Genomic DNA, 96,286 nt, shown 5'->3' with positions numbered 1-96,286 from the left:
CCGAGAAGAAAACGTCGCTATCAAATGATGCTAAAACTATCTTAGCGCCTATGGGGTCAAGCCCGGGACGACGGCGGAGTGCGGAGCTGTCAGCCGTGCAGCATCCGCCAGAGGATCGCGATCAGCGCGCCGGCCAGCAGGACTGAGGCAGCCAGGGCCTGCACGCCGAAACCGGGCCCGCGCTTCTCGGCGGCCTTGGCGTAGGACACCAGGTACATCGCGCGGCCGGCGATCCAGACCAGGCCGATCAGTGCTGCGATCACGTCGCTGACATAGATCGCGAACAGCCACAGCGCCGGCAGGAAGATCGGCAGCCATTCCAGCGTGTTCGCCTGCACGCGGAAGACGCGCTCGAAATCCGCATTGCCGGTGACCGCAGGAGCCTTGACGCCGAAGCTGGCGCGCGCCTGGGCGACACGGAAGCCCATGTAGAAATACAGCATGAGCGCGAGAACGGTGACGAGTGCGGTGAAGTGATACATGGCGGTGTCCCCCGGTGATGCGCTTCAATACCCGGTCAGCTCGAGATATCCTACCCCGGTGTGGCTGCCCTTGAAGCTGATCGGTCCTTCCCAATACGGCACGCGGGTGCCCATCCAGGCCTTCGGGTTGAGCGGCGCCGAGTCGATGGCGATGCCGAGCGCCGATATCTCGACGCGCCAGCCGACCGGCAGCTTGCGCTCGCCGATCGCAACGGTCTCCGTCGGATTCATCACGATGCCGTCGGGACCGAGCGGGCGCGAGGCGCCGTCTGCCGTGACCCAGGTGCCCGATGTGTAGTTGCCGTTGCCCTGCCGCATCCGGTACAGCATCAGCTTCTCGCCGCCTGAGAAATGCAGCGCAAACCAGTCCCAGCCGCTCTGGTCGGGGCTCAGCGGCTGGCTGCTCCATTCGCGGTCGAGCCACGCCTGGCCTGTGACTTCGACCGGCTGGTCGTCGAAGGTCAGGCGGCCGCGAGCGCGGTAGAACGGCTGGCTGTAATAGTAGGACGCCTGGCCGCGCTCGGATTTGCGGCTGTAGCCATTGATGCCCTGAAGTACGACGGGGCGATCCGCCTCCAGATGCAGCGCGTAGGAGAAGTCGGGTGCACTCGCGCTCATGTCGAGCGGCGCCAGCGCCTGATCGTCGGTCGTATCAGTGCCGCGCAGCTGCCAGTCGTCGATCCAGGCCTGGAACGGCTTGGCCTCGACGCCGGCCTGGCCGATGCCGCCGCGCGCGTATTTTTCAGTCGAGCGGTGACTGTCGGCGCGCGTCACCGCGGCATGCGCCATCCAGAGCTGCTGATTGTCGAACCCTTCGCCTTGCGGTCCGGGCCGCGCTGCCGAGCGGAACAACGTCCATTGCAGGCCAAAGGCCTTGCCGCTGGGACCGCTGAGATTCGCCGTGATGTACCACCACTCGATGCGGAAATCGTTGTGCGGGCCGTGGTCGGCCGGGAAGCTGAACGTCTTGCCCGGCGTCACCGGCGCAAAGCCGTCGGCGCTGTCGCTCAGGCCGGCAAAGCCCTGTGCGTGCGCAAGGCGCGGCAGCGCCAGCAGGCCAAGGCCGCCGATCAGCCTGCGTCGCGTGAGAGTGGCTCTAGCGCTCAATGGTGAAGGTCCTCACGAGATCGGCCGGCTGCATGCGCGCCAGCCGCAGCACCGGCAGCAGCGAGGCGATCAACGCCGCAAACAGCGTGACGATCAAGAGCCTGATCAGCTGCAGCGGAAACACGTCGAACGGCAGCCGCCAGCCGAATGCTTTCACGTTCACGATCGCGATCAGGCACCACGCGACCAGAAGCCCGAGCGGCAGCGCCAGCAGCGCGGTGAGGCCGGCGAGCGACAGCGTCTTCAACAGCTCGACCTCGGCGAGGCGCCGCCGCGTCAGCCCGATTGCCCAGAGCGGTGCGAGCTGCGGCAGGCGTGAATTGGCCAAGGTGAGCAGACTCGTCAGCAGCGCGATCGCTGCGACGCCGAGCGTGAAGGTATTGAGTGCGCCGGTCACCGCAAAGGTGCGGTTGAAGATCTGCCGCGACTCCTGCTTTACGGTCGCCTGGTCGACGACGTTGCGGCCATCGAGCCCGAACTTGTCGGTGAGCGCCGCGATCACTCCCGGCACGTCGGCAGGAGCCGCGCGCACCGCCATGCGCGTCATCGGCGTGGCCGGGAAGCGCCGCGTCAGCGCGGCGACGTTGACGGTGACCTGTCCCTTCGGATTGCCATAGTCGGCATAGATGCCGGCGATGCTGATGCGCCAGTCGCCGGCGGGCGCGGGAATGTCGAGGCTGTCGCCGAGCGAGAGGTTCAGCCGCCGCGCCAGCTGCTCGCTGACGAAGCCGGCATCGCCGCGCACCAGCTGCTTCCAGGGATTGTCGCCGGCCTGCAGCAGCGGCCAGTGCTCGCGATAGGTGTCGTGATCGGGCAGGCCGAGCACGTCGATCGGCGCGCCCGCCACCTGCACCTCGGCGCGGCCGCCCGGCAGCACCGCCTGCACCTCGGGCCGCGTGCGCAGCCAGGCCTGGAGGTCGCGCGCCTGCGCTTCATCCGCGGCGCTGATGTAGATATCGGCGGCGAGCCGGCCGTCGAGCCAGACCAGGAAGGTGCGGCTGAAGGTCTCCACCATGGTCGCGACGCCGACATTGACCGCCAGCGCCATGAGCAGCGCCATCAGCGCCAGCGACAGGCCCGAGATCTGCTGGCGGCTGTCGGCCCAGAACCATTGCGCCAGCGCTCCGCGCGCGCCGCGCTCGCCGAGCCGCAACACCAGCTGCAGCACGGCCGGCAGCAGCAGCGCCGCGCCCAGCATCAGCGCCGCGAGCACGCCGAAGCCGGCCAGCAGCGATTGTCCGAACCACAGCAGCAGGCCGGCCGCCGCGAAGAAGGCAAGCGCAACGCTGCTCTGCAGCCGCAGCCAGCGGCGCTGCGCCTCCTGCCAGGCGTAGGGCAGCGCGGTCGAGAGGATCGGCAGCCGCATCGACTTGATCAGGCTGGTCGTGGCGGCTGCGAGCGCGCCGGCGACCGAGATGATGAGGCCCGCGAGCCACCATTCCGGCCGCAGGTTCAGCTCGCCCGGCACCTGCGCGCCATAGAGACCGCGCAGCGACGCCGCGACGTTGGGCAGCAGCGCCGCAGCAATGACATAGCCGCAGACGAGGCCGACGAGGCCCGCCACCAGCGCGAACGCGATGAGCTCGCCGATCAGCACGCTGTTGAGCTGGCGCGCCGACACGCCGCATGCGCGCAGAGTGCGTAGCACCGGCAGCCGCTGCTCGAAGGCGAGCCCGATGGCGGAATTGACGATGAACAGGCCGACGACAAAGGACAGCAGGCCGAACGCGGTGAGGTTGAGATGGAAGCTGTCGGTCAGCCGCTCCAGGTCGGTCTCGGCCTCAGGCTGCACCAGCTGCAGCCGGCCGGCTGCAAACTCCCGCAACGGCGGCAGCTTGCCTGACATCTTGCCGACCAGCAGCCGCGAGATCTGGCCGGGCTTGTCGAGCAGTCTCTGCGCGTCGCTGATGTCGACCACGAGCACGCCGGGCGCAAGCTGCTGCTGCGCCATCAGCGGCGGCAGCAGGGCGTCGTTGCTGAGCCGCGGCGCCGCGCTCTCTTTCAGTCCGAGATCGGCCAGCGTCTCAGGTGAAATCAAGGTGCGATGCGGCGGCGTGAGAAATGACTCGAGCTCGCTGCGTCCGACCGTGGGCGCGTCGCCGACTTCCTTGGGGATGCTGAACGGCTCGATGCCGAGCAGCCGGATCGAGCGGCCGTCGATCTGCACGCGGCCTTCGACGACCGGCGATACCGGCCAGCCGGCGCGGCGCAACTCGGCGAACACGCTCGAGGGCAGCATCTTGCCGTCGGTCGCGACCAGCATCGGCGTGCGCGCGCCGCCGAAGATCGCGGCGGCGCGGTCATACGAGCTGCGCGCCTGCTGGTTCAGCGCCTGCACGCCGCTCCACAGCGCGGTCGCCGAGATCAGTCCGATCAGCAAGGTCGCGAGCTGCATCGGATGCCGGCGCCAGTGACTGAGTAGCACGGCGAGAATCCACAGCGCGCGTCTCATGCGACGCGTCCGGCATGCAGATGGACGTGGCGGTCGAGCATCGCGGCGAGCCGCGCGCTGTGCGTCACCATCAGGAAGCCGCAGCCGGTCCGGGTCACCAAATCGCGCGTCAGCGCCATCACCTCGTCGGCGGTGTCCTCGTCGAGATTGCCGGTCGGCTCGTCCGCGAGCAGCAGGCTCGGCTTGATCGCGAGCGCGCGGCCGATCGCGACGCGCTGCTGCTGGCCGCCGGACAATTGCTCGGGATAACGCTTCAGCAGCATCTTCAGCCCGAGCCGCTCCACCAGTTCGGTGTGCCACGCCGGATCGTGCCGTCCGGCCAGCCGGGCCTGGAAACTGAGATTGTCCTGCACCGACAGGCTCGGCACCAAATTGAACTGCTGGAACACGAGGCCGAGCCGCTCGCGCCGGATCGCCGCTCGCCCGGCATCGTCGAGCGCGCCGACGGACGCGCCATCGAGAATGATCTCGCCGCCATCCGCCGCATCGAGTCCCGCAATGAGATGCAGCAGCGTGCTCTTGCCCGAGCCTGACTCGCCGGTCAGCGCGACGCGTTCGCCGGAGGCGAGGTCGAGGTCGACGCCACGCAGGACTTTGATCGGCTCGCCGCCGGATCGATAGGACTTGGTGAGTTCACGGACACTGAGCACGCGCATGACCGGGGTTGTTGCATCACAACATGTCGATGGCAAACGCGAACATCATTTGCTCGTTCGTCGAGAAGTCCACGATGTGATGGCCGTTCGCTCGTGACCAGGTTGCGTGGGCTTCGCCGTGCAGCCCGAGAGGGTAAATTCTCGCGTTGCAACAACAACTTAGCGCGCGGGCCCGTTGCCTGCCGAGCCGCTTCGTGCGTAGCATCGTCGAAACGCCCGAACCACAGGGGCGGATCAAAACAATGACGGGGAGGGAACATGGCCGCGCCAACGACGCTCTCGCGCACATCCCGCGCAAGCTCGCAATCCACGCCGAAAGGCGCCTGGAAGATCACCTTCCTGCTGTTCCTGTTCATGCTGGTGAACTTCGCCGACAAGATCGTGGTCGGATTGGCCGGTGTGCCGATCATGACCGAGCTTAATCTGAACGCCGAGCAGTTCGGCCTGCTCGGCTCGTCATTCTTCTTCCTGTTCTCGATCTCGGCCATCGTGGTCGGCTTCGTCGTCAACAAGGTGCCGACGCGCTGGGTGCTGCTGGCGCTCGCGCTGATCTGGGCGCTGGCGCAATTCCCGATGGTTGGTACCGTCGGCTTCATCACATTGTTGATCTGCCGCGTCATTCTCGGGGCCGGTGAGGGGCCGGCGGCGTCTGTCGCGGTTCACGCGGTCTACAAATGGTTTCCCGACGAGAAGCGCGCGATGCCGACCGCGATCCTGTCACAGGGCTCTGCCTTCGGCGTCATCCTTGCAGTGCCGGCGCTGAACTTCATCATCGTGACCTACGGCTGGCACTACGCGTTCGGCGCGCTCGGTGTCGTCGGACTGATGTGGAGCGTGGCGTGGCTTTGGCTGGGCCGGGAAGGCCCCTTGGCCGAGATCGAGATGGCCGGCTCACGCGAGCAGCGCGTGCCCTATCTGCGGTTGCTGACGTCGCGGACCTTCGTCGGCTGCGCTGCGGCGACCTTCGGCGCCTATTGGGCGCTGTCGCTCGGGCTGACCTGGTTCACGCCGTTCCTCGTCAAGGGGCTCGGCTTTTCGCAGCAGCAGGCCGGCTTCATCTCGATCCTGCCCTGGATCTTCGGTGCGTGCGTCGTGCTGACGACGGGCTTCCTGTCACAGATGCTGATGGCGCGCGGCGTCTCCACGCGCATGGCCCGCGGCGTGCTCGGTGCGACTCCGCTCGTGATCGGCGGCGGACTGATGGCCTGCATGGCGCATGTCGACAGCGCATCGGCCCAGATCGCGCTGCTCGTGGTCGGATCGGGATTGTGCGGCTCGATCTACGTCGTATGTCCGCCGATGATCGGCGAGTTCACGCCGGTCGCGCAGCGCGGCGCCGTGATCGCGATCTACGGCGCGCTCTATACGCTCGCCGGCATCATCGCGCCGGTCGTGATGGGCAAGATGATCCAGGCCTCCGGCAGTCTGGTCGAGGGCTACATGTCGGGCTTCACCATCAACGCGGTCATCATGGTCATCGCCGGCCTGCTCGGGCTTGCGCTGCTCTGGCCCAACAGCGAACGCGGCCGCCTGCAGGCGCATGAGGCTGTCGCGCCGGAGTTTGCGTGAGGGGTGGTTCGGGCGGCATGATGGATGAGCTTAGCGCCGCCTTGCCACAACGCTAGCCTTACATTCGGTGTCGTCCCGGGCAAGTCCGGCAACGCGAAAGCGTTGGCGGACGCCGACCCGGGACCCATACGCCGTGGCGGACCTGGCTGGGCGAGATCGGTCGGACATCGTGCCTCACAGATCTCCCTGTGGTTATGGGTCCCGGATCGGCGCGCGCGTGCCGCGCGCTTGTCCGGGACGACAGCGAGGATATCGTTGGCTTCGTGCCTACACAGCTAAACGACGAACCCGGTCAATGCGCGCTACCACGCGCGCCCCTGACCAGCCGCCCCGGCCGAGCGCCCGTGGCCTCACCCTGCCGGCGCGTCACCACGCCGGAGACGATCGTCGCCTCGTAGCCGTCGACCTGCTGCATCAGCCTGCGGCCGCCGACCGGAAGATCGTAGTGGACCTTGGGCGGGTGTAGATGCAGCCGGCCATAGTCGATGACGTTCACATCCGCCTTGTAGCCGGGCGCGATCAGGCCGCGATCGTCGAGGCCGACGGAGAGGGCGGTCTTGCGCGATTGCGCGGCGACGACGAAGGGGATCGAGAGCCTGTCGCCGCGGCGGCGGTCGCGGGTCCAGTGCGTCAGCAGATAGGTCGGGAAGCTGGCATCGCAGATGATGCCGCAATGCGCGCCGCCGTCGCTGAGGCCGGGCACGCTTCTGGGGTCGCGCAGCATCTCATAGGTGGCGTCGAGATTGCCGTCGGCATAGTTCAGGAAGGGCACGTAGAGCATGCCGCGGCCCTCGTCCGACAGCATCGCGTCATAGGCCAGCTCCTCCGGCCGGCAGCCGCGGGCGCGGGCCTGGGCGCCGAGCGACCGCTCCGGCGGCTGCTCGTAGTCCGGCGGATCACCGAGCTGGTACATCTTGTCGTAGTTCGGCTTGAAGAACAGCGGGTCGTCGGTTGCGCTGGCCTGCTCGCTGAGGATGGCCGCGCGCACCTGCGGATCCTGCATCCGGACCACGCGCGCGGGTAACGGCAGATGCGCGATCGCCTGATAGCTCGGATGCGTCTGCAGCGGGTTGCGCGACAATTCGAGCCCGAGCAGCAGCCCGACCGGGCGCGCTGCGATCTGCGCCGTCACCGACAGGCCGCGCGCGGCGGCTGCATTGATCTCGGCCAGCGTCTGCCGCCAGCGCTGCGGCGCACGGTCGTTCTGCGTCACCGAGAACGAGATCGGGCACTTCGTCTGCTCGGCGATGCGCAGCATCATCGGCAGGTCTTCGTGGATGGTGGAGATGTCGAGCACGAATTGCAGCACGCTGCGGCCGGCGCTCTGCATCGCCGTCGCGATCGTCATCAGTTCGTCCTCGCCAGCCTTCAGTGTCGGCGTGTAGTCGCCGGTCGAGGTGCGGTGGTTGAGCGTGCGCGAGGTGGAGAAACCGAGCGCGCCGGACTTGACCGCATCGCGGGCCAGCGCCGCCATCGCGCGGTTGTCCTCTGCTGTGGCCGGATCGCGCCGGGCGCCGCGCTCGCCCATCACATAGACGCGCAGCGCCGCATGCGGCAGCTGGGCGCCGATGTCGAGATCGAACGCGCGCTGGCCGAGCCATTCCATGTAATCGGGAAAGCTCTCCCACTCCCAGGGAATGCCGGCTTCGAGCACCGGCTCGGGAATGTCCTCGACGCCTTCCATCAGCTGGATCAGCCGCTGATGATCCGCGGGGCGGCACGGCGCGAAGCCGACGCCGCAATTGCCCATGACCGCGGTCGTGACGCCGTTCTGCGATGACGGCGAGATGTCGTGGCTCCAGGTGACCTGGCCGTCATAGTGGGTGTGGACGTCGACGAAGCCGGGCGTGACGAGCTTGCCGCGCGCATCGATCTCCTCGCGGCCGGATGCCGCGACCTTGCCGACCTCGACGATGCGGCCGCCGGCGATGGCGACATCGGCCTCGAAGAGCTCGCCGCCAGATCCGTCAGCAACGGTTCCGCCGCGGATCACGAGATCTGGCTGGGTCATGGCGTGTCTTCCCCGGATGTTGTTGTTGCGTGCATCATCGGCGGTCGGGCGGTGATGTCAACACGCGGGACGTGAGGGCAGCGTTGCGACAGAAGCCGCCGCCGCGGTGCCTATGACTGTGCCCTCTCCCCTTGCGGGAGAGGGCGTCGCCGGCCTATCCATTCACTCGGTCGGGTGAGGGGTATCTCTCCACGAGTGTAGCGCGGAGAGATACCCCTCACCCAACCGAGCTTGCCGAACCGTCCTGCATGCCCTTTCCCGCAAGGGGAGAGGGCGCAGTCATGGGCACTGCGCTCATCTTCCTGTGTCCAGGCGCTTTGACGATAAGCTTGATAGTGACGACTAACAGCTAAGCCGTCGCCTTCTTCGGCTCGGTGAAAAACGCCAGCACGATGGTCAGCAGCATGAACACGACGGAGGTGCCGAACACCCAGCGCGGCGCGTGCATGTCCATGATCCAGCCGAACAGCAGCGGGCTGATCACGCCGGCGACATTGAAGCCGGTGGAGACGATGCCGAAGGCGCGGCCGGCGGCGCCGGGAGGGGCGGCTTGGCGCACCAGCATGTCGCGCGACGGCGCGATGACGCCGCTCATGAAGCCGGCGGTCAGCATGATCGCGACCAGCAGCACGGTCGGCAGGCTGACGAAGGTGATGATCAGCACCAGCACGGCGTTGATGGCATAGGCGACCGCCGCGACCAGGTTGTGATGGCGGATGCGGTCGGCGAGATAGCCGCCGGCGAGCACGCCGACGGCGCTGGCGCCGAGAAAGGCGGTCAGTGCGATGTTGGCGGTCGAGAACGAGATGCCGTAGCCGTTCATGAAGGCGACGACGCCGAAACTGGAAATGCCGATATTGGACAGGCTCAGCAGCATGAAGAACACAGTGAGCAGCATCAGCATCGGCGTCAGCAGGCTCGGTGGCTTGGCCTTGGTGCCATCGGCGCGGACGTGATGCTGATGCTTCGGCACCTCTGGCACGTTGCCGGCGAGCAGCAGCAGTGCGGCGAGCGGGCCGACGAGGCCGGTGGCGATCAGCGCGCCGGAGCCGCCCACGGTCGTCACCAGAGCGGCGACGACGGCGGGCGCGACGGCGCCGCCGAGATAGCCGGAGAAGGTGTGCACGCCGAAGGCGCGGCCGATCCGCTTCTCCTCGATATGGGCTGACAGCAGCGCGTAGTCGGACGGATGATAGACCGCATTGGCGAGGCCCATCAGCACCGCCGCCCCCATCAGGCTGGCGTAGGTCAGGTAGACGCCGAGCATGGCGAGCGACACGCCGCCGAGCGTCAGGCCGAGCAGCAGGATGCGGCGCGCGCCGACGCGGTCGACCAGATAGCCGACCGGCGCCTGGGTCAGCGCCGACACCACGGCAAACACGGTGAGCGGAAGGCCGAGCTCGACATAGCCGACGCCGAGCTTCTCCTTGAGATAGGGGAACAGCATCGGCAGCACGTACATGTGGAGATGGCTGACCCAATGGGCCAGCGAAATCAGCGCCAGCGTGCGCACGGAAGAGGCGGCCCGGACCGGAGCACCGGTATGTTGCGATGCGGCGAGAACGTCAGCCATGGTCGATCCGATCGGCTCCGGGGGTCTGAAATTGGCCTGGGTGTCACTGCGGGCCGCGAATGGCCGCCTCTTCCGCGGCATGGCGCGGCGAAGCGCCACACTATCGGCGATTGTGGTTCACTGTCCATGAACGCGGCTGCATGGCACGTGCGCGCATGCTGCGCCCGCCGACATCTGTGGCAGGCCGATCATCTTCGGCAGTCGCCTGCGCGCATCCCATGACGCGCGGCGCGTGGCGCGCAGACAACTCCGGCGAGCGGTGAAGCGGGTCTGCCATCGGCGTGCCATGCATTGCGCTCACCGTGCAACCTGCTCCCGACGCAACTTGTATGGTGAGGCGGCATGACCTATGATTTTTACCGTGCGTTGGTTTGAGCAGTGCGAGTGATGTGACATGCACGTGCGTGGTCTGAGAACCGTCGTGCTGCGCCTCGCGCCTTGGCTCTGCGTCGTGCTGTTGTGGTACGCGGTGCGACTGAGCGGCTTCGTCAACGACGCCCTGATTCCAGCGCCGCAGCAGGTCGCCGCGCGCTTCATCGATCTGCTGCTGCATCACGGTCTGCTGTACGACATCTTCGCCTCCGCGCGGCGTGTGTTCGCAGGCGTGACACTGGGGATCGCCGTCGCCGTTCCCATCGGCTTCCTGATCGGATGGTACCGGCCGGCCCGAATCTTCGCCGATCCGCTGATCAATTTCTTTCGCGCGCTGCCGCCGATCGCGCTGATCCCGCTGGTCATCGTCTATTTCGGCGTCGACGAGGTCGCCAAGCTGGTGATCCTGTTCTACGCGGCGTTCTTCTCCGGCGTGATCGTGATGTACGAGGGCGTGTCGCAGATCACGCCGCTCTACATCCGCGTGGCTCAGACGCTCGGGGCGAGCGAGCTCGAGACCTTCCTCAAGGTGATCATTCCGCTCACCGTGCCGCATATCCTCACCGCGCTGCGGGTGTCGCTGGGGGTGACCTGGGCGACGCTGGTCGCCTCGGAGCTGATTGCCGCGCAGCGCGGGCTCGGCGCCACGATCCAGAACGCCTCGACCTATTTCCTGCTCGACGTCATCTATGTCGGCATCATCTGCATCGGCTGTGTCGCGCTGATCATGGACACGCTCCTGCGCCGGCTCAGCGCCTGGCTGCTGGTGTGGCAGGACCGGGCCGTCGGATGACGGGCGGTCCGGGAGCGCGACGGGCGAGGTTCGATCAGGTGTCGCTCGGCTTCGACACGCCCGGCGGCCGGCTGACGGTGATCGACGATGTCAGCTACGACATCGACGAGGGCGAGTTCATCGCCGTGATCGGTCCGTCCGGCTGCGGCAAGACCACGATGATGAACATGCTGGCGGGATTCCAGAAGCCGACATCCGGACGCGTGCTGTTCGACGGCGTGCCCGTGGTCGGCCCCGGTCCGGAGCGCGGCGTGATCTTCCAGGAGTATGGCGTCTTTCCCTGGCTCACCGTTCGCGACAACATTGCGTTCGGCCTGCGCCTGAAGGCCAATCGCGTGCCGGCGGCCGAGCGCGACGAGATCTGCGCGCATTATCTCGCCTTGATGGGCCTGACCGAGTTCGCCAATGCCTATCCCAAGCATCTCTCGGGCGGCATGCGCCAGCGGCTTGCGATCGCCCGCGCCTACGCGGTCAGGCCGCGTTTCCTGCTGATGGACGAGCCGTTCGGCGCGCTCGACGCGCAGACCCGGATCCACATGCAGACCCTGCTGCTCCGGGTGCTGGCGGCCGAACGCAAGACGGTGATGCTGATCACGCACTCGGTCGAGGAGGCGGTCTTCATGGCGTCGCGGATCGTGGTCGTGACCGCGCGTCCGGCGCGCATCAAGGAGATCGTCGAGGTGCCGTTTGCCTATCCGCGGACCGAACAGCTGCGCGAGGGACGCGAGTTCGCGGAGTTGCGGGCCCGGGTCGGCCGGCTCGTGATGGACGAGTACACGGCGCCGCTGGCGCCGACGCCATCGTTCGTTCCTGCAGACTGAACAACGACAATAAAACGACAACAGAGGGAGGCGTATCATGGATCGGCGACACTTCTTGACGACGGCGGCCGGGGCCGTGCTCGGCGGCGCCACGCTGGCAGCGCCGGCGCTCGCGCAGGCGAAAGCGCGCATCCGCGTCGGCTACCTGCACACGCTCGCCGTCGACGGCCAGATCTGGACCGGCATGGACCGAGGCTCATTCGACAAGCAGGGCCTTGATCTGGAGCTGCGCCAGTTCAACACCGGCCTCGAACTGTTCCAGGCCCTGATCGGCGGCAGTCTCGACGTGCTCGCCACCGGCGCGGTCGTCTCCAACTTTCCGGCGCGCGGCCAGGGCAAGGTGTTCCTGATCAACGACATCGAGGTGGCCACCGCCCAGCTCTGGGTCCGCGCCGATCAGGGCATCGCATCCTTCGCCGATCTCAAGGGCAAGCGGATCGCGACCACGACCGGCACGACCGCGCATGTCTTTCTCGACAAGGCGCTGCGCGCCAACAAGGTCGACCCCAAGGACGTCGAGCTGGTCAACCAGGCCATGCCGGCGGCCGTCACCGCGTTCATCTCCGGTGCCGTGCCGGCCGTCGCGCTCTGGGTGCCGTTCAACATCACGGTGCGCGAGAAGGTCGCAGGCGCGGTGAAGCTCGCTGACGCCTCGGCCTATTATCCGCAGGCTGCGATCATGGGCGGCTGGGCGGCGCGCAACGATTACTACGATGCCAACCGGGCCACGCTCGCCAATCTGATCAAGGGCTGGGCGGAAGCCAACGACTATTTCATCGCGAACAGCAGCGAAGCGCTGGAGTCGCTGCAGAAGGCGCATTACCCGCAGGCGCCGCTGTCCGATCTGAAGGAGCAGTTCGCGGCCCAGAAGATGTTCACCTCGCAGCAATGGAAGCCGATGTATGCCGACGGGACCGTCGCGGCCTGGCTGCAGCAGTCGACCGACTTCTTCATGGCCAATGCGGGCATCAAGGAGTTCACCCCCGCCAGCAGCTATTTCGATTCGAGCCTGTATCTGAAGACGCTGGCGTGAGGCTCGCGATCGTCGGAAGCATGATCCGGAAAAGTGGAAACCGGTTCTCCGAACACATCATGCTCGAACGAGGGGATGAGATCGTGATGCGATGCCGTGGAACCGCATCACGATCCGAGAGAGATGCGGCGACGTCGCCGCTGCATCTCGGTCCATGACGTTCGGCGGCCTGGCCGCTACTGCCGCTTCCGCTCGTTGTCGGACCACTCGCGAAATTCGCGGAACAGCCGCTGCTTGTCCTCAGCCGTTTCCACGACCGGGCGCCCCTGTGCGCGCGCCGCACGGAACTGCTCGAACTGCGCCTGCTGCAGCAGGTCCTGCGCCAGCGGGAAGCGCTGCCATCCCGGCAGCTCCCGGTTGAGATCGACCTCCTGCCATTTCGGATGCCGCGGCGGCTTCTTCAACGCGGGCAGCCGTGCGAACAGCTCCTCGACGAACCGCGCGACCCGGCGATATCTCTCGCTGGCGGGCGGCCAGTTGTTGGTGATGAGAACGGAATCGACCGTCACGGTCGGCACCGCCTGGTTCGAATCCATCAGGCTGGGGTAGAGCGCCGGCTCGAGCTGGCCCGCCTGATAGACGTTCTGCAGGCTGCGGCTATAGGGAACCTCGAGCAGGTGCAGATTGTCCTTGGCGGAGAGCCGCGCCAGGAATCCGGCGGGCTTGCCGGAGAAGGCGACGGTGGCCGCGATCTCTCCGCGCTTGATCGCCTCGATCGCGTCGGCCTGGCTGAGATTGACCTCCTGGACCGAAATGCCGAGCAGCCCGAACACGTCGCGGGCGGTGACCTGCGTCGTCGAGCCCGCATCCGAGAAGTTCACCTTCTTGTTGGTGAGCTCCTCGATCGTCCTGATGTTGCGGCTGGCGACCACATGCATCTCTTCGGAGAACAGCCGGGCGATGTAGGTCAGCCGCGTCTCCAGGCTTGCGCCCAGCTCGCCCGTCGATGCGAAATAGCGCAGCATCTGCGTCGAGGTGATGCCGATGTCGACGCCGCGCAAATAGAGCACGTCGCGGATGTTCTGCGCGCCGCCGAGGCCGACGATCGGCAAAAGCCGCAGGTTGTCATCATTGAGAACGACCGCGAGATCATGCGTGATGTCGAGATAGGTCTCCTCCGGACTGCCGGCCACGATCGCCACCGTGTTGGCGTTGAGCTTGGCCTTCCATTGGTCCTCCACGCGCGGCGGCCGCGCGGGCTGTGCCGCCGGCGGCTGCTCGATGGCATCAGCAGCGCCCGGGAGCAGGCCTGCGATGAGAAGCGCGGTCAGGGCCGCGCCAATCGCCCTCAGCCGCCGCACACGGCGCTTGCTGCGATCGCCTGTCGTTCGCGCAGCCACACCGAGCCTATTCCAAAGCAGTTTGCAGCCTTGACTGTCCGTCATCAGACTCTCCAGGTCGTTCGTCAGCAAGCACGACAGCGTGAGCCTGGTTCGCGGTGCGCGAACCTGGCCATGGCACAACCAAAGAGCGATTAGTCGATCTTTTCACGGGCGAAGATTTAGCCGCATCAAGGCGGTTGTTTGATCGCAGCTACAATTTAAGCGGCATAATCGGCAAAAAATAAAGTTGTGATTGAGGCAGTTGTCATGATGCAGCCATACATACCTGAGTTGTTGAGTGAGATCCGGAGCCGCCGGCCGCGCGTTGTCTTGGCACGCGCATGATCGCGAAGCGGATGGTCCGGCGTGGCGTCCGATAGGATGGCGCCGAGCAAGATATAATGAGTGGCCGAAAGCAATCGGCCCGCGATCCAGATGATGAATCGACAAAATGGGAGTGGATCATGGATCGGCGCAGATTCGTTGCCGCCAGTGTCGGGTCGCTTGGACTGACTGCCATCGGCGTCTCGCCGTTTGGCCGCCCGGCGCTCGCGCAGGCTCGGACCAAGATCAGGGTCGGTCATCTTCATACGCTCGCGGTCGATGGCCAGATCTGGCTCGCCGATCATCTCGGCGCCTGGGCAAAGAACGGCCTCGACCCGCAGTTCAAGGAGTTCAAGACCGGCATCGAGCTGTTCACGGCGCTGTCGGGCGGCGAGATCGACATGCTGACCACCGGCGCGGTGATCTCGAATTTCCCCGCGCGCGGTCAGGGCAAGATGTTCCTGGCCAACTCGATCGAGTTCGCGACGGCCCAGCTCTGGGTGCGCGAGGATCAGGGTATCCGGCAGTTCTCGGACCTGCGCGGCAAGCGCGTGGCGACGACGGCCGGCACCACCGCGCACGTCTTCCTGGACAATGCGTTGCGGGAAAACCAGTTTGCGCCGACCGACATCGAACTGGTGAGCATGCCGATGCCCGAGGCGGTCAATGCCTTCATCACCGGGGGCGTCCCCGCGGTCGCGCTGTGGGTGCCGTTCAACATCGCGGTGCGAGAGAAGGTGACATGGGCGAAGAAGCTGCTCGATGCCGGCGCCTACTATCCCAGCGCGGCGGTCGTCGGCGGCTGGGCAACCACGGCGGCCTACCACGCCGCCAACCGGGCGGTGCTGTCGCGCGTGATCAAGGCGTGGACCGAGGGCAACGACATGCTGATCGCCCGGTCCAACGAGGCTCTCAACGTCCTGCACGAGAAATATTACGCGCAAGTCCCCGATCGCGACATGCGCGAGCAGTTCGGCGCCATGCGGGTGTTTCCAACCGCGGTATGGCGCCGGCTCTACAGCAATGGCGCCATCACCGACTGGCTGCAGCAGGTCTCGAACTTCTACGCGCGAATCGGCAAGATCGAGAAGCCCGTTCCCGCCGCGGACTACTTCGATCCGAACCTGTTTCTGTCGGTGATCAAGGCGTGAAGGACATCCGATCCGGCCGAAATGTCCGGGCGCAATCTAAAGGCGATGCCGAGCGCGGCCGAATTCAGGCGTTTTCTCACAGGGCCGTTTCACGGCGCTCTTTCTGCCGCATTTTGATTGTCGTATGCTATCTTAACGTGTCTCGTCGCCCGGAGTGAGACTTGGCGATGGTGTTGGGACGCGTGTGCCTGACCGCGGCTGCGTCCGAGCCGGCCATCTCCGGCGCGACGCTGGGCAGAGCACGTTTGTTGAGGGCGAGGACGACGTCGGGTGGGGACGATGTCCGAGCGGAATCACGAACCGCCTCGACTCGGCAGCGCAGCTTGTTCGTCGCTGCCGGATCAGGCCAATCAGGTCACGTCTTCAGGCGCAAATGCCGGCGTGGCGATCAAACTGAAAGAGTGGAATCGGAGTGCCGGCGACGCGCCCCAGCCGTCGCCGATCATGCGAGTCGCTGATTCGCAGCGGGCAAGGCGGCCTATCGCGCATCTGCGAGGGCACGACAATCGGGGACTTGGTAACGGGGAACATGGCGTGAGTGAGCAGGACGAAGAGAAATCTCCCAACAGCTTGCGCTACTACGCTCCGCGCCGCTCGCGGGAGTCTGGCGCGCTGGAGGCAGCCCGTCCGGAGCTGGCGCCGCCTGCGACTGACGTCGCGGCGCGCGCGGAGCCCGTTGTCGCCCCCGGCGGTGAAGGCCGTCGCGATGTGTTCAGCGAGGCCGTGGCGCGGGCGGAGCGGCAGCGGCTCGACCCGGAGTTCGTCGCTGCGCCGGCCTTTGCCGAAGGTCGCTCCGCCAGAGGCATTGGCGTTGGGTTGGCCGTCGTGACCACGGCGGGACTGCTGGCGGCGCTGGCCTACACCGTGGCATTTCCGATGCCGGGGGTGAAGAGCCAGGCCGTCGCGGCGTGGTCGAGCTTGACGGCCGGGCATCCGCGCCCGCCCCCGCCAACTCCCGTTTCAACCCTGATCGTGCGCGGCAACAGCGGCCCGCTCAATGCGCAGCTGGACCTCGGCGTCGCGGTCGAGCATGCGGCGCCGGGAATGGTCGTCTTGATCAGCAAGGTGCCGCCCGGCGCACGAATCACGGCGGGGCGCCGCATCGGCAACGGCGAGGAATGGCGCGTGCCGTCCATGGATGTTGCGGATGCCGCGATCGTTCCGCCGATCGATTTTGCCGGTGAGTTGAATCTGCCGCTCGAGCTGCACGATGCCACGGGGGCGACGCTGGTGAAGTCGTTCGTTCGGCTGTCCTGGGCCGCGCCACCGAGCCCGGTCGTCGTCACCGGCTCGACGCCCGCTGCCGAGGCCAAAGCCGTGCCGCAGGATGCCGCGCCGGTGCCGCCGGTCGCAGCGGCCACGGCGGCTGTTCCTCCGGCTGCCCCGGCCGATCCGGTGCTCGCATGGACGCCGAACGAAGTTGCGGGCTTCGTCAGGCGAGCCCAGGAGCTGCTGGCCAGCGGCGAGGTCCAGGCCGCGCGGCTGCAGCTGCTGCGCGCAGCAGAGGCGCGCGATCCGCGGGCCGCATTGCTGCTGGCGAAAACCTTCGACCCGGTCTCGCTCAAGCAGTTCGGCGTGGCCGACGCAGGAACGGATCTGGCGCAGGCCCGCATGTGGTATCAGCGCGCCCGCGAATGGGGATCACCGGAGGCGCAGCGCCAGCTCGATGCGCTGGCGAGCTATCCGCGGCGCTGAGCCAGACGACGACGGCGTGGAGCACGGCCGGCGCAAGCCGCGCGGCTTAGAGGCCCCTGCCGGCGGGGGCGCCACCATCGACGAGCGCCGCGCCGCGCTCTCCGATCATGAGGCTGGTCGCGTTGGTGTTGGCCGAGGTGATCTGAGGCATGACCGAGGCGTCGATGACGCGCAGCCGATCGACACCGCGCACCCGGAGGTTCGGATCGAGCACCGCGCGGTCGTCGGCGCCGATGCGGCAGGTGCCGACGGGATGGAACACCGTGCCGCCGGTGGTGCGTGCGAAATCCCACAGAGCGGCTTTGCTGGCGACCGCGTCGCCCGGCGCGACCTCGACGTCCCACAGCTTGCGGAAAGAGGGCTGGCGAAAGATGTCACGCAGCATTTCGAGGCCGGCGACGATGGTCGCGCGGTCGATCTCCTCGGCGAAATAATTAGGGATGATGGTGGGCTGGTCGAACGGGTCGGCGGAGCAGATCACGACGGAGCCGCGCGACTGCGGGTGACATTGCCAGACCGAGGCGGTGAATCCCGAATAGGCGTGCAACGGCGCGCCCGGTCTGTCGACCGATAGTGGCATCACGTTGAATTGCACGTCGGCGCGTCCCCCGGCGGCGAGGTGGGTGCAGGCCGCGCCGCCGACCTGGCCCGCGCCTGCCGTCAGCGGACCCCGGCCGGCGAACAGCCATTGCAGGCCCATCTTGGCGAGCTCGTAGGGATTGCGGACCTGGTCGTTGACGGAGATCTTCTGTTTGAGGCGGACGATCATGCGCGCCTGATAGTGATCCTGAAGATTGCCGCCGACATCCGGCGCATCGGCGACGACGGCAATGCCAAGCGAGCGCAGCAGGTCGGCCGGCCCGATGCCGGACAGTTGCAGCAATTGCGGCGACTGCAGCGCGCCGGCTGCGAGCAGAACCTCGCGATCCGCCGCCGCCGAGACCACCGCACCATCCTTGATCCATTCCACGCCGCTCGCCGACCGACCGTCGAACGTCACCCGGCTGGCCTGGGCGCCGGTGACGACGGTCAAATTGGGGCGATGCATGATCGGATGGAGAAACGCGGTCGCCGCGCTCGATCGCCAGTGGCGGCCGATGCCGAGCTGATAGCTGCCGACGCCGAGCGTCGTCGGGCCGTTGAAGTCGCCATTTCTCGGGAGTCCGAATTCCGCTGCGGCGTCGACCCAGGCCGCGGAGGCGGGATTGCCGGTCCGAAGCTCGGACACGGCGAATTCACCGAGGCCGCCATGATACTGGCTGTCGCCGCCCTGGTAGCGTTCGTATCGGCGGAAATAGGGCAGCAGCTCGCGGTAGCTCCAGCCGGCTGCGCCGAGCCGTTCCCAATCATCGAAGCCGGCCGGCTCGCCGCGGATGAAGATCAGGCCGTTGATCGAGGACGAGCCACCGAGCACGCGGCCGCGCGGCCACACGATCGCGCGGCGGTCCGTGAGCTCGCTCGGCTCGGTCTGGAACAGCCGCGAGAAGCGGTTGTCGTAGATGCTGCGATAATAGCCGATCGGAATCCGGAGCCAGAAGTGCCGGTCGGAGCCGCCGGCTTCGAGCAGCAGCACGCGGCAGGTGGCGTCGGCCGACAATCGGTTGGCGAGCACGCATCCCGCCGAGCCCGCGCCGACGATGATGTAGTCGTATCCGCGTGCAGCCATGGGGGATGTCCTCTCGGAAGACGATGGGCTGACGAGCCTCGACGTTCGCGCGCAAGGCCGCGCAGGCCGCATCGACACTATCGCATCGCAAGTGAGTGTCCACGAGGGAGGGGGCCGATGCAGGGCGAGACGCCGTCGAGCATGCTCCGCTCCGGCGCTGACAATATGGCGGAACGCCGTGTCGCGGGCGGCTGCCCGCTGCAGCTCACGATTGCGATGCGAATCCCGGATTGCCGTCGACGCCGGACAGCGTGACCGTGCTGGTCCCCGCTGACGTGAGGCCGACGCTGCGCAGATGCGCGGCGACGATGTCCCAGACCGGCTTGCCGTCCTGCGCGTTCATCGATGCCCAGCCGGCGACCTTGTAGGTCTTCCCCGCCTCGAGCGAGCGGCCGTTGTCGAGCGTGAGATCGGAGATGCGCCGGCCGATCGGCTCCGACGGCGCGCAGCGGTAGGACAGGCCTTCGAGCCGCACCATGTCGCCGCCCTGCTGCAGATAGGGATCCGCGTTGAAGAGATTGTCGCAGACGTCCTCCAGCACGGCCTTGATGTCAGCGCCGGTCATCCGCTGCACATAGGTCTCGGGATAGCTGATCGCGGTCTGCGCCAGCACATCCTCCAGCATGATGGATTGTCCGGCCAGCAAGGTCGGGCCCCAGCGAAATCCCGGCGACAGCGCGATCTGCGCATCGAGCTGGCTGAGCAGCGCCGCGCAGATCACGTCGTCGGTGGGGCCTTCGAAATTGCCGCGCCGGTAGAGCAGCCGGTCGGAGGTCGCGAGCTTCTCGCTCCAGGCCGCGACCTGGGGCTGCTGCGTCTGGTCGATCAGCGCCTGCATCGCGGCGTCGGGCTTCAGCAGCTCCGAATAGACCGGCAGCAGCCGGTAGCGCGCATCGGCGACGCGGCCCTTGCCGACGTCGAGATCGAGCACGGCAAGGAATTTGCCGTTCGAGCCGGCATTGGTGACAAGCGTCGCGCCCTTGGCATTGGTCACCGCGACCGGCTGCGGAATCGCATCATGGGTGTGGCCGCCGAGGATGACGTCGATGCCCGTGACACGGCTCGCCAGCTTGAGGTCGACGTCCATGCCGTTGTGCGACAACAGGATCACCGCATCCACCTTGTCGGCGCCGCGCAGGGCATCGACCAGCTTCTGCAGTTCCTCCTCGCGGATGCCGAACGTCCAGTCCGGCGTGAAGCGGCGGGGATGGGCGATCGGCACATAGGGGAAGGCCTGTCCGATCACGGCGATGCGTGCGCCGCCGATCTCCCGGATCATGGCCGGCTTGAACACGCGGCCGGAGCCGGGATCGAGCGCCTTGGCGTCGTTGAACGCGGCCTCCTCGGTCAGGAACACGTTCTGCGCCAGGAACTCGCCCTTGAAGCGGGCGAGATTGGCGCGCAGCGCCTCCTCGCCATAGGTGAACTCCCAATGTCCGGTCATGGCGTCGATGCCGAGCAGATTGGCCGCGCTCACCATGTCGGCGCCGCGCATCGCGTTGGCGAGGCCGGTGCCCTGCCAGAGATCGCCGCCGTCGAGCAGCAGCGAGCGATGATCGCCGGCATCGGTGCGCAGCTTGTCGATCAGCGTCTTCAGATGCGCAAAGCCGCCCATCCGGCCGAAGCGGCCGGCATATTTCTCGAACTCGAAGCAGGTGAACGCATAGGCCTCGGCGCTGTCGGGACGGATGCCATAGCGGTCGAGGAAGGCGCGCTCGACCAGATGCGGCGGCCGCCCCCACATCTCGCCGATGCCGAGATTGACGCTCGGCTCGCGGAAGAACACCGGCCGCAGCTGCGCATGCGTATCCGTGATGTGCAGGATGCGCGCATTGCCGAATTTCTCGACGTCGTAGAGGCTCACCGTGTCGACGGCGCGGGCGCTGCGCAGCAGCGCCGGTGCGGCGAGTACCGCGGCACCTGATGCTTTCAGAAAGTCCCGGCGCCGAATCATGGCTCGCGTCCACCGATCATGATGCGATTCCGTGGAATCGCATCATGATCGGTCCCCTTGTTTGCGCATGATCTCCGCGCAAACGCCTTCGGCGTTTGTCGCGAGGGAAAACCGGTGTCCGCCGTTCCGGATCATGCTCTAGCGGATCTCCATGTCCCTCCAGCGCTGCTTCTCGCTGGTGGCCTGGATGATCGAGGCCCTGGCGAGTGCCTCGGCCTCCTGGGCTGATTTGAGTGCAGAATCGAAGTTGCCGGACTCTGCCGCCTTCTTCGCAGCATTGAGTGCGGTCTGTGTCACGGTCCATTGGTTGCGCAGACGTCCGGCTTCCTTGTGGGCGCTCTCGGCCGCCGCGACAGCCGTGAGATAGTCGGCTTCCGACGCGGCCCGCGCGGAGCCTGCGCCAGCCGCTGCTACCATCATGGCGAACACGATCTTTTTCATGACGTGGGTGGTCGCGAAATTTCTCATGGCCGCGCTCCCGGTCCTGAAACCGGCAGGCCGTTCGACACGTAGGAGAGATAATATTCGAGGTTGCGGTATTCGTCCGACTGCGGCTCCAGCGGCACGGCGCGGGTCTGGCTGTTGCAGGTGACGATGCGGCGGCTGATCGTGCCCATGCCGCTCCATTCGGAGCGGTAGATCGGCATGGCGTTGAGGATGCCGATTGCGGGTGCCAGGATCTCGGCGCGGATGCGCTCGCCCGGGCTTTGCACGTGGCAGCTGGCGCAGGAAAAGTTCAGCTGGCCGCGGCGGGTGTAGAAATACTCCTTGCCCTGCTCATAGGCCTCCAGCGCGCGCGGATCATCCGGGATCTTGATGTCGAAGCGCTTGCCGCGCGAGGTGAACGCCATGTAGGCCGTGAGCGAGGCCATCTCGTCCTTGACGTAGGAATAGGGCGCCTCGCCATTGGCCTCGCGGCAGCGGTTCAGCGCCAGCTCCAAGGTGATGACCTTGCCTTCCTTGTCGTCGAAATACGGATAGGTCTGCCGGATGCCGATGCCGCCATTCGGGAAGCAGTCGGCATAGGTCTTGCCGTTCTTGAACGGCTTGGCGAACATCTCCTTGCCCGCGTCGAGCGCGAACTCATAAGGCGGGAACTGCTCCTTCTCCTCCCACTGCCGGCGCATGTCGGCGTTCATCGAATAGGGCCCGTTGACGAAATCGTCGAACGCGACCTTCGGGAACTTCTTGACGAAGTAGTCCTGAAACGCCTTGGCGTCGGCGGCCGGGTCGGGCTTGTCGGCGGCCGCCGCGCTCGACGCGCCGAAGGCGAGGGTGGCCGCGACGGCGAGCGCGAGGCGCATCGCGCTCATTGGATCGTCGCCGTGAGGCTGTCGGTTGCGCCGGTATTGTCGACCCAGCTCACCTTCAGCTCATCGCCCTTCGCCGCGCCCTTGAAGGCGAACTTGACGTAGGGGTCCTTGGAGACCGCGGTGCCCCAGTCCGCCAGGAACACGGTCTTGTCCTTGTGCGTGAAGGTCAGCTGCTGGATGTAGTGCGCCGGGATCAGCTCGCCCTTGGCGTCCTTGACGAGGCCGGTATCCATCGGGTGCTGGATCAGGGTCTGCACCTCGGCGATCTCGCCGTTCAGGATTGCGCGGACGCGGATGCTCGATGCCATGATGATCTCCTGCCCCTAGCCGCCGCAGCCGCCGACGGTGACCTTGACCTCCTTGGTCGCGCTGTAGAGCTTGCCGCCGGATTCGACGAGCGCGATCACGTTCGAGGTCTTGGCCATCTTCAGCCGGTTCGCCACCGCAGGCACGGTGCCCTCGGGGATCTTGTAGGACGCCGCCAGCGCGTTCGGATTCTCGGCGACGATGAAGGCGATCGAGGTGACGTTCGGCAAGGTCGTGGTCACCGCGATCGGCACCACGCCGCCATTCTCGGCGATCTCGGGCGCGTCCAGCTTGATCTTGTCGGAGGCCTCGTGGTCGCGGCCGTACAGCGCCTTGACCGCATCAGTGGCATTCTTCTGCCTGAAGGCGTCGTCCGGATATTTGTTGTCGTTGCTCGCAGCAAGGACGGGGGGCGCATGCAACACGGCATTGCCGAGGCCGATCAGCGCGACGAGGCCAGCGCCCTTGATGAAGAGGCGGCGGCTCGCCAACGGGCCGAACGAGGCAGTCATGGCAGGGTCTCCAAACATGGAACTCAGAGGGTCTGCAGGAAATCGACGATGGCGCTGATTTCCTGCTCGGTCAGGATGCGGTTGCGGCCGAACGGCGGCATCACCGTCAGTGGATTGCGCGCGGTCTCGTCATGGAGGATCGCGATCAGCCCGGCGCGGTCGTAGCGCGCCTTGAGATTCTCCAGCTTCGGACCGATCGAGCCCGGCAGGTCGCCACCCTTGATCTCGTGACAGGTGAGGCAATTGCCCTTGCCGCGGTCGAAGGCGAGCTTCTGGCCCTCGGCGGCGCCGGACTGGGCGTGGGCGGCCGTGGACGCGGCGAACGAAAGCCCGAGCGCCAGGGCGGTACGCATGACAATTGTGATCAAGGTGAAGTTCCGACGTCTCGGTGATCTCGGCAATATAGGGGCTGCAAAGCATAAAGACCATCGGCTGACAATGCAGCTATGGTGCCCGCCGCAACGCGGTTAATGGGGCCGTCCAGCAGGTGGCCGGGAGTTTGGGAATGGCGGACTATGTCGTGGAGTTCGGCCGGGATGGCCGCCCCGTGGAACCGGACGGACGGCTGGATGCCGCGGCGTTCCATCGCAACCATCAGCCGATCTGGGCGGTGCTGGCGCGGTTGCTCGATGGGGCAACGGGCGACGTGCTGGAGGCCGGCAGCGGCACCGGCCAGCATATGGTCCATTTCGCGTCCCAGCGCCCCGATCTCACCTGGTGGCCGAGCGATCTCAACGACAACCACCTGACCAGCATCGCGGCCTGGCGCAGGCATGCGGGGCTGTCCAACATCCGCGACGCCCGGCGCGTCGACCTCGCCGATCCCGGCTGGGCCGCCGCGTTCCGCGCCGCCGGCGGACCGGAGCACCTCACGGCGATCTTCTGCGCCAATGTGATTCACATCGCGCCCTGGTCGGTGGCGGAGGGCTTGTTCGCGGGTGCAGGGCAGGCGCTCTCGCCCGATGGCCTGCTCGTGCTCTACGGCCCGTTCAAGCGCGATGGCAAGCACAGCGCGGTCAGCAACGCGGTGTTCGATAGCTCGCTGCGCGAGGGCAATCCGGACTGGGGCGTCCGCGACATCACCGATCTCGAAGCGCTGGCGGCGCGCAACGGGCTTACGTTGCGTGAGACGGTGGAGATGCCCGCCAACAACATGATCCTGGTGTTCGCGCGCCGGTCCTAACGCACTCACCGTCATTGCGAGCGAAGCGAAGCAATCCAGGGCCGGGTCGGAACTCTGGATTGCTTCGTCGCTTCGCTTCTCGCAATGACGGCGGAGAGGTCAGCCTACTCCAACTCCAGCCCCACATGCCGCGCCAGGAATCGCGTGCCCAGCGTGATGAAGCTGGCGCGCTCGCGGTTGTCGGTGCCGTAGCCATGGCCGCCGGCGGCGGGCTCGTAGAACCAGGTATCGTAGCCCATGGCCTGCAGCTTGGCCGTCATCTTGCGCGCGTGTCCCGGATGCACGCGGTCGTCGCGCCGCGTGGTCGCGATCAGGATCGGCGGATAGGGCTGGCCGGGCTTGGCGGTGTGATAGGCCGAGTAGGTCTGCAGCCAGCCCCAGTCCTCGTCCTTGTCGGGATCGCCATATTCGGCGATCCAACTCGCGCCGGCGAGCAGCTTGGTGTAGCGGCGCATGTCGATCAGCGGGATGGTGCAGAACAGCGCGCCGAAGCGCTCGGGGTAGCGCACCAGCATGTTGGTGATCAGGATGCCGCCATTGGAGCCGCCTTGGGCGGCGATGCGCTTCGGCACCGTGACGCCACGGCGGACGAGATCGGCGGCGACGGCGGCGAAATCATCATGCGCGAGCCGCTTGCCGGCGTAGCGGCCGGCATCGTGCCAGGCGGTGCCGAACTCGCCGCCGCCGCGGATATTGGCCTCGACAATGGTGCCGCCGCGCTCCAGCCACAGCTTGCCGAGCGCCGCGTTGTAGGCCGGACGGATGCTATGGCCGAAGCCGCCATACGCGCTCATATACACCGGCGCATCGCCGGTAAGCTCGGCCGGCCCGGTCTGGGTATAGGGGATGCGCGCGCCGTCGACCGAGATCGCCTCGTGCCGCGTCACGACGTGCCCCTCGGCGATGAAGGTACGCGGCGCCTGCTTCAGCACGGTGGGCGCGCCGAAACCCTCGATCAGCTGCAGCGCCGGCGGCGTCAGCGGATCCTGGACGCTGGCGAGCAGGTCGCCATTGCCCGTGAGCTCGTCCGCATCGAGCGGCCAGAGGTTGACGGTGGCCAGCTCCGGTAGTCCCAGGAGCCGCTGCTGGCTCCAGCCCTGCGCCGACGGGGTCCACACCTCGAACCGCGGCCGGAGTTCGTCGAGGATCGACAGCACCAGGCATCCACCGGCCCAAGATAGTCCCTGCAGCGCGCGGCGCGGGCCCGGTTCGAACACAGGAACGAAATCGCGCGCGCCCGCAAGAAACGCTGACAGCCGGATGCCCATCACCACGTCTGCCGCGTGCGTGGTCGTGCCAATCGTCCAGGGCTGGCGCAGCTTGATCGCGAGCCAGTCGCCATCCGGGATGGCCCAGCTGTCGGTCGGCAAATCGAGCCTGGTGTGTGCGCCGGTCGCGTCGCCGAGCCAGAGATGATGGTTGAAGAAGTCGAGCCCCTCCGAGAACCACACCCGCGCCGGCGTCACGCTGCGGTCGACACCGGCCCGCACCCAGACCGATTCGCTGTTCTCGGCAGCGAAGATCACCTGCGCCGCTTCAATCGGCTCGCCGCGCCGCCACCGCCGCACCGTGCGCGCATAACCTGACGGCGTCGCCATGCCATCGCCGTAGGCGCTCGACAGCACCAGCGTATCCTGGTCGATCCAGTCGACGCTGCCCTTGGCTTCGGGCAGCGTGAAGCCGCCGTCGACGAAGCGCTTTGTCGTCAGGTCGAACTCGCGCAACACCACGGCATCGCTGCCGCCGCGCGACAGCGACAGGATCGTGCGCTCATGCGCCGGCGGCAGGCTCGACACCCAGTTCAGCGCCCAGTCCTCGCCTTCGTCGGCAGCCAGGCGGTCGATGTCGAGCAGCACGTCCCATTGCGGCTGCGCCTTGCGGAACTCGGCCAATGTCGTGCGCCGCCACAGGCCGCGCGGGTGCGCCGCATCCTTCCAATGATTGTACAACAGCCCGTTGCGCCGGCTGACGAACGGGATGTTGTCGGGCCGGTCGAAGATCGCGGCCAGGGTATCGCGGTCGCGTTCGAAGCCGGCATCGCCGAACGCAGCCAGCGTGCGCTGGTTCTGCGCTGCGACGAAGGCGAGCGCGCGCTCGCCTTCGATATCCTCGAGCCAGAGATACGGATCGTCGTCGGGCGCCGCGAGGTTCGGACGATCGTCGATGGACATGGCTCAGGCTCCGCTGGCGACATTGACGCGACAATACCGCTGGCCTGATTAACCGTGCGTCCCGAGGCTGTCGAATCAACAGCGCTGCATGGCGGTCGTCCGTTCGCGCCCGTTGCCTCCGGCATGCGCTTCCCGCAATAGTGCGGCCACAGCAGAGACGCTGGAGCGCGCTGGCGCGTCCCCACACCCCTATGATCGAGCTGATCGTGAGCGAAGACACCTCCGACGACGCCCGCGCGCGCCGCAACGTGGCACGTCTCGCCGCCGCGCAGGCGCTGACCGGCGCCAACTCCGCCGTGATCTTCGCCACCGGCGCAATCGTCGGCGTCACCATCGCGCCCAACATCGGGCTCGCGACCGTGCCGATCTCGATGTACGTGGTCGGCCTCGCCGCCGGCACCCTGCCGACCGGCGCGATCTCGCGCCGCTACGGTCGCCGCACGGCTTTCCTGATCGGCACCGGCTGCGGCGCCATCACCGGCGTGCTCGGCTGCCTCGCCATCATCAGCGGCTCGTTCGCGCTGTTCTGCCTCGCGACCTTCCTCGGCGGCCTCTACGGCGCGGTTGCACAATCCTACCGCTTTGCGGCGGCCGACGGCGCCAGCGCCGCGTTCCGGCCCAGGGCGGTGTCGTGGGTGATGGCGGGCGGCATCTTCGCCGGCCTGCTCGGTCCGCAGCTCGTGCAATGGACCATGGACGTCTGGGCGCCTTATCTGTTCGCCTTCAGCTATCTGATCCAGGCGGCGGTCGCGCTGGTCGCGATGGGCATCGTCGCCGGCGTCGACCTGCCGAAGCCCGCGCCGGCCGACCTGCATGGCGGACGGCCGCTCGGCGAGATCGTGCGCCAGCCGCGCTTCATCGCGGCCGCGTTGTGCGGCACCATCGCCTATCCGGTGATGAACCTGGTGATGACGTCGGCGCCGCTGGCGATGCAGATGTGCGGGCTCACGGTGTCGGATTCGAATTTCGGCCTGCAATGGCACATCGTCGCGATGTACGGCCCGAGCTTCTTCACCGGCTCGCTGATCGCCCGCTTCGGCGCGCCGGCCATCGTCGCGCTCGGCCTCGCGCTGGAGGCCGTCGCCGCCATCATCGGCCTGTCCGGTCTGACCGCGATGCACTTCTGGGCCACGCTGGTGATGCTCGGCGTGGGCTGGAATTTCGGCTTCGTCGGTGCCTCCGCGCTGGTGCTCGAGACCCACACGTCAGCGGAGCGCAACAAGGTGCAGGCCTTCAACGATTTCCTGATCTTCGGCCTGATGGCGCTGGGCTCGTTCTCGTCGGGACAGCTGCTCGCCCATTTTGGCTGGTCCGCGGTCAACCTCGTGGTTTTCCCACCGGTGCTGCTCGGCCTCTGCGTGCTCGCTTTGGCGTGGTCGTCGAAGCGCCGCGATGCGCGGCTCGCGGCGGTGGATCTGGCGGAGCGGTCATAGCGAGGCTGACGCGGCAACCTCAGGGCGCTCCCCTCCCCGCAAGGGAAGGGGAGCTCACCGGCTTCGTGGCCAGCCGATCGCGTCGTCAGACGCGTCCGCTCACCCCGCCTTCATCAGCCCTTCCTTCGTCAGCGCCTCCTGCACCTTCGGCCGCGCGGCGACGCGAGCCTTGTAGGCGAGCAGGTTGGGCATCGCCGAGAGGTCGAACTTCATCCGCTCCGCCCAGGTCAGGATGGTGAACAAATAGCCGTCGGCGACCGTGAACTGGCTGCCCATCAGGTAATCGCGGCCGGCGAGCTGGCTGTCGATATATTTGAACTTGCCCATCACCCGGTCCTTGAAGAAGGCCTTGGCGTCGTCGGCCAGCGCCGGCGAGAACATCGGGCCGAAATTCTTGTGCAGCTCCGAGGTGATGAAGTTCAGCCACTCCAGCAGCTTGTAGCGCTCGCCGCTGTCGCGGGCCGGCGCCAGATTCTTGCCGGTGGCCTGGTCGGCGATCATCTGGACGATGACCGGGCCTTCGGTCACGATTTCGCCGCTCGAAAGCCCCAGTGCCGGCACCTGGCCCTTCGGATTGATCTTGAGGTAATCGTCGCCATTTTCCAGGGTCTTGGCGCGCAGATCGACCTTGACCAGATCATAGGGCAGGCCGGCCTCGAGCAGGGCGATGTGGGGCGAGAGCGAGCAGGCGCCGGGTGAATAATAAAGTTTCATCGGGTATTCCCTCCGTGAGACCGTTGTTGTCGTTGGAACCGATCGGGGCGTCACACGCCGCCCTTAAATGCAATTGCATGGAATCGTCAAGATTGATGCAGCTGCATCGAATGCGCTACAACGAGGATCTGAGGATACGAGCTGGCCCATGAAACGCAAACCATCGACCGAGGCGACTGCCGCCTGGATCCGCCTGATGCGGGTCCAGAGCCGGGTGCTCGACTGTGTCGAGCAGGAGCTGAAGAAGGCCGGTTTCCCGCCATTGGCCTGGTATGATGCGCTTCTGGAGCTGTCCCGCGCCCCCGCTGGCGAGCTTCGCCCGGTCGAGCTGGAGCGGCAGATGCTGATCCCGCAATACTCGACCTCGCGGCTGATCGACCGGCTGGCTGACGAAGGTCTGGTGATCAGGCGGGAATGCCAGATGGACAAGCGCGGCCAGTTCGTCGAGATCACCGAGGCCGGGCGCGAGCTGCAGAAGCGGATGTGGTCGGCCTATTCGGCTGCGATCGAGAAGCATGTCGGCTCCAAGCTGTCGGATGCCGACGCGTCCAGGCTGTGCACGCTGCTCGACCGTCTCGGCTGTTCCTGCGGTCAGGCCGCGCAATTGTCTGCCGAAGAGGGCGCGTCGACCCGATGAAGCACCGGCACCCATTCACAGCCGCGGTCCCCAGGGGTCCGCGGCCCTTCCTGTCACCACGCGCAACCACCGAAGCGCTTCTGAACCGAGACTCCCATGGCGCGTGACCAGATCGATATGACCCCGCTGCAGTCGCGCGACGAGCTGGTGGCGTGGCTGGCGGAAGGCGTGAAGCCGCCGTCCGCCTTCCGCCTCGGCACCGAGCACGAGAAGACGCCGTTCACGCTCGAAGGCCACCGTCCCGTACCCTACGAGGGCGCGCGCGGCATCGGCGCGCTGCTCGAGGGCATGAAGCTGCTGCTCGGCTGGGAGCCGATCATGGAGCGCGGCAACATCATCGGGCTTTACGACGTCACCGGTGGCGGCGCCATCTCGCTGGAGCCGGGCGGCCAGTTCGAATTGTCCGGCGCCCCGGTCGAGACCGTGCACCAGACGCAGAGCGAGCTGATGGCGCATCTGGCGCAGGTTCGCGAGATCGCGACCCCGCTCGGCATCGGCTTTCTCGGGCTCGGCATGACGCCGTCCTGGTCGCGCGCCGACATTCCCGTGATGCCCAAGGGCCGCTACAAGATCATGAGAGGCTACATGCCGAAGGTCGGCAGCTACGGCCTCGACATGATGTTCCGGACCTGCACGGTGCAGACCAATCTCGACTTCTCCTCGGAAGCCGACATGGTCAAGAAGCTCAGGGTCTCGGTGGCGCTGCAGCCGATCGCCACCGCGCTGTTTGCCAACTCGCCGTTCACCGAAGGCAAGCCGAACGGCTATCTGTCATTCCGCTCGGAGATATGGCGCGACACCGACAATCAGCGCGCGGGCATGATCCCCTGGGCGTTCGAGGACGGCATGGGCTTCGAACGCTGGGTCGACTATGCGCTCGACGTGCCCATGTATTTCGTCAAGCGCGACGAGACCTATATCGACGTCTCCGGCACCTCGTTCCGCGATTTCTTCGACGGCAAGAATCCGGTCATGGCCGGCGAGCGTCCGACCCTGTCGGACTGGGCCAATCATCTGTCCACGATCTTCCCGGAGGTCCGCCTGAAGCGCTATCTCGAGATGCGCGGCGCCGACGGCGTGTCGTGGGGCCTGCTGCCGGCGCTGCCGGCGTTCTGGGTCGGCCTGCTCTATGACGATGTCAGCCTCGACGCCGCCTGGGACCTCGTCAAGGACTGGACCGCGTCGGAGCGCCAGAGCCTGCGCGACGATGTCCCCCGTCTGGGCTTCAAGACGCGGATCCGCAATCGCTACGCGTTCGAGGTCGCGAAGGAGTGCGTGGCGCTCGCCCATCACGGCCTGCGCCGGCGCAACCGCGTCGACCAGAGCGGCCGTGACGAGAGCCGCTATCTCGAGCCGCTCGATCACATCATCGATCGCGGCCGCTCGCCGGCGGAGGAGATGCTGGAGAAGTTCAACGGCCCCTGGCGTGGCTCGGTCGAGCCGGCCTATGACGAATATGCGTTCTGAGGCGAGCGCTCTGCGGTTCTGGCCCGTATGTCTCCTGCTTGTTCTGGGCGCTCCTGGGAGCGCTCGGTGACGCCCCCTGATGGCGACGGAGCAGGGCAAAGTGGACCAGAAGATCGAGGCGTTGTCCGACCGCGAGACGTTGCAGCTTCAGAAGCAGAGAAGCTGGGTTCGCGATCACTACGATCCCGGCGCGAAGGACCGCTACGAGACGTTGGAAGGAAAGCTCGCGCTCCTGGAGACCATCCTGCGCAACAACTGGGTTGAGCGGAACGAGACCTGGAAGCTCCAAAGCCTCGGCGTCAGCTTTGGTGATGCCCTGGTCCAGGAGCTGAATCTGCGGTGGATCGCGGTCGAGGATGAGTATGGTCGCGATCCGGCGCTCCATGATCAGGGAACGACGATTCTCCTGTTTCCTGTGACCTCGATCTCCAAACGGATCGAAAAGGGCGAAACCGTCGACGTCCGGAGCCTGTTCCGGAGCGCCTGCGAGGGTGTCGTCCGCGCGAGGGCACAATCGCCGTCCAACGGGCCTTGACGGTCTTCAGCGGCAAACAGGCCGGTTCTGGTCTGACGGAGGGCGGCTCGCGCGCCCCTTTTTGTTGCCGTTTGTGTCTCCCGTCCGGTTTGGCGCAGGTATGCCGCAGCTATGCCTTCAGCGCCTCCCAAGCGTCGGAGCCGTTCATCCGCCATACAGGTTCGTGGCGATCAAATGACCGCCCAAACACGCGAAGAAAACTCAAGCGTTAACAATGGGTCGGATGTTTCATCGGCGCACGGGGCGCCTCCTCGGGGCATGGCTGCGGGCACTCGCCTGCCTGCTCGCTTCCGCTTGCCTGACGCCGGCCGATGCCCAAACCTATTCCGACCGTCCGGGCGGCGACTATATGAGCGCGCCGGTCGCTTCCGGCGACCCGGCCGATTGCGCCCTGCTGTGCGAGCATGACCGGCGCTGCCGGGCCTGGAGCTTCAACTATCCGACGGTCATGGAAGCGGGCGCCGTGTGCTGGCTGAAGAACAGCGTGCCGGCGCGCGTCCCCGACAATTGCTGCGTCTCCGGCGTGCGCGGCGCCGGCGTGGTCGAGATCCGCAACGATGCCGTCGAGACCTCGATCGACCGCCCCGGCGGCGACTATCGCAGCTTCGACATCAAGACCACCGATCTCAAGGCCAACGACAAGGTCGACAAGACGGCCGACAAGGGCGCAGACAAGACCGGCGACAAGGCACCGGACAAGAAGGATGAAAAGGCGGCCGACTCCGAGGAGATCTGCAAGGCCGCTTGCACCGGCGACAACAAATGCCGCGCCTGGACCTTTGCGCGGCCCGGCTATGCCGGCAAGGAGGCGCACTGCTTCCTGAAAAAGGAAATCAAGCCGCCGCGGCGCCGGGCCGGGTTCACCTCGGGCGTGGTGCGCTAGCGCGCGACGAGAGAGCGCCAAACGTCGGCCGTTCACAAGGGCTTCCGTCATTGCGAGCGCAGCGAAGCAATCCAGATACCTTGCTCGGTCCTGGATTGCTTCGCTGCGCTCGCAATGACGCGGAGTAGACCCGCGTCCGGCGAGGTCGCGGCCTTGCCCTCGCTGGCGAGCAGGCTGTCCATCATAACCGTTGAAGCGACGTGCACCGTTGGCGCACCATACTCAGTGTCATTCCGGGGCGTGACGCGTAGCGGCACGAGCCCGGAATCCATACTCACGATGGTGGTTATGGATTCCGGGCTCGCGCTGCGCGCGCCCCGGAATGACGGGATGAGCGAGTTGTGCTTCTCATTCTCTCCAGTCGCGCTCACGCCTCAGCAGCGATCACCTTGATCTCCGGCCATAGCGCCTTCCAGCGCGTCGCCTTGGCCGCGTAGTTCGCCGCCGAAAAGTTGGCCGTATGGTTCGGTCGCACGATCATCTGCGCGATGTCGGCGAGACCCTTGGGCGCATAGAGCTCGTACCCATCGGCAACGGGCCGGAGGCCGACCTGCGTGTTCGCTGTGAGAAAGCGATCGATGCCGTCGGTCGATCGCCTCAACGGCGGGTAGGGGCGGCCGTGCTTGGCGGGATACCACAGATGGACGCGGGCTTGGTTGCGCACTTCGACCTTGGCATCGATACCCGCAAGCTGCGACGCGACGCGTTTGATGACGGCGTCCTCTGCCTCCCAGGATGTGTCGGGATCGGAGTAGAAGACATCGTAGTCGAGAATGCCGTGGTCGACGGGACGGCCGGTGCGGATGTTCCAGACGGTCTGAACCAGGCAGCCGGAGACGAGCCACGCATCAGGCAAGGCCGTTTCCCGCAGCACACGAATGATGGCCGTGTTGATGGGATTGCGCAGCGCGGCTGCGATAAACTCGTCTTCGGTCATGGCGGTCGATGGCATCAGGAAACATGGGTGCCGTCGACACGTTCAATACATGAGATGAGGGCGGCGCGCAGCCGGCTTCAGCCGCGATCCACCGTGGCGAGCGCCTTCTTCGACGCCAGCGCCTGCCATTGCCGGCGCAACAGCGGCTCGACGTCGGCGCGCTGCGCCTGCGACAGGCGCAGCAGCACGATCGGATAATCGAGATAATGATCAGTGAAATAGAACAGCTTCGGCCGGCTCTCGACCAGCATTGCGCGTTCGTCCGGCGGCACGCCGGGCAGCACGAGGCTGTCCCCGTCCTCCTTCAGCCGCGCCAGCATCTTCTTGCGCACCTTCAGCGCAAGCGTGCCGTAGGACGTGCCGTCCTCGACCTCCGGCCATGCCAGCGCGATTGCCCTGACATCGTCGAAGGTCACGAGGCCCGCCCGTTCAGCGCACCGCGGTGAAGAAGCGGTCGAGCCGGAAACCCGACAGCCAGGCCCAGACCGGCTGGTTCTTGAAGCCGAGATCCCAGGAGCCGACCACCGCATCGGCGCGACCGACCAGATTGTCGATCGGCAGCAGGCCGACACCGCCGTCGCGCAGGGACACGCGGCTGTCGGCGGAGTTGTCTCGGTTGTCGCCGAGCACGAACAGCTTGCCCGGTGGCACGGCCACTTCCGGCGTGTTGTCCAGGCGGCCGTTGTCGCGCATCTTGAAGATCAGATGCGACACGCCGTTCGGCAATGTCTCGACATAGCGATAGGCCGGCTCGTTGCGGCCGCTGTCGTCCTCGGCGTCGCCGATGCCATCCGGCTTGAGCGCGGCGGCCTCGCCGTTGATGTAGAGCTGGCCCTGGCGCATCTGGATGCGATCGCCCGGCAGGCCGACGACGCGCTTGACCCAGGCCTGCGAGGTGTCGCCCGGCCAGCGGAACACGACGACGTCGCCGCGCTTCGGCGTCTCGCCGAACAGCCGTCCCGTCTCCGGCAGCGTGATCTGCATCGGCAGCGACGATGTGCCGTAGCCATAGGGGAATTTCGACGCCAGCAGCGCGTCGCCGATCAGCAGGGTCGGCTCCATCGAGCCCGACGGCACGTAGAACGGCTCGGCGATCGCGCCCTTGGCGAGGAATACGACCCCGACGACGGCGAGGAGTTGCACGATCTGCCCGCCCCACGTCGTTTCCTTCAGCGGGGCTTTCGTCCGGATCTTGCTCGTAGACGTCTTCTCGAGGCTCATCGGCCCGTGCCTCCAACAGTGATGCGGTCCATGCGCAGCGTCGGCTGTCCGACGCCGACCGGCACGCCCTGGCCGTTCTTGCCGCAGGTGCCGATGCCGGTGTCGAGCGACAAATCGTTGCCGATCATGCTGATGCGGTTCAGATCCGTCGGGCCGTTGCCGATCAGCATCGCGCCCTTCACCGGCGCGCCGACCTTGCCGTCCTCGATCCTGTAGGCCTCAGTGCACTGAAACACGTATTTGCCCGAGGTGATGTCGACCTGGCCGCCGCCGAAATTGACGGCGTAGATGCCGTTCTTGACGGAGGCGATGATCTCGGCGGGATCGCGCTCGCCGGGCAGCATGTAGGTGTTGGTCATGCGCGGCATCGGGACATGCGCATAGCCCTGGCGGCGGCCATTGCCGGTCGGCGCCATGTTCATCAGCCGCGCGTTCTGGCGGTCCTGCATGTAGCCGACCAGGATGCCGTCCTCGATCAGCACGGTGCGGCTGGTCGGCGTGCCCTCGTCGTCGATCGACAGCGAGCCGCGGCGCGAGGCCATGGTGCCGTCATCGACCACGGTGACGCCCTTGGCGGCGACGGACTTGCCCATCAATCCGGCGAAGGCCGACGTCTTCTTGCGGTTGAAGTCGCCTTCCAGCCCATGGCCGACCGCCTCGTGCAGCATCACGCCGGGCCAGCCGGCGCCGAGCACGACGTCCATCTCGCCGGCGGGGGCGGGGACAGATTCGAGATTGACCAGCGCCTCGCGCAGTGCGCCGTCGGCGGCCTCGCGCCACGCCTTGGTCTCGATGAAGCGGGCATAGGGCTCGCGGCCGCCATAGCCCTTGCTGCCGCTCTCCTGGCGATCGCCCTGGCCTGCAACCACGGAGACGTTGACGCGCACCAGCGGACGGATGTCGCGATAGCTCTCGCCGTCGGGCCGCAGGATTTCCACGACCTGCCAGGTCGCGCCGAGGCTCACCGTCACCTGGCGCACGCGCGGATCCTTGTCGCGCAGATAGGCGTCGATCTCGCCGAGCAGCTTGACCTTGCTCTCGAAGCCCGGCGCATCGAGCGGATTGTCGTCGGCATAGAGCCGGACGTTGGTGTGCGGCGGCGCGCTGGCGAACGTGCCGGAATAGCCGCCCCTGACCGCGCTGACCGCATCGGCCGCGCGCATCAGCGCCGGCAGCGACACGTCGGAGGAATGCGCGTAGCCGACCGCATCATCCTTCACCGCGCGCAGGCCAAAACCCTGGCTGGTGTCATAGGTTGCCTGCTTGAGCCGGCCATTGTCGAAGGTCAGCGCCTCGGTCTGGCTGTATTCGAAGAACAATTCGCCGTCATCGGCGCCGGCCAGGCCGCGCGCGACCTCGCTCCGGACCGCATCGCGATCCAGGTTGGCGCGTTCGAGCAGGGAAGTGGTGGGAGCGGTCATGGGTCAATCCGTTGTCGGAGCGTTCATTCCAAGATAGTTGTTTTGACGCCGGGGCGCGAGGGGCAGGATGATTACCGAACGGACATGGTTGAGATCGTTCCCATTACGGCCGCTCACATCGAGAGCTTTCATCGCACGCTGGACTGCGTCGCGCGCGAACGGCGCTATCTGTCCTTCGTGCAGGCGCCGCCGCTCGAGTCGACGCGCGCCTTCATTCTGAACAACATCCACGAAGGATACCCGCAATTCGTCGCAATCTCCGCCGCCGAGGTGGTCGGCTGGTGCGATGTGACGCCCAAATCAGGGCCAATCGATGCCCGGATCGGGGTGCTCGGCATGGGCCTATTGCCGCAGTTTCGACACCAGGGGATCGGGCGGCGCCTCATGACCGCGGCCCTGGAGGCGGCGCAGGCGGCCGGCTTCTCGCGCGTCGAGCTCACGGTTTACCGCAGCAACACCAATGCGATCCGGCTCTACCAGAAGGCAGGATTCCTGCTCAAGGCGGTGCAGCCGCGGGAGGCCGGTGATGACGGCTTCGACAAGACGCTGCTCGTGATGGCCCTGGCCCTCGACGGGCGGCGCTGAGCGACGGTGTGGCTGCGACGGCACTTGGGCCGGATCGATCACGCCAGTCTGATCACATCAGCGGACGTCGGAAATTGATGTCAATCAGTCGAGACGTCAGGGTAGCTTGTCGAAACCGTCGGCAAGCCCGTTCAGGCTGAGCGGGAAGCCGATGCCTTCCTCCGGCGTCTCGAAGATAATGAAGGTCGCGGTCTTCGCCGTCTTCAGCTGGCCGAGCAGCTTGTCCTCGAGCACCACCTCGGCGACGCAGCCATTCGGCAGGCAGCGCACGAAGCCGGCGCGGCCGACGTCCTGGTTGTCGAGCTTGAGGCCGAGGCCGGAGGGCAGGAGCACGCCGAGCGGTGCGACCACGCGCATCAGCCGGCTCTTCTGGTCGGCGGTCTTCAGCATGATCACGGTGAGGCCGGCATTGGAGCGGTCCTCGGCGACCACGCTCTGAATCAGGGCGCACTGCTCGGCCTGCGCGCCCGGCGGCGTGTCGCAGCGGATCTGCCAGTCGCCATGCACCGAGCGCACCGCGCCCTGCGCCAGCGCCGGCTGCCTCATGCCGATGGCTGTCGCGAGCGTCAGCGCGAGCACCGTCGCGGCTGCGAGCCGGGTCATGACAGCGGCGCTGGTCGTGAGTCGTTCACGCACCGCGCTGAATCGGCACAAACCGCGCGAGTCACTCGCAGCTGGGGTCGACATGTCAGCTGCCCTGTCCGTTGAAACCCTGCTCCGGGTCGGTGCCATGACAATTTCCTGTGGGTGATCTGCGCATCCGACGCCATGATACGGCAATGATGGCGTCATGAGGACAGCGCCAGCAGCGTACGGCACGAAACGATACGAAATAAGGCCGCACCCCTGGTGCACGGCCGCTGCGCCCCGTCGAATCAGCCGCGCAAACGGCCGCAGTCCGTTGCCTACATCGCGCCGCACGGCTGTCAAGCGCCCGTTGCCCGCGAAACCACGGCATGCAGCAATTTCTCGGAAAAATCAACGTGCCGTCACGAACGGCGCCGCGCGCGATATCCGGCTTAAGACTGCATTGCGATAGGTCAAGAATTATGGTTTGAGAAGAAAGATTTCGTCATTCCAGTGAACTGGCCAAGGTGCTTTTCTCAAGCGTCCGCCCGAAGGCCAATTGTCAGGAGAGCGGATCGACGGCGCGCCACGTGAATCGGGCGGTGCGCCGAGGGGGAAAGTTCTGAAGGGAGCGCGACGACATGAAGATGTCGAAAGGCCAATTGAGCGCCTGCTTGCTGGGGTTGGCCGCAACGGGCATGACGCTCGTGTCGGGTGGTTCGGCGTTTGCCGAGACGGGGCAGCCGGCGCCATGGGAATACAAGCTGCAGGAAGCCGCGACGCCGGTGATGGAGAACATCACCTGGTTCCACGGATTGCTGCTGGCGATCATCACCATCATCACGCTGTTCGTGCTGGCGCTGCTCGTCGCAGTGGTCGTCAAGTTCAACGCGCGCGCCAACCCGGTGCCGTCGCAGACCACGCACAACACGCTGCTCGAGGTGGCGTGGACGCTGATCCCGGTGCTGATCCTGGTCACCATCGCGGTGCCGTCGTTCCGTCTCCTGTTCCTCGAACTCGACGTTCCGAACGCCGATCTGACGATCAAGGCGACCGGCAAGCAGTGGTACTGGAGCTACGCCTATCCTGATAACGGCAAGTTCGAGTTCGACTCGCTGATGGCGCAGGACAAGAAGCCGCGTCTGCTCGCGGTCGACAATGAGATGGTCGTGCCGGTCAACAAGGTGATTCGCGTCCAGACCACCGGTGCCGACGTCATCCATTCGTTCGCGGTGCCGTCGTTCGGCATCAAGGTCGACGCCATCCCCGGCCGCCTCAACGAGACCTGGTTCAAGGCGACCAAGGTCGGCATGTATTACGGCCAGTGCTCGGAGCTGTGCGGCAAGGACCACGCCTACATGCCGATCGCGGTGCGCGTCGTCAGCGACCAGGAGTTCACCGCCTGGATCGAGGACGCCAAGAAGAAGTACGCCAGCGCACCGACCTCGACCTACGCGTCCGCTGCGGGCGTGTCGCAGTAATCGGCGGGGACGTAACGCGAAATTGAGGCCGCCTCTGGCGGCCCACCGGGGACACTGAGGATTGGACAATGGCGACGAACGTAGCGACACACACCGGCCATGACGATCATGCGCACGACCATCCAACCGGGTGGCGGCGCTGGCTGTATTCGACCAACCACAAAGACATCGGCACGATGTATCTGATCTTCGCCGTGTTCGCCGGCCTGATCGGCGGCGCGATGTCGGTCGCGATCCGCATCGAGCTGATGTATCCGGGCGTGCAGCTCTTCCACGAGAGTCACACCTACAACGTGTTCGTCACCAGCCACGGCCTGATCATGATTTTCTTCATGGTGATGCCGGCGATGATCGGCGGCTTCGGCAACTGGATGGTGCCGTTGATGATCGGGGCGCCGGACATGGCGTTCCCGCGCATGAACAACATCTCGTTCTGGCTGCTGCCGGCCTCGTTCGCGCTGCTCCTGACGTCGACCTTCGTCGAGGGCGAGGCCGGTGCCAACGGCGTCGGCGCCGGCTGGACGATGTATGTGCCGCTGTCGACATCGGGCCATCCGGGCCCCGCGGTCGATTTCGCGATCCTGTCGCTGCATCTGGCTGGTGCGTCGTCGATCCTCGGCTCGATCAACTTCATCACCACGATCTTCAACATGCGCGCGCCGGGCATGACCCTGCACAAGATGCCGCTGTTCGTGTGGTCGGTGCTGGTGACGGTGTTCCTGCTGCTGCTGTCGCTGCCGGTGCTGGCCGGCGCGATCACGATGATGCTGACCGACCGCAATTTCGGCACCACCTTCTTCGATGCGGCCGGCGGCGGCGACCCGGTGCTGTTCCAGCATTTGTTCTGGTTCTTCGGTCACCCCGAAGTGTACATCCTGATCCTGCCCGGCTTCGGCATGATCAGCCAGATCGTCTCCACCTTCTCGCGCAAGCCGGTGTTCGGCTATCTCGGCATGGCCTACGCCATGGTCGCGATCGGCGGCATCGGCTTCGTAGTGTGGGCGCACCACATGTACACGGTCGGCATGTCCTCGGCGACGCAGGCCTATTTCGTCGCCGCCACGATGGTGATCGCGGTGCCGACCGGCGTGAAGATCTTCTCCTGGATCGCCACGATGTGGGGCGGCTCGATCGAGTTCCGCGCTCCGATGATCTGGGCCGTGGGCTTCATCTTCCTGTTCACGGTCGGCGGCGTCACCGGCGTCGTGCTGGCGAATGCCGGCGTCGACCGCGTGCTGCAGGACACGTACTACGTCGTCGCGCACTTCCACTACGTGCTGTCGCTCGGCGCCGTGTTCGCGATCTTCGCCGGCTGGTACTACTGGTTCCCGAAGATGTTCGGCTACATGTACAATGAGGGCGTCGCCAAGCTGCACTTCTGGGTCACCTTCGTCGGCGTGAATCTGGTGTTCTTCCCGCAGCACTTCCTCGGCCTGTCGGGCATGCCGCGCCGCTACATCGACTATCCCGATGCCTATGCCGGCTGGAACCTGGTGTCGTCGATCGGCTCCTACATCTCGGCCTTCGGCGTGCTGATCTTCATCTACGGCGTGGTCGAGGCCTTCGTGCGCAAGCAGCAGGCCGCGAATAATCCGTGGGGACCGGGCGCGACCACGCTGGAATGGACGCTGTCGTCGCCGCCCCCGTTCCACCAGTTCGAGGTCCTACCGAAGGTGCAGTAAGCCCCGACGGCCTCCGATGCGGCGCCGCTCCGGCGCCGCATCGACATCTGCCGGCCGGCGCGTCGTGCGGCGCACCGACCGGATATCCGAAGCCAAAGTGCTGTAGCGCATTGGTTCAGCTCCTTTGAATTGAAGTCTGGATTCGCCGTGTCGGTCATTGATCAGAACGCCATCGCCGTCGGCCCGCGGATTTCCGAGGCCGATGTCGGTGACTATCTCGCGCTGCTGAAGCCGCGGGTGATGTCGCTCGTGATCTTCACGGCGCTGATCGGTCTCTTGATCGCCCCCGGCCATTTCCATCCGGTGCTCGCGATCACCTCGCTGCTGGCAATCGCGGTCGGCGCCGGCGCCTCTGGCGCGCTCAACATGGCGCTGGAAGGCGACATCGATTCGCTGATGTCGCGCACCGCCAACCGCCCGATCCCGCGGGGGCGCGTGACCCGCCAGGAGGCGCTCGCCTTCGGCATCACGCTGTCGTTCTTCTCGGTGCTGACGCTCGGCATCCTCGTCAACTGGTTCGCCGGCGCGCTGCTCGCCTTCACGATCTTCTTCTACGTCGTGATCTACACGCTGTGGCTGAAGCGCTGGACCGCGCAGAACATCGTGATCGGCGGCGCCGCCGGCGCGCTGCCGCCGGTGGTGGCCTGGGCCGCGGCCACCGGATCGATCGCGCCGGAGCCGCTCTGGCTGTTCCTGATCATCTTCTTCTGGACCCCGCCGCATTTCTGGGCCCTGGCGCTGTTCCGCACCGACGATTACGCCCGCGCCGGCGTGCCGATGCTGCCCGTGGTCGCCGGTCCCGATGCGACCCGGCTGCAGATCCTGCTCTACACCATCGTGCTGGTGGCGGTCGCGCTGGCGCCCTGGCCGCTCGGCTATTTCGACGCCGTCTACGGCATCGTCTCGCTGGCGCTTGGCGCCGGCATGCTGTGGCTCGCGATCGAGGTGTTCCGCAAGCGTGAGCGCTCGGCCTCGCTGCGCGCCAACCGCAAGCTGTTCGCGTTCTCCATCCTGTATCTGTTCGCGCTGTTCGCGACGCTCGGGCTCGAGGCCATCGCGCGCATGATCGCGCCGCTGATCTGGTAACGAAGCGCGGGGCAGGAAAGCATGGCAACCGCAATGGCCGATCCGAATGAGCCCGAGGGCATCGTCCTCACCGAGGCGCAGCTGCGCAGCCGGCGCCGCCGCTCGATTGCGATCGCGCTGGCGCTCGGCGTGCTGGTGGTGCTGTTCTTCGCCGTCACCATGGTCAAGGGACCGGTGGTGCTGAAACGGCCGATGTAGATGCAGGATGGTGTGAGGCAGGCCGAGATCATGGACAAAGCCGACCAGACCGTTCCGACGCACGCGCAGGTCGCCCAGGGCGCCGCCGCGCCGCGCCGTGGCGTCGGCCGCGATGCGCTGGTCGGCGGCATCTGCGGCGCCGTCGTGGTGCTGATGGTCGGCGCTTCCTATGCGGCCGTGCCGTTCTACAACTGGTTCTGCCGCGCCACCGGCTTCAACGGCACCACGCAGGTGGCGACCCATGCGCCGTCGGGTGCGCCGCTGGCGCGCCGGATGGCGGTGCGGTTCGACGCCAACGTCGCCGGCGGCCTGCCCTGGAAGTTCGAGCCGGAAAAGACCGAGATCGAGGTTGCGATTGGCGAGGTGGTCACGGTCTACTACACCGTCACCAACCAGTCGGCGCGCACCACGATGGCGCAGGCCGCCTACAACGTGACGCCGCTGACCTCGGGCTCCTATTTCCAGAAGATCAACTGCTTCTGCTTCACCGAGCAGACCATGGCCCCGGGCGAGACCCGCGAGATGCCGGTCGTGTTCTATGTCGATCCGGCGATCACGGCCGATCCAGAGAACGATTCGCTGAAGACGATCACGCTGTCCTACACCTTCTATCCCATCCGCGATGCTGCCAAGCCGGTGGCCGCGGGCGAGCCGGACAAGCCGCGGGGCAATCTGTGATGGCGCGGACTTCCGGGATGCGGAGACCATCACTGTTGAATGACGACGTGCCGGGGCGACCGGCATCGATCTGGGGAGAGACTTGCCATGGCTGAGGCGCACGCCAAGCATCACGACTACCATCTCGTCGACCCGAGCCCGTGGCCGTTCGTCGGCTCGGTCTCGGCTTTCATCATGGCGTTCGGCGCGATCGGCTGGATGCACAAGATGTTCGGCGCGGCGCCGATCGTGTTCGGCATCGGCACCATCGGCGTGCTCTACACCATGGCGAGCTGGTGGGGCGACGTCATCAAGGAAGCCCAGTACAAGGGCGACCACACCCGCGTGGTGCAGCTGCATCACCGCTACGGCATGATCCTGTTCATAGCCTCCGAGGTGATGTTCTTCGTCGCCTGGTTCTGGGCCTATTTCAACGCCGCCTTGTTCCCGAACTTCGAGGTGCAGGCCACCCGCGACGCGCTGTTCGGCGGCGTCTGGCCGCCGAAGGGCATCGAGACCTTCGATCCCTGGCACCTGCCGCTGCTCAACACGCTGATCCTGCTGACCTCGGGCACCACGGTGACCTGGGCGCACCACGCGCTGCTCGAGGGCGACCGCAAGGGCCTGAAATACGGCCTGATCCTCACCGTCCTGCTCGGCGCGACCTTCACCTGCGTGCAGGCCTACGAGTACAGCCACGCGACGTTCTCGTTCGCCGGCCACGTCTACGGCGCGACCTTCTTCATGGCGACCGGCTTCCACGGCTTCCACGTGCTGGTCGGCACCATCTTCCTGCTAGTCTGCCTGATCCGCGCCTATGCCGGCCACTTCACGCCGAAGCAGCATCTCGGCTTCGAGTTCGCCGCCTGGTACTGGCACTTCGTCGACGTGGTGTGGCTGTTCCTGTTCATCTGCATCTACGTCTGGGGCCACGGCGCCGAGGCGATGGCGCACGGCGCGCACTAAAGCGGCACGCGCGAATTCCGTCGAACGTGTTACGATGAGGGCGGCCGCCGGGTCGCCCTTTTTCGTTGGGGCACCGCCGGCCGATCCAACGTGATCTGCTTTCGTGGCCTCCGGTTCCATCACCACGAGGCGTTGCGTCCGGCAGCCCTGGGGCAAACATCATGACCGCTCATCCGCCCGTCTCCCTGGCCCAGACCGTGCTGCGCGGGCTCGCCTGCCGCTGTCCGCGCTGCGGCCGGGGCAAGCTGTTCGAGGGCTTCCTCAATCTGCGCAAGCGCTGCGAGTCCTGCGACCTGGACTATGCCTTCATCGACACCGGCGACGGCCCGGCGATCTTCATCATGATGCTCGCCGGCGCCATCGTGGTCGGCGCCGCCCTGATCGTCGAGGTCAAGTACCAGCCGCCGTTCTGGGTCCACGCCGCGCTGTGGGGACCATTGATCCTGGTGACGACGCTGCTCCCGCTCCGCGCCATGAAGTCGCTGCTGATCGCCCTGCAATTCCACCACAAGGCTGCGCCGGGACGATTGGTGGACAAGACGCCGCAATGAGGCGGAGCATGCGCGTTCGAGCCGACCATCTACGCGGCGTTGAAGGTGCGCCCCCCTCCCCGCAAGGGGGAGGGGGGCACACCGTCCGCGCCGGCCGAGAGTCGATGAACTCGCGGGCAACTCCGCGATGACGAGTGCGCCCAGCCGCAAAACCTCCTCCCGCGCCTTCGCCGCGTTCACGGTCCTGATGGTCGCGCTGTTCATCGGCCTCGGCGTCTGGCAGCTGCAGCGCCGCGCCGCGAAGCACGCGCTGATCGCAGCCCTCACCGATCGCGTCGCGGCTGCGCCAGCGCCGCTGCCGCCTCCAAGCGAATGGCGCGCGCTGACGCCGGAGCGCGACGAATTCCGCCGCGTCAGCTTCACCGCTGCTTACGCCAAGCTGCCGGACGCCATGGTCTACAGCGCCGGCTCCGCCGTGCGCGAGGACGTCTCCGGCCCCGGCACCTGGGCCTTCCTGCCGGCGCGGCTCGGATCGGGTGAAACGGTGGTGATCGATGCCGGCTTCGTCGCCAACACCATGCAGGAGCGCAGCGTTCAGGATCGCGCCGCCGCCAAGCTGGTCACCGGCGAGCCGGTGACCATCACCGGCTATCTGCGCTTCCCCGAAGCTGCGGGCCTGCTCACCGCCGCCGAGAACCGCGACAAGCGCCTGTGGTTCACCAGGGATCATCACGCCATGGCCAGGACGCTCGGTTGGGGCGAGGTCGCGCCGTTCTACATCGATCTGGAAACGCCGGTGCCGGACAACGGCATCCCCAAGCCAGGCCCGCTGTCGCCGCATCTGCGCGACGAGCACATGCAATACGCGATCACGTGGTTTGCGCTGGCTGCCGCGCTGATCGTGGCCTTCGCGGTGTGGGCGCGGGCGCGCCGGAACGGCGCGTGATGATTGACGCTTGACTTAGAGCGCGCTCGAACCCGTAGCCTGCCTGGCGTCGTGAATGAGATGAGGCAAGCATGAAGATCGGCGAGCTGGCCAGACAGTCGGGGCTGACGGCCCACACGATCCGCTACTACGAGCGGATCGGGCTGCTGCCCAGGGCCGGTCGCGATCATGCCCGCCAGCGGGACTACGACGCATCGATCCTGTCCTGGATCGAATTCCTCGGCCGCCTCAAGGCCACGGGAATGCCGATCCGGGACATGCTGCGCTATGCTGAACTGCGGGCAGGCGGCGCCGCCAGCGAGCCGGAGCGGCGCCGGCTGTTGGAGCGCCATCGTGACGCGGTCCGGGCGCGGGTCGCCACGTTGCAGGATTGCCTTCTCGTTCTCGACGGCAAGATCGCCGGCTATACCGGCAGCAGCGAGAGGACGAGTGATCATGACGCAATCCATTCCGAGCCCATCCCCGACGGCGGGCACGACGAAGACCGGCGCGATCGACGAGCACGACCGGCTGGCGCGCGGCCGGCGCGCGCTCGATAGAATCGACGGCGACGCCGGACACAATGTGATCGCGTCGCTCGCCGACATCGCGCCTGACTTCGCGACCTACATCATCGAGTTTCCGTTCGGCGACATCTATTCCCGCCCCGGCCTCGACCTGCGCAGCCGCGAGATCGCGACCATCGCGGCACTGACGGCGCTCGGCAACGCCAGCCCGCAGCTCCAGGTGCACATCCATGCCGGGCTCAACGTCGGTCTCAGCCGCGAGGAGATCACCGAGGTGATGATGCAGATGGCGGTCTATGCCGGCTTTCCCGCCGCGCTCAACGGCCTGTTCGCAGCCAAGGCGGTGTTCGCCGAAGCCGATGCGAAGGCCGCCCCTCCTGCATGAGAGTCCTGGTGTCGGCGGAAAAATCGGTCGGGGCTCCTCGCCGGCGTGATGACGGCTAGGATGACGCGTTCGTGGTCTCATCACGCGCTGCTGCCGCGCGCGCCAGCGCGGTCATCGCGCCGGCGATGACAGTGCGAATCTCAGGCGGGGCAACGCGGCCATCGGTGGTCAAGGCCGCCGGCGGCAGCGGTACGGCGACGCAGGCCTCCTCGACGATCGTCGCGCCGGCACGCTCCAGCACGGTGCGCAGGTCGGCATGGGCGTCCTGCGCGCCGCCATGGGCCGAGGGATTGATCCACCCCACCGGGCGCTGATAGAGGCTGCCGGCGCTGACGGTCCAGTCGATCATGTTCTTGAAGCTGCCCGGCAGCGAGCCGGCATATTCGGGGGTCGAGAGCATGATCGCCCGGGCGCGCCCGAGCAGGTCGCGCAGTCGCACGACCTGCTCGGGCAGCGGATCACGATCGTGGTCGGGATTGAAATGCGGCAGCTCGCCGAACCCCGCATAGATCGCCGGCGCGACACCGGCTGGCGCGAGCTCGGCCGCGGTCGCGATCGCTGCGCTGCTGGCCGAGCGGGCGCGCAGGCTGCCGCTGATCAGAACGATCACCAGCGCGTCTTGCGGTGGCATGTTGTCCTCTTTCGTCACGACCCGGCCGTACCTCGACGGAAGGCGCGCCGCGCCCTCGTTGCAAACCCGGTGCACGGCGGCCCTGCGCCGGCATCCCGGATCAGATCACACGGGGATCTCGCGCACGCTGCCGGACACCCTGACTGGCGCGCCGGCCGGCCCGTCGAGATCGATCCTTAGGCCGCAGGGCACGCCCATATCCTCGCCCTGCCGGATCACGATCGGCTCCGCGGTCGGCCAACCGAGTTCGCGCAGATGGCCGGCGAGCGCCGCAGCGGCAGCGCCCGTCGCCGGGTCCTCGTAGACGCCGCCGAACGGAAACGGGTTGCGCGCGTGGAACAGTTGCGGCGTCTCGGCGTGCAGGAGGGCGAAGGTGCAGTAGCGCTCGCGCTGCGCGAGCGCCTCGCCTCTGGCGAAGTCGTACCTGATGGCAGCGAGGCGGCCGCGGTCGCGCAGCGCAATGATCGGGTGATCCATCCCGGCATGGGCGATGACGGGCGGGATACGCGGATCGAGGTCGTCTTGCGACAGTCCGAACAGGTCAAGAACTTCGTCGAGGTCAGCAGATGTCAGCGCGCGCGTCAGCGTCGGCGGCGAGCGGAACGCAGCGCTCCACTCCGTCGGGGAATGAAGGCCATCGACGGTGATGTCGGCATGATTGAGCGTGAGCGCAAACGTACCGGAGGCTTGATGCCTGGCGAGCGCGGCGCCCAGCGCAATGGTCGCATGGCCGCAGAAATCCACCTCGGCCTGCGGCGCGAAATAGCGCACCCGCCATGACTCCCCGGCCGGCGCCGCGAACGCCGTTTCCGAATAGCCGATGTCAGCCGCCATCGCCTGCATGGTGGCGGCCTCGGGCAGCGCCTCGCAAAGGACGACACCCGCCGGATTGCCGCCGCGTGATCCGTCGGTGAAGGCTGCGATGTGCTGGATGATCATGGGGCCTCTGGTGATACATTCTCGTGAAGCATTCTTGGCCGAGCAAGCCTTTACTTCAACTCCATGCAAGCGAAGAGTGCCACGAAATCAGGGCGTGCTATGTCACAAGCGACCATCGTTAACATCCCCACCGACCGCATTCGCGACTGGGACAGTTTCCACCGTGTGTTTCAGGAGGCTCTGGGCTTCCCCGATTTCTACGGATGCAACATGAACGCCTGGATCGATTGCATGACCTATGTCGATGATCCCGACAGCGGGTTGAGCGCGATAACGGTGGCCCAAGGCGACGTTCTCATCCTCCGCGTCGATCACGCCGACGACTTGCAGCAGCGCTGTCCGGAGCAGTATCGGGCGCTTCTCGAATGCGCCGCCATCGTCAATCATAGGCGCAACAAGCCTGGAGAGTTGCCGGTTCTGGCCCTGATGCTGGGCGGCTGGTTCTAACGCCTACCGCCCCGCCCTCACATACGCCCGCTCGCCGGTCCGCGGATGAAACCACACGTCCAGCGTCTCGCCGCTGGTGGGATCGACGAAGCGTTCCTCGGTCCTGACCCAGTCCGGGCCGGGCGGCGCCGAGAGCGCGTCGCGCTTGTAGCCGCCCTGGCGGAAGAACACCCACACCAGCACGACGGCAAGGAGGACGACGAGCCAGAGCACGAGCCCGATCATGGCGTGGGTTCGATCACCGCCGCCGTGCCGTAGGCGACGATCTCGCTCATGTTCTGGCCGATCTCGGAACTGTCGAAGCGCATCATCAGAATGGCGTTGGCGCCCATCGAGGTGGCGTTGGAGACGAGCCGGTCGAGCGCATGGCGCCGCGCCTCCTCCAGCATCTGCGTGTATTCGTGGATCTCGCCGCCGACGATCGAGCGCAGGCTCGCCACCAGATTGCCGCCGAGCCCGCGGCTGCGCACCACCACGCCAAAACACTGCCCCAGCATCCGTACCGTGCGGTGTCCGGTCACGTTCTCCGTCGTCACGACGATCATGGGGGGCTCCATCTGATACTGGCCCGCTCGGGCAGGGGCGCTTGGGTTTGACAACCCAGCCACGGTTCCGGTTCAAGGGAGCCACAAGTCTTGCCATGGCGCCACGGCCAGACGGTTTTTCAGCCCATAAACGGTTGAGCTTTGTTGACACTGAGTTTGGGCGTATTCGTTCCGTCGAACGCAAGGCATGCAGGCCGCTAAGCTCTCACTGCCTGATTGGAATCGATGACGGATCATAGCTCATGCCGATGAAGATGATCGCGCTCTCCGGAGCCCTGTGTCTCCTGCTCTCCAGTTCGATGGCATGCCGCGCGAACTCTGGTCCGTGGTGCAGGCCTGACGCTGCAATCCTGAGCTTCAAGAACCAACAGGGGCACGATCTCGCAAGGGTCGAGCTGCGCGCCCTCAAGCCTGCCTGCAACCGAAATCCGGAGAAGCTTGGCGCAAGCGTGGAAAGATCGATGCGCATCGAGCATGGCGGAGGGTGGACAGATATTCCGGCGGAGTGCGTAGCGGGCGTTTCCTTTGAAGCAGATGGGTTGGCGCTGTCGGGCGACGATTCGGGGCTTGGCATAGTGCTCGCAGGGAAATCGACTGACACGGCCGAGCGCGTAAGGCTCGCCATCTACAAGTCGCGTGAAAGGATCGATTGCTTTCGCATCGAGCCATGTCCGAGCGCCGAAGATCAACCGGACGAAGTCCGCGAGTGTTACAGAGCGTTGATGCGCTAAGCGCGCGCGGCCTGCCGATGACCGCAGACCGAGCGCGTCACGCGCGCATATGAAGGTGACCTCTATCCCCGTCATTGCGAGGCGTCGTTGCGCCGACGCAATTTGTGGATGGCGCGCAATGACGGCTGCCGACTGCGTCTTTTCGGCTGAGCGCGTAGCCCTGCATGTCGCTGCGCTCATGCGGGGTTTGACCGGCGCCCCCCAAAATTCCGCCGTCGTCCCGGGCAAGCGCGTCGGCGCGATAGCGCCGGCGCGCGCCGACCCGGGACCCATAACCCCGATCGGTTGTGAGGCGGCAGGCTGGAGCAACGGCGTGTCTCACACGGGCGATGGTGGTTATGGGTCCTGGGTCGGCGTCCGGCAACGCTTGCGCGTTGTCGGACTTGCCGGGACGACACCGGGGTGAAGCCGCTCTGCGGCCTGCATTGCGTAGCAGCGCCCGCCGCACGCGTCTGAGTCGTCCGACGGGCCGCCAGGATCTACGCCTGAGCGCACCGCCAACTAACAAACCTTGATGCACCGAAACTTTCTTTTTTGCGAGCAGGTCCAACGCAATCAGCCAATCCAGTCCAGCCTGCGCGAAAATTTCTCTTTCATTTTTCCGAAATTGTGGTTGTCTCTCCCCATCCCGCCTCGTTGCGAGGGGCGTACGCGTCGTCACGGGCGTGAGGTGGGGTGCGATGGACGGGTCGGCTGCAACTGACGAGTGCGGCCGGCACGGACGGTGAAGTCGCGTGGTCCTGATACCCCGACGCTGGTATCACGCGCTGATGCGCAAGCATCATGCGCAACGGTGGCCAACAAGCCCGGTGCACCGAGGAGAGCGCGTATAAATCGTAAGCCATCGCGCAGGGAAGGCCGGGTCGCTCTGGCTGAACCTGTTCCTGCCCCGTGCACTTCTGTTCGCACGGGGGCCGCGGGTGCCAGCCGGCATCCGGTCTTCCCTGCGCCCTCCGCCTGAGGAGGGAGAAAGATCCGTAAAGCTCGGGCGCCGATCGCGCCGCGAGAACGCGATTACATGCACCGCCGTCATTCCGGGGCGCGCGGAGCGCGAGCCCGGAATCCGTACTCCCGGTCGTGGTTATGGATTCCGGGCTCGCCCTGCGGGCGCCCCGGAATGACGACTGGGAGAGATCGCGCTGGTGTCTCGGACGTGTCCGCTGCTTCGGGCTGCCCGACTGAAGGCCGCCAACACCGCTGTCATCCCCCGCGAAAGCGGGGTTCCAGTACGCCGCGGCGGTGCGGTCGACCACAGCCGCCGCGGCGTACTGGGTCGCCCGGTTGAATCGGGCGATGACAGTGGTGGAGTGGATGGTCCGCTCGACCTGATCGTGTCCGCCGTTGCGACCCACTTCGCCGAACTCATGCCCCGTAACCCCGCCGTAACCCGTCCTCGCGACCATTCCTGGCCCAACAACCGGTTTCGCAGCCTGCCCAAAACCATTATGGTGCCGGACCATGTTGCCGCCGGGCGGTTCCGATTTCGAATTCAATCAACGGGTTATGGCCTGGTGACGCAGGTCAGGAGAGCGGTTTGACGCGCTATGTTTCGACCCGCGGGGAAGCCCCCGCGCTCACCTTCTGCGATGTGATGCTGACCGGGCTCGCCCGGGACGGCGGCCTCTACGTGCCCGAGACCTGGCCGCAGCTGTCGGCTGCGACCATCGCCTCGTTGTTCGGCCGGCCCTATTGGGAGGTCGCCGTCGAGGTCATCAAGCCGTTCGTCGCCGGCGAGATCTCCGATGCCGAGCTCGGCCGCATGGCCAACGAGGCCTATGCCACGTTCCGCCACCCCGCGGTGGTGCCGCTCGACCAGATCGCGCCGCATCAGTTCGTGCTGGAGCTGTTCCACGGCCCGACCTTGGCGTTCAAGGACGTGGCGATGCAGCTGATCTCGCGGCTGATGGACCACGTGCTCGCCAAGCGCGGCGAGCGCACCACGATCGTGGTCGCGACGTCAGGCGACACCGGCGGCGCCGCGGTCGACGCCTTTGCCGGCCGCGACAATGCCGACCTCATCGTGCTGTTCCCGCATGGCCGCATCTCCGAGGTGCAGCGGCGGATGATGACGACGTCGGGCGCGTCCAACGTGCATGCGCTTGCGATCGAAGGCCATTTCGACGACTGCCAGGCGCTCGTGAAAGGGCTGTTCAACCATCACGCCTTCCGCGATTCGGTCTCGTTGTCCGGCGTCAACTCGATCAACTGGGCCCGCATCGTCGCCCAGGTCGTCTACTACTTCACGTCAGCGGTTGCGGTCGGCGCGCCGCACCGCGCCGTCGACTTCACCGTGCCGACCGGCAATTTCGGCGATGTCTTTGCCGGCTACGTGGCCAAGCGCATGGGCCTGCCGGTGCGCAAGCTCCGCGTCGCCACCAACGTCAACGACATCCTGGCGCGCACGCTTCAGACCGGGATCTACGAGGTGCGCGAGGTGCACGCGACGGCCTCGCCGTCGATGGACATCCAGGTGTCGTCGAATTTCGAGCGGTTGCTGTTCGAAGCCGGCGGCCGCGATGCGGCCGTCGTGCGACGGCTGATGGAGAGCCTGAAGCAGTCCGGCCGCTTCGTGCTGCCGGATGCGATGCTGGCCGCTGTTCGCGCCGATTTCGATGCCGGCCGCGCCGACGAGACCGAGACGGCGGCAGCGATCCGCGCCTGTTATCGCGAGGCCGGCGATCTCGTCGACCCGCACACGGCGGTCGCGCTGGCGGTGGCTGACCGCGACGGCACGGATACCTCGGTGCCGAACATCGTGCTGGCGACGGCGCATCCGGCCAAATTCCCCGATGCGGTCGAGACCGCCTGCGGGATGCGGCCGCATCTGCCGGTCTGGCTCGAAGGGCTGATGAGCAAGCGCGAGGACGCAAGGATCATGCGGAACGACCAGGCCGAAGTGGAAAAATTCATCCGCTCGGTCAGCCGGGCCGCCAAGCAGGGAATGGCATGATGGGCGTGGAAGTCACCAAGCTGCCGACGGGTCTGACGGTCGTTACCGACACGATGCCGCATCTGGAGACCGCGGCGCTCGGGGTCTGGGCCGGGGTCGGCGGACGCGATGAGAAGGCGGACGAGCACGGCATCTCGCATCTGCTCGAGCACATGGCGTTCAAGGGCACGACGACGCGCAGCGCGCGCGAGATCGTCGAGTCGATCGAGGCCGTCGGTGGCGATCTCAACGCCGGCACCTCGACCGAGACGACGGCCTATTATGCCCGCGTGCTGAAGGCCGACGTGCCGCTGGCGCTCGACGTGCTCGCCGACATCCTCGCCAACCCGTCCTTCGTGCCGGAGGAGCTGGAGCGCGAGAAGAACGTCATCGTGCAGGAGATCGGCGCGGCGCAGGACACGCCTGACGACGTCGTGTTCGAGCATCTCAACGAGCTCTGCTTCCCCGATCAGCCGATGGGCCGTTCGCTGCTCGGCACCGCCAAGACGCTGGAGGCGTTCGACCGCGACAAGCTGCATGGCTATCTGTCGACGCATTACCGCGGGCCGGACATGGTGGTGGCTGCGGCCGGCGCCGTCGACCATCAGCGCGTGGTCGAGGACGTGACGAAGCGATTCGCCAGCTTCAATGGCGGGCCGGCGCCGAAGCCGCTGCCGGCGGCGTTCGGCAAGGGCGGCTCGCGCGTCGTGCATCGCGATCTCGAGCAGGCGCATCTGACGCTCGCGCTCGAAGGCGTGCCGCAGGCGGATCCGTCGCTGTTCTCGCTGCAGGTGTTCACCAACATCCTCGGCGGCGGCATGTCGTCCCGGCTTTTCCAGGAGGTCCGCGAGAACAGGGGCCTCTGCTATTCCGTCTATACGTTCCACGCGCCCTACAGCGACACCGGCTTCTTCGGCCTCTACACCGGCACCGATCCGGCCGACGCGCCCGAGATGATGGAGGTGGTGGTCGACATCATCGGCAATTCGGTGGAGACGCTGAGCGAGGCCGAGGTGGCGCGCGCCAAGGCGCAGATGAAGGCGGGATTGCTGATGGCGCTGGAGAGCTGCAGCGCCCGCGCCGAGCAGCTCGCGCGTCACATCCTGGCCTACGGCCGGCCGCAGACCCTGCCGGAGATGGTTGCCAAGATCGAGGCCGTCAGTGTCGAGAGCACGCGCGATGCGGCACGTGCGCTGCTCGCACGCAGCAAGCCGGCGGTCGTCGCGCTCGGCAGCGGCAGGGGTCTGGACACGGCGGTGACTTTCGCCGAAGGTCTCGCCGGGCCGAAATCCAAGGCTCAGCTGCATTGAGCACGAGACCGCTGCCTGCGCGCTTAGCCGCCGCCAGATGCGCCGGTCGCGCAGGTTGAGGCGCTGAAGGGCAGGGGGGGAGCATCACCGATGGCCCTGTTTCGCTTACCGACCAGTGGACCGGCCGCGCTCGCTCCGCGCGGACACGGCCTGTTTCTGCGCGCGCCGCAGATGGCCGACTATGCGCAATGGGCCCAGTTGCGCGAGGTCAGCCGCGATTATCTGACGCCCTGGGAGCCGATCTGGCCGTCCGACGACCTGACGCGCTCCGGCTTCCGCCGCCGGCTGCGCCGTTATGCCGAGGACATCTCGGCCGACCGGTCCTATCCGTTCATCGCGTTCCGCGAATCAGATGGCGCGATGCTCGGCGGCATCACGCTGGCCAATGTCCGGCGTGGCATCGTCCAGGCCGGGACCGTCGGCTACTGGATGGGCCAGCCGCATGCCCATCGCGGCTACATGACCGCGGCGCTGCGGCTGCTGCTGCCGACCTTGTTCGGCGAGCTCAACCTGCACCGGGTCGAGGCGGCCTGCATCCCGACCAATACGCCGTCGATTCGCGTGCTGGAAAAGTGCGGCTTCACCCGCGAAGGTCTGGCGCGGCGCTATCTGTGCATCAACGGGGTCTGGCAGGATCACTACCTTTACGGCCTGCTGCATGAGGATTTCAGGGGTTAGCATTTGTGATCGGGCGGGGGGTGAGCGAGGCCGATCGGGGCTGGTTCCAGCCTCCGAAATGGGTATAGACGCCTGACTGCAGCCGCCGTCGGGCCGGCGTCCGAGGGGCCTGCCCGCGATCGCGCGGGCCGGAGCCTCAGGCCGGAGAACGTGGGGCGAGCCAGGCGAACGTGATGCCGGGGACTTCGAGATGCGACAGACGTGTGTGATTCGGGGTGGGACGTTGGCGGCTGTGCTGCTGGCCCTGGGAGTGGCAGCGACCGCACCGCCAGCGGCGGCGCAATCGTTGACCGACCGTTTCAAGAGCCTGTTCGGCGGCGGGTCCGACGACAAGGGACAGCAGGACCTTCCCGCCAGCGGCGGTCCGCCGGCCGATCCGACCGAGGGGCTGACTTGCCCGCAGGTCAACATCCGCGCCGGCGCCTCGACCTATGCGGTGGCCGCGCCGGGCAAGCAGGCGGTCGGCAACGACGTTCGCTTCCAGGCCTCGATCACCAAGACCGCTCGCGAGTGCAATCTCAATGGCGCGGAGATCGTGGCCAAGATCGGCATCCAGGGCCGCATCGTGGCCGGCCCGGCCGGCGCACCGGCCACTGTCGACATTCCGATGCGCATCGCGGTGGTCCAGGGCGGCATCGGCGAAAAGGTCATAGCCACCAAGGCCTATCGCACCACGGTGCAGATGTCCGGCGATGGCAGCGTGCCGTTCACGATCGTGGCGGAGGACATGGTGTATCCGGTGCCGCCGCCCGGCGCCAACGCCGACAATTACGTGTTCTATATCGGCTTCGATCCGCAGGCCCTGACCCCGGAGCGCGCGGCCAAGAAGCGGAAATGAGAGCAAGCGCCCGCGACAATCGGGGTGCTTGTTGAATGGTCGACGCAGCCGGTGATCGCGCCGGCCGTCGGGCGCAAAAGCAAAAGGCCGGTGCGGGGCACCGGCCTTTTGGAAGATGTTGGAGTCTGATGGACGCCGGCTCAGTTCAGCTTGCGGCTGACTTCCGCGATGCCCTTGGCGACCAGATCTTCGCCGAGACTGCCCTTGACCGTCTGCGACAGCACGGTCGCGGCGGCCTGGACGGCGGCTTCGGCTGCCGCGGACCTGACGTCGGCGAGAGCCTGGGCTTCCGCGAGGGCGATCTTGCCCTCGGCCGCCTTGGTGCGCCGGGCGACGAAGTCTTCCATCTTGGCCTTGGCCTCCGCGGCGATACGCTCGGCTTCCGCCTTGGCGCTCGTCACGATCTCCTCGGCCTCACGTTCGGCGCTGGCGCGGCGGGTCTTGTAATCGGCGAGCACCTTGGCCGCCTCTTCCTTGAGCCGCTTGGCCTCCGCCAGCTCGCTCCTGATGCGCTCGCCGCGATTGTCGAGCGCCTTCAGGACCGTGCGGTGGACACCGAGATAGGCGAATAGGCCCATCAGGATCACGAACGCGATCGCAACCCAGGTTTCCGGATCAGCGAGCAGATGCATCAGGCTGTTCCCTTCAACGATGCATCGACCGCAGCCTCGACCGTCTTGGCCGCGGGGGCCTTGCCGGTGAGCTGCTTCACGATCGCAGAGGCCGCATCCGCGGCGATGCCGCGAACGTTGCTCATTGCAGTCGTCCGCGTGGTGGCGATCGACGTCTCAGCAGCGGCCAGTTTGGCCGCCAGACTTTCTTCCAGCGCCTTGCGTTCGGCATCCGAAGAGGCCGCAAGCTTCTCGCGGGTCTCGGCTCCGATCGCCTGGGCACGGGACCGTGCCGCGGCGAGCTCGCTTTCATACGCCTTGATCGCGGCTTCGGACTCATCCTTCAGCCGCTGCGCTTCGGCCAGATCGCCGTCGATCGACTTCTGGCGGGCGTCGATAACGGCCCCGACCTTCGGCAGCGCCACACGCGATACGATCACGTACAGCGCCACGAAGGCGATCACCAGAGAGGCGATCTGGGAGGGAAAGGTTTCCTTCTGGAAAGGAGGAAACCCATGCCCGCCTTCGGCCTCCGTATGGGCGCTTGCGGTGCCCTTGGCCTCGCCGCCCTTGGCCACGCCATGACTTTCAGCCACGGGCTTCTCCTGTCCGGCTCAGGCCGTCTTAGACGGCGTACAGCAGGAGCAGGGCGATCAGCAGCGAGAAGATGCCGAGCGCTTCGGTCACCGCGAAGCCGAAGATCAGGTTGCCGAACTGGCCCTGGGCGGCCGACGGATTGCGCAGAGCGGCCGACAGGTAGTTGCCGAAGATGATGCCGATGCCGGCACCCGCGCCACCCATGCCGATGCAGGCAATGCCCGCGCCAATGTACTTCGCTGCGACCGGATCCATGACGAACTCCTTTGAGGGGTTTGGTAGAGAGGGCCGGATCAGTGGCCCGGATGGATAGCATCGTTGAGATAGATGCAGGTGAGGATCGTGAAGACGTAGGCCTGAAGGAACGCGACCATCAGCTCGAGGCCGGTCAGGGCGACCGTGAGGCCGAGCGGCAACAGCGCGCCGACCTTGCCGACGAAGCCGAGCGCGCCGAGCATGGTCACGAAGCTCGCGAACACCTTCAGCGTGACGTGGCCGGCCAGCATGTTGGCGAACAGACGGACGCTGTGCGAGATCGGCCGCGAGAAGAAGGAGATGATTTCGATCACGACCACCAGCGGCATGATCACCACGGGAATGCCGGAGGGCACGAACAGCTTAAAGAACTTCAGGCCGTTCTTGTAGAAGCCGTAGATGATGACCGTCAGGAACACCAGGAGCGCCAGCGCGAAGGTGACGATGATGTGGCTGGAGATCGTGAAGGTGTAGGGAATGATGCCGACGATGTTCGAGACGAAGATGAACATGAACAGCGAGAACACCAGCGGGAAGAACGTCATGCCGTGCGAGCCGGCGCTGGTCCTGATGGTGTTGGCGACGAATTCGTAGGACAGCTCGACCACCGACTGGAAGCGGCCCGGCACGAGCTGACGCCCGGCGGCCAGCATCATCACAGAGATGATCACGACCGCGAGCAGCATGTACGCGGACGAGGTGGTGAACGCGATCTCCTGATTGCCGATATGGCCGATCGTGAAGATCTTGTTGAGGTGGAATTGTTCGATCGGATCGATCATCCGCGTGGCGTCTCATTGTTGACCGGCCACGCCGGCGCTGTGCACTTCATTCGACGAACTTCCGCTGATGTCTCACTGGCGGGGTCTGTCGGGAGCCGTGCCTGCAGATCTGACCACGTTCACCACGCCGGCGGCGAAGCCGAGCAGGAAAAACACGATAAATCCAAAGGGCGATGTCGACAGCAGACGGTCGAAGCCCCAGCCAAGCACCGCACCGACGAGGACACCGGCAATCAACTCGGAGGACAGTCGCAGGCCACGCGCCATGGCCGAAGCCCGGGCTGCAGTGTCACCGCTGCCGTTTCCAGGTTGATCAGCCCCGATCTTTCGGCTGTCGCGAAATTCGGACAACCGTTGGTCGAGACTTCCGAGCCTTGCGGAAAGCGCAGCCTCATCGGGCGACTTGTCGCGATCCCCGTGTCCGCTGTCACCGTTCGTGCCATCCGCCATGTGCCTATCCGCCATGTGTGGAGACCCGATCCGATGCTGCGAGTGTCAGGAAATAGCGCCCCATCGCCCTTTAAAGCCGCGCGGACCATACTGACCGCATCCCCCCAAGTCAAGATTGCGTGTTGAACTGTTAGATGCCTGAATTTGCTCGATTTCTCGGCTTTTTCGTCAGATCGGTCGCAGCTGTCACTGCGCCGCATCAACAGCGTTGTGCCGAGCTGCGATCTTGCGCCGCTCGAAGTCGTCTGATCCGATGTCGCTGACGCCCAACCAAGCTCGGAACCCGGATGTCGCGCCAGATCGACTATTACTTCTCCCTGCAGTCGCCATGGGCCTATATCGGCCACCGGCTGTTCCGCGACATTGCCGCGCGTCACGGCGTCGCGGTGAACCTCAAGCCCGTCATGCTGGTCGATCTGTTCGCCGAAACCGGCGGCCTGCCGCTCGCCAAGCGCCACCCGGCGCGGCAGCGCTACCGCATCGTCGAGCTCAAGCGCTGGCGCGACCGGCGCGGGCTCGATTTTCACCTGCAGCCGAAGAACTGGCCGTTCAATGCCCGGCTCGCGGACGGCGTCGTCATCGCGGCGCTGCAGGCCGGGCTCGATCCCGAGCCGTATCTGCGGCGCGCCTTCCCGGCGATCTGGGAGCAGCAGCTCGATCTGGCCGACGCGGAGGTCATCGCGGGGCTGGCCGATGCGGCCGGATTGCCCGGGCGCGATCTGGTGACGCAGGCCGCGACCGATGCCGTGGGCGCCGTCTATGAGCAGAACCGGCAGGACGCCATCGCGGCCGACGTGTTCGGCTCGCCCGCTTACGTGCTGGAGGGCGAGGTGTTCTGGGGCCAGGACCGGCTCGAGCTCCTGGCCGACGCGTTGAAATCCGGCCGCTCCGCCTATACGTCCCACGCTGAAGGGCGGCCTGTGGCAGGTGACCGCACCTGAGGCCATGTCATGGCCGCGACACAATGTGGGCGTGCATGACGGCGGTCGCGAACGTGACTTGAAACGTGCCTTCGACTTTGCCTTGGAGATCCAGCCATGAGTCTCACGAAGCCATATCGGCGGCACCTCATTGCGCTCCTTGCGGTCAGCTGCCTGGGCGTGGAAGCGTCGGCGGCCGAGGACGCTGCGCCCGAGAGCGACAAGGGCCGCTACACGATGTCGACCACGCCCGACGGTGTGATCCGCCTCGACACCCGCACTGGCGCGGTCTCGACCTGCAACAACAGCGCCGGCGGCTGGGCCTGCTACGCGGTCCCCGACGAGCGCGCCGCGCTGGATGCGGAGATCGGCCGGCTGCAGGCCGAGAACGAAAAGCTCAAGGTCCAGCTCGCCTCCCGCGACCAGAGCATCTCCGGCAAGATCGACGAGCCGCTGCCGAAGGACCAGGCGCTGCCGAAATCCGATCAGTTGAAGAAGGCCGAGCCCAAGATCGGCGACAAGGCTGGCGAGAAGCCGGGCGAGTCGAAATCTGCCGATGGAGCGCGCAAGATCGAGATCCCGTTGCCCAGCGACCAGGACATGGACCGCATGATGGGCTTTCTCGAGCAGGCCTGGCGCCGGCTGCTCGACATGGCGCAGCGGGTGCAGAAGGACGTCTCGGGCAAGATCTGAGGCAAGATCTGAGATCGCGCCGAGGAGACCGAGCACATGCCCGCAAGATCGACATCGCGAACGGCGCCTGCAACGGCCGCTATCAATACCGTCGTGACGTCGGTTCTGACCGTGCAGACTTCGGGCCGCGGCTTCACCGATCTCACGCGCGAGGTCGAGGCCTTCCTGCGCGAGGCCGCGGCACGCGAAGGCGCGGTGACCGCCTTCATCCGCCACACCTCGGCGTCGCTGACGATCCAGGAGAACGCCGACCCGACCGTGCTGCGCGATCTCACCACGGCGCTGGCGCGGCTGGCGCCGGAGAATGCCGGCTGGGTGCACGACACCGAAGGGCCCGACGACATGCCGGCCCATATCAAGACGATGCTGAGCGCGGTCTCGCTGCAGGTGCCGGTGCATGACGGCCGCATGATGCTCGGCACCTGGCAGGCGATCTATCTGATCGAGCATCGCAGCCGCCCGCATGTCCGCGAGGTGGTGTTGCAGTTCATCGGTGCGACCTGACACCAAAAAGAGAAACTCCCGGCCTGAAATGCGGAACGGCCGCGGAGTGATCCGCGGCCGTTCGTCGTGTGAAGAGGTGCGAGCGGGGACGCCGCTCGCGCCGTGATCAGGTCGACTGGATGTCGACGTCCTTGGTCTCCGGCAGGAAGATGAAGCCGACGATCGCCGTGATCACCGCGAACGTGATCGGGTACCACAGGCCGGCATAGATATCGCCGGTCGAGGCCACGATCGCGAAGGCGGTCGCCGGCAGCAGGCCGCCGAACCAGCCGTTGCCGATGTGGTAGGGCAGCGACATCGAGGTGTAGCGGATCTTGGTCGGGAACAGCTCCACCAGCATCGCGGCGATCGGGCCGTAGACCATGGTCACGAAGATCACCAGGATGAACAGCAGGCCGACAATCGCGGCGACCTGCGGGCGGAACACGTCGAACGGATGCGCCATCTTGACGATGGCGGCGTCGCCCGCCTTCGGATAGCCGGCGGCCTGGACGGCCGCGAGAACGGCCGGGTTGCTCGCCTTGGCGTCGGTATAGGGCACGTCGGTGCCGTTGACGGTCACCTTCACGCCGGAGCCAGCCGGGCCAGAGGTGGTCGTGTATTTGACCGACTGCCCGGCCAGGTAGGCGCGGGCGGTGTCGCAAGGCTGGGTGAAGACGCGGGTGCCGACCGGGTTGAACAGGTCACCGCAGCCGGCGGGATCGGCCACCACTTCCACCTTCACCGACTCGATCGCCTTCTCAAGCGCCGGGTTGGCGTTGCTGGTGATCATCTTGAAGATCGGGAAGAAGGTGAGCGCCGCGATCAGGCAGCCGCCCATGATGATCGGCTTGCGGCCGATCTTGTCCGAGAGCACGCCGAACACGATGAAGAAGCCGGTGCCGAGCAGCAGCGACCAGGCGATCAGGAGGTTGGCGGTGTAGCCGTCGACCTTCAGGATCGATTGCAGGAAGAACAGCGCGTAGAACTGGCCGGTGTACCAGACCACGCCCTGACCCATGGTCGCGCCGATCAGGGCCAGCAGCACGATCTTGCCGTTGCCCCAGTTCGCGAAGGCTTCCGTCAGCGGCGCCTTCGAGCTCTTGCCCTCGTCCTTCATCTTCTGGAACACGGGCGACTCGTTGAGGCGCAGACGGATCCAGACGGAGACGCCGAGCAGCAGCACGGAGACCAGGAACGGCACGCGCCAGCCCCATTTGGCGAAGTCGGCCTCGCCGATGATGGTGCGGGTGAACAGGATCACCAGCAGCGACAGGAACAGGCCCATCGTTGCCGTGGTCTGAATGAACGAGGTGTAGTAGCCGCGCTTGCCCGGCGGGGCGTGCTCGGCGACATAGGTGGCGGCGCCTCCATACTCGCCGCCGAGCGCGAGGCCCTGCAGCAGGCGCAGGCCGATCAGGATCACCGGCGCGGCGAAGCCGATGGTCTCGGCGTTCGGCAGGATGCCGACGATGAAGGTCGACAGACCCATGATCAGGATCGTGACCAGGAAGGTGTATTTGCGGCCGACGATGTCGCCGATGCGGCCGAACACGATGGCGCCGAACGGACGGACCAGGAAGCCGGCGGCGAAGGCGAGCAGCGCGAAGATGTCACGGGTGGCCGGCGGATAGGCCGAGAAGAACTGCGCACCGATGATCGAGGCCAGGGACCCGTACAGATAGAAGTCGTACCACTCGAACACGGTGCCGAGAGAGGAAGCCAGAATGACGAAGCGCTCGTCCTTCGTCATGCCTCCCGTTCTCGCTTGTGTGGCTACCATTGTCGACATCGGCATTCGCTCCCCAAGATTGTTGCTCTGATGGTTTCGCCTCCGCATGCCGGACTTGGACGGCGCAGGTCGCGGAGACATTGCGCTCTCAGTAACATTGCAGTGAAACTCGCCCCAATACGACTTTCGGCCCTGCGCGCCGGGGCGCGCTGGAAAGATGGGGACATTGCGGCGGATCAAGTTCGCCGGCCGGCCATCGCGCTACGGATGTTGCGATGCACAAGGGGCGGATTAACCGCCTTTGCCTGCAGGTGGAATTGCATGCTTGCATGCAACCATTCGCCGGGCGAGTATTTCCGCAAAACAGGCGACGTGCAGGCGCGCGTTGCCGTGTCGCAAGGTCAAATCCGAACGCATGGCGGCTGCCACCACCCATCTCGTCATCGCCGATGATCATCCGCTGTTTCGCAACGCACTGCGGCAGGCCGTCGCGAGCGTGCTCGCGGAAGCGGTGGTCGATGAAGCCGGCTCGTTCGAGGACCTCACCGCGCTCCTTGAAAAGGATTCCGAGGTCGACCTGGTGCTGCTCGACCTCACCATGCCCGGCATCTCCGGCTTCTCCGGCCTGATCTATCTGCGCGCGCAATATCCGGCGATCCCGGTCGTGATCGTCTCGGCCAGCGACGACGGCGCGACGATCCGCCGTTCGCTCGATTTCGGCGCCTCCGGCTTCATCCCGAAGCGGTTCGGCGTCGAGACCCTGCGCGATGCCATCAGGAAGGTCATGGAGGGCGAGGTCTGGGTGCCCGCCGACACCGACCTCGCCGCCGGGGCGGACCCGGAAATGACGAAGCTGCGCGACCGCCTGGTGACGCTGACCCCGCAGCAGGTGCGCGTGCTGATGATGCTGTCGCAGGGGCTGCTCAACAAGCAGATCGCCTACGAGCTCGGCGTCTCCGAGGCCACCATCAAGGCGCATGTCTCGGCCATCCTGCAGAAGCTCGGCGTCGAGAGCCGCACCCAGGCGGTGATCGCCGCGGCCAAGATCGCGGGCTCGGCCTGGCGGCAGGATACGCCGACGGGGACGTAAGGCTGATCGCCCGTGAATTGGAGCGGCTACCGACCCTGAACCGCATACGTTGCATGCGAGTTGGTGCTGGGTATCGCGGTCCATTAGGACGAGGTCCGTCTCTACGGCGGGATTGCTGATCCTCATGGTGAGGAGCGCCGAAGGCGCGTCTCGAACCATGAGGCCCCAGTCCGGGCCTCGCCCTTCGAGACGCCCGCCTTCGGCGGGCTCCTCAGGGTGAGGGGCGAAAGTCGCGGCGCGTTCGCGCGATGCTTCCGCATTGCCTTTGAGAACAAGGAGGCCGAGTGGAGCGCTGCCAAAACTCAATCCGGTTCGTCGATGATCCATCGCGACACACCAACTCAGTCTCGCGGCGCATCACGCGTCCGAGCTTTGCCGAGCACCCGCCCTCTTCGAGAATGAGGGCGCAGGGAAGGCCGGGCGCTGGCCGCGCCCGTGGCCCGCCTGCGAAAAAAATGCAGGCGGCAGGAACCACAGGTCTGGCCGACTACGCCCGGCCCTCCCTGCGCGACGGTTTGGACGGCTGCTCCGTGCTCTCCCCGGGGACCGGCGTTCTTGCCCCCGTCATCCGCAACATCGTCGTCACGGACTTGGCATCAGCGTCGGGATGCCAGGACCACACGGCTTGACCGTACGCGCCGGATCGTTCGTCCGCGAGCATAAGCCCGCTGCGACCCGACGCGCCCACCGCATCCCGCGCCCCACGTTCGTGACGATCGCGATACGCCCCTCATGGCGGGCACGGGATGACGCAAGGGTTAGCATGATTTCTGGGAAAAAGAAATAGGATCCCGCGAAAGAATTCTGAATTCCAGATATCGGGGGCGGTGCGATTTCGATGACGTTCGCCGGCGCGGCGGCAACGGACGATCCGGCGTCGGCAAGGAAAGGTCGGCGACCGCTCCTCATGCCCGATTGGGCATTGACGTTGTGTCAGTAAAGTATATTGTACTAGATAATGCATACACAGTTGATGAAATCGCTTTGTCTGGAGGATTCGGGGGTTCCGATCTACGTCCAGCTGCGCGACCAGATGCTGCGCAGTCTCGGCGCCGGCGTGCTGCGCCCGGGCGACCGGATGCCGACGATGCGCGAGATGGCAGTCGCGTTGAAGGTCGACCTCAACACGGTTCGGCACGCCTATGACGAACTGGAGCGGATTGGCGCGATCACGCTCGTCAGAGGGCGCGGGAGCTTCGTCGCCCAGCCGCCGCGGCCCCTGAATGCGCGTGCGCTGGCACTTCAGGTCGACAGCCTCGCCAAGCAGACGCTCGCGACGGCGGCCGCCGCCGGCGTCGATCCCATCGCATTGGCTCAACGAATGATTGCGCTCGTCAAACAGGAGGCGTCGAATGACTAGGTATCTCGGTGCAAAGGGGGCCAACCAGCCCGCCATCGTGCTTGCCATCCTGACGCTGGGGCTCGCCGCATGGATCGCCTGGTCCGGTCGCGAGGCTGGCTCAGTCGTCCCGTACGTGGCCGCCGCGGCGGTCGCCGTCATCGCAGTCCTGATCCCGCAGGCCCTCATGATCGCCGATCAATGGGAGCGGGCCGTCGTGCTCCGGCTGGGCCGGCTGGCGGGAATCCGCGGACCCGGCCCGTTCGTCATCGTGCCCTTCATCGACCAGGTGGCCGTCTGGCTCGATCAGCGCATCCAGACCACCGAGATCAACGCCGAGCAGGCCCTGAGCAAGGATACCGTGCCGGTCAACATCGACGCCGTGGTGTTCTGGCAGATCCACGATCCCGAGCGCGTCGCGCTCGAGATCATCGATTATCGCCAGGCGATCACCCGCGTCGCGCAGACCTCGCTGCGGGAGATGGTCGGCTCGTCCTTGCTCTCGACCCTCCTGTCCGAGCGCAAGCAGGGCGACGCCGTCCTGCGCGAGGAGATCGGCCGCAAGACAGCGGATTGGGGCGTCGCCGTCCTGTCGGTCGAGATCAGGGACATCGGCGTGCCGCCGGCGCTCCAGGATGCCATGAGCCGGCAGGCGCAGGCCGAGCGTGAGCGGCTGGCCCGCGTTCTGCTCGGACAGGCCGAGCAGGAGGTCGCCCAGAAATTCGTCGAAGCCGCCGACATCTACGCGCGCAGCCCCGCGGCGCTGCAGCTGCGGGCGATGAACATCATCTACGAGACCACCAAGGAGCGCGGCGCGACCATCCTGATCCCGACGGCCATGGTGGACAGCATGAACCCGGTCAGCGCGCTGGGGATCGTTGCTGCGGCGAGCTAGATCTAAGAGGCTATGAGGGGTCCATGTCGATGGTCCTCCCGAAGCCATGCCCGCGGACCATTACCTGGACAAATTCGGCCTCGCCGAACCAGTCCTGCCATCGGAGTCGGTCGATTCGATTGCCGGTCGATTGAAACCGGATTTGCGCGCGCTCACCTCTCGGTGCCGTCGGGATGGCGATCGCCGGCCAGGCCATGGCGTCGCGATCGCCCTGGTACTCGAAGCTCAGGCCGGAATAGCGCATCAGCGGGCCATCGAAGCCTGACAGGCCGTCGATGCGAAACCACAGGTGATCGTCCCTCGGCTCGATATGCAGCGAGCCGAAGCCCTGGTGATGGTAGGTGCCGACGAAATCATCCTGCGACCAGCGAGATGCCGAAACAGGGTCGCTCGATCTCTCCCCCTCGAACCGGGCGACGCGTTCGCGGATCTCTCTGTCAGCCATGTCGTCGAAATATTTGATCCAGTCAGTCACCGTCTCGCCGCGCATCTCCTGGATGATGCGATAGGTGACGGCGAGGTGAGCGAAGCCGGCGCCGAGATTGGTTGCCACGAAGATCGCGAGGTCGCCGTCCAGATCGCACCAGACGTTGGCGCGAAAGCCGCGGATGGCGCCATCATGCTGAATGCGTCGGTTGCGCACATGCCAGCCGAGGCCGTATCCGTCGTTCGCCGTTCGATCCCTTCGCACGGTTTGCAGCAGATGCGTCTCCCGGAGCTGAGGCGCCGAGACGGGATGGGCTTCGCGCGCGCCCTCTTCCAGATGGAGCCTGAGCCAATTCGCCGCTTCGCGGGCACTCATCGAGCGGTCGATCGCCCCCTGAAGGTTATCCGTCGCCATCGGCGGCACCGTCTGAACCTTGCCGTCGATCTCGTAGTGGGGAGCGGCGAAGTTGGACGTTGCTCCCGTTGATCTGCTCCGGTCGAATTCGAGCCGCTTCAGCAGACATTCGTTCATCAGCCCGTCGAACGACTGACCCGCAGCCGCGGCCATCGCCTCCGCAGCGACGACGAAGCCGACGTTGCAATAGGTGAACTGATCGCGAAATTGCGCGATCGGCTGAACGGAGCGGGCGCGGCGCAATGTTTCCGCCCGTGTCAGGTCGGAGCCATATTCGCCAATGCTCGCGCGCGACAGGCCGGTCCGATTGGCGAAGACATCCCTGAACGTCAGCTGGTCGCTGATCCAGGGATCGTACAGACTGAACGACGGCAGATATTTGCGAATCCGATCATCCCATCCGATCACAGCGGCATCCACCAGCACCGCCGCCAGCGTGGCGGTGAAGGCCTTCGAGCACGAGCCGACCGCAAAGGCCGTATCGATGTCGGCGGGAGCGGAGGTCGCGACATCACTCACGCCATAGGCTTCAACGAGCAGCGGACCGTCGCGACGCACCACGGCGACGGCCATGCCGGGGATCCGCCAATGCTGCCGCACTTCCGCAATGAACGGATCGAGCCGGGTAGACAGGGACACGGATGGAATCTCCGAATCTGAGACCGTCGATGCTATACGCCGAGTTGTTGCAGGCTGGTTCGGCCACGGGGAGCGATTGACAGATCCTGTTATATATCTCATCGAGGCCGACCGCAGCGAGCAGCATCACGTCACGGACGGCCCGCAACAACGCCCTGTGACGCGCTGCGGTGTGCCAGGCGGAGGATCGTCCGACACGGGTGGACATGATCACGGCGCTGGAGGGTTGGTGCCGTCGCTTGTCCAGGCAATGCTGCCGCGACCAAGTTCGAGGCGATTGGTCTGAATTCGTTCACCCAATCCCCACATCTCGATTGCGTGGGTTCCGTTCTGGTTGCATTTCTGGGCAGGCACGCCAAGCCAAAGCCGGGCGCCGGTCAGGAGAGAGCCTTGGATTTCGAATGAGCCCATCGTCGCTTGGTCGATGTTGAGCCGGCTGATGCGGACCGGGTTTCGGAGGAGGTCGCCGACGCGTTTTCGGACTCGCTTCTAATGGCCGCCTCGATCTCCGAGCGACATATTGATTTCGTTTGCCGTCTGCTCGCCGATCCCCTCCTGACCGGACGGCGAGGCTTGTTCCATTTGATCAACGGGCTCTACGTCGAGCGTGAGAAGCTGTCGGACCGTCAAGTCCAACGTCTCCTCGCATGCATGGTCGCCAACTTCGAGCGTGCGGCAGATGAAGATCCGGCGTTCGCCATCGGCGACTTCGTGGCGCGCGTCGCGCCGCCCGATCGTGCATTGGCTCTGTTGGGCGAGATGACGGTCAAGGCTGGCGCGCGCGACGCCGTCTCCGGCATATTCCTGGGGCTGGATATTCTGCTGAAGCAACACAAGGAGAATGCGGAGTTTCTCGCGGCTGTGGATGCAGCGCTGATGGCCGTGACAAGGCGCGCTGCGGAATTGGAGATCGGAGACGACGCGCCCGCGCTGCGGCTCGTCAGGCAGATCGAATGCGCCTTCGCTCATCGCGAGAAGCCGGAGGTTCTGATCAATCGCCCAGTTCCCGTGGCCGATGACGAGGATGCGCTCTGGTTTGCCGGTCGGGACTGGCGTGAGATCACGCCACGGGACTGGAGGGATCATTCCGACGCATTCTTCAGGTTCACGCCGGATGCGTTCAGATATTATCTGCAGAGTATCCTGTGTCTGGTCGCGAAGAATCCGGACGAGACTCTGCTGGTGGCCGATGCGCTCATCGATTGCCTCGACCGTACGCCCAATCCCGAGTGGTGGGATCAGTTCCTGCTGGATCGCTTGTGCGGATTGCAGATGGACGAATACGACGCGATCAGCGCCTGGATCGCCATGCTCTCGGAAAGTAGCAAGCTCTATGACGGGGATTCTCTCTTGCGTGCCTATCAGACGATTCATCTCATGCACGCGGACGCCGAGAAGGAATGGTTGGAGCAGTTAAGGCGGCGATGAGCAGAAGAGAGTTTGCTCGGCCTGATATCGGGATGATTGAAGACGCCGTGGGACGGAGTGCCGGCGATGCCGAAAACGCGCATCATGTATATCGAGAATAAATCGGAGTCGCTCAATGGGCCGGCGCGGATCGGGCGCGTGACGTTCTCGAAGTCCGGCAGATCCGTCAGTTACGGAGGGCGGACCTTTCAGAGCCTGAACGGCAGGGGATACAAGGCCAACTATTTCGATCTCGACACGGGCGAACGCTACTGGATTTCCGGTCCGCGAAGGGACGGTCAGGACCGCCTATATTCCGGGAGTTCATTGCCGGTCGACATTGATCCTGACGTCACGGAGGAATATTGGCGTGATATAAGGGGAGGGCAGCCCGAATGAGTCTCGCGCATCCAGGGCTGGCGGTATCGAGCCTGATCAATGCGCGCGAGGGCTCATCCTGGATGCAATCGGCCCGGAGGCGAAATGATGAGGGCGAGGCTGGCGCAGGCTGCGGATTTGGAGCGATTGCTCGATCTGTTTCGAGCGTCGGACGTGAGCGCGCCGGTCGAGCCGCGGGACCGTGCCGAGCAGATCTGGTCCGAGACACTCGCGCTCAGATGGGTCGATGTTTTTGTTGCGGAGGCCGGTCCGCGGATCGTATCGACCTGCATGCTGATTGCGGCGCCAAATCTTCTTCGTGGCGGACGTGCCCACGCATTCCTGGACAACGTGGTGACCCACCCTGAGTTTCGCGGCTTCGGTTACGGCCGCGCCGTGGTCCAGGCTGCTCTGACCGAGGCGTGGGCGAAGGATTGCCATCACGTTCTGCTGCAGAGCGGACGCAAGGATCCGCGCGTGCATCGCTTCTATGAGAATTGCGGTTTCGAGCCGGGACGTCGGACCGCCTACGTCGCGCATCGCCCGGCAGGCTGAGTTGCGCAGGCTACCGATCCGCGCCTTGCGTTTGTGATGGCCGCGAAGCCCCCTTGGGTGCGCGCGGCAGGATCGCTTGAACAAGAAATCCAGATACGGGCGCCAAGACTTTCTGATGCCGGTCGACGGGCGGTGCAGCGTCCGGTGGCTCGGCAGATTCGATCGGTCATAAACAGGTACCTTGTAATACACAGTACCTTGTGATACCTTCTCTCCATGACGGAACAGATGCAGGTTCAGCTGAAGAAAGGTGCGCTCGAATTGTGCGTGCTGGCGCTGCTGGCGCGGGGCGAAAGCTACGCTTACGAGATTGCCAGCTCGCTTGCGGCCGGCGTCGGTATCGGCGAGGGGACGATCTATCCTTTGATGCGGCGCATGCAGGACGACAAGCTGGTCGAAACCCGTCTAGCCGAGTCCAACAGCGGTCCGCCGCGCAAATATTATCGGCTCACGCCGGCCGGCCGCGCCGCCTTCACGGCGCAGAAGCGCGAGTGGCGCAGCTTTGCCGATGCCGTCAACAGATTGCTGGGAGAACGCTGATGGACCGCACAGCCTTCTTGGGCCTCCTCAAGGACGGTCTCGCCGGGCTGCCGGCTGATGACATCGACGAGATCATCGCGGACTACATGTCCTATTTCGATGAAGCCGCCGCCTCCGGGCGCGGCGAGGCGGAGGTGGCCTCAGCGTTGGGCGACCCGCGGCGGCTGGCGCGCGAGCTGCGCGCCGAGACCGGGCTGCGCCATTGGGAGAAGCACCGCAGCCTCGGCAACTCCGCCGCCGTGCTGCTGGCGCTTGGCGGATTGGCCACCGTCGACATCCTGCTGCTGTTGCCGCTGCTGTTCGCCGTGATGCTGGTGACCCTGGCGGCCGGCCTCGTGGTCTTCGTGCTCGGTGTCGTCGGCATCGGCCTGCTGCTCAGTCTGCTCAAGATCGGACACTTCGTCTCGCTCGCCGCGATGGCGCTGCGCGCGGTGGCCGGCATCGGGCTCGTCGCCGGCAGCATCGGTGGCGGCGCGCTGTTGCTGCTGGCGCTCAATGCCGCGGTGAAGATGCTCGGCAACTACGCCCGGCTGCATTACCGGCTGCTCAGGCCGGAACACGACCCCGCTTGACCAGGATCGGAGGTACGCAATGAGTGGACGGCTAGGACAGATCGCGGTGGTGTCATTGAGCATCGCTGCAGCATGCGGGATCATCACGGCGCTGGCGTCGGCGCAGGACTGGGTCGACGGCGGTGACCTGCCTTGGTCGGGCCTCTCCTGGGTCAGGACGTCCTGGGCTGGCGCGCGAAGCTGCGGGGCGATGCCGTGGTCGTCCACGTCGGGCCCGCGCGAGCGCCGCACCGCAGATCTCGCATGGTCCGGCGGCAACGCCGTCAAGATCAGAATTCCGGCGCAGGTGCACTATTCGCCTTCGCCGACGCCACGGGCCAGCGTCACGGGTGATGCCGATCTGGTCGGCCACGTCCGCTTGCGTGATGGAATCCTGGAGTGGGACACCGCCGAGTGGGGCAGGCTGGTCGGCTGCATCCGGGCGGATGATCTCGTTGTTCAACTCTCGGGCCCCGCGGTCACGGAATGGACCGTCAATGGCTCCGCCGGCCTCGATCTCTCCGACCTCCGCCAGGACGCGTTGCGGGTCACGGCGCACGGCAGCGGCGCCGTCACCGCCAGCGGCGACGTCGGCGATGCTGCCGTCGAGGCGTCGGGCTCGGGCCGCGTGGATCTCGGCCGCCTCGTGACTCGTGCAACCACGGCAAGCCTTCACGGCAGCGGACATCTCAACCTCGCCGACGCCAAGCAGGACCAGCTCCGCATCACGCTGCGTGGCAGCGGAGGCATCACCGCCGCCGGATCGGCGCATGAGCTATCGCTCGAATCCAGCGGCTCCGGACGGGCCGATCTGGGCCATCTGATCGCCGAACGCGCCACCATCAAGGTTCACGGCAGCGGCGACGTCGACCTCGCGCCGCGCGAGGACGCCGACATTTCCGTCTCGGGCAGCGCGGTGGTGCGATTGCATGGTGCCGTCGCGCGGCTCAACTCCCACGTCTCGGGATCAGGACAGGTCAAGCAGGTGCCTTGAGGCCCGCCGGCACGCGTCGGATCACTCCCAGGAGAAGGTCGATGTCCAGTGTGATGAATGGCTGCCGCGTCCTTGCGACGCTCGTTGTCTGTCTCAGCGCCACATTGGCGCAAGCTGCCGGCCTGCGATCGATCGACATTCCAGCGGACGCCGAGGGGCCGGCGATTCATGGCATGGTCTGGTATCCCTGCGCCGAAAAGCCGGCGGAGATTCCGATCGGCGCTTTCATCCTGACGGGGGCGATGGATTGCCCGCTGGCCGGCACCCATCTGCCGCTCGTCGTGGCTTCGCATGGGCGCGGCGGTTCGCTGTTCAGCAGTCGCGATACGGCTGAGGTGCTCGCCGACCACGGCTTCGTGGTCGCGGCCATCAATCATCCCGGCGACACGGCGCGGGATCTCAGCCGCTCCGGCGATCTCTCGGTGTTCGTCGAGCGGCCGACCGATATCAGGCGGCTGATCGACGTCATGATCGGCTCCTCGCCCTTCGCGGCCCACATCGATCGCGACCGGATCGGCTTCTTCGGCTTTTCGCGCGGCGGCTATACCGGGCTCGTGCTGCTCGGCGCCGATCCGGACTGGGCGGGAGCGGCGTCCGATTATTGCCAGCCGATCCGGCGGCTGTTCTGCCAGGAGATCCTGGACAAGCGAACGCCCTCGCAGCCGCTGACGCATGATCCGCGGATCAAGGCGGCGGTGCTGGCCGATCCGCTGGCGATCTTCTTCTCGCCTGCGAGCCTTGCCCCGATCAAGGTGCCGGTTCAGCTCTGGGCCTCGAGCCGCGGCGGCGACGGCGTGCTGCCCAGCCATGTCGCTTTCGTCGACGCCAACCTTCCGGCAGGACACGACTATCGCGTGGTGCCGAACTCCGGCCACTTCGCCTTCTTCCTTTGCCCCCCGGCGCTGGTCCAGGCGCAGTCCGAGCTTTGTGCCGACGCGCCGGGTTTCGATCGCGCCGCCTTCCACACCGAGTTCAACGCCGAGGTGCTCGCCTTCTTCCGGGCGCGGCTGGCCCGGCCCGCGGAGTGAGGCCTCAATTCGGTTCCGTTCGTGACGGCCCTGGAAATATGGATGGCAGTTTGCACGACTGATCCAACTCGGCCGCCCCGCTCGCTTGCCTCAGGAAACAGGAGCCTTCTCGATGACAGCCAGCAACCGCGTCGTGCTCTCCAGCGACCACGCCGCCATTCCGCTGCGGCAGGCCATTGCCGCTCATCTCGCGCGGCAGGACTGGGTGGTGGTCGATATCGGACCGACGACGCTGGAGAGCACGCATTATCCGAAGCACGGCGAAGCGGCGGCGCGGCGCGTCGCCTCCGGCGATTGCCGCTTCGGCATCATCCTGTGCGGCACCGGCCAGGGCATCATGATGGCCGCCAACAAGGTCAAGGGCATCCGTTGCGGCGTCTGCGCGGACACCTTCTCGGCGCGGATGATCCGCCGGCACAACGACGCCAACATGCTGTCGATCGGCGCGCGCGTCGTCGGCGAGGGGCTGGCGCTCGATATCGTCGACGCGTTCCTCACGGCGGATTTCGAGGGCGGCCGGCATGCGGCGCGGGTGGATATGATCACCGCGCTGGAGGCGTAGTGCCGTCGCTTGGATGCGAGCGGACCGGCAATTGCGGCAGCCAAACGGCAGGTCCGGCTGCGCCGCGTCGCTGCGGGTCAGCTTTCTCGCCGTGATGAACCTTTGAGCCCTTCGACTTGACCTATTTCAAGACGGGGGAGTTAGAGGTCGCATATGACTGCCATGGCCAGGGCTCTTTCGAGGGCTTTTTCCGAGGCATCAGGTGGTGCAAAGGACGAGTTGCTCAAACATCTGGTGCTGTTTTTCACTGCTTCATTTTTTGTATGGATATTGACGCTGACCTACGGGCTGGATCTCAGTCCCGGCCTGTTCTGATCGTTTTGTTCGCCAGTCGGGGCTGCCTGTTTTTCAGGTGAGCAGCCGCGCCTTCGAACTACTCCGCCGCCACCATCTGCTGGATCCGCCATTGCCCGAGCAGCGCGCGCAGCGAGGCCGGCTTGAGCGGCTTGTTGAGCACGGCGATGTTCTCGTCGCGCGCGGCGGCGCGGACGTGGGGGCTGCGGTCGGCGGTGATCAGGATCGCGGGCAGCGCCTCGTTGAAGCGGCGGCGGATGTCGCGGATCGCGGCGATGCCGTTGCCGCGGTCGAGGTGATAGTCGACCAGCAGGCCGGTGACGGCGCCGTCGCGGGCCTCGATGGCCTCCATGGCGGACTCCGGATCGGGCACGGCGATCACCTCGGCATCCCAGGCCGTGAGCAGCGTCTTCATGCCGTCGAGAATCGCCGGGTCGTTCTCGATGCAGACGATCAGCGCGCCCGCGATCGGCGTCGTCGCCAGCGGCGTCGCGCTGGTGACGGCGGCGGTGTGGTTGATCGCCTTGGCGATTGGCACGGTCACCGAGAAGGCCGAGCCGCCCCCGGGATTTGAGGCCAGCGCGATGCCATGGTTGAGCACCCGCGCGATGCGCTCGACGATCGACAGGCCGAGGCCGAGGCCGCGGGCGATCCGCGCGCCCTGCTCGAGCCGGTGGAATTCCTTGAAGATCTCGCCGCGCTTGGCGGGCGGAACGCCGACGCCGGTGTCCCAGACGCCGATCTGCAGCGACTGGCCGCGGCGGCGGCAGCCGACCAGGACGCGGCCCTTGGGCGTGTATTTGATGGCGTTGGAGATGAGGTTCTGCAGCAGCCGGCGCAGCAGCAGGCGGTCGGATTCGACCGGCAGCGAGGACGGCACGAAGATCAGCTCGAGCCCCTTGGCGCGCGCAGCGGGCGCGAACTCGATCTCCAGCGAGCGCATCAGATCGGCCATCTTGAAGCTCGAGATCGAGGGCGTCATCGCGCCGGCATCGAGCCGCGAGATGTCGAGCAGCGCGCCCAGGATCTCCTCGATCGCCTCAAGTGAGTCGTCGATGTTCTCGACGAGGCGCGAATCCTCGCCCGGCGTCTGCCGCTCGACCAGGCTGGTGACGTAGAGCCGCGCGGCGTTCAGAGGCTGCAGGATGTCGTGGCTGGCGGCCGCGAGGAAGCGGGTCTTGGAGATGTTGGCGTCCTCGGCGGCGCTCTTGGCGAGCGCCAGCTCGGAGTTCAGCCTTGTCAGTTCCTCGGTGCGGTCGCGCACGCGCTTTTCGAGCGTCGCATTGGCGCGCTCCAGCGCTTCCGCAGCCTCGAAGGACGGCGTCACGTCGGTGAAGGTGATGACGAGGCCGCCATCGGGCATGCGGTTGGTGCGGACCTCGATCACCATGTGGCGGTCGGCGAGGCGTTCCAGATAGGGCTCGCCCTCGGTGGTGTAGGCGGCGAGCCGGCGCGCCAGCAGCGCCTCGCTGTCCTCATCAGTCGGCGCGCCGATCGTGCCCATGAATTCGAGGATTTCCTTCAGCGGGCTGCCGATCTGCACCAGGTCCGGCGGCAGGCCGAGCAGGTCGACGAACTGGCCGTTGGAGCAGATCAGCTGCAGATCGGCGTCGAACACCGCGATGCCCTGGCGCACATGGTTGAGCGCGGTCTGCAGGATCTCGCGGTTGAAATGCAGCGCGGCGTGAGAATCGTCGAGCAGCTTCAGCGCCGCCTTGGCGGAGACCGTGCGCTTGCGCAGCAGCAGCGACATCACGAGGCGCGAGGAGGCCGCGCCGATCGACGACGCAATCAGGTGCTCGGCGTGGCGCAGCAGCTCGAAATCGGCAGGCGCTGCCGGATCGAGCGCCATGTTGCGCTGGGCGGCGAAGGTCTCGAACGAGGCGCGGGCACGGTCGGGTCCGAGATACTGGCCCACCGTGCTCTGGATGTCCTGCACGGTCACCGTGGAGCGCCAGCGCCGGAAGCTCGGCGCGCTCGGCGTCAGCTCGGCCGGCACGAACAAATCGGCCTGCAACAGCTCGATCGACGACGGCTGGCGCGCCAGCGACAGCACGATGTAGGTCAGCAGGTTGAGCGACAGGCTCCACAACACGCCGTGCAGCAGCGGCGGCAGGTCGGTGCCGAGCAGTGCCTGCGGGCGCAGCGGCTCGAAGCCGAACGGGCCGTGCTGCAGGAACAGGATGCCCGTGGTCGAGGTGTCGAGGAAGCTCGGAATGAACAGCGTATAGAGCCACACCGCAAAGCCGACCAGCATGCCGCCCATCGCACCGCGCGCGGTGGCGCGCCGCCACAACAGGCCGCCGAAGAAGCTCGGCGCCAGCTGTGCGATCGCGGCAAACGACAGCAGGCCGATCGCGGCGAGCTGGGCGGTACCGAGCGCGCGGTAGTAGAAATAGGCCATCACCATGATGGCGAAGATCGCGATACGGCGGGTGCCGAGCAGGAAGCCCGCGAAGTCGCGGCCGATCTCGCGCTGCTCCTGGCGCTGCAGCACCAGCGGCACAACGATGTCGTTGCAGACCATGATCGACAAGGCCACGCATTCGACGATCACCATCGCGGTCGCCGCCGACAGGCCGCCGACGAAGACGACGATCGACAGCCATTGCGAGTTCGCCTCGATCGGCAGCGCCAGCACATACATGTCGCTGTCGACGGCGCCGAACGGGAAGGTGACGAGGCCGGCGAGCGCGATCGGGATCACGAACAGATTGATGGCGACGAGATAGAGCGGGAACAGCCAGCGCGCGCGCGACACTTCGGCATCGCTGGCGTTCTCGACCACGCTGACGTGGAACTGGCGCGGCAGCAGCATCGCGGCGCAGAACGACAGCAAGGTCATGGTGAGGAAATTGCCGATGCCCGGCACATATTCCAGCGCGCGCTCGGCCTCCGGCGATTTCATCGCCCGCTCGATCAGCTCGACCGGCGAGAACATGACGAAGGTCACGAAGGCGCCGGCGGCGATGAAGGCGACCAGCTTGATGATGGACTCGGTGGCGACCGCCAGCATCAGGCCGTGCTGGTGCTCGGTGGCGTCGGTCTGGCGGGTGCCGAACAGCACCGCGAAGACCGCCATCGCCAGGGTCACCATCAGCGCCATGTCGCCGACGATCGGGATGTGGGCGAAGGCGCGGTCGTCGATCAGGATGGTCTGCAGCGAGGAGGCGACGGCTTTCAGCTGCAGCGCGATATAGGGCACCGAGCCGATGATCGCGATCAGCGCCACGGTGGCTGCCACCGCCTGGCTCTTGCCGTAGCGGGCGCCGATCAGGTCGGCGACCGAGGTGATGTTCTGCGTCTTGGCGAGATGGATGACGCGGCGCAGCAACGGCGTGCAGGCGCCGACCATCAGGATCGGCCCGAGATAGATCGCGAGAAAATCGACGCTGTTGCGCGAGGCGAAGCCGACCGAGCCGAAGAACGTCCAGGAGGTGCAGTAGATCGCCAGCGACAGCGGGTAGATCAGCCCTGACAGCCGGCCGCGGCTCTCCGCCGGCCGCCGCTCGCCGTCCCGGTTGCCGCGGCTGGCGACCAGGAACAGGAAGCCGATGTAGCCGAACGCGGCCAGGATCACGCCCCAGTCGTGCAGCATGGTCTTACGCGAACTCCTCGTCGCTCCGCCCCGGGAATTGTGCGGCGAACTTAGCGCTTTGCGGGAGGCGGGGCGATAGCGATCTGGAGAGGCGCGGGCATAGGGATGTCGAGCGTCTTCGTGTTGAGAGCCGAGCTCTTACGGCTCGGCCGGTCGGCTCCCCTCCCCCTTGCGGGGAGGGGTTGGGGGTGGGGGTTTCCGGGCGCTGAACTTTGTTGGCGTGCGCCTCCGGTCTTGTCCGAATCTCAACCTGGGAGCTGGACTCGTTGCACTCTTGAAGAAACCCGGGATCTCACCGAGAGCGGGACTCGCGGACCCCCACCCCCGACCCCTCCCCGCAAGGGGGAGGGGAGCGCACCGCGGTCGCGTCGACGTGTGCGGGCTCACCGGGAAAAGTTGAACAACTACTCCGCCGCCATCGCCGTCTTGTGCAGCGAGAGCCCGAGGCGTTCCCAGACCTGGAGCAGGGCTTCGGCCAAGCGGTCGATCAGGCCGTCGTCGTGGTAGGGCGAGGGCGTGATGCGCAGGCGCTCGGTGCCCTTGGCCACCGTCGGATAGTTGATCGGCTGGATGTAGATGCCGTGCTCTTCGAGCAGCAGGTCGGAGGCCTGCTTGCACTTCTCGGGATCGCCGACGAACAGCGGCACGATGTGGGTGTCGTTGGCCATCACCGGGAGGCCGGCGGCATGGAGGATTGCCTTGACCCGGGCGGCGCGGTCCTGGTGGCGCTCGCGCTCCCAGCCCGACGATTTCAGGTGCTTGATCGCGGCCGTCGCGGCCGAGCAGATCGGCGGCGGCAGCGCGGTCGTGAAGATGAAGCCCGGCGCGTAGGAGCGCACGGCGTCGATGATCTCGCCCTTCGCGGCGATGTATCCGCCGAGGCAGCCGAACGCCTTGGCGAGGGTGCCTTCGAGAATGTCGATGCGGTGCATGACGCCGTCGCGCTCGGCGATGCCGCCGCCGCGCGGGCCGTACATGCCGACCGCATGGACCTCGTCGACATAGGTCATTGCGTTGTAGCGCTCGGCGAGATCGCAGATCGCCGCGAGCGGCGCGACGTCGCCGTCCATCGAATACAGGCTCTCGCAGGCGATCAGCTTGGGCCTCGAGGGGCCGGCTGAAATCAGCAGCTGTTCGAGATGGGCGAGATCGTTGTGGCGCCAGATCTGGCGCTCGCAGCCGGACTGGCGGACGCCCTCGATCATCGAATTGTGGTTGAGCGCGTCCGACAGGATCAGGCAGTCGGGGATCAGCTTGGCGAGCGTCGCGATGCCGGTCTGGTTGGAGACGTAGCCGGAGGTGAACAGCAGCGCCGCTTCCTTGCCGTGCAGGTCGGCGAGCTCGGCTTCGAGCTGCACCAGCGGATGATGGGTGCCGGCGATGTTGCGGGTGCCGCCGGCGCCGGTGCCGACGCGGGTCGCGGTCTCGACCATCGCACCGACCACCTTGGGGTGCTGGCCCATGCCGAGATAGTCGTTGGAGCACCAGATCACCACGTTGCGCGGTCCGCTCGGGGAATGCCACGTCGCATGTGGGAAGCGGCCGGCGATGCGTTCGAGATCGGCGAAGACCCGGTAGCGGCGCTCATCATGCAGACGACCGAGGGCGGCACTGAAGTATTGGCTGTAGTCCATCACGAGACCTGACGTGCTGCGCTGCAGCGCAGCGCCTGGAACCGACCCTCTAAGCAACGGGGGCTTAAGGCCTTCTTAGAGCGTTTCCAGAGCGGCTGTCGAGCCGGAATCCCACGGCAGGAATTGGGCGTTTTGTCCAAGGATCGCGCGAGGATCGCCCGATCTGGGCCGATCCGCGCTCGTATTGCGGCGGACCCGCGGCAGCCTCAGGTGGTGCGATAATGCAGCACGCCGTCGATGGCCTGGCTCGTCAGGCGGCCCTCGACCAGCATGTAGTTGACATGGGCGATCAGCTCGCCGGCGGCAAAGCCCATCTGGTGCGGGTCGAGCACGTGCTTGTGGAACACCACGGGGACGAGCTGCGCCGAGGTCCTGGTCTCGTCGCGGCAGGCCTCCGCGATCATGCGGCAGCGCTCCTCGTGATGATCGGCGAGCTGCTTGATACGGGTCTTCAGGCCGTAGAACGGCACGCCATGGCCCGGCAGCACCAGCAGGTCATAGGGCAGGGTGGTGGTCAGGCTCGCCAGCGACGCCAGATATTCGCCGAGCGAGTTCTGGTCCGGCTCGACCGCCCAGACGCTGACATTCGGCGAGATCTTGCTCAGCACCTGGTCGGCGGACAGGAACAGCTTGTCGGCCGCGCAATACAGCATGACCTGGTCGAGCGCGTGGCCGCCGCCGGTGATGACCTTGAAGCGCCGGCTGCCGATCTCGATCTCGTCGCCATGGGAGATGCGGCGGTAGGACGCCGGCAGCACCGAGACGCGCTGCAGATAGTCCTGGCCGCGCCCGAGCAGCTTGTCGGTCAGGGTCTCGTCCATGCCGTGGCGGCGGAAGAACAGCCGCTGCGCGTTGCGCCGCTCCTCGGTGCCGCGGCTCTGGTGATAGACCGACTGCAGATATTCGACCTGCGACATCACCAGCGGGCAGTTGAAGCGCTCGACGATCCACCCCGCCAGCCCGACATGGTCGGGATGGGAATGGGTGACGATCAGCCGGCTGATCCTGACGTGCTTGAGCGGGCCGTCGAGCAGCCGCGTCCAGGCGGCGATCGACTCCTCGTTGCCGAAGCCGGAATCGACCGCGACCCAGCCGTCGCCGTCGGCCAGCAGATAGATGTTCACATGGTTGAGCCGGAACGGCAGCTTGAGCCGCAGCCACAATACGCCGGGCGCGACTTCGACGACCTGGTCCTCGCCGGGGTGCTCTTCCCAGGGGTATCGCAGGGCTTCGGCCGAGGAGTGAACAGTGTCTGTCTTGGTCATGCCTCATCGATTAACGGCCGCCGCGGGCGAGCGCCAGCCGAAAAAGACATGGCTGGACGGCATTCCGGGACGCGGCAGGCCCAGGCTACGACCTTCCTCCTCCCCCCTGAGGAGCCCGCTGCAGGCGGGGCGTCTCGAAGGGCGAGGCCCGGATGGCGACTACGCCGCCTGGATATTGGTCAGGAACGCATCGACCTCGGCGCGCAGGGTGTCGGCCTCGCGGCGCAGCGCCTCGGAGGCGGTCAGCACCTCGTTGGCGGAGGTGCCGGCCTGGGCCGAGGCGCTGGAAACGCCGGTGATGTTGTTGGAGACCTCGGTGGTGCCTGACGCCGCTTGCTGAATGTTGCGGGCGATCTCGTGTGTCGCGGTGCCCTGCTCTTCCACGGCGGCTGCGATCGCCGTCGTGACGTTGTCGATCTCGGCGATGGTCCCGCCGATGTTGCGGATCGCCGATACGGCATTGGAAGCCACCTGCTGCATCCCGGCGATCTGGGTGCGGATCTCGTCGGTCGCCTTGGCGGTCTGGCTGGCGAGGCTCTTGACCTCCTGGGCGACCACCGCGAAGCCGCGGCCGGCTTCGCCGGCGCGCGCCGCCTCGATGGTGGCATTGAGCGCGAGCAGGTTGGTCTGCGAGGCGATCGCCTGGATCAGGTCGACGACCACGCTGACGCGGCTCGCATTGTCGGCCAGGCCCTGCATGGTGGCGTCGGTGGCACCTGCTTCCTCGACCGCCTTCTTTGCGATCTGCGCGGAGGTCACGACCTGACGGCCGATCTCGGCGATCGAGGACGATAGCTGCTCGGTGCCGGCCGACACGGTCTGCACGTTGACCGAGGTCTCCTCGGCGGCGGCGGCGACCGCGTTGACCAGCGAATTCGACTGGTCGGCGGTCTGCGACATGCTTTGCGCCGTCGTCTGCATCGCCGTGGCGGAGCTTTGCAGATTGCCGAGCGCGCTGCGCACCGTCGCCTCGAACTCGGCGATCCGGGCCTCCATGCGGGTGGCCCGCTCGGCCTTGGCGGCATTCTCGCGGTCCTGCTCGGCGGCCAGGGTGCGGGCCTGCACCATGTTGTCGCGGAACACCTGCAAGGTGTCGACCATCGCACCGATCTCGTCGCGCTGCTTCGAGGCCGCAATCTCCGTCTCCAGATCGCCGCTCGACAGCAGCTGCATCGCCTGCTGCAGCCGCTTGATGCGGCGCAGGATGTTGCCGCCGACATAGAGCCAGACGAACAGGAACGAGCCGAGCAGGGTGGCGGCGCCTGCGCCGATCATGCCGTATGTGGCCAGCTCGATCTTCTGGCCGGCCGCGCTGGTCGCGCCTTCGGTCGATTTGCGCACGCCTTCGACGAGCTGCTGGACGCTGATGTCGAGTCCGACATTGAGCTTGCGGGTCTCTTCCAGCACGGTCTGGCCGTAGTCGTTGGCGTCGAGCTCCTTCTCGCGCGTCTTGAACACGCGGCCCTTGCCTTCGCCGAGCGCGGCGAGCTTCAGCGCGGCGTCGTGGATCGCCTTGGTGCCGCGGCCGCTCGGCAGCAGCTCCAGATTGGACTTCAGCTGCGCCAGCGCCTCCTTGAACTGCCGCTCGATCGTCTCCAGCGTGTCGGCGTCGTTCGCCGACAGGGCGGCAGCCATCTGCGCCACGATCAGATTGCCGGAGGCCGTCACATTGCCGAGCTGCTCGACGAAGCGCGCTGCGGCGGTGGCGTCGTCCGCCGATACTTCGGCTGCGCCGAGCACGGCGTTGAGCTGGGTCTGGGCATCCAGCATCGGCTCGTTCGCCGCCTTGGTGAAGTCCTCCTGCGCCTTGCGCAGGGCGTCGTATTGCTGGTTGTGCGTGGCCGCGACGGCCAGGCGCTCGCGCGCGGCGGAGACCAGGCTCTGATTGGCCTCGTTGATGTTCTTGATCGTCTCGGCCAGCGGCGTCATCACGCTCTTCTCGGCGCCGAGCGCGCTGATCTCGGCGAGACGCTGCTGCGTGGCCTTCTGGATCTCCTGCATCTTCTTCAGGCGCTCGTTGAGAGCGTCCTCGCTCTGCGAGCCGAGCAGTGCCGGACCGAGGCTGGCGAGGCTGGAGCTCTGCGCCAGCAGTTGCAGGCTTGCGGTGAGGCGCGGAATGTCGCGGCCGGAGAGCTCGACCATGGTGCCGCCGATCTGGCGCAGCATCAGTCCCGCGCCGATGCTGATCGCGATGGCCATGCCGGCGATCACGGTGAACGCCGCGAACAGGCTGCCCCGGACGCCCCATCTCGGGCGCAGCACTCCGAGCATCCTGCTCAAGCTGATCCGAATCGCCATCTCCCGTGTCCTCCGATACGCACTACTTATGAGTTGCTTGCTTGCCGGAAGTATCGCGTTGGGCGGTTAACAAATCCGGGAAATTTGTTCGGCGGCGCTGAATTTTCTCGCATTTTCGCATTTCACAATGCGGCATTTAACGGGATGGCAACGATGCTCCATGCGCGCCGATTCCTCCATGACAAAAAGGCCGGCATTGCTGCCGGCCTTTCCTGTGCTTGTTATTTGACGCCTGTTGTTCAGTAGCGGGCCGCGACCGGAGCGCCCCAGTTGAAACGGTAGTTCACGCCGGCCTTGAAGGTGTGATCGTCGGTCGTGAAGCTGCCGGTCGGAACCAGCGCTGCCGGGCCCGCAAAGGTGGCGCTGCCGAAATTGTAGTACTGGTACTCGGCCTTGGCCGACCAGCTCGGTGCGAACATGTATTCGAGGCCGCCGCCGACGGTCCAGCCGTTGCGATGATCGCCCGACGTGGCGAAGCCGACCGGAACACCGGCCAGGGTCACCTTCTCGTTGTTGTCCGAATAGGCGTAGCCGCCCTTCACGTAGAGCAGGCCAGGACCCCAGGTATAGCCGAAGCGGCCGGTGATCGAGCCGAGGCCGCGCTGGTTGTTGGTGTAGACGTAGCCGCCCGGGAAGGCCGCGCCGACATTGCCGCTGAGCCAGCTGTACTGGCCTTCCGCACCGATCACCCAGGTCGGGGCGAACTGCCAGTCGGCGCCGACCTGGACGCCGCCGAGGAAGCGGCCGTTGGAGTTGTTGCCGGTGCCGAGGCCGGAGAAGTTGTTGTTGCTGGAGAACGCACCGCCGAGATGGGCGCCGAGATAGAAGCCGGTCCAGTTGTAGATCGGCGCGACATAGGCCGGGGCCTTGGTGGCGTAGGGATAGGTGCGGGCGCCGAGATCGGCAGCGAAGGCGGTCGGCGCCGAAGCGAGCGCGGCGAAGGCAACGGTTGCGAACAGGAACTTCTTCATGGCGGGTCTCCAACTCGGACTAACAAGGCTCGCGCAGCGCGCGCCGTCGATGGATTGGAGATAGATCGCTTTTGAGTAAAATGCTGTCACTCGCGCAGCACAGTGCTCTCCAACCCTCCCAGTTCGCAGCCAAACATCGTCTCGTAGTTAGCGGCGCGTAAACGAGAGCCGAAGCATGAGCGCGAGGCGCGGTCCGCTGTGCCGCCGCGGCACAACTCGTTAACGCGGCTTAAGAGAGTCATGCAGCGCCGCGGCCGCATCGCGGAGTTGGCGGCGATGAAGGTCGTCATCCCCGGGAATCGCCGCGACGCCCGCGGCGATCTCGGTGAGGATCGCGGCAAGCAGTCCGTAGTTGAGATGCAGGTGAATCGACTTGCGGACGTCCTCCGCTCCCGGGCGCTCGAGGATGAGCGCCAGTCCCGATGGGTCGAGATGGGCTTCGAAGCGCGATGATCGTTCGAACGTGCCGACATAGAACTTGTCGGGATATTCCAGCGCGATTTCGGCCTTGTCCGGGACAGGTTTCGACATGCGATCTCCTTTGCGCTCCCGCTGCGGACTGCATGTCATTGTCGCAGATGCATCCTGCCACGGCTTGAGGCAGGTCAGGGGTCGCAATCGAGAGATGTAAATTCCGAAACGTCGCGAATTTGTATGGAACCATTTATTTACTATAAATTAGAATGGCTTCCGTAAGTTTTGATCCATCTCGTTGCGCTGCAACAAAAAGCTGTGCGCGGCGGGATGTCGCCTTTTGCGTGTCTTTGCCGGCGCTGAAGGCGAGACAGCACCACTTCTGTCTCGTACGAAGGAACGCACACTCCATGAGAATGCGGCTCTCCATCTCCGCGATGATCCTGGCCTTCGGCCTGGTCGTGGCCGTCGGATTAGGCGCTGTGGTCGCCACCGGCATCTTTGCCGTCCGGGAGCTGAAGGTCGGCGGCCCGCTTTACCAAGACATCAAGCTCGGCAACGATCTCGTCGCCGATATCCTGCCGCCGCCCGAATATGTGATCGAGTCCTATCTGGAAGCGACCCTTGCGCTGCTCGATCCGGACAGTCTCGGCGTCCGCGCCACGCGGCTCGCCCAGCTCAAGAAGGATTATGAGGAGCGCAGGGCGTTCTGGACCGGTTCGGCGCTGGAGCCCCGGCTCAAGGCGGAGCTGGTCGAACGGTCTGACGCGGAGGTCCGCAAGTTCTGGCAGGTGCTCGAGCTCGAGCTGATGCCGGCGCTGCGGCGCGGCGACATGCCGGCCGCCAAGCCCGCCTATCAGCGGCTCACGGCGGCCTATTCCGCGCATCGGACGATCATCGACGGCATCGTCGAGCGCGCCAACCGGATGATTGCGGAGATGGAGGCGACGGCAGCGGGGCGCGACAGCACCATCACCTGGTTTGGCGGGCTGTTGTCCGGTCTCGTCCTTCTGGTCGTCGCCGCGGGCTTGCTCGGCCTGGTGCATGGCGTCGTCCGGCCGCTGGCGCACATGACGCGGCTGATGCGGCAGCTGTCCGGCGGTGATCTGTCGGGCAGCATTCCCTTCGCCGAGCGAGGCGATGAGATCGGCGCGATGGCGCGGGCGCTCGCGGTGTTCAAGACCAATGCGATGGACAACGCGCGGCTGCAGAAGCAGGACATCGATCGCGGCGAGGCCGAGAAGGAGAAGCAGCGCGCGCTGCTGGCGATGGCGGAGGTGATCGAACGCGAGACCAGCACCTCGGTCGGCGCTGCGGCGGGTGCGTCGCGAGACGTCGAGGCGGCCGCCGGAGGGTTGTCCAGCCTGGCGCGTGACCTCTCCGCCGATGCGACGGCGGTGGCCTCCGCCTCCGAGCTGTCGCTGTCGAGCGCTCATGTGGTGGCGACGTCGGCCGAGCAGCTCAGCTCGGCGATCTCCGGCATTGCAAGCGAGGTGGCGCGGGCCACGGCCATCACCAAGACGGCCGTCACCGGCCGCGAGAAGGCCACCAGCACCATCCAGTCGCTGTCGAAGGCGGTCGACAAGATCGCCGAGGTCTCCAACCTGATCGGCGGCATCGCGCAGCAGACCAACCTGCTCGCCCTCAATGCGACGATCGAGGCGGCCCGTGCGGGGGATGCAGGACGCGGCTTCGCGGTCGTGGCCGCGGAGGTGAAATCCCTGTCCGACCAGACCGCCAAATCCACCGAGGAGATCTCGCGCCTGATTTCGGAAGTACAGAGCGCCACCAACGCCACGGTCGACGCCATGGAGGGCATCGGCGACCAGATCCAGGAGATCGACGTGGTCGCGGCCTCGGTCGCGGCGGCCATGCAGCAGCAGCGCGCCGCCACCGGTGAGATCAGCCGCTCCGTGGCGGCCTCCGCCGCGGCGGCGAAGGATGTTTCGACCAAGATCGCGAATGTCGGGCGAGGCGCTGAGGCCGTGAATGATCGCGCCGTCCAGGTCCGCACCGCCATGGCGCAGGTCTCCTCGACGATGTCATCGCTGCAGTCGGTGCTGACCAATGTCGTCCGCAGCGCGACGGCCGACACCAATGGTGCGCCGTCCGCCCGTGCGGGGTGAAGCCGCCTCGGCGTTGCCAAGGGGGCCTTGACGAACGAGCCATCGCAAAGCCGGTGATGGCCCGTCGGTCCCGGCGATGGCGGCACGACATGGACGTGCAGAGCTTAGATCGTCAGCAGCGGAGTTCCCGACCATCATAGGCGGGACCGCATTTCTACGGCCGCCAAAATTTACATTCCTTGAACAGAGCTTGCTCAAGTTGACGGTATTTCCGTTCGAAGCCGTGCGCTCCGGGCAGCGTTTGTGATCTCGTCAACGACGACGTGGTCCGGCCAGCAGGCCTCTCCGCGATCGCGGGCTCTCCAACCAGATTGTGTCTCCCGTCATGAAGATGCGCCTTTCCATCTCCGCGATCATTGCCGCGTTCGGCATCGTGCTCGCGCTCGGCTTCGGCGCGGTGGTCCTGACCAGCGCCTATGCGCTGCGCGAGTTGAAGGTCGGCGGTCCGCTCTACAGCAAGATCAAGCTCGGCAACGATCTCGTCGCCGACATCCTGCCGCCGCCTGAATATGTGCTCGAAGCCTATCTCGAGGCGACGCTGGCAATGCGCAATCCCAAGAACGTGGACACCCACGTCCAGAAGTTGGCGCAGTTGAAGAAGGACTATGAGGAGCGCAAGGCGTTCTGGAGCGGATCGGCCCTGGAGTCCGACCTGAAGACGTTGCTGGTGGAGCGTTCCGACGCCGAGGTCAGGAAGTTCTGGCAGGCCGCTGAGGGTGAGCTGATCCCGGCGCTGCGCGCTGGCGACACGGCCAAGGCCGAGGCCGCCTATGCCCGCGTCAGCGAAGCCTATGGCGCCCACCGCGCCGTCATCGATCAGCTCGTCGACAAGGCGAACAAGCTGAATTCGGACATGGAGGCGGCGGCGTCGGCCCAGGATCGCAGCATCTCGGTCGTGGTCTGGACCGTTGCCGGCGTCGTCCTGGCGCTGGTCGTCGCGGGGATGTCGGGACTCGTCGTCGGCGTCGTCCGTCCGCTGACGCGCATGACAAACCTGATGCGGCGGATCGCCCAGGGCGATCTGGCGACCGATATCCCTTATGCCGAACGCGGCGACGAGATCGGCGCGATGGCCCGGGCGCTCGCGATCTTCAAGACCAACGCGTTGGAGAACAACAATCTCCGCGACAAGCAGGAGCGTGATCGGACGGAGGCCGAACAGACGAAGAAGCGGGCCATGCTCGAGATGGCCGATGTGATCGAGCGCGAGACCGGGACATCGGTGGACGCGGCGGCCGGTGCCTCGCGCCAGGTCGAGGCGGTCGCCAGCGGACTTTCCGATCTCGCTCACGAATTGTCGGCAGATGCGCAGTCGGTGGCGGCGGCCTCCGAGCAGTCGCTCGCCAACGCCCAGACCGTCTCGGCGGCGGCCGAACAGCTGAGCTCGGCGATCCGCGAGATCTCCAGCCAGGTCGCGCGCGCCAGCACCATCACCAAGTCGGCCGTGACCGGGCGCGAGAAGGCCAAGACCACGATGCTGTCGCTGACCAAGGCCGTCGACAAGATCGCCGAGGTCTCGAACCTGATCGGCGGCATTGCCGAGCAGACCAACCTGCTGGCGCTCAACGCCACCATCGAGGCGGCGCGCGCCGGCGACGCCGGCCGCGGCTTCGCCGTGGTCGCGGCGGAGGTCAAGTCGCTGTCTGACCAGACCGCCAAGTCGACCGAGGAGATCTCACGCCTGATCGGCGAGGTGCAGGCGACCACGCAGGCCACCATCGACGTGGTCGAAGGCATCGGCAGCCAGATCTCCGAGATCGACGAGGTGGCCGGCTCGATCGCCGCGGCGATGGAGGAGCAGCATGCGGCGACCCAGGAGATCAGCCGTTCGGTCCACTCCTCCGCCAGCGCGGCGCGCGACGTCTCGTCCAAGATCGGCAATGTCGGCAAGGATGCCGGCATGGTCAACGATCGCGCCGCCGAGGTTCGCGGCGCGATCGGCGAGGTGGCCTCGAGCCTGAGCGCGCTGCGGGCCACGCTGGTCAAGGTCGTCAGGACGACGACCAACGAGGCCGACCGCCGGCAGTCGCCGCGGATCAAAGCGAGCCTGCCGATCAAGGTGACCGACGACCGCAAGGGGCCGGTGAAGGCCGAACTGGTCGACATTTCCGAGGGCGGCGCCTGGTTCCGCTTCGACCCGGAGCCCGGGATCGGCGATCGCGGGAGCCTGCAATTCGCCGGCTTCAACGGCGACGTCCCCTATCAGGTCCGCGCGCGGGACAAGGACGCGTTGCGCGTCGAGTTCGAGCTCGGCGCCAAGCGCGAGTCGTTCGTGTCCTGGTTCAGATCATCCTTTTCGCGGCAGGCGGCCTAGCGCTGCCGCACCAGCACCGTTCAGACGGCAACGCCTCCGTTCCCACCAGGAAACGGAGGCGCTGCATTTTGGGAGCGCTTGTCTCCACGCGCCGTTGTCATCGGCGGGCGGGCAAGAGATCGCCGATCCGGACCGGGAAGCGCCGGACGCGAATGCCGGTGGCATGCGCGACCGCATTGGCCACGGCACCCGCCGAGCCGGTGATGCCGATCTCGCCGACGCCCTTGATGCCGAGCGGGTTGACGAACGGATCGTGCTCCGGGACCGTGAAGGCCTCGATCGCCGGAATATCGGCACTCACGGGCACATGGTACTCGCCGAGATTGGCGTTCATGATCCGCCCGCTGCGCCGGTCGGTGATGGCTTCCTCGTGCAGCGCCAGCGAGATGCCCCAGATCATGCCGCCGATGAGCTGGCTGTTCACCAGCTTCGGGTTGATGATGCGCCCCGCAGCGAACGCGCCGATCATCCGGGTCACCCTGACCTGGCCGAGATCGGGATCGACCTTCACCTCCGCGAAGACGGCGCCGTGCGAGCTCATCGCGTACTGCGCGTTGGCGGCCGGGTCGGGCATGCCCGCGCCGGAGCCTTCGATCTCGTCGAGGCCGGCGCGCGCGAGAATGTCGGCGTAGCTCTCGCCGCGGCCGTCGTCGTCGCGCCGCAGCAGCCGGCCGTTGCGTGCGATGACGCCGGCATTGCCGGCGCCGTAGAGCGGCGAGCGCTGGTCCGCCGTTGCCAGCTCGGCGAGCTTCGCGATGACCGCGGCGCCGGCATTGTGAATCGCGGTGCCGACGGTGGCGGTGTGCGCCGAGCCGCCGGCGATGCCGGCATCCGGCAGATCGGAGGTGCCGGCCTTGAACGTCACCTGATCGAGATCGAGCGCAAGCGAATCGGCTGCGATCTGCGCGAAGGCGGTCCAGGCGCCCTGGCCCATGTCGTGCGCACCGCTCTCGACCACGCCGCTGCCGTCGCGCCGGATCACGGCGCGCGCCTGTCCGGCGAACATCAGCGCATGGAACGTCGCCGTGCCCATCCCCCAGCCGACCAGGAAGCCATCCTTGTCGCGCATCGTGCGGGCTTTCAGCGGCCGCTCCCACCAGCCGAACCGCTCGGCACCTCGCGTGTAGCACTCGCGCAGCGCCTTGGAGGAGAACGGCTTGCCGGTGGCCGGCTCGACCTCGGCGTAGTTCTTGACCCGGAAGGCGAGCGGATCGAGGCCGCAGGCCTCGGCCATCTCGTCGACCGCGCTCTCCAGCGCGATCGATCCCGGCGCGAGGCCGGGGGCGCGCACGAACAATGGCGTGCCGGTGTCCATGCGCACGGCGTCATAGGTGGTCGCGAGGGCAGGCGCGGCGTAGAGCGTATGCGTCACATGCGCCGCCGCTTCGTAGAAGTCCTCGAAGCGCGAGGTCGCGACCCGGGCATGGTGATGGATCGCCGACAGCTGTCCCGTCGCGCTGGCGCCGAGCTGTAGCGTCTGCCGGGTCGGCGAGCGGTGCCCGAACGGGCCATAAAGCTGCTCGCGGCGCACGACCAGCTTTACCGGGCGCCCCAGCATCTTCGCGGCGAGAATGCCGAGGATCTGCGGCCCGGCGATGAAGCCCTTGCCGCCGAAGCCGCCGCCGAGATAGGGGCTGCGGATCAGGATGCTCTCCGGCGGAATGCCGAACAGCTCGGCAAGACGTCCGCGCATCATCACGAGGCCCTGCGTCGGCGTGTCGATGACCAGCGTCTCGTCCTGCCATTCGGCCACGATCGCATGCGGCTCCATCGCATTGTGATAGTGCGCGGGTGTCTCGTAGGTGGCGGTGATCTGCCTGTCGCTGCCGGCGAGCGCGGCCTCGACGTCGCCATGGTAGCTCTCCGCGGGGTAGCCCATGCCGACGACAGGCGGCACATAGGCCTCATCGGAATCGAGACCGATGTGAGCCGCTTCGGCCTCGTAGCGCGGGGCGAGCAGCGCGGCGCCTTCCGTCGCAGCCTCCAGGCTCTCGGCGATAACGACCGCGATCGGCTGGTTGGCGTAGCGCACGCGATCGTTCTGCAGCGCCTCGAATCTGAAGGCAAAAGGGTTCGGCTTGCCGTCGGGATCGGCTGCCAGGGCAGGGCGGTTGGCGGAGGTCATGACCTCGACCACGCCGGGGTGGGCCTTGGCGGCGTCGACGTCGAGCGCGACCACGCGTCCGCGCGCGATGCTGCTGACGGCCAGCACGGCATAGAGCAGGCCGGGCGGATTGTTGTCGGCGGCGTAGCGCGCCGCGCCGGTCACCTTGGCGCGGCCGTCGACCCGCGTCAGCGACTGGCCGATGTTGGAGCCGTGCCTCAGATGCGCAGGATCGCGCGAGAGATTGGGTTCAGGCGTCATGAAGCACTCCTGGGATGGAGGAGAAGGGGGAGGCCGGCAGCGCCGGCATGCGCGATGGCGTGCCTTGCGCTGCGGCTTGCAGCGCGCGCACGATCAGGCTGCGCGCGAGCGGGATCTTGTGGGCGTTGTCGCCGGAGGGCTTTGCCTCGCGCAGCGCAGCCTCGGCAGCCTGCTGCAGCACATCGGGCTCGGCCGGCCGGCCCGCGAGCAGCGCCTCGGCGTCACGCGCGCGCCACGGCCTGGCGGCGACACCGCCGAGCGCGACACGCGCCTGCTTGATCGTCCCGTTCTCGATCACGAGCCCGGCCGCGGCGGAGACGACGGCGAACGCATAGGAGTTGCGCTCGCGCACTTTCAGATAGCGCGCATGCCGGGCGAAGGCGCGCGCCGCCGCGGGAAGGCGGATTGCGACGATCATCTCCCCCGGCGCAAGCACAGTCTCGCGCTCCGGCGTCGTGCCGGGCAAGAGATGCAGCGCCTCCAGCGCGACCTCGCGCCGGCCTGAGACGCCTTCGATCTCGACGACGGCATCGAACGCCGCGAGCGGCACGCAGAAGTCGGACGGGTTGGTGGCGATGCAGGCCTCGCTCCAGCCGAGCACGGCATGCTGATGGCTGTCGCCACCGCGCGCGTCGCAGCCCGCGCCGGGGGTGCGCTTGTTGCAGGCGGAGGCCGCATCGTAGAAATAGGCGCAGCGTGTCCGCTGCAGCAGGTTGCCGCCGGCGGTCGCCGCATTGCGCAGCTGCGCCGACGCGCCGGACAGCAGCGCTTCCGCCACCGCCGGAAAGTCGCGCGCGAAGCCTGACTCATGCGCGAGATCGGCATTGCGCACCAGCGCGCCGATCCTGACGTCGCCATTGCCTGATGTCTCGATCCGCGTGAGCTCCGTGAGCTGGGTGATGTCGACCAGCCGCGCCGGCCGGACGACATTGCCCTTCATGAGATCGAGCAGGTTGGTGCCGGCGGCGAGATAGGTTGCGCCGGGCGCACTGGCCGCGGCGATCGCCTCCGCAACCGTGGACGGCTTCACATAGTCGAACCTGTTCATGCCGCGCGCTCCGTCGTATCAGAGAGCGTCGCCTGCGCGTCGAGCACCGCCTCGACGATGCCGACATAGGCGCTGCAGCGGCACAGATTGCCGCTCATGCCTTCGCGCACGCGCTCGGGATCGGAGCCCGCCTGGCCCTCGTTGATGAGGCCGACCGCGCTCATGATCTGGCCGGGCGTGCAGAAGCCGCATTGCAGGGCGTCCTGGGCGATGAAGGCCTCCTGCACGGGGTGCAACTGATCGCCGGTGGCGAGACCTTCGATGGTGGTGATTTCAGCGCCGTCGAGGCTGACGGCGAGCGTCAGGCAGGAATTGATGCGGCGGCCGTCGACGAGGACGGTGCAGGCGCCGCACTGGCCGCGGTCGCAGCCCTTCTTGGTGCCGGTGAGATGAAGCCGCTCGCGCAGCAGGTCGAGCAGGGTGACCCTGGGGTCGTCGAGCGCAAGCGTTCGCGGCTCACCGTTGACGGTGAGGCTGACAGTCCAATTCATGCGTTGTTCCGATCGGTGCGATGGCCTAATCGGATCGCAGCGGGCACGGCCTTGACAAGCTGTGCTCCGTCCAGATCCAGCGACCGCGGGACGACAGCTGAGGAAGGTTGGCTGTCCCGGGTGGCAGGTCCAGTTATACGGAGGTATCCTCCGTTTAGCAAGGGGACGTGAACGGTCGGTCATCAAGAGCTGGTGAGATGGAGACGAAACCACAAGACCGCCTGCGCAAGCCGCGCGCCGATGCCCAGCGCAACCGCGAGCGCGTGCTGGAGGCGGCCAAGGCGGTGTTCAGCGTCGGCGGCGCCGAGGCCAGCCTGGAGGCGGTGGCGCGCCAGGCCGGCGTCGGCATCGGCACGCTGTATCGCCATTTCCCCACCCGCGAGGACCTGTTCGAGGCCGTGTATCGCCGCGAGGTGGAGCAGCTCGCGGAGCTGGCGGAGGAGCTGAAGAGCGAGCCATCACCGGTCGAGGCCCTCAGGCGCTGGCTGCGCTCGACGGTGCAGTTCGTGGCCACCAAGAAGGGCATGATGGCCGCGCTCGCGATCGTCATGAACGCCAACTCCGAGCTCGCCGCCTATTCACACGGCCATCTCACCCGCTCCATCGGCGCGCTGCTGACCCGCGCCGTGGATGCCGGCGAAATCCGCAACGACATCAGCGCCGACGACGTCCTGCGCGCGCTGATCGGCATGTGCTACATGCACGACCAGACCGGCTGGCAGCAGAGCGTGCTGCGGCTGCTGGATGTGTTCGTGGATGGTCTGCGGGTGGCGAAGGGGCGGGCGTGACCGTACCTCACGCGACGCGTGAGCTGAACATCGGCTTGCCTACGCCATCACGCTCGACTGCACTCTCGTCCGGGCGATGTCGTGTCGAACCGGATGCTCCCTCCATCGTCATTCCGGGGCGCGCGCAGCGCGAGCCCGGAATCCATATCCACGATTGTTGCCGAGATGCGCGTTGCCTCCACACGGCCGTCTCGCTCCCTCGCCAAGGCCTATGAGTATGGATTCCGGGCTCATTCGCTGCGCGAATGCCCCGGAATGACGGGCGGGGCATCGACTGATTGCGATGACGCCGGCTCTCCACACGCCGCGCAGAATTTCGCGCGCGGTGTTCTCAACGGCTTCCCACACGACGTGCATGGCGGACCGAAATCACTTCGTCGATGATGCCAGATCGCAAGAGCATTCGTCTCGTCGAAGCCGGTCAGCTCCCGATAGCGTTGCAGCGCGCCCGCTTTACTGTCGACTGCGGGGATGGCTTGCTGGAGGGTGCATTCATTCGCCCGCCGATATTCTTTGATGTCGTCGATCCGTTTCCTGAGCAGCGGCTCGATTTCCGCCCACTCGTGCTCCTCGAGCATCGGCAGCTCAATCCGACAACGCCAGCAGTAGGCTGTGATGGCCATCTCACCCCCTGAGCCACTCCACCAGCGCCTGGGCCGTCTCCTCCGGTTGCTCGGGTTGCGGCAGGTGGCCGCAATTCTCCAGCACGACCAGCCAGCTGCCGGCGATCTCGTCGGCCATCTCCTTCGACAGGCTGTTCGGAATGGTGTTGTCGGTGTCGCCGGTCAGCACCAGGGTCGGGCAGCGGATCGCGGTCAGCGTCGGCCGGGAGTCCGGACGCGACATGATGGCCGTCAGCTGCCGGACGAAGCCGTCGACGCCGACCTCGTTGGCCATGTCGTGCACGAGCTGGCGCAGCCGCGGATCGTCCTGGCGCGAGGGGTGGACGAAGCCCGACAACAGCTCGTCGACCACCGCATGATAGTCGCCATCCCTGGCGCGCGTGATCATGGTGCGGCGGCGCGCGCTCGCCTCGGGCGTATCGGGCCGCGCCTGGGTGTTGATCAGCGCCAGCCTTGCCACGCGTTCCGGCGCCTGGCGCATGATCTCGAAGGCGATATAGCCGCCCATCGAATGGCCGGCGAGCGCGAAGCGCGGCGGCGCCTCGGCAAGGATGCGGCGCGCGATCGCCGGCATGTTGTCGTCGCGGATGTGGTTGGCGATCATCACCGGCCCGAGCCGCCACAGCGCCGGAACGACGGGCGCAAAAATGCGTGGCGACGAGATCAGCCCGGGCACCAGCACGAGCGGCAGCGTGTCAGTCATGGCCTTCCTCCCTGGAATGGCGTTACCCTTGTCGAGCCGGGTAGTTGGTTGCCCAGGATGCCATTTACGCGCGAGATGCCGCCGATGTCCAACGAAGTCGTCCGGTTCGAGCTGCGTCGTCAGAGCGACGATCTCGTCTATAGCTTCACCCGCATGCACCGTCCCGACGGCAGCATCGGCTTCAAGCGCGCCGACGGCGACCATTGGATCGTGTGGAAGCCGGACTGGGGCTGGATCGCCTGGGACGATGGCTCCCAATCGTGCATGGGCCGGCCTTGGAACGTGCTGCCGCAGCATCAGGGCGCGGCGCCGCCGGAGGGCGACTGGGTGAGCCGCAAGGCCGCGAAGTCGTACGTCTATACCCTGGTCCATCTCGCGAGGTGAAACCACGCCCCTCCGTGTTGTCGCGCGAGTTGCCGGGCTCATCGCGCGCAATCCCTGCGCGCCGGGCAGGGATGATCCCCGTGCTCGGATCGGGCGCAACGCCGCTCCGACCGGCGCTCTGCCGAGGAGATCGAGAACGCCGTGTCATTCGCGGCAATCTGGTGGCGTCGTGCGCAATTCGGGCTTGCCGCGCGGATCTAATTACTTCTGCTGCGGATCATTCCACCATCGCGCGCAGCGTGATGATACCTGGAGCACGTGTCAATCGTGGCAAACGGGACTTGATGTCACGATAAGATCACGTAATGGGCGCGGCATCAGCGTCGGGCGTCATTCGACTACAGCGATTAGTTATCGCCGAGCGAAACTACACGTGGATCAGAGCTTGCCCAGGCCGCTCTCGGGCAAGGCCGTGAGTTGGTAGCACTGTGCTGACAGTGGAGGTATCGGCGCTATTGTCGCACGTGACGCGTCGCCGCGCGCTCGCCGTGATTGCCTGGTTCTCGTGGTCGCAGATGTCAGCGTGAGGCAGGCGCAAGACGACGGAGCAGGTCATCGGCGCCAGGCGGCGTCGTGCGACGCCGGCGGAGCGGCGCGCGTGGGCCGTGAACGAGACCTCGTCGGCGCATAACGGCGCGCCGCCCGCGCGGGTCACGCGCGGGCGGCGGCAGCCTTCGACGATTGATGGAAGGTCAGACCAGCAGGGGCTGGACCGTGGCCGCGAGCTGCTTCAGCAGCGGCAGGAAGCGGTCCTTCATTTCGTCGACCCCGATGCGGTCGACGTGCCCGCCGATATTGGCCGCGGCGACGATGCTGCCATCGTAGCGGCGGATCGGCACCGACACCGAGCGGAAGCCTTGCTCGGCCTCGCCGTCGACCAGCGAATATCCGTCGCTGCGCACGGCGATGATCGAGGCAATGATCGCCTCCTTGTCGATGGTCGTCTGCGGCGTCATCGGCGTCAGCGACATCTGCTCGATCGTCTGGCGCAACTGATCGTCGGGCATCCTGCTCAGCAGGGCACGTCCGACCGACGTGCAATAGGCGGGGAGCCGATAGCCGATTTCGAGGCCGGCGGAGAACATCCGCGTCGGCGTGGCGCGCGCGATGAAGACGACCTGATCGCCGTCGAGCACGGCGAGCGAGCAGACCTCCCGGGCCTCCGTCGCCGTCACGTCCATCAGCGGCTGCATCACGGTATTGATCTGGTTCGACGCGAGGTAGCTGGATGCTAACAGCAGCACGCGCGGGGTCAGCGAGAACAGCCGATCGTCACCATGGACGAAGCCCGAAGCCTTCAGCGTCAGCAGGATCCGGCGCACGGTGGCCCGGGCAAGCCCTGTCAGCTCGGCGGCTTTGCTCAACGTCATTGGCCGGCCCTCGCGGCTGAAGGCTTGTATCACCCGCAGTCCACGATCGAGCGCTTCGACGAACTCAGGTCCGTCTCCACGCGCCTGCTTCTTCTCCTCATCAGTCCGCTTTAGTTTTGGCATCGGCCTGACACGATCCGCTGTTGTTGTTTTCGGCCGCAGTGAAGCTGCTGTCCGTTTGCCCCTGGGCTTCGGTTGTAGCTTTTTCACTTGCGCTTCTCCCCACTTAAAGCGAATCTAATCTTGGCGAACATGTGTTCGTCTAGCGAACATTATTAGATGTTCACGTGACGCTCAACGCCCGACTTGCGACGGAACAGGAGAGACAGCCATCATGATGAGCAAGGAGCAGAACGACCTGATCACGCGCATCGGACCCAGTACCCCCGCCGGTAAACTAATGAGGATGTATTGGCAGCCGGCAGCGCTGGTAGACGAACTGGCCGTCGAACGGCCAGTTCGCGCGGTCAAGCTGCTCGGGCAGGACTTCGTGCTCTTCAAGGATGCGCAGGGCCGCTACGGACTGCTCGACCGGGATTGTCCGCATCGCGGCGCCGACCTCGCCTTTGGACGCCTGGAGAACGGCGGACTGCGCTGCGCGTTCCATGGCTGGCTGTTCGATGCCGATGGCCAGTGCCTGGAGACGCCCGCGGAACCGGCCGGCTCGCCGCTGTGCAAGAACGTCAAGCAGCGCGCCTATCCGGTGGTCGAGAAAGGCGGCATCGTCTGGGCCTGGCTCGGCGAGGGCACGGCTCCGGCGTTCCCGGATATCGACTGCTTCACCGCGCCTGACACCCACACCTTCGCTTTCAAGGGCCTGATCGACTGCAACTGGCTGCAGGCGCTCGAGGTCGGCATCGACCCGGCGCACGCCTCGTTCCTGCACCGCTTCTTCGAGGACGAGGACACCTCGACCGCCTATGGCAAGCAGTTCCGCGGCGCTTCCGCCGACAGCGATCTGCCGATGACCAAGGTGCTGCGCGAATATGATCGCCCGATCATCAATGTCGAGCGCACCGAATACGGCCTGCGCATCATTGCGCTGCGCGAGATCGATGCCGAGCGCACCCATGTCCGCGTCACCAATCAGCTGTTCCCGCACGCCTTCGTGATTCCGATGAGCACGGAGATGACGATCACGCAGTGGCACGTGCCGGTCGATGACGAGACCTGCTACTGGTACGCGATCTTCACCTCCTACGGCGCGCCGGTCGACAAGGCGAAGATGCGGGCGCAGCGGCTCGAGCTCTATGAGCTGCCGGACTATCGCTCGCGCAAGAACAGGAGCAACGACTACGGCTTCGATCCGCACGAGCAGGCGACCGCGACCTACACCGGCATGGGCAACGACATCAACGTCCACGACCAATGGGCGGTGGAGTCGATGGGCCGGATCCAGGACCGCACCCGCGAGCATCTGGGACAGTCGGACAAGGCGATCATCCAGTATCGCCGCCTGCTGCGCGAGCAGATCGAGACGGTCGCGCGTGGCGAGACGCCGATGCTGCATCTCGATGCGGCCGAGGCCCGCAGCGTGCAGGGCCCGGCGACGATGGACGGCATCGGCCCGACCCGCGGCTGGGAAACCTACTGGATGGAAGTCGACGTCCGCCGCCGCCGCGGCGCCTCCTGGGCCGCGCCCGTCCCGGCCGATATCATCCGGCTCGCGCCGCATCTGAGCGCCGCGGAGTAACCGCAAGCGTGAGTGCGTATATGTCCTTCGGCGTAGTTGGCGGTCTCCTGCCCCGAGCACGGTGCGCTCCCTCTCCCCGTTCTTCACGGGGGCGCGACGAGCTTCGCTCGCGCTGGGAGGGTTGGGGTGAGGGGCAGCCGCGCGGGAAGTGTGCGTGGAGAGACCTGTACCCCCTCACCCGGATTGCATCTTCGATGCAATCCGACCACTCCCCGCAAGCGGGGCGAGGTCAGGAGGTCAGAGGGACCGAGTA

At 66.2% G+C, this 96,286-nt stretch carries 93 protein-coding genes; 49 read left to right on the top strand and 44 right to left on the bottom strand.

Going from position 1 to position 96,286, the window contains the following annotated elements; all coding sequences use genetic code 11:
• Positions 1 to 89: 89 nt before the first annotated feature.
• The 4 genes from QQL87_RS29175 to QQL87_RS29160 are packed head-to-tail and all read right to left on the bottom strand — an operon-like array spanning position 90 to position 4,697.
• Positions 90 to 482 (bottom strand): MAPEG family protein, encoded by a 393-nt coding sequence (locus QQL87_RS29175; protein ID WP_284422560.1) that lies wholly within the window; start codon positions 480 to 482, stop codon positions 90 to 92.
• 24 nt (positions 483 to 506) lie between these two features.
• Positions 507 to 1,589 (bottom strand): lipocalin-like domain-containing protein, encoded by a 1,083-nt coding sequence (locus QQL87_RS29170; protein ID WP_284422559.1) that lies wholly within the window; start codon positions 1,587 to 1,589, stop codon positions 507 to 509.
• Complete coding sequence (locus QQL87_RS29165) at positions 1,579 to 4,041, bottom strand: ABC transporter permease (RefSeq protein ID WP_284422558.1); 2,463 nt, start codon at positions 4,039 to 4,041, stop codon at positions 1,579 to 1,581. Before QQL87_RS29165 ends, QQL87_RS29170 begins: the two co-directional genes overlap by 11 nt.
• Positions 4,038 to 4,697 (bottom strand): ABC transporter ATP-binding protein, encoded by a 660-nt coding sequence (locus QQL87_RS29160; RefSeq protein WP_284422557.1) that lies wholly within the window; start codon positions 4,695 to 4,697, stop codon positions 4,038 to 4,040. The genes QQL87_RS29165 and QQL87_RS29160 overlap by 4 nt, the downstream gene beginning before the upstream one ends.
• Before the next feature lie 258 nt (positions 4,698 to 4,955).
• Between QQL87_RS29160 and QQL87_RS29155 the strand changes: the two genes are divergently transcribed.
• Positions 4,956 to 6,266, top strand: a complete 1,311-nt coding sequence (locus tag QQL87_RS29155; RefSeq protein WP_284422556.1) for an MFS transporter — start codon at positions 4,956 to 4,958, stop codon at positions 6,264 to 6,266.
• A 292-nt stretch (positions 6,267 to 6,558) separates the two neighbouring features.
• Here the strand turns inward: QQL87_RS29155 and QQL87_RS29150 are convergent, their stop codons facing one another.
• Entirely contained in the window at positions 6,559 to 8,277 is a 1,719-nt protein-coding gene (locus QQL87_RS29150) for an N-acyl-D-amino-acid deacylase family protein (protein ID WP_284422555.1), read from the bottom strand.
• 349 nt (positions 8,278 to 8,626) lie between these two features.
• A complete protein-coding gene (locus QQL87_RS29145; RefSeq protein ID WP_284422554.1) occupies positions 8,627 to 9,850 on the bottom strand; it encodes an MFS transporter in 1,224 nt (407 codons plus the stop codon).
• A gap of 421 nt (positions 9,851 to 10,271) precedes the next feature.
• Here QQL87_RS29145 and QQL87_RS29140 point away from each other — a divergent pair, with 421 nt between their 5' ends.
• From QQL87_RS29140 to QQL87_RS29130, 3 genes are read left to right on the top strand one after another with little or no spacing between them, the layout of a single operon-like run.
• Positions 10,272 to 11,015 carry an ABC transporter permease gene (locus QQL87_RS29140; RefSeq protein ID WP_502871230.1) on the top strand — a complete coding sequence of 248 codons (744 nt, stop codon included), beginning with the start codon at positions 10,272 to 10,274 and terminating at the stop codon, positions 11,013 to 11,015.
• On the top strand, positions 11,012 to 11,836 hold the full coding sequence (locus tag QQL87_RS29135; protein WP_284422552.1) for an ABC transporter ATP-binding protein: 825 nt from the start codon (positions 11,012 to 11,014) through the stop codon (positions 11,834 to 11,836). The genes QQL87_RS29140 and QQL87_RS29135 overlap by 4 nt, the downstream gene beginning before the upstream one ends.
• Positions 11,837 to 11,873: 37 nt before the next feature.
• Positions 11,874 to 12,869 (top strand): ABC transporter substrate-binding protein, encoded by a 996-nt coding sequence (locus tag QQL87_RS29130; RefSeq protein ID WP_284422551.1) that lies wholly within the window; start codon positions 11,874 to 11,876, stop codon positions 12,867 to 12,869.
• Between the two features lie 176 nt (positions 12,870 to 13,045).
• Here the strand turns inward: QQL87_RS29130 and QQL87_RS29125 are convergent, their stop codons facing one another.
• Positions 13,046 to 14,254 (bottom strand): TAXI family TRAP transporter solute-binding subunit, encoded by a 1,209-nt coding sequence (locus QQL87_RS29125; protein ID WP_284422550.1) that lies wholly within the window; start codon positions 14,252 to 14,254, stop codon positions 13,046 to 13,048.
• Positions 14,255 to 14,655: 401 nt separating this feature from the next.
• On the opposite strand from QQL87_RS29125, the gene QQL87_RS29120 reads away from it, so the two are divergent.
• Positions 14,656 to 15,666 carry an ABC transporter substrate-binding protein gene (locus QQL87_RS29120; protein ID WP_284422547.1) on the top strand — a complete coding sequence of 337 codons (1,011 nt, stop codon included), beginning with the start codon at positions 14,656 to 14,658 and terminating at the stop codon, positions 15,664 to 15,666.
• A gap of 279 nt (positions 15,667 to 15,945) precedes the next feature.
• Positions 15,946 to 17,361, top strand: coding sequence for an SEL1-like repeat protein (locus QQL87_RS29115; protein ID WP_284422563.1), 1,416 nt, complete (start codon positions 15,946 to 15,948; stop codon positions 17,359 to 17,361).
• A 46-nt stretch (positions 17,362 to 17,407) separates the two neighbouring features.
• On the opposite strand, the gene QQL87_RS29110 is transcribed toward QQL87_RS29115, so the two are convergent.
• From QQL87_RS29110 to soxX, 7 genes are all read right to left on the bottom strand, one after another.
• A complete protein-coding gene (locus tag QQL87_RS29110; protein WP_284422545.1) occupies positions 17,408 to 19,027 on the bottom strand; it encodes a GMC family oxidoreductase in 1,620 nt (539 codons plus the stop codon).
• A 205-nt stretch (positions 19,028 to 19,232) separates the two neighbouring features.
• Positions 19,233 to 20,981: a thiosulfohydrolase SoxB gene (soxB, locus tag QQL87_RS29105; RefSeq protein ID WP_284422544.1), complete on the bottom strand. Its 1,749-nt coding sequence runs from the start codon at positions 20,979 to 20,981 to the stop codon at positions 19,233 to 19,235.
• Between the two features lie 138 nt (positions 20,982 to 21,119).
• Positions 21,120 to 21,449 (bottom strand): hypothetical protein, encoded by a 330-nt coding sequence (locus QQL87_RS29100; RefSeq protein WP_284422543.1) that lies wholly within the window; start codon positions 21,447 to 21,449, stop codon positions 21,120 to 21,122.
• Positions 21,446 to 22,294, bottom strand: coding sequence for a sulfur oxidation c-type cytochrome SoxA (gene soxA / locus QQL87_RS29095; protein ID WP_284422542.1), 849 nt, complete (start codon positions 22,292 to 22,294; stop codon positions 21,446 to 21,448). The genes QQL87_RS29100 and soxA overlap by 4 nt, the downstream gene beginning before the upstream one ends.
• Positions 22,291 to 22,602 carry a thiosulfate oxidation carrier complex protein SoxZ gene (gene soxZ, locus QQL87_RS29090; protein ID WP_284422541.1) on the bottom strand — a complete coding sequence of 104 codons (312 nt, stop codon included), beginning with the start codon at positions 22,600 to 22,602 and terminating at the stop codon, positions 22,291 to 22,293. The genes soxA and soxZ overlap by 4 nt, the downstream gene beginning before the upstream one ends.
• 15 nt (positions 22,603 to 22,617) lie before the next feature.
• Positions 22,618 to 23,112, bottom strand: a complete 495-nt coding sequence (gene soxY / locus QQL87_RS29085; RefSeq protein WP_284422540.1) for a thiosulfate oxidation carrier protein SoxY — start codon at positions 23,110 to 23,112, stop codon at positions 22,618 to 22,620.
• A gap of 23 nt (positions 23,113 to 23,135) precedes the next feature.
• Positions 23,136 to 23,465 (bottom strand): sulfur oxidation c-type cytochrome SoxX, encoded by a 330-nt coding sequence (soxX, locus tag QQL87_RS29080; RefSeq protein ID WP_284422539.1) that lies wholly within the window; start codon positions 23,463 to 23,465, stop codon positions 23,136 to 23,138.
• A gap of 152 nt (positions 23,466 to 23,617) precedes the next feature.
• Here soxX and QQL87_RS29075 point away from each other — a divergent pair, with 152 nt between their 5' ends.
• Positions 23,618 to 24,295 carry a DUF938 domain-containing protein gene (locus QQL87_RS29075; RefSeq protein ID WP_284422538.1) on the top strand — a complete coding sequence of 226 codons (678 nt, stop codon included), beginning with the start codon at positions 23,618 to 23,620 and terminating at the stop codon, positions 24,293 to 24,295.
• 104 nt (positions 24,296 to 24,399) lie between these two features.
• Here the strand turns inward: QQL87_RS29075 and QQL87_RS29070 are convergent, their stop codons facing one another.
• Positions 24,400 to 26,466 carry a prolyl oligopeptidase family serine peptidase gene (locus QQL87_RS29070; RefSeq protein WP_284422537.1) on the bottom strand — a complete coding sequence of 689 codons (2,067 nt, stop codon included), beginning with the start codon at positions 26,464 to 26,466 and terminating at the stop codon, positions 24,400 to 24,402.
• Between the two features lie 191 nt (positions 26,467 to 26,657).
• Between QQL87_RS29070 and QQL87_RS29065 the strand changes: the two genes are divergently transcribed.
• Complete coding sequence (locus QQL87_RS29065; protein ID WP_284422536.1) at positions 26,658 to 27,899, top strand: MFS transporter; 1,242 nt, start codon at positions 26,658 to 26,660, stop codon at positions 27,897 to 27,899.
• A gap of 99 nt (positions 27,900 to 27,998) precedes the next feature.
• Here QQL87_RS29065 and gstA read toward each other — a convergent pair whose 3' ends face one another.
• A complete protein-coding gene (gene gstA / locus QQL87_RS29060; RefSeq protein WP_284422535.1) occupies positions 27,999 to 28,613 on the bottom strand; it encodes a glutathione transferase GstA in 615 nt (204 codons plus the stop codon).
• A 148-nt stretch (positions 28,614 to 28,761) separates the two neighbouring features.
• Between gstA and QQL87_RS29055 the strand changes: the two genes are divergently transcribed.
• The 4 genes from QQL87_RS29055 (at position 28,762) to QQL87_RS29040 (ending at position 32,135) form a co-directional block, all read left to right on the top strand.
• Positions 28,762 to 29,250, top strand: a complete 489-nt coding sequence (locus QQL87_RS29055) for a MarR family winged helix-turn-helix transcriptional regulator (protein ID WP_284422533.1) — start codon at positions 28,762 to 28,764, stop codon at positions 29,248 to 29,250.
• A gap of 96 nt (positions 29,251 to 29,346) precedes the next feature.
• Positions 29,347 to 30,717: a glutamate--cysteine ligase gene (locus QQL87_RS29050; protein WP_284422531.1), complete on the top strand. Its 1,371-nt coding sequence runs from the start codon at positions 29,347 to 29,349 to the stop codon at positions 30,715 to 30,717.
• Positions 30,718 to 30,796: 79 nt separating this feature from the next.
• Positions 30,797 to 31,252, top strand: a complete 456-nt coding sequence (locus tag QQL87_RS29045) for a DUF3806 domain-containing protein (protein ID WP_284422529.1) — start codon at positions 30,797 to 30,799, stop codon at positions 31,250 to 31,252.
• Between the two features lie 214 nt (positions 31,253 to 31,466).
• Positions 31,467 to 32,135: a PAN domain-containing protein gene (locus QQL87_RS29040; protein ID WP_502871229.1), complete on the top strand. Its 669-nt coding sequence runs from the start codon at positions 31,467 to 31,469 to the stop codon at positions 32,133 to 32,135.
• Between the two features lie 367 nt (positions 32,136 to 32,502).
• On the opposite strand, the gene QQL87_RS29035 is transcribed toward QQL87_RS29040, so the two are convergent.
• From QQL87_RS29035 to tldD, 4 genes are all read right to left on the bottom strand, one after another.
• Positions 32,503 to 33,072 (bottom strand): nucleotidyltransferase family protein, encoded by a 570-nt coding sequence (locus tag QQL87_RS29035; protein WP_284422527.1) that lies wholly within the window; start codon positions 33,070 to 33,072, stop codon positions 32,503 to 32,505.
• A gap of 77 nt (positions 33,073 to 33,149) precedes the next feature.
• Complete coding sequence (locus tag QQL87_RS29030) at positions 33,150 to 33,488, bottom strand: MmcQ/YjbR family DNA-binding protein (RefSeq protein ID WP_284422525.1); 339 nt, start codon at positions 33,486 to 33,488, stop codon at positions 33,150 to 33,152.
• Positions 33,489 to 33,501: 13 nt separating this feature from the next.
• Positions 33,502 to 34,293 carry a signal peptidase I gene (gene lepB / locus QQL87_RS29025; RefSeq protein WP_284422523.1) on the bottom strand — a complete coding sequence of 264 codons (792 nt, stop codon included), beginning with the start codon at positions 34,291 to 34,293 and terminating at the stop codon, positions 33,502 to 33,504.
• Positions 34,290 to 35,714 (bottom strand): metalloprotease TldD, encoded by a 1,425-nt coding sequence (gene tldD, locus QQL87_RS29020; RefSeq protein ID WP_284422522.1) that lies wholly within the window; start codon positions 35,712 to 35,714, stop codon positions 34,290 to 34,292. The genes lepB and tldD overlap by 4 nt, the downstream gene beginning before the upstream one ends.
• 84 nt (positions 35,715 to 35,798) lie before the next feature.
• Here tldD and QQL87_RS29015 point away from each other — a divergent pair, with 84 nt between their 5' ends.
• Complete coding sequence (locus QQL87_RS29015; protein WP_284422562.1) at positions 35,799 to 36,299, top strand: GNAT family N-acetyltransferase; 501 nt, start codon at positions 35,799 to 35,801, stop codon at positions 36,297 to 36,299.
• 96 nt (positions 36,300 to 36,395) lie between these two features.
• Here QQL87_RS29015 and QQL87_RS29010 read toward each other — a convergent pair whose 3' ends face one another.
• Positions 36,396 to 37,031: an invasion associated locus B family protein gene (locus tag QQL87_RS29010; protein WP_284422520.1), complete on the bottom strand. Its 636-nt coding sequence runs from the start codon at positions 37,029 to 37,031 to the stop codon at positions 36,396 to 36,398.
• Positions 37,032 to 37,507: 476 nt separating this feature from the next.
• On the opposite strand from QQL87_RS29010, the gene coxB reads away from it, so the two are divergent.
• The 10 genes from coxB to QQL87_RS28960 all read left to right on the top strand — a co-directional run bounded on the left by coxB (position 37,508) and on the right by QQL87_RS28960 (position 45,264).
• Positions 37,508 to 38,347 carry a cytochrome c oxidase subunit II gene (gene coxB / locus QQL87_RS29005; protein WP_284422518.1) on the top strand — a complete coding sequence of 280 codons (840 nt, stop codon included), beginning with the start codon at positions 37,508 to 37,510 and terminating at the stop codon, positions 38,345 to 38,347.
• Positions 38,348 to 38,415: 68 nt separating this feature from the next.
• On the top strand, positions 38,416 to 40,029 hold the full coding sequence (gene ctaD / locus QQL87_RS29000; protein WP_284422517.1) for a cytochrome c oxidase subunit I: 1,614 nt from the start codon (positions 38,416 to 38,418) through the stop codon (positions 40,027 to 40,029).
• Positions 40,030 to 40,176: 147 nt separating this feature from the next.
• Positions 40,177 to 41,115 (top strand): heme o synthase, encoded by a 939-nt coding sequence (locus QQL87_RS28995; protein ID WP_284422516.1) that lies wholly within the window; start codon positions 40,177 to 40,179, stop codon positions 41,113 to 41,115.
• Positions 41,116 to 41,136: 21 nt separating this feature from the next.
• A complete protein-coding gene (locus QQL87_RS28990; protein WP_257167237.1) occupies positions 41,137 to 41,313 on the top strand; it encodes a cytochrome c oxidase system small membrane protein in 177 nt (58 codons plus the stop codon).
• Positions 41,314 to 41,343: 30 nt separating this feature from the next.
• Positions 41,344 to 41,991 carry a cytochrome c oxidase assembly protein gene (locus QQL87_RS28985; RefSeq protein ID WP_284422515.1) on the top strand — a complete coding sequence of 216 codons (648 nt, stop codon included), beginning with the start codon at positions 41,344 to 41,346 and terminating at the stop codon, positions 41,989 to 41,991.
• 87 nt (positions 41,992 to 42,078) lie between these two features.
• Positions 42,079 to 42,936 carry a cytochrome c oxidase subunit 3 gene (locus tag QQL87_RS28980; protein ID WP_284422514.1) on the top strand — a complete coding sequence of 286 codons (858 nt, stop codon included), beginning with the start codon at positions 42,079 to 42,081 and terminating at the stop codon, positions 42,934 to 42,936.
• A 161-nt stretch (positions 42,937 to 43,097) separates the two neighbouring features.
• The gene (locus QQL87_RS28975) at positions 43,098 to 43,487 is read left to right on the top strand and encodes a DUF983 domain-containing protein (RefSeq protein WP_284422513.1); all 390 of its coding nucleotides are present in this window, start codon (positions 43,098 to 43,100) and stop codon (positions 43,485 to 43,487) included.
• Positions 43,488 to 43,614: 127 nt separating this feature from the next.
• Entirely contained in the window at positions 43,615 to 44,373 is a 759-nt protein-coding gene (locus QQL87_RS28970; RefSeq protein WP_284422512.1) for an SURF1 family protein, read from the top strand.
• Positions 44,374 to 44,444: 71 nt separating this feature from the next.
• Positions 44,445 to 44,912 (top strand): MerR family transcriptional regulator, encoded by a 468-nt coding sequence (locus QQL87_RS28965; protein WP_284422511.1) that lies wholly within the window; start codon positions 44,445 to 44,447, stop codon positions 44,910 to 44,912.
• Complete coding sequence (locus QQL87_RS28960; RefSeq protein WP_284422509.1) at positions 44,809 to 45,264, top strand: carboxymuconolactone decarboxylase family protein; 456 nt, start codon at positions 44,809 to 44,811, stop codon at positions 45,262 to 45,264. The genes QQL87_RS28965 and QQL87_RS28960 overlap by 104 nt, the downstream gene beginning before the upstream one ends.
• 55 nt (positions 45,265 to 45,319) lie before the next feature.
• On the opposite strand, the gene QQL87_RS28955 is transcribed toward QQL87_RS28960, so the two are convergent.
• Together QQL87_RS28955 and QQL87_RS28950 are read right to left on the bottom strand one after the other, a co-directional pair.
• A complete protein-coding gene (locus tag QQL87_RS28955; RefSeq protein ID WP_284422508.1) occupies positions 45,320 to 45,895 on the bottom strand; it encodes an NADPH-dependent FMN reductase in 576 nt (191 codons plus the stop codon).
• A gap of 105 nt (positions 45,896 to 46,000) precedes the next feature.
• Positions 46,001 to 46,834: a PhzF family phenazine biosynthesis protein gene (locus tag QQL87_RS28950; protein ID WP_284422506.1), complete on the bottom strand. Its 834-nt coding sequence runs from the start codon at positions 46,832 to 46,834 to the stop codon at positions 46,001 to 46,003.
• A gap of 99 nt (positions 46,835 to 46,933) precedes the next feature.
• Here QQL87_RS28950 and QQL87_RS28945 point away from each other — a divergent pair, with 99 nt between their 5' ends.
• Positions 46,934 to 47,281 (top strand): barstar family protein, encoded by a 348-nt coding sequence (locus QQL87_RS28945; protein ID WP_284422504.1) that lies wholly within the window; start codon positions 46,934 to 46,936, stop codon positions 47,279 to 47,281.
• A 3-nt stretch (positions 47,282 to 47,284) separates the two neighbouring features.
• Here QQL87_RS28945 and QQL87_RS28940 read toward each other — a convergent pair whose 3' ends face one another.
• Together QQL87_RS28940 and QQL87_RS28935 are read right to left on the bottom strand one after the other, a co-directional pair.
• Positions 47,285 to 47,506 (bottom strand): hypothetical protein, encoded by a 222-nt coding sequence (locus tag QQL87_RS28940; protein ID WP_284422503.1) that lies wholly within the window; start codon positions 47,504 to 47,506, stop codon positions 47,285 to 47,287.
• Complete coding sequence (locus QQL87_RS28935) at positions 47,503 to 47,826, bottom strand: heavy metal-binding domain-containing protein (protein WP_284422502.1); 324 nt, start codon at positions 47,824 to 47,826, stop codon at positions 47,503 to 47,505. The genes QQL87_RS28940 and QQL87_RS28935 overlap by 4 nt, the downstream gene beginning before the upstream one ends.
• Before the next feature lie 242 nt (positions 47,827 to 48,068).
• Between QQL87_RS28935 and QQL87_RS28930 the strand changes: the two genes are divergently transcribed.
• The 5 genes from QQL87_RS28930 to QQL87_RS28910 all read left to right on the top strand — a co-directional run bounded on the left by QQL87_RS28930 (position 48,069) and on the right by QQL87_RS28910 (position 54,312).
• Positions 48,069 to 48,557, top strand: coding sequence for a hypothetical protein (locus tag QQL87_RS28930; RefSeq protein WP_284422501.1), 489 nt, complete (start codon positions 48,069 to 48,071; stop codon positions 48,555 to 48,557).
• A 1,534-nt stretch (positions 48,558 to 50,091) separates the two neighbouring features.
• Complete coding sequence (thrC, locus tag QQL87_RS28925; protein ID WP_284422500.1) at positions 50,092 to 51,507, top strand: threonine synthase; 1,416 nt, start codon at positions 50,092 to 50,094, stop codon at positions 51,505 to 51,507.
• A complete protein-coding gene (locus tag QQL87_RS28920; RefSeq protein WP_284422561.1) occupies positions 51,507 to 52,796 on the top strand; it encodes a M16 family metallopeptidase in 1,290 nt (429 codons plus the stop codon). Before thrC ends, QQL87_RS28920 begins: the two co-directional genes overlap by 1 nt.
• Before the next feature lie 90 nt (positions 52,797 to 52,886).
• Positions 52,887 to 53,474: a GNAT family N-acetyltransferase gene (locus QQL87_RS28915; protein WP_284422499.1), complete on the top strand. Its 588-nt coding sequence runs from the start codon at positions 52,887 to 52,889 to the stop codon at positions 53,472 to 53,474.
• A gap of 223 nt (positions 53,475 to 53,697) precedes the next feature.
• Entirely contained in the window at positions 53,698 to 54,312 is a 615-nt protein-coding gene (locus QQL87_RS28910) for a hypothetical protein (RefSeq protein WP_284422498.1), read from the top strand.
• Positions 54,313 to 54,452: 140 nt separating this feature from the next.
• On the opposite strand, the gene QQL87_RS28905 is transcribed toward QQL87_RS28910, so the two are convergent.
• The 5 genes from QQL87_RS28905 to QQL87_RS28885 form a co-directional block, all read right to left on the bottom strand.
• Positions 54,453 to 54,944 (bottom strand): F0F1 ATP synthase subunit B family protein, encoded by a 492-nt coding sequence (locus tag QQL87_RS28905; RefSeq protein WP_284422496.1) that lies wholly within the window; start codon positions 54,942 to 54,944, stop codon positions 54,453 to 54,455.
• Positions 54,944 to 55,519, bottom strand: a complete 576-nt coding sequence (locus QQL87_RS28900) for a F0F1 ATP synthase subunit B family protein (RefSeq protein ID WP_284422494.1) — start codon at positions 55,517 to 55,519, stop codon at positions 54,944 to 54,946. The genes QQL87_RS28905 and QQL87_RS28900 overlap by 1 nt, the downstream gene beginning before the upstream one ends.
• A gap of 28 nt (positions 55,520 to 55,547) precedes the next feature.
• Positions 55,548 to 55,775 carry a F0F1 ATP synthase subunit C gene (locus tag QQL87_RS28895; protein ID WP_006615622.1) on the bottom strand — a complete coding sequence of 76 codons (228 nt, stop codon included), beginning with the start codon at positions 55,773 to 55,775 and terminating at the stop codon, positions 55,548 to 55,550.
• A 38-nt stretch (positions 55,776 to 55,813) separates the two neighbouring features.
• The gene (locus QQL87_RS28890) at positions 55,814 to 56,557 is read right to left on the bottom strand and encodes a F0F1 ATP synthase subunit A (RefSeq protein ID WP_284422493.1); all 744 of its coding nucleotides are present in this window, start codon (positions 56,555 to 56,557) and stop codon (positions 55,814 to 55,816) included.
• A gap of 72 nt (positions 56,558 to 56,629) precedes the next feature.
• Positions 56,630 to 57,007, bottom strand: a complete 378-nt coding sequence (locus QQL87_RS28885) for an AtpZ/AtpI family protein (protein ID WP_284422492.1) — start codon at positions 57,005 to 57,007, stop codon at positions 56,630 to 56,632.
• Between the two features lie 287 nt (positions 57,008 to 57,294).
• Between QQL87_RS28885 and QQL87_RS28880 the strand changes: the two genes are divergently transcribed.
• The 3 genes from QQL87_RS28880 (at position 57,295) to QQL87_RS28870 (ending at position 59,124) form a co-directional block, all read left to right on the top strand.
• The gene (locus tag QQL87_RS28880) at positions 57,295 to 57,948 is read left to right on the top strand and encodes a 2-hydroxychromene-2-carboxylate isomerase (protein ID WP_284422491.1); all 654 of its coding nucleotides are present in this window, start codon (positions 57,295 to 57,297) and stop codon (positions 57,946 to 57,948) included.
• A 96-nt stretch (positions 57,949 to 58,044) separates the two neighbouring features.
• A complete protein-coding gene (locus QQL87_RS28875) occupies positions 58,045 to 58,620 on the top strand; it encodes a hypothetical protein (protein ID WP_284422489.1) in 576 nt (191 codons plus the stop codon).
• A gap of 36 nt (positions 58,621 to 58,656) precedes the next feature.
• On the top strand, positions 58,657 to 59,124 hold the full coding sequence (locus tag QQL87_RS28870; protein ID WP_284422488.1) for a secondary thiamine-phosphate synthase enzyme YjbQ: 468 nt from the start codon (positions 58,657 to 58,659) through the stop codon (positions 59,122 to 59,124).
• 106 nt (positions 59,125 to 59,230) lie between these two features.
• Here QQL87_RS28870 and QQL87_RS28865 read toward each other — a convergent pair whose 3' ends face one another.
• Positions 59,231 to 60,856, bottom strand: a complete 1,626-nt coding sequence (locus QQL87_RS28865) for an MFS transporter (RefSeq protein WP_284422487.1) — start codon at positions 60,854 to 60,856, stop codon at positions 59,231 to 59,233.
• A 394-nt stretch (positions 60,857 to 61,250) separates the two neighbouring features.
• On the opposite strand from QQL87_RS28865, the gene QQL87_RS28860 reads away from it, so the two are divergent.
• The 3 genes from QQL87_RS28860 (at position 61,251) to QQL87_RS28850 (ending at position 64,159) form a co-directional block, all read left to right on the top strand.
• On the top strand, positions 61,251 to 61,925 hold the full coding sequence (locus QQL87_RS28860; RefSeq protein WP_284422486.1) for a response regulator: 675 nt from the start codon (positions 61,251 to 61,253) through the stop codon (positions 61,923 to 61,925).
• Positions 61,926 to 62,883: 958 nt separating this feature from the next.
• Positions 62,884 to 63,285 carry a GntR family transcriptional regulator gene (locus tag QQL87_RS28855; RefSeq protein WP_349817304.1) on the top strand — a complete coding sequence of 134 codons (402 nt, stop codon included), beginning with the start codon at positions 62,884 to 62,886 and terminating at the stop codon, positions 63,283 to 63,285.
• Positions 63,278 to 64,159 carry a slipin family protein gene (locus QQL87_RS28850; RefSeq protein WP_284422484.1) on the top strand — a complete coding sequence of 294 codons (882 nt, stop codon included), beginning with the start codon at positions 63,278 to 63,280 and terminating at the stop codon, positions 64,157 to 64,159. The genes QQL87_RS28855 and QQL87_RS28850 overlap by 8 nt, the downstream gene beginning before the upstream one ends.
• A 10-nt stretch (positions 64,160 to 64,169) precedes the next feature.
• On the opposite strand, the gene QQL87_RS28845 is transcribed toward QQL87_RS28850, so the two are convergent.
• A complete protein-coding gene (locus QQL87_RS28845) occupies positions 64,170 to 65,639 on the bottom strand; it encodes a serine hydrolase (RefSeq protein WP_284422483.1) in 1,470 nt (489 codons plus the stop codon).
• A gap of 417 nt (positions 65,640 to 66,056) precedes the next feature.
• Here QQL87_RS28845 and QQL87_RS28840 point away from each other — a divergent pair, with 417 nt between their 5' ends.
• The 9 genes from QQL87_RS28840 to QQL87_RS28800 all read left to right on the top strand — a co-directional run bounded on the left by QQL87_RS28840 (position 66,057) and on the right by QQL87_RS28800 (position 71,969).
• Positions 66,057 to 67,067: a hypothetical protein gene (locus tag QQL87_RS28840; protein ID WP_284422482.1), complete on the top strand. Its 1,011-nt coding sequence runs from the start codon at positions 66,057 to 66,059 to the stop codon at positions 67,065 to 67,067.
• A 66-nt stretch (positions 67,068 to 67,133) separates the two neighbouring features.
• Positions 67,134 to 67,445: a 1-deoxy-D-xylulose-5-phosphate synthase gene (locus tag QQL87_RS28835; RefSeq protein ID WP_284422480.1), complete on the top strand. Its 312-nt coding sequence runs from the start codon at positions 67,134 to 67,136 to the stop codon at positions 67,443 to 67,445.
• A gap of 87 nt (positions 67,446 to 67,532) precedes the next feature.
• Positions 67,533 to 67,979, top strand: a complete 447-nt coding sequence (locus tag QQL87_RS28830) for a GNAT family N-acetyltransferase (RefSeq protein WP_284422479.1) — start codon at positions 67,533 to 67,535, stop codon at positions 67,977 to 67,979.
• Positions 67,980 to 68,195: 216 nt separating this feature from the next.
• The gene (locus QQL87_RS28825) at positions 68,196 to 68,519 is read left to right on the top strand and encodes a PadR family transcriptional regulator (protein ID WP_284422478.1); all 324 of its coding nucleotides are present in this window, start codon (positions 68,196 to 68,198) and stop codon (positions 68,517 to 68,519) included.
• Entirely contained in the window at positions 68,519 to 69,091 is a 573-nt protein-coding gene (locus QQL87_RS28820) for a DUF1700 domain-containing protein (protein WP_284422477.1), read from the top strand. The genes QQL87_RS28825 and QQL87_RS28820 overlap by 1 nt, the downstream gene beginning before the upstream one ends.
• 19 nt (positions 69,092 to 69,110) lie before the next feature.
• Positions 69,111 to 70,064 carry a GIN domain-containing protein gene (locus tag QQL87_RS28815; protein WP_284422476.1) on the top strand — a complete coding sequence of 318 codons (954 nt, stop codon included), beginning with the start codon at positions 69,111 to 69,113 and terminating at the stop codon, positions 70,062 to 70,064.
• A gap of 41 nt (positions 70,065 to 70,105) precedes the next feature.
• Positions 70,106 to 71,092: an alpha/beta hydrolase family protein gene (locus QQL87_RS28810; RefSeq protein ID WP_284422475.1), complete on the top strand. Its 987-nt coding sequence runs from the start codon at positions 70,106 to 70,108 to the stop codon at positions 71,090 to 71,092.
• Between the two features lie 112 nt (positions 71,093 to 71,204).
• Positions 71,205 to 71,654 (top strand): ribose 5-phosphate isomerase B, encoded by a 450-nt coding sequence (gene rpiB / locus QQL87_RS28805; protein WP_284422474.1) that lies wholly within the window; start codon positions 71,205 to 71,207, stop codon positions 71,652 to 71,654.
• Between the two features lie 153 nt (positions 71,655 to 71,807).
• Complete coding sequence (locus QQL87_RS28800) at positions 71,808 to 71,969, top strand: hypothetical protein (protein WP_284422473.1); 162 nt, start codon at positions 71,808 to 71,810, stop codon at positions 71,967 to 71,969.
• Between the two features lie 58 nt (positions 71,970 to 72,027).
• Here QQL87_RS28800 and QQL87_RS28795 read toward each other — a convergent pair whose 3' ends face one another.
• The 6 genes from QQL87_RS28795 to QQL87_RS28770 all read right to left on the bottom strand — a co-directional run bounded on the left by QQL87_RS28795 (position 72,028) and on the right by QQL87_RS28770 (position 82,245).
• On the bottom strand, positions 72,028 to 75,546 hold the full coding sequence (locus QQL87_RS28795) for a PAS domain-containing hybrid sensor histidine kinase/response regulator (RefSeq protein ID WP_284422472.1): 3,519 nt from the start codon (positions 75,544 to 75,546) through the stop codon (positions 72,028 to 72,030).
• 404 nt (positions 75,547 to 75,950) lie between these two features.
• Positions 75,951 to 77,180, bottom strand: coding sequence for a 5-aminolevulinate synthase (gene hemA, locus QQL87_RS28790; protein ID WP_284422471.1), 1,230 nt, complete (start codon positions 77,178 to 77,180; stop codon positions 75,951 to 75,953).
• 206 nt (positions 77,181 to 77,386) lie between these two features.
• Positions 77,387 to 78,445, bottom strand: a complete 1,059-nt coding sequence (locus QQL87_RS28785) for an MBL fold metallo-hydrolase (RefSeq protein ID WP_284422470.1) — start codon at positions 78,443 to 78,445, stop codon at positions 77,387 to 77,389.
• A gap of 159 nt (positions 78,446 to 78,604) precedes the next feature.
• Positions 78,605 to 80,743 (bottom strand): methyl-accepting chemotaxis protein, encoded by a 2,139-nt coding sequence (locus QQL87_RS28780; RefSeq protein WP_284422469.1) that lies wholly within the window; start codon positions 80,741 to 80,743, stop codon positions 78,605 to 78,607.
• A 239-nt stretch (positions 80,744 to 80,982) separates the two neighbouring features.
• Entirely contained in the window at positions 80,983 to 81,714 is a 732-nt protein-coding gene (locus QQL87_RS28775) for an outer membrane protein (RefSeq protein WP_284422467.1), read from the bottom strand.
• Between the two features lie 219 nt (positions 81,715 to 81,933).
• Entirely contained in the window at positions 81,934 to 82,245 is a 312-nt protein-coding gene (locus tag QQL87_RS28770; protein WP_284422465.1) for a hypothetical protein, read from the bottom strand.
• 293 nt (positions 82,246 to 82,538) lie between these two features.
• On the opposite strand from QQL87_RS28770, the gene QQL87_RS28765 reads away from it, so the two are divergent.
• Positions 82,539 to 84,254 carry a methyl-accepting chemotaxis protein gene (locus tag QQL87_RS28765; protein WP_284422464.1) on the top strand — a complete coding sequence of 572 codons (1,716 nt, stop codon included), beginning with the start codon at positions 82,539 to 82,541 and terminating at the stop codon, positions 84,252 to 84,254.
• 325 nt (positions 84,255 to 84,579) lie between these two features.
• Complete coding sequence (locus tag QQL87_RS28760; protein ID WP_284422463.1) at positions 84,580 to 86,568, top strand: methyl-accepting chemotaxis protein; 1,989 nt, start codon at positions 84,580 to 84,582, stop codon at positions 86,566 to 86,568.
• 97 nt (positions 86,569 to 86,665) lie between these two features.
• On the opposite strand, the gene QQL87_RS28755 is transcribed toward QQL87_RS28760, so the two are convergent.
• The 3 genes from QQL87_RS28755 to QQL87_RS28745 are packed head-to-tail and all read right to left on the bottom strand — an operon-like array spanning position 86,666 to position 90,472.
• On the bottom strand, positions 86,666 to 88,933 hold the full coding sequence (locus tag QQL87_RS28755) for a xanthine dehydrogenase family protein molybdopterin-binding subunit (protein ID WP_284422461.1): 2,268 nt from the start codon (positions 88,931 to 88,933) through the stop codon (positions 86,666 to 86,668).
• The gene (locus tag QQL87_RS28750) at positions 88,923 to 89,981 is read right to left on the bottom strand and encodes an FAD binding domain-containing protein (protein WP_284422460.1); all 1,059 of its coding nucleotides are present in this window, start codon (positions 89,979 to 89,981) and stop codon (positions 88,923 to 88,925) included. Before QQL87_RS28750 ends, QQL87_RS28755 begins: the two co-directional genes overlap by 11 nt.
• Positions 89,978 to 90,472 carry a (2Fe-2S)-binding protein gene (locus QQL87_RS28745; protein WP_284422459.1) on the bottom strand — a complete coding sequence of 165 codons (495 nt, stop codon included), beginning with the start codon at positions 90,470 to 90,472 and terminating at the stop codon, positions 89,978 to 89,980. Before QQL87_RS28745 ends, QQL87_RS28750 begins: the two co-directional genes overlap by 4 nt.
• Positions 90,473 to 90,669: 197 nt before the next feature.
• Between QQL87_RS28745 and QQL87_RS28740 the strand changes: the two genes are divergently transcribed.
• Positions 90,670 to 91,260, top strand: a complete 591-nt coding sequence (locus tag QQL87_RS28740) for a TetR/AcrR family transcriptional regulator (RefSeq protein WP_284422458.1) — start codon at positions 90,670 to 90,672, stop codon at positions 91,258 to 91,260.
• 230 nt (positions 91,261 to 91,490) lie between these two features.
• On the opposite strand, the gene QQL87_RS28735 is transcribed toward QQL87_RS28740, so the two are convergent.
• Both QQL87_RS28735 and QQL87_RS28730 read right to left on the bottom strand, forming a co-directional pair.
• A complete protein-coding gene (locus QQL87_RS28735) occupies positions 91,491 to 91,883 on the bottom strand; it encodes a hypothetical protein (protein ID WP_284422457.1) in 393 nt (130 codons plus the stop codon).
• A gap of 1 nt (position 91,884) precedes the next feature.
• Positions 91,885 to 92,586 (bottom strand): alpha/beta fold hydrolase, encoded by a 702-nt coding sequence (locus QQL87_RS28730; RefSeq protein ID WP_284422456.1) that lies wholly within the window; start codon positions 92,584 to 92,586, stop codon positions 91,885 to 91,887.
• An 84-nt stretch (positions 92,587 to 92,670) separates the two neighbouring features.
• Between QQL87_RS28730 and QQL87_RS28725 the strand changes: the two genes are divergently transcribed.
• A complete protein-coding gene (locus QQL87_RS28725; protein WP_284422455.1) occupies positions 92,671 to 92,970 on the top strand; it encodes a hypothetical protein in 300 nt (99 codons plus the stop codon).
• 692 nt (positions 92,971 to 93,662) lie between these two features.
• Here the strand turns inward: QQL87_RS28725 and QQL87_RS28720 are convergent.
• Entirely contained in the window at positions 93,663 to 94,463 is an 801-nt protein-coding gene (locus QQL87_RS28720; protein WP_284422454.1) for an IclR family transcriptional regulator domain-containing protein, read from the bottom strand.
• A 211-nt stretch (positions 94,464 to 94,674) separates the two neighbouring features.
• Here QQL87_RS28720 and QQL87_RS28715 point away from each other — a divergent pair, with 211 nt between their 5' ends.
• A complete protein-coding gene (locus tag QQL87_RS28715; protein WP_284422453.1) occupies positions 94,675 to 96,033 on the top strand; it encodes an aromatic ring-hydroxylating dioxygenase subunit alpha in 1,359 nt (452 codons plus the stop codon).
• Positions 96,034 to 96,286 lie beyond the last annotated feature (253 nt).

It is taken from the genome of Bradyrhizobium sp. SSBR45G, assembly GCF_030159255.1.
GTDB lineage: Bacteria > Pseudomonadota > Alphaproteobacteria > Rhizobiales > Xanthobacteraceae > Bradyrhizobium.
Note: the sequence above shows the minus strand (reverse complement) of the source record. Positions and strands in the feature narration are given on the sequence as shown.

What these genes read in the sequence shown, in the direction of transcription:
- QQL87_RS29175 (WP_284422560.1), bottom strand. Translation starts at nt 482, where the DNA reads ATGTATCACTTCACCGCACTCGTCACCGTTCTCGCGCTCATGCTGTAT.
- QQL87_RS29165 (WP_284422558.1), bottom strand. Translation starts at nt 4,041, where the DNA reads ATGAGACGCGCGCTGTGGATTCTCGCCGTGCTACTCAGTCACTGGCGC.
- QQL87_RS29160 (WP_284422557.1), bottom strand. Translation starts at nt 4,697, where the DNA reads ATGCGCGTGCTCAGTGTCCGTGAACTCACCAAGTCCTATCGATCCGGC.
- QQL87_RS29155 (WP_284422556.1), top strand. Translation starts at nt 4,956, where the DNA reads ATGGCCGCGCCAACGACGCTCTCGCGCACATCCCGCGCAAGCTCGCAA.
- QQL87_RS29150 (WP_284422555.1), bottom strand. Translation starts at nt 8,277, where the DNA reads ATGACCCAGCCAGATCTCGTGATCCGCGGCGGAACCGTTGCTGACGGA.
- QQL87_RS29145 (WP_284422554.1), bottom strand. Translation starts at nt 9,850, where the DNA reads ATGGCTGACGTTCTCGCCGCATCGCAACATACCGGTGCTCCGGTCCGG.
- QQL87_RS29135 (WP_284422552.1), top strand. Translation starts at nt 11,012, where the DNA reads ATGACGGGCGGTCCGGGAGCGCGACGGGCGAGGTTCGATCAGGTGTCG.
- QQL87_RS29130 (WP_284422551.1), top strand. Translation starts at nt 11,874, where the DNA reads ATGGATCGGCGACACTTCTTGACGACGGCGGCCGGGGCCGTGCTCGGC.
- QQL87_RS29125 (WP_284422550.1), bottom strand. Translation starts at nt 14,254, where the DNA reads ATGACGGACAGTCAAGGCTGCAAACTGCTTTGGAATAGGCTCGGTGTG.
- QQL87_RS29120 (WP_284422547.1), top strand. Translation starts at nt 14,656, where the DNA reads ATGGATCGGCGCAGATTCGTTGCCGCCAGTGTCGGGTCGCTTGGACTG.
- QQL87_RS29115 (WP_284422563.1), top strand. Translation starts at nt 15,946, where the DNA reads ATGTCCGAGCGGAATCACGAACCGCCTCGACTCGGCAGCGCAGCTTGT.
- QQL87_RS29110 (WP_284422545.1), bottom strand. Translation starts at nt 19,027, where the DNA reads ATGGCTGCACGCGGATACGACTACATCATCGTCGGCGCGGGCTCGGCG.
- soxB (WP_284422544.1), bottom strand. Translation starts at nt 20,981, where the DNA reads ATGATTCGGCGCCGGGACTTTCTGAAAGCATCAGGTGCCGCGGTACTC.
- QQL87_RS29100 (WP_284422543.1), bottom strand. Translation starts at nt 21,449, where the DNA reads ATGAGAAATTTCGCGACCACCCACGTCATGAAAAAGATCGTGTTCGCC.
- soxA (WP_284422542.1), bottom strand. Translation starts at nt 22,294, where the DNA reads ATGAGCGCGATGCGCCTCGCGCTCGCCGTCGCGGCCACCCTCGCCTTC.
- soxZ (WP_284422541.1), bottom strand. Translation starts at nt 22,602, where the DNA reads ATGGCATCGAGCATCCGCGTCCGCGCAATCCTGAACGGCGAGATCGCC.
- soxY (WP_284422540.1), bottom strand. Translation starts at nt 23,112, where the DNA reads ATGACTGCCTCGTTCGGCCCGTTGGCGAGCCGCCGCCTCTTCATCAAG.
- soxX (WP_284422539.1), bottom strand. Translation starts at nt 23,465, where the DNA reads ATGCGTACCGCCCTGGCGCTCGGGCTTTCGTTCGCCGCGTCCACGGCC.
- QQL87_RS29075 (WP_284422538.1), top strand. Translation starts at nt 23,618, where the DNA reads ATGGCGGACTATGTCGTGGAGTTCGGCCGGGATGGCCGCCCCGTGGAA.
- QQL87_RS29070 (WP_284422537.1), bottom strand. Translation starts at nt 26,466, where the DNA reads ATGTCCATCGACGATCGTCCGAACCTCGCGGCGCCCGACGACGATCCG.
- QQL87_RS29065 (WP_284422536.1), top strand. Translation starts at nt 26,658, where the DNA reads ATGATCGAGCTGATCGTGAGCGAAGACACCTCCGACGACGCCCGCGCG.
- gstA (WP_284422535.1), bottom strand. Translation starts at nt 28,613, where the DNA reads ATGAAACTTTATTATTCACCCGGCGCCTGCTCGCTCTCGCCCCACATC.
- QQL87_RS29055 (WP_284422533.1), top strand. Translation starts at nt 28,762, where the DNA reads ATGAAACGCAAACCATCGACCGAGGCGACTGCCGCCTGGATCCGCCTG.
- QQL87_RS29050 (WP_284422531.1), top strand. Translation starts at nt 29,347, where the DNA reads ATGGCGCGTGACCAGATCGATATGACCCCGCTGCAGTCGCGCGACGAG.
- QQL87_RS29045 (WP_284422529.1), top strand. Translation starts at nt 30,797, where the DNA reads ATGGCGACGGAGCAGGGCAAAGTGGACCAGAAGATCGAGGCGTTGTCC.
- QQL87_RS29040 (WP_502871229.1), top strand. Translation starts at nt 31,467, where the DNA reads ATGGGTCGGATGTTTCATCGGCGCACGGGGCGCCTCCTCGGGGCATGG.
- QQL87_RS29035 (WP_284422527.1), bottom strand. Translation starts at nt 33,072, where the DNA reads ATGACCGAAGACGAGTTTATCGCAGCCGCGCTGCGCAATCCCATCAAC.
- lepB (WP_284422523.1), bottom strand. Translation starts at nt 34,293, where the DNA reads ATGAGCCTCGAGAAGACGTCTACGAGCAAGATCCGGACGAAAGCCCCG.
- tldD (WP_284422522.1), bottom strand. Translation starts at nt 35,714, where the DNA reads ATGACCGCTCCCACCACTTCCCTGCTCGAACGCGCCAACCTGGATCGC.
- QQL87_RS29015 (WP_284422562.1), top strand. Translation starts at nt 35,799, where the DNA reads ATGGTTGAGATCGTTCCCATTACGGCCGCTCACATCGAGAGCTTTCAT.
- QQL87_RS29010 (WP_284422520.1), bottom strand. Translation starts at nt 37,031, where the DNA reads ATGGCACCGACCCGGAGCAGGGTTTCAACGGACAGGGCAGCTGACATG.
- coxB (WP_284422518.1), top strand. Translation starts at nt 37,508, where the DNA reads ATGAAGATGTCGAAAGGCCAATTGAGCGCCTGCTTGCTGGGGTTGGCC.
- ctaD (WP_284422517.1), top strand. Translation starts at nt 38,416, where the DNA reads ATGGCGACGAACGTAGCGACACACACCGGCCATGACGATCATGCGCAC.
- QQL87_RS28990 (WP_257167237.1), top strand. Translation starts at nt 41,137, where the DNA reads ATGGCAACCGCAATGGCCGATCCGAATGAGCCCGAGGGCATCGTCCTC.
- QQL87_RS28985 (WP_284422515.1), top strand. Translation starts at nt 41,344, where the DNA reads ATGGACAAAGCCGACCAGACCGTTCCGACGCACGCGCAGGTCGCCCAG.
- QQL87_RS28980 (WP_284422514.1), top strand. Translation starts at nt 42,079, where the DNA reads ATGGCTGAGGCGCACGCCAAGCATCACGACTACCATCTCGTCGACCCG.
- QQL87_RS28975 (WP_284422513.1), top strand. Translation starts at nt 43,098, where the DNA reads ATGACCGCTCATCCGCCCGTCTCCCTGGCCCAGACCGTGCTGCGCGGG.
- QQL87_RS28970 (WP_284422512.1), top strand. Translation starts at nt 43,615, where the DNA reads ATGACGAGTGCGCCCAGCCGCAAAACCTCCTCCCGCGCCTTCGCCGCG.
- QQL87_RS28965 (WP_284422511.1), top strand. Translation starts at nt 44,445, where the DNA reads ATGAAGATCGGCGAGCTGGCCAGACAGTCGGGGCTGACGGCCCACACG.
- QQL87_RS28960 (WP_284422509.1), top strand. Translation starts at nt 44,809, where the DNA reads ATGACGCAATCCATTCCGAGCCCATCCCCGACGGCGGGCACGACGAAG.
- QQL87_RS28955 (WP_284422508.1), bottom strand. Translation starts at nt 45,895, where the DNA reads ATGCCACCGCAAGACGCGCTGGTGATCGTTCTGATCAGCGGCAGCCTG.
- QQL87_RS28950 (WP_284422506.1), bottom strand. Translation starts at nt 46,834, where the DNA reads ATGATCATCCAGCACATCGCAGCCTTCACCGACGGATCACGCGGCGGC.
- QQL87_RS28945 (WP_284422504.1), top strand. Translation starts at nt 46,934, where the DNA reads ATGTCACAAGCGACCATCGTTAACATCCCCACCGACCGCATTCGCGAC.
- QQL87_RS28940 (WP_284422503.1), bottom strand. Translation starts at nt 47,506, where the DNA reads ATGATCGGGCTCGTGCTCTGGCTCGTCGTCCTCCTTGCCGTCGTGCTG.
- QQL87_RS28935 (WP_284422502.1), bottom strand. Translation starts at nt 47,826, where the DNA reads ATGATCGTCGTGACGACGGAGAACGTGACCGGACACCGCACGGTACGG.
- QQL87_RS28930 (WP_284422501.1), top strand. Translation starts at nt 48,069, where the DNA reads ATGCCGATGAAGATGATCGCGCTCTCCGGAGCCCTGTGTCTCCTGCTC.
- QQL87_RS28920 (WP_284422561.1), top strand. Translation starts at nt 51,507, where the DNA reads ATGGGCGTGGAAGTCACCAAGCTGCCGACGGGTCTGACGGTCGTTACC.
- QQL87_RS28915 (WP_284422499.1), top strand. Translation starts at nt 52,887, where the DNA reads ATGGCCCTGTTTCGCTTACCGACCAGTGGACCGGCCGCGCTCGCTCCG.
- QQL87_RS28905 (WP_284422496.1), bottom strand. Translation starts at nt 54,944, where the DNA reads ATGCATCTGCTCGCTGATCCGGAAACCTGGGTTGCGATCGCGTTCGTG.
- QQL87_RS28895 (WP_006615622.1), bottom strand. Translation starts at nt 55,775, where the DNA reads ATGGATCCGGTCGCAGCGAAGTACATTGGCGCGGGCATTGCCTGCATC.
- QQL87_RS28890 (WP_284422493.1), bottom strand. Translation starts at nt 56,557, where the DNA reads ATGATCGATCCGATCGAACAATTCCACCTCAACAAGATCTTCACGATC.
- QQL87_RS28885 (WP_284422492.1), bottom strand. Translation starts at nt 57,007, where the DNA reads ATGGCGGATGGCACGAACGGTGACAGCGGACACGGGGATCGCGACAAG.
- QQL87_RS28880 (WP_284422491.1), top strand. Translation starts at nt 57,295, where the DNA reads ATGTCGCGCCAGATCGACTATTACTTCTCCCTGCAGTCGCCATGGGCC.
- QQL87_RS28875 (WP_284422489.1), top strand. Translation starts at nt 58,045, where the DNA reads ATGAGTCTCACGAAGCCATATCGGCGGCACCTCATTGCGCTCCTTGCG.
- QQL87_RS28870 (WP_284422488.1), top strand. Translation starts at nt 58,657, where the DNA reads ATGCCCGCAAGATCGACATCGCGAACGGCGCCTGCAACGGCCGCTATC.
- QQL87_RS28865 (WP_284422487.1), bottom strand. Translation starts at nt 60,856, where the DNA reads ATGACGAAGGACGAGCGCTTCGTCATTCTGGCTTCCTCTCTCGGCACC.
- QQL87_RS28860 (WP_284422486.1), top strand. Translation starts at nt 61,251, where the DNA reads ATGGCGGCTGCCACCACCCATCTCGTCATCGCCGATGATCATCCGCTG.
- QQL87_RS28855 (WP_349817304.1), top strand. Translation starts at nt 62,884, where the DNA reads ATGCATACACAGTTGATGAAATCGCTTTGTCTGGAGGATTCGGGGGTT.
- QQL87_RS28850 (WP_284422484.1), top strand. Translation starts at nt 63,278, where the DNA reads ATGACTAGGTATCTCGGTGCAAAGGGGGCCAACCAGCCCGCCATCGTG.
- QQL87_RS28835 (WP_284422480.1), top strand. Translation starts at nt 67,134, where the DNA reads ATGCCGAAAACGCGCATCATGTATATCGAGAATAAATCGGAGTCGCTC.
- QQL87_RS28830 (WP_284422479.1), top strand. Translation starts at nt 67,533, where the DNA reads ATGAGGGCGAGGCTGGCGCAGGCTGCGGATTTGGAGCGATTGCTCGAT.
- QQL87_RS28825 (WP_284422478.1), top strand. Translation starts at nt 68,196, where the DNA reads ATGACGGAACAGATGCAGGTTCAGCTGAAGAAAGGTGCGCTCGAATTG.
- QQL87_RS28820 (WP_284422477.1), top strand. Translation starts at nt 68,519, where the DNA reads ATGGACCGCACAGCCTTCTTGGGCCTCCTCAAGGACGGTCTCGCCGGG.
- QQL87_RS28815 (WP_284422476.1), top strand. Translation starts at nt 69,111, where the DNA reads ATGAGTGGACGGCTAGGACAGATCGCGGTGGTGTCATTGAGCATCGCT.
- QQL87_RS28810 (WP_284422475.1), top strand. Translation starts at nt 70,106, where the DNA reads ATGTCCAGTGTGATGAATGGCTGCCGCGTCCTTGCGACGCTCGTTGTC.
- rpiB (WP_284422474.1), top strand. Translation starts at nt 71,205, where the DNA reads ATGACAGCCAGCAACCGCGTCGTGCTCTCCAGCGACCACGCCGCCATT.
- QQL87_RS28800 (WP_284422473.1), top strand. Translation starts at nt 71,808, where the DNA reads ATGACTGCCATGGCCAGGGCTCTTTCGAGGGCTTTTTCCGAGGCATCA.
- QQL87_RS28795 (WP_284422472.1), bottom strand. Translation starts at nt 75,546, where the DNA reads ATGCTGCACGACTGGGGCGTGATCCTGGCCGCGTTCGGCTACATCGGC.
- hemA (WP_284422471.1), bottom strand. Translation starts at nt 77,180, where the DNA reads ATGGACTACAGCCAATACTTCAGTGCCGCCCTCGGTCGTCTGCATGAT.
- QQL87_RS28785 (WP_284422470.1), bottom strand. Translation starts at nt 78,445, where the DNA reads ATGACCAAGACAGACACTGTTCACTCCTCGGCCGAAGCCCTGCGATAC.
- QQL87_RS28780 (WP_284422469.1), bottom strand. Translation starts at nt 80,743, where the DNA reads ATGGCGATTCGGATCAGCTTGAGCAGGATGCTCGGAGTGCTGCGCCCG.
- QQL87_RS28775 (WP_284422467.1), bottom strand. Translation starts at nt 81,714, where the DNA reads ATGAAGAAGTTCCTGTTCGCAACCGTTGCCTTCGCCGCGCTCGCTTCG.
- QQL87_RS28770 (WP_284422465.1), bottom strand. Translation starts at nt 82,245, where the DNA reads ATGTCGAAACCTGTCCCGGACAAGGCCGAAATCGCGCTGGAATATCCC.
- QQL87_RS28765 (WP_284422464.1), top strand. Translation starts at nt 82,539, where the DNA reads ATGAGAATGCGGCTCTCCATCTCCGCGATGATCCTGGCCTTCGGCCTG.
- QQL87_RS28760 (WP_284422463.1), top strand. Translation starts at nt 84,580, where the DNA reads ATGAAGATGCGCCTTTCCATCTCCGCGATCATTGCCGCGTTCGGCATC.
- QQL87_RS28755 (WP_284422461.1), bottom strand. Translation starts at nt 88,933, where the DNA reads ATGACGCCTGAACCCAATCTCTCGCGCGATCCTGCGCATCTGAGGCAC.
- QQL87_RS28750 (WP_284422460.1), bottom strand. Translation starts at nt 89,981, where the DNA reads ATGAACAGGTTCGACTATGTGAAGCCGTCCACGGTTGCGGAGGCGATC.
- QQL87_RS28745 (WP_284422459.1), bottom strand. Translation starts at nt 90,472, where the DNA reads ATGAATTGGACTGTCAGCCTCACCGTCAACGGTGAGCCGCGAACGCTT.
- QQL87_RS28740 (WP_284422458.1), top strand. Translation starts at nt 90,670, where the DNA reads ATGGAGACGAAACCACAAGACCGCCTGCGCAAGCCGCGCGCCGATGCC.
- QQL87_RS28735 (WP_284422457.1), bottom strand. Translation starts at nt 91,883, where the DNA reads ATGGCCATCACAGCCTACTGCTGGCGTTGTCGGATTGAGCTGCCGATG.
- QQL87_RS28730 (WP_284422456.1), bottom strand. Translation starts at nt 92,586, where the DNA reads ATGACTGACACGCTGCCGCTCGTGCTGGTGCCCGGGCTGATCTCGTCG.
- QQL87_RS28725 (WP_284422455.1), top strand. Translation starts at nt 92,671, where the DNA reads ATGTCCAACGAAGTCGTCCGGTTCGAGCTGCGTCGTCAGAGCGACGAT.
- QQL87_RS28720 (WP_284422454.1), bottom strand. Translation starts at nt 94,463, where the DNA reads ATGCCAAAACTAAAGCGGACTGATGAGGAGAAGAAGCAGGCGCGTGGA.
- QQL87_RS28715 (WP_284422453.1), top strand. Translation starts at nt 94,675, where the DNA reads ATGATGAGCAAGGAGCAGAACGACCTGATCACGCGCATCGGACCCAGT.